The sequence below is a fragment of the Ewingella americana genome (assembly GCF_006438725.1).
GTDB classification, from domain to species: Bacteria; Pseudomonadota; Gammaproteobacteria; order Enterobacterales; family Enterobacteriaceae; genus Ewingella; species Ewingella americana_A.
In genome coordinates this window covers 112470-227812 of the sequence record NZ_RCZD01000008.1, presented here as the reverse complement: position 1 = coordinate 227812, position 115343 = coordinate 112470, and the positions used below count along the sequence as shown (strand labels likewise).

The window sequence follows — 115343 nt, the reverse complement described above, 5'->3', positions numbered from 1 at the left end:
AGTTTGTTTACCAATATCTGGCAGGCGTAAATTTCCGAGTCAAGCTCTCGGTATTAATCTAACTATATAAAGCTAGATAATCTTTAGTGGCCAGCAGTTCACCTGTTGTAATAAAATGCTGACCCCAGTAATTGATATTCTTAGCAGCATTGACATCTCGATCAATTTGGTTGCCATGGCAATCAGTGAGAGTTCTGCATTTTAACGTCATATTAGAACGATATTCACCCGTATCATAGATAATACGGCTACTAGCAAACCATCGACCTGTCCAGATCAGATGTTTACCAAATTCCCTGCATTTCTCTCTTAAGAATGTTACGAATTTTGCCCAACCTGAAGTCATTACTGATTTAGCTAAACGATGATTAGAACTCATACCTTGAATGTTTAAATTCTCAATCGTTATTAAATCAAATCGACTAGCTAGCTGATAAGCTAATTTACGTAAATAATCTTCTCTCTGATTAGCAATTTTTCGATGGAGATTAACTAATTTCTGCTTAGTTTTCAAACTATTGTTTGAGCCTTTGGTTTTCTTGCTCAAAGATCTTTGAAGCTTCGCTAATTTTTTCTCAGAGGTCTGATAATGTTTAGGAGAGTATATCTGTTCACCGTTGGATAAGGTGAGGAATGTTTTCAAACCAAAATCTATTCCGATAGAGTTTTCAATAGCTTTTTCTACTGGAATAGTCTCTGGATATGCTTCTTGTAATTCAGTTCGAAAAGCAATATACCATTCTCCATTAGCTTCTTTGGATATATGCGCACATTTAATCTTTCCAGACTCTGGCATTTCTCGATGAAGGTTTAACTTGAACCATCCGAGAGTCCCAAGTTTAACTTGAACGTCTTTACTATTTTCAGGATTAATCCAGAGACATTGGTGATTTTGCCAAGAATTCTTTAAATCAAGTGCAGATAAATAGAAATTCTGTTTACCTCTTTTAGATTTGAATTTCGGAAAGCCCTTATTATGGATAAAGAAATTTCGATAAGCCGCATCTAAGTTTTGCAAAGATCCAATCAGTGAAGTAGCCGGAGTTTCTTTCAGCCAAGAATAGTTGGAATCTTTCTTCATCTGAGTTAAAAGTGCTGAAATATCATTATGTGATATGCTAATTCCAGTTTCTTGGTAAGTTTTCATTTTCATTTCGAGAAAATGGTTGAATACAAAACGAGCGTTGCCTACTGCCTGATTCAATTTCTGAATCTGCGGTTGATTGGGCAACAATCTGAATTTGTATCCTTTAAACATAGAACTTCCCGTTAAAATATACTTATATAATATATTATTGGTTTTTCCTTTAATAATCAAGGAATTAAGGATTCTATTTATGGCTTATGAAAGTAAAGCTACCCTAACAACTAAAGGCAGAATCTATCGCTGCGAAGAGTTGGTTACAGGGCAAGCTGCTGTCAAAATCGTTGGGTTCTGTGTAGGAACTCAAGGTTATGACCCAAACGATGTCTCGACAGCTTTAACTCCAGACCCTACTGCTGAAAGCCTTGAGAATGAAGTATTCCGCGATAATTATGACTCTGTGGAATTCTTAAACCTCTTTACTCCAGTATTCGTCTGCGTTCTGGAAGAAGCCGAAGCGGTCGGGCCTGTTGGTGAAATTGGCTTACTGGCAGAAGTGGTTCTCGGTCCGGACGTTGGTGAGGTCTATATCCATGCTATCATGCATACCCCTCAATTCAACAAAACCAGTGATCAGACCCAGACTTACCGGTTCACATTGCCAGGCTAAGAGGTAAGAATATGTTCGATGTTATCACGCAAGGGACAGATGTTCCAGCAGTATACGCTATTCACTCGTTTAATAGCGCTGATACTACTAAAATGCTCAATGATTCCTCAAAAGATATCAGCCCTAAAGGTATTTATTCTGGAGGTCGACTGGTTACTGGCGGTCGCTTGGCAGTGGAAATCGAACCTTTCGCAGCTAAGACTATCGAAGGGATGACTCTTCGAAATGATCTAACCAATACCCGAGTTATTATTCCAGCTACTGGTAAGATCTATATGATCTGCCTCTACTCGAAATACTTACCTTCGCAGGCTTCTTATGTTAAGACTGTTGCTATCCCTAGTACTGATTATGAAGACCATCCTGATCGAGCTTATCTCATATGCTTTGGGATGTGTGATCTTACTGGTGGCAACGATATCGTTCTTCCTGGTAATTTGTCTGAAATTGGTCGCGATAATGGCCCGTTCCAAGAGAATGGAACGCTGGCGAATTACTCTCAAGAAGTATCTGCGATCTTAGATACTTTTTCCTCTTCAATCTTTGATGAAATGGCTTTCGATGGTTTTAACACTGACAGCATGATTAATATTGACGACACAACCATGTTGTTCAATAAGACTCTGCATTGCTTCCAAGCTAAGCAACGCGGTGATAAAATCTCATCCATTAACCTGCTCCCAGATGCTTATATTAATAAGATTCTGAAAGTAGCAGTATTTGTAGATCATAATGACCCCGCTCCGATTATCAAAGTCCGAGCCAATAAAGGGGCAGATCCTCAAATAGTAACAACTGGTCAACTCACAACTCTAACAATGTCTGGATCTCAGCTGTACCTTGAATTTATCGCATCGACTCCGGACAGTCGCATTTATAATTACCTCATTCTCTTCAATCCATCAACTGATCTGGAAAAAATAGATCCCGATTCGATCTGAGGTAGTTATGGAGATTAAAGTAGTAACATCTAACTATCTGACCAAGAGTAATAATCCTGTTGCTTATGTTCAGTTGACTCCGACCGATTATAACCGAATGTTGGTTGCGATCCGTCGTCGAGTTAAGAAAGATGGAGATACCTTAACGGGTGCTCTTCTGAATTATGCACAAGATCCAACATCAACTAATCCATTGGAATTGGTTAGTCGTTATTTCGTGGATCACGGAGATGCTCTGGTTCAGAATAACTTGAACACGCATGTTGCAGCAACAGATGTCCACGGTGCAACCAGTAATAGTACTGCCAGCCGTTTAATCATTCGTGATGCGACTGGACGTGCTCAAGTAGCTAATGCTATCAATCCTCTGGAAATTGTGAACCTTCAGACGATGCAAGCGGGCGATAAAGCAGTATCTGATGATCTGATTGAGCACATTGTTGATCCTACAAACCCACACCCTAATGCAACAACGGATATCGCTACTCCAAGTATGCTGATCATTCGCGACATTAATGGGCGTGCAGAAGTTCGTGATGCTGATCTGACTAAAGTTAATCAGATTGTCAATGTGACCACTTTGAACACTGTTGCAGATAATAAAATCGCTGCACACAATAAAGAAACAACCGTTCATGGTGCAACTTCGGATAACGTAGCTAGTCGAATCATTATTCGTGATGCAAATGGTCAAGCTAAAGTTGGTAACCCGACCGAAGACGATCATATTGCGAACTTTAAATCAGTTAAAGATTCTAACACTGCTTTAAAAGCGCATATTGACAATGCAGATAATCCGCATCCGAAAGCAGCAGATACTGCAGCGACTGCCGGTAAGTTAGCTCTTCGTACAGCTAATGGTCAGATTAAAGCTGCAGATCCTAAAGAGGATGATGATGTCGTTACCAAGAAATTCATGCTGGAGAGTAATAGCAGTGCAGTTTCTGATCACGCCAAATTAACAACTGCTCATGGTGCTGTTCCAGATGCTACTGCCAATCGCATTATTATTCGCGATGCGAGCGGTCGAGCTAAAATTGCTGACCCCTCTGCAGTATCTGAAATTGCTAACTTAGGTACAGTCAATGCTGTTCGTCAAATGTTGGAAGATCATATTGATGACGGTACTAACCCACACCCAGAAGCCAGTACGTATGGTGCGGTTGCTAACATGTTGGCTCTGCGTAATGCGAACGGTAATATTCAAGTGGGCTGGCCAGGAACAGATTCAGATGCAGCGAATGTTGGTTGGACAAATGCTAGCATAACTAATCTACGTAACGTGGTAGCAGTTATTAATCCAGGCGCACCTAAGCAAGGTGATGAACTCATCTCAAATAACAAGTTATATTTCTATATTGCAGGCGGCTGGCGTCAAGTATGGCCATCTACTTATAGTTAATGAGGTGACATATGGCCGTAGTGACGAGCAGTACACAACGAAATTCATATGGCATGAACTTATCTGATTTTCAACGTAATCGGATAACTAATGCCATTAACACTTTACGGGGCTACAATTCGACATCGCAAATTGAAGCTTGGGTCTACAACGATATTAAAGCGATCATTTCGGATTTCCGATCGCACACTCACAACTACTATGATTTGATGAACAGTATGACAGGCGCGGCAGTAGACCGAACCACTAGTGTTTATCGTCAGAGATAATTAGGAAGCTAGCAAATGGCTATTTCGAGCGGTAATGAGGTTAAAGCCTCGGAAATAAACAATGAGGTTATCGAGCCTTTAAAGTCGTTATCTCATGACCACACCTTTACAGATTATCAGCAACGCATTAAGCAGAACTCCAAAACGGGTGCGGTAGACGAGACTGAAACTCAGAGCCAAACGGATACCATGCAACCTTATACTCCTCCGCAAATCGGAGGAGTTACTGCTGGTGCGGAAGCTAATGCTCAAGCAGCTCCTAAAGAGATTGCCAATTTATTAGACAGTTTGCTGAACCACACTCACGTTTACCTAGATGATTATGGTACTGCGTGTAACTGTAATTGCAACTGTAATTGCAACTGTACTCGAGGAATCATATGAGTTCAGTTAACAATATTCTACTTATCAGGGAGGGCGATTATAAGCCCAACTTGTATTTAGACTTTCTGGCTCAGATTCGCGATTTTACAGAAGCTGATGATGCTTCATATGATTTCTTTGTCACGACTGCAGATACTTTTAACCTTAAGAAATCCAAGTCTGAAAAGGATTTCGCCATATATCCTCCCGCCGCTAATCCGCAAGACGAGCCATATGAGTTCTCAGCAGAACAAGTAATGAATGCTCATTTACGTAGTGGTTGTGACTTTGTAATGTTAGCCTCTGTAGCTCCAAAGGGCAGTGATATTGTCTCTGCAGTTGATTGCTTAAAGAATATGCAGTATCTGGCAATGGCTAAAGATGGCAATATGATTGAAGCTTTTAGCCGAAAACTATATAAGCGAGATGAAGTAACCATCATTCCTTTTATAGTAACGTTCAAGTATCCTGATCATAACATTGTGACGGCCGCTACTAATTCCAAGTTGATTTCCATTCAGGAAGACTTAAGAATTAAGCAAGATGATTGGCGAGTGGTAGAACTCTTTTCAGAGGAACCGGCTAATGCATCATGCGTGGACTCTCTATTCTTACCTCAGCTAAATATTGGCTCTGGATTCGAGTTTAATAATGCGATATACCAATGCGAAGGTGAAGAACTTTCTCTAGATTTGTTCCATGAACTGTCTATCGCTGGTCAATGTCCTAATGTGATTTCTCCCGAGGACTTCACTATTAGATCGAATATGAATTATCGTTGGGAAGAATCCAAGCTAGTATTTAGTTTGTCTAAAGACAAACATGCTGGATTCTTAAGTATCTTTCTTGATTTCGGGGATATTATGGAGTGTAAACATATTCATAAAAGCGAACTCCCGAAATTCGATTTCAAAGTATTTCATTATTAAGGACACGTGCAATGTCTGAAACAGCGAAGGTTGAACTTCTTAAGAAGTCGGCCAAGAAGCATCTAAAGAAACCAGCGGATACTGAAGTTGATTCAGTGATAATGGCTAAGCCAGACTCTGCTGTCCGTAAATTTGAACCTATGATTGCGGTGACTCAAATTGAAACGAAAGAACTCGACTTCGTTGCTCAGCCTATTATGTCTGGCTGTGGTTCTTGCGGTTCTAGTGCTGACAATGGTGGCGGTTGCGGTACCTCAACTGGCGGCGGCTGTGCATCTTCCTCGCACACGCCTACATTGGATCATCATCATGGTGATGGTTGTGACTGTGGTTCTTCCGAAATTAGTATCGAAGATTCAAAGGCTGCGAAAGCCGGTTTCGACTCTGAGTTAAAAGCTCGAATGATGGTTCATGCACCTACTGCTAAAATGAGTAATGGTGTGCTGGAACTGTCTGAAGAGACTCTGGTTAAGCCTAATGGTCGAACCTCTCAGGTTAAGACTTTCAAGGTAGCCACCTCAGCAGAAGATGATGTTCGTTCCCTTAATGATCAACCAGAACTGCGAAAAGCATTGTTTGGTGATCTGCAACATATGAACGTCATCGTAACAAACGCCTGTAACCTGAGTTGTACTTATTGCTATGAACAGCATAAGAAAGACTACGGTAAATGGGATCTGAACAAGCTGAACAAGGCTTATGCGTTCTTGAAGAACAATAGCCAAGCAGCTCAGAAAATCTTCCAATTCTTCGGTGGTGAACCTCTTATTCACAAGAAGTTGATTATGGATTTCGTTCGCCATAATGCCCCTGAACTTGAGAAAGATGCCCAAGAGATTCAGTTCGGTATGGTCACAAATGGCCTGTTGCTGGACAAAGAGTTTATGGAAGAGTACTTCACCCATAAATTCGCAACCATGACGATCTCTTTGGATACTATTGATGTTACCAAGGATCATCGCCAATTAAAACAGGAAGATATTGATCACATCCTGAGTATGGTTGAGCTGATTCCAGAATATCACCGTAACGAGAAGCAAGTAGTTATCCGCTGTACTATCTCCCAAGAGACTGCTCCAGACTTCCCTCGCTTTGCAGACGTTCTGGCAAGTCATGGTGTGAATAATATCATTGTTCACCCACTGACAATGTCCAATTATCAAGGTCAGATGCAATGGCCAGAAGATATGTGGAACCAGTTACAGCGCGATATGTTCGATGCTGGCGATCGCCACCCTGAAATGGAAATTCGTTTCTCTGAAGGTGTAGGCGTGAAAGGTGCTACCAACTGTCTGGTTGGTTCTGGCATGATTGCAATGGATGCTTCAGGTGACTATGCAGGTTGCTACTTCTTTACCAACATTAAAGAAGCGGCTCATCCATATATTCTGGGTAATATCTTTGACGAGAAAGTATATCTTAATCGTTATCGCACATTCCAGAAGAAATATGCGGATATGCTGGAACGTCCAGAATGTAAAGCGTGTGATCTAAAAGGCTTCTGCTATCAATGTCCAGCTGGTAACTTGGATACYGGCAGTAAAGAAATCTTCCGSCCGGATGGTATGTGTAAGAAGATTGTTAAGATGTATCTGGATGTTCAAGATCGTCTTACCAAGAAACAGTTCATCAAGAAAGCGAAAGCTATTAAAGAGGCAATTCTTGAAGAAAACCGTCTGACGGTCATGAACCGTTCAATGTTCCATCTGGTTTGTAAGACTCTGACGGGCTATTTGCCTAAGCATGAAGTCGTGCAAATGATCGAAGCCAACAATGCAATGCCGCATTATAAAGTGCAGGCTGCTGCGTTTTCTCACTTGAAAGATGATTATGCTTTCTGTGGTTGTGCCGGTACTATCGACACTGATTACAAAGGTGCAGAGATTATCCACAAGATGAAAGGTCTGGCTCCGATTGAAGTCCATCAGGCTTATCGCGATGTTTTAGATGCTCATGGATTGCCATTAGATCAGGCAATGGGCTTTAAAGCAACGGATTCTGAAACAGAAATCTGGTTAGTAGCGATGATGCACTTAGTGGTTCTGAACAAAACTAACCATGTTGAAGTTCGTAACTCACAAGTGAACCATGCCATTCTTTAAGTAGTCTATACAGAACAAAGGCGACCCATTGAGGTCGCCTTTTTATTAGCCTTTGTAATCTTTAACGAACTTCTTACCATCGGGATTTAAATCTAAATCCTCAATAAGTTCATGACGGTGAATTCGATCTTCTGGAATTTCAATCTCACCCTTCTCGATTGCAACGGCTTCTTCGAGAGAACTTTTCAGATCTTCAAAGAATGAATTCTCTTTCTTTTCTTTAGTCATAGTTCAACCCCCTCTCTACCGACATTATCCCGTAACCATTGAAGCTCGTTCGCTCGGTGTTCTTGCCAAGCTAGTAGCGTAGCCTGATCGGATAATCCTCCAAATTCTGGCATATAAGCTCGGATTGCCCTTGCTCGTTCAGATAATGGTTTGGAGTCATCTCGGATAAACTTAGACGCCAGTTCTCCATAAGCGATAATTCCAAAGCCCTGTGCTGGAAAGTGTGATTCTAATTCTTCAATATCAGTAAATTCAGATTTCTGCATTAGCGTCTAACACCTATATAAAAATGCAAGATTACTGTTATATACGATACTATCTCTCAGAGGACAAATAAGGTAAAAATCTTTCCATTATCCGTTGAATCAGATAACAGAAAGTCTCATTAGTACTCTCTACTTTTACCGGTTCTTGTACAATATTGCATATCTCAAAAGTCGCATGTGCCGCTTCGTGAGCTAAACAAGCTGCTGAATTATTGAATACTGCTATTATTATAAAAGTGCGTTTTGAAGTTTGATACATCCACTCAAAGCCATCGTAACCTTCAAAGTCGAAGACTTTTCCGGATAACTTCTTGATGTATTTTCTCGCTATTTCTTTGTCAGTAAAGAAAACTATTCGAGCACAGTTAAATAAAGGTACTCTCATCTCTGGAGGTTTAGAAATCTTAGTCTTTTTCATGTTGATTTAATCTTTGAGGGGGTATAACTAATAATAACGCTTTATTCAAGATTGTTCTGAACATAACCAGTTATTATATAGATGTTAACACTTTAGTCTTATTCATGGGAACTCATTTTGAAAGCATTGCAAGATGTCAGCATCTACCTAGGCAACATCTGTAACTTCAATTGCACCTATTGCGATCGTCGTTACGTCAAGTCTATGGGTAACCAAACCATGGCCGCTTTTCAGATCCCACACCTTATCGACTTTTTCAGAAAGTTAGAAACTCGTCCGGATATGATTTCTTTTCATGGAGGAGAACCTTTCCTTTATGTTGATGTCATGGATGGTATTTTGACACGCTTAGTAGCTGATCTGGATTATAAACCTCGAGTCTTTATTCAGACTAATGGATCTCTGCTGCTTAAACATCAAGACTTTCTCGAAAAGTGGAAGGATTTCCTGTTCGTTAGTATTAGCTTTGACTTTGCATTTCAAGGAGTTAACCGTACAGAGTTCCCTATAATTGAGAGCATTCGAACGCTGAACTCTCTGGGAATTGGTGCGCAACTTCAATATGTAATGCCACTAAATAATAAGCAAGTCTTCTCAGTTAAGTCTGTGGAGTCCATCCTTGAAGTCTGGCGTTCATGTAAAGTAGAGTCACTTAATCTGATCCCATTGCGCCATATTCGCGGTAAAGACCAATTTAAGGTCTTACTGCATGAGCTGAATATCCAAGCTGTTATTCACGAGCTACTTCGCTTTATGCAGATTCTATATGTTTATGGAATCAATATTTATGTCGATGGGCATTCTGGCGCCGAGATTGATAAGAACTACTTTGTAGATCATAAGCAGATGGTTCTTTCTCCCGATGGATATATCTATCCTGAGTATGACTTCTTAGAATATCGAGTAGTAGGTTCTCGTCTGGGAAGCTGGCAGGGATTAATAGACATACAGCGTTCTAATTCTCATCAAGAGGAAATGTTAGTGCCGAAAGTATGCCTAACTTGTCCATCGAAAGACACTTGTGGATTGAAATTCTTGCATTCCTTGTTTGAGTCTGAACCTCAGCAAGACAAATGTTCGACTTTCTATCAAGGCATCACGATAGCTGTTAAGCATCTGGCCAAACTCAAATCCAAACAAACACTATTACAACATTTAGGCGTCTGATATGTCCGATATTATGACCGACATGGATACTCGAAAGATCCCTTTCGCAGAAGATCGATTCTCCACCACAGAGAACCTATTAGGCTTCTTCTTGTTCCGTGATAGTCTGCATCATATGGGTGAAGTCTCATTCAGTGCAATGAAGACTTATTATTGTGGTGCTGGTTGTAAGATGTGCTATCTGAAAGATGATTGGCTACCTCGCGGTGAGATGATTGCCCGCAATGAGGGTCTGAAGATCAGTCCTTTCATCGAGCATAAATTCCGGAAAATCTTTGAGATCTTCGGTACAGTAGAATGTCTGGACGATTTACGCTTTATTAAAAAGACGCATCCAGACTTGTTCGACTTCTATAAGCGTAATGGTAAATTGATTGGTGCGCCATCTTTTACCGATAATGCTTTGATGCAGCAATATCGAATTGTTCTTGATGATCTAGATATGAAACGTGTATTTCAGATCTCTTTGTCAGAAGAATTCATTAATAAGCGTTTCGATAAAATTGTCGAAGTCATGGGACTGCTGGTTCAAAAATATGGAATCATTCCCGTTTTCAAAGTCATTATCACCTCGGAAAATCGTCTAGAGCACAATCCAGAAATTCGCCGATTCATTGACAAGGTTCGTCATCTGGTGGATAAAGTCGAAGTTCAAGAAAACATTGAGCAAGAAACACGTGGCATCAATGGTCTGAGCGGTGACAATGGCGATCTAACGTGGGATGATACCTACTACTTTGAGAATATAGAAGGTGGCAATCGCGGAATGTATCGTGTGTTGCAGAACTTCATTTTCTTGATTCACGATCGCATGTATTTTACATTCGAAGAATCTATTGATGCTGATCCTAAGAAGGCTTGCTATAACCTCTTAATGGATGAGCCATCTGCGGCTTCAATGTGTAGTCAAACTCTGGCAAATAAGTTAGCTACTTATCGTCGCTATGCTTCAGAGATTCAGTTCCGTGATAATCGCTATTTTGAATATTTCAATCTTATTGGGAACTCATTCAAAGTCAATCACGATTTCAACTTCATACCGGCACCTGCACTGGAACCTCGTTTTCATGTTGTTAGTCAACTACAGAAAGAAGGTTTCGTTATGTACAAAGAAGGATACTTCCGCAATGACGGAAGGCCAGCTAAGTCTATCATAGAGGCCATTCAAAAATGATCTTCACTTTCCAAACCGAAGATGGTAGTCAAGAGATTCAATACTCAACCGAATTCCATATTCTCATGAGTAATGGGAAAGAATTCTTCAAAGAAGAAGTCGATGTATCCGAACACCATGCTCATGTGATGCAGCGTGGCAAGTTGCGTAATCCTAAAGTGTTACGTATCCAATTAGGTCAGAAATGCAATATGGCCTGCTCTTATTGCTTACAAGATCCACTGGGCGATAAAGAAGATCTGAATGCTACCAATGAAGTATCTGCATTCATCGCTAAATTGAAAGCCACTATCGACTTCTCAGATTTAGAACGTATTGAACTCTGGGGTGGAGAGCCACTCCTTTATTGGCGTAAGATCCAGATTATTCTTGAAGAGCTGGACAGCAAAGATGTTACCTGGTCAATGGTTACCAATGCTACCAAATTAAAATGTCGTCATGTCGGAGAGATTCGCAATACTAAAGGCGATTGGAATATCGCTATCTCTCATGATGGCTTAGGACATGCTGAATTACGCGGTAAAGAAGATCCATTCAAGATCGAATCTGCTAAACGAGCATTCGATTTGCTGATGTCTCCTAATCCGGAAAAGAATTCAGTATCAGTTTCTATTAACTCTATGATCTCTGAGAACAACTGGGATGTCTATTCCAATCTCAAGTATTTTCATGCTATCAATCCGAACTTGCTGGTCAATTTCGAGCTATTATCAGCTTATGATGATTCTTCTATGTCTCACGTTCTCGATAAGAACATGATCAAGCATATGGATAGTCTGGAACGCGTCATTAAAGAGGCATCATTTGCTCAGATTAGTGGAAAACCAGCACCTTTCGGGAATAACTCTTTGGTACATTTCTCGATGGGCTTCTATCCACTTCTGAAATCATTCCAAGTTAAGAACACTGCCCCAGACCATTACGGTTGCGGTGTGGATAATGATCAGGTATTATCTACTGATCTGAAAGGTGTCTTGCTCCCCTGTCAAAATACCTCTGCTGCTGACTTTGGATTTGGTACTCTGGATACTATTGATGCATCCAAGATGACTGAAAAGGTTCAGCTGACAGATAAATCTAAATGTGAAAGTTGTCCAGTGGTTAGACTCTGCAAACGAGGATGTCCATTAAATTCTACTGACAGTTCTTATTTCAAGAAGAATTGTTCGGCTCGTTATGGCCATTACATGCAGCTACTTCAGACAACAATGACTCTAGGCTTGCAACAGAGTTCTCCTTTCCGATTGAAGCGTGAAGAGTTAAGTGTTCGTAATATTTAGTAGGAAATACTAATAGGCCTCACTTAATGCTGTACATTACTTCACTAAAGGATCGGGATTTACTTTGGTATTCGCTTTGGAGTACTGAATTTAAGAAAAGATACGGTAGTTGCATTGATATTACAAAGCCTATTTGGGGATCGACAAATAAACACTGGACATTGTCTGGTTTAAGAATTAGAGACGTCAATACTTTGGTTGACGTTACTTTATTGTTCACTGATGGGCGATTCGGCTATATATGTAGCGGATTCTCTTTTGACAATGTTGTCTGTGAACGAAAGATTTTACATGGCCGAGATTTAATGGAAGAGATCATTGCTTATGCAAAGTCTCGGACAGGTATCTCAATGATGCTGAGAGCAGATAGTCTTGAGAATGATTTAGAATCGTTCTTGGGAACTATCTTGCAATTAGGGGATCATCTGACAGCATTAAATCCGAGCATGGTTCGTATGGGAACGTGTAATCCAGTAACTATTTCATATGAATCAAAAGCATTAAATACTCGGACAATTGCTGAAGAATTGGCTAAACGCGGTTCTCGGACAATAACTTATCTGATAACCAGTAATAGGTTTGATAGTCTCCTAGGCTTCACAAATTACTTCGAAGCTTACCTAAAGGAGAATTTCTCATCGTTAGTTAGTAAGACGTTGGGAGCTCGTTATAAGTTTAAAGCAGGTGTTAAAAAGCAGGGCGATCATCTTGCATTTAGTTTGACAGTGCTCGCCCACTAAAGATTTACTTCGAAGAGCCTAAACTCCAAATCTAGAATCTTCGACCTCATAATAACCCTTATAAGTAGTTCAAATCCTATTTCAGAAGACTTAAAAATGATCAAATTTGTGAAGGAATGTGTATGTCAATTACAAAACCAATGTACTTTGATAACTGGAACCCACGCAAGTCCCTGATCAATCTATTAGGGGTTTCGGTCTGCAAATTAGTTGCAGTTCCATATGAAATGTCAGAAAAGATCGTGGGGAACTTCTTTAATATTCAACTAAAATCGGACAGCCCCAGTTCGTGGATGTTCAATGTCAGATCTCATAAATTAGGTCTTGATATGGACATAGCAATTAATCGTGGACAGTTAGGTCGAGTGATTCTTATTACTCTGAAGCGGAAATGTTCTGGCGGTCACAAGATGCGTTTACTTAACGTAGAGCTTGAATCTCAAGATGCAGAAGACGCTATCATTCAGTGTTATCAAGAACAATGCCCCTCATTAAAAGAGATAATTCAATCTGGATTAGAATCTAGCCGGCGTCCAAAACCGAACAGTTCTGGTCAGTTGGAATTAAACCTCGCCTAATTGCGTTAAAATGGGATGTTACCTTTACAAGGATTTCATCCCATGACTACTTCCAAGATTATTACAGCTATCCAAGCAGCCATTACTGTGACTACTACGGATCAGCGAGATATTAAATACCTCAAAAACCTCATGATCAATCTTGCGAAAGATGCTCAGGGAGCTCCACAAACTTTCGTAATATCTGATCCTCGCAGTGAATGTATCTGGCAAAAGCGTATTGATGCTAAGACAAATCTGTGGGCTTTCAACGGACCAGAAGTATTCATTTACGGACCACAAGGCCAAGTAAGTACTCGAGTTGATCTCCTATTTGATGACGGCGTGCGCGGTTATATGTTGGTAGGTTATCGAATTACTGCCTATGCTGCTGGTCAGAAAGAGAAGTCAATTACTCGTACCGAAGGCGCTACAACCATGCAGAACAATAAAGTTCTTAGTGGTCTAATTAAAAGCGCAGTCTCTACTCTTCTCGGATTTGATCCTACCAGCGCTGCTATCCGGAATTCTTCTGATATCGTTTCTGTAGTTAAAGAAACTCTGCAAGCATTGTCTCGCGAATCCTCCAGCATTATGGCATCTGCTGTTATCCTGAAATCGTTACAAGTTCAGTTACCTGCATCTGTGAGCTTTACCCTCGGTATGACAACCGTTTCAGATCATAATGTTCTGGACACTGGCGATAAATCTATTGTTACTCGCCTTTATTCAGCATTAATGTCATCTAAAGATACTGAACTGGAAATGACCGCTCAGTTCCGAGATGCTGTTTTCTCTTATGGCGGTATGGTGAGCGCATTTGACGCTGCTCTCGAAGTGTTCATGCTTAAAGCTCGACCAAGCCTTCGAGTGTCGGTTCTTTCTGCAAGCAGTTCTGGCTCAACTGTTTCAGTTACTCTTAAATTGTCTAAGCAAGGAGCGTAATATGTCAGTGCGCACATCTCAAGTAACTAATGCCATTAAAGCTGTATCCGAGATTAAAGATGGTTTGGCAGCATTCACCAGTCTAGAAAATCAGGCTCAATTATGGTCGCAGCAGTTCTATAAGAATCTGACTCGTGGCACTAATGGAATGCTGGATGGTGATATTTCAGACTTTAAAGTTATCGTTTTCAATAACCGCAAAGGTATGACCCTTCGCTTTGATCATCTAACATTCGAACCGATCAAAGGTGATAGTGACGATGTAACATCTGCATATATCACTATTGATTTCGTTGAGGTGAATGCCACTCCAATTCGTCAATTCCTTTGCGAAAGCATGGTCATCGGTTACACTAATGTTGATACCGGTAAAACTGAGATTGCTTTTAGTAAGCACGTAATGTTGAAAAAGCTGTCTGAATTCTATGATGTAATTTCTCAGTCACTGTCTAAAGTCTGATGGATATTTCTGAGTAAGAACTCGTATATAATGGTGATAAGAAGTTGGAGGAAGCAGCACCTCCGGTTTCCTAGTCCGGCTCGGAGGTTGCCGAGTACAGCTTGCAGATGTTAGTTCCAGTAGCGGGTTATGGATTTTTCTCCAGAGTTTGTTCCGTGTGCCTAAGTTATTCCCAATCTTTCACATTGGGATTCGCTAACTGGATTTAAGCGAGCATTAGTGTTTGGAAGTGTTTTTCTTCGGGGATTCCGAACCTCGATAAAAGATTAACGATAATTTCCTTACTCTGAGCTAGACGAACCAAATATTACGACGTTATCAATTCCATTGGCATTACTTCGCCTGAATCACTTTTGTGGTTCGGGCTTTTTTCTGTTATATGCGCCTCAAAAGTCAGTATAATGGGTTTGGGTTATCCGAACCCATTATTCGAGGAGCAGTACCATGGAATTTTACTTAGCATTACATTCTCTCCTCAAAGACCTGCTTACCCTGGCAGGGTTCAATTTGCAGCCTGAACATTTTATTGCGTTCGTTGCGGGCGTTGCACTTCATACGGCTAAATATAGCTATCAAAATAAAGTAAAACCGTGGGATCTGTGGACGCATGACCGTAAATGGACTCTAGCTACTTTAACTGCTGCAGGTACTGCTCTGTTCGCACTGGATCAGTATTATGTTCCAGCTAATCCGGCGTCGAACGCACCACTCTTCATTTACTTTGTGACGGGTGCTTTCTGTAACAGCTTCTTCAACAGTAATCCAGATGTGTTGAAGCAGAAAATCGCTGAACGTGTAGCTAAGAAAATTGGTACATCTCAGGAGAACTGATGGCTATTATACTAAGAGAGGGTTCTGTAATCTCTTTTAGTGCAATGTCTGATGACTTCGATGAAAACAGGGGTGAGTTTACTTTGCTTGCCCCTTCCAAATCGCTGCTGTTATCGGATGCACTAAGAGCACTGAATGGTGCATTGGAAGGTATTCGCCGGACTTGTCCTGATTTCCAATTCCATTTCAAAGACATCTTTATTAAGCCTGAAGATGTTGTCTCTAATTACAAAACACGTCCTCGTGGAAAATACTGTCCTAGTATGGATTTGAGCTATTCTTGGCTTGCTGCTGGATTTACTTTAGCTGCACAAGACTACCTCTTTACTCGCTATGGAACGAATAAACGGAATGTTACTCTGGCTTTAATCTCGGTAGGCTTTGTTCTGGATTATGATCAAAATGAACAAATGCATTTCCGTTTAGGATTGCCGCGGGAAGAGCTGTACCACAAATGCTATTTAGCATAGGAATTCGAGGATGAAATTATCAAGTATTAATGCTTCCATCTTTGCTGTCTGTGATTTGCAAGGTATTGGTTTAGAATTACGCCAATACCTGTTAATAGAATCGGATAAATTCCATATAGATGATACATGTCAGATCGTTGTAGATATTACTGTAGCTTCTGGTACTCTCCAAATAGATATCTTTTTTATGAAAACGCTCCAGTGATGTTGAAAGTTTATTTCACTGTAGAAAATATGCGATTTGAATTTGAAAGATTTGAAACTTTTGGCGGGAGTGAAAAGCTTGGTTCTTTCTACGTTAAATCATTAGACGATCTCAAGATGTGTTTAGCCTTTCAATTAGACGATCTCTTTGGAGCATCTTATGTCTCAGTTAACTAAGAATTTCTCCACCGATGAGGTTGGTCATTCAGATACTGCTATTCGTTTAAGTATTGACAATGTTCCATCTCCTAAAGTGTTAGCTTCTGCTCAAGCACTAGCAGAGAACGTTCTGCAAAAGATCGCAGATCATTTCCAATCTCCAGTTATTATTAATTCTTGGTATCGTGGAGAAGCTTTGGAACGTGAAATCACCAAGAAAGGTTATACCAGCTGGTGCGCTAATCGTGGTGTAGCTCAAAATGAGACTTCTTGGAAAGATTACTTTTCTCGCAAATCTCATCCAAATGGTGAAGCTGCAGACATCACTGTTAAAGGTGTGGCTCTTCGTGATCTATATAATTGGATCAAGAGCAATCTGAAGTTTGACCAGTTAATCATTGAAGGCTTTAAAGGGGCTGGCTCTGGTTGGGTTCATGTATCATGGAAATCCGAAGGTGCTAATCGCAATCAAGCTTTTGAAATCCCTGAGGGTTAATCATGCGAAATCTTCGTAGACCATTTATTTTCAACGAAACAGGCTCCAATACACTCCACCAAGAAGGTCTTCAATCAACTTCTCGAACGGGGTATATCTGGCGCGAACGTATACTTAAAGCAGATTTTGCTAAGTTTAAGTGTTCGAATATGATTTCGAGCCAAGATAACACTTGGGACGTTCGAACCTTATTCTTTACATTACCTGCAGAAGGTAGCTTGAGCGTCAGGCTAACTCTCCGAAAAACTGGTTCAGCACACGCTTATACACAAGTTGAGTATGCCTCTGATAAAGATGCACGTATTCACGAAGTCAACTTTAATAACGTGTGGGATGAGATTATCGTTGAGGGTATTGCTTGTTCCCAAGATGTGATCAATATTTTGGTCAGCTAAAAGTAAACTGTAAATCTAAAGGCGGGGATTACCCGCCTTTTTACTGTTAAAATTGGTAATAATTACTTTGGAAGTAGATTAGGAGCTGACGGGTATGCAAACGTTATCAACTCAATCCGACATCAATTTAGTTGCTGACATATCGGTCGGTCAGCTTTCTAGCCCCTCATCTTCTACTTGGAACAGTATTGTTACTGACATCTTACTGCCTGGTATTTATAAAGGCGGTCAGGTTAAGCCGGATTCAGGACTAAGGGCAGTTATTGCTCCTTTTGTCGCTCGTACTCCGGACAAAACTATTCGGGTAAAAGGTGATGCGTGGATCTCTATTACGTTCCCATCCTATGGTGAGTATTTCGTAGTAGCAGATATTGATCAGGATTCTCGACTGAAAGATATGCTTATCATCAAGGCGATTCCAACATCGGCTTATGATGATACCTCAATGGTTATCTTTGCGAAGGTCATTATCCCACGTCAGGCTACTCAGCTGACAGAAGCGATGATTGACACTGCATCTTTCACAGTACGCCGCTCATTAAATCCTGATCAACTCTTTGGTAAGCTCAAGAGTGGTCGTGGTCAATTCAAAGTAGATCCAGTCATTAATCATGATATGGGTCATCAGAAATACGCAGTATTTATTCAGCCAGAGATCGATGATGGCTCTATAGGTAATATTAACTACACAAGAGAGAATAGTAAATCAGTTATTACTAACACTGGCACATCAACCGGTTATTTCTCTTGGTTATTGATTATTGATACAACAGCAGTTATTGCGGAAGGTTCCGTCTACGGTCAGACATTAGTCACACCGGCAGAAAGCGAACTTCGACATAACTTAAACAATGCCAATTACTTCCCAGTTATTACTCCAATGGAAGAAGTAACTGGTAAATACTGGGTTACCAAAGATAAGAACTTCTTTACAGTTCAAACTGAAGAAGGGAAATCTTTCCGTTCTATGTGGGCTGCAATGCCTATCAATAAGAACTTGATCACCGGTGTAGCATCGTTCACCGATAAAGAGATCATTCACGGTATTGGTAACACTGATTATCGCTTCTTCTGGGTATCTCTCAGCCCGAACACTCCAAGTGATTCTCCGAAATTCACTTACGAAGGTAACCGAATCGTCTTGGATAGTGCCAGTACTGGTATCTTCCAATATGTAATCGTTAAAGATACTCWTGCCCTAAATGGTAAGTTATCTGCCGGAGTATCTTTGGATCATCAGCTTAATCGCGATGATTATATTGTTCTGGCTTCGAATAGAGATTCATTGCCATTTGCAATGTCCCTTACCCATAACAGCATCTTCTTAACCGAGGGTACTAACGTAGATGTCTCTATCATTCCAGCATCTACTAGTTGGGCATTAGGGGATTGGACTCGTCCAGCACCTTCTCCTCGAACTCACCGTATTGAATTTGCGGGCTTTGCTACTTCTTCAAATACAAAAGGCTCAACGGTTCTGTATCAGCTGTGTACTCAGCGAAACATCATCCGAAAATCAGTAGCTCAAGTATTGCCGGCAACTCCATTGGGAGAACCACTGACTCTGCAATTCTATATCAATGACATTCTTAAGTCAACGATGACTATTGCAGGTGATTCAACGGGTGCTTCACAGATCATGGCTCCAATTGAAGTTAATATTGGCGACATTATCAAGGTAGTTCTGGTTAGTAATCCTCCGAAAGCAGCAGTTGCTTATAGCTGGTATGGTTCCGGTGAAGTTCAAGCTGATACCGATTTGGAAATGGAACTGCCAGAGAATGCTCCAGCTTTCTCAATCATTCGCGAACGTGCTGTTACTTATCCAGGAATGACTGGCGATGTAACTGTTCCAGAGTATATTGTCGGTGCAAATACCTTAGGCTTAACGCTTAATGGAAAAGAAATCTATCTCGGGAAAGATTATGACGAGAAAGATAGCAAGACGATTACGCTGAAGAAAGGTGTATTGATTGCTTCGGGCGATTACTTAGAAGCTACAGTCTTTAAAGGTGAGCATCCACAATCAAGTGCGTACCTTAATGGCCGACCTTTGACTGCCGAAGAAGCCGAATTCTTACATTGGGCTAAAGGTCAGATCACGGATATCCGTGATTGGATTGCAGCGGGCTGTCCTGGCATTAAGATTGATAAATCTATCATTACTGCAATGGGTACTCTTGAAAACGATCTGAAAGGTGATGTTGAAGGTAATGTTTCTGGTACTGCTGGAAAACTTCTTAACTTGAAGCTTAGCGGTCAAGAATTGCAGACGATCATTGATCAGTTGACTTCTAAGAAGGATACTGACCTTCATTATCATGATTTAGATCGTAAACGTGAAAATCATACTGGTCAGCAGAAATTATCAACTATTATTGATGCTGGTACTGCTGCTGGTAAAGATTACACGGAAACGCTAGAAGCTGGCAAAGTTGTAATGGTTAACAAAGATGGCAAAGTTGCTGGACTTGTTCACGATAAAGATTTAGGCTCGGCTGCTAAGAAAGATGTCGGTACTGCCGCTGGCAATGTTCCTCTTATTGATGAGAAAGGATTACTTCCAGTTTCTATCATTCCGGTTCGGAGCACTGACAAATATGATGTTGGTTATCTGAAAGGGCAGATTCCTTATCTGGATGATAAGGCGCTTCTTCCCAAGACTATCCTTCCCGTTAAGGATGTTGCTTATCTGGAAACAGGCACTAATGCTGGTAATGTCGCAGTCTACGACGAAAAAGGTAAGCTCGGAAATACTGTTGCTGCCTCTGATTTAGGTTCGGCTGCTAAGAAAGATGCTGGCACTGGTAAAGACATGGTTCTCTTACTGGATGCAGATGGTAAGTTCGTTTCCGACTTAATTAAAGGCTTGGGAACAGCATCTAAAGCCGATACGGGAAATAAGAAAGGTAATGTCCCGATTCTGAATGATGCCGGTAAGATTGATAGTTCTTTACTAGATATTGACTATATTGGCGGTCAAGTCCAAGTTAAAACTGGTACAAAACCTGGAGAAATTCCAGTTTATGATGAAGATGGTCGCCTCTATAATACGTTAATTAAAGGTGATCTGGGAACAGCAGCTGATAAAGATGTCGGCGATAAAGCTGGTAATGTCTTAGTATTAGATGCCAATGGTAAAATTCCATCAACTATGGTTAGTGGTTTAGGTTCTGCTTCTGGCAAAGATGTGGATAAACCTAATGGCGTAGCTGGATTAGATTCAGAAGGCATGTTCCCTTACACTAAACTTTCAGGCGTTCCAAATGCTCTGGATATTACTTTCGGTAGTGATGTCGGTAATGTTCCAAAGTATGATACCAATAAGAAGTTAGTTAATACAATTGCTCCTTCTGATTTGGGAACAGCGGCTAAAGCAGATACTGGTTCAGCCGAAGGTAATGTTCCAGTCTTAGATGTAAACGGTAAGATAGCGAAAGCTGTCCTACCTTTGGATGATAAATCCGCAGCTTATTATCAAGTCGGTAATACTAAAGGAATGATTCCTGCTTTGGATGATACCGGTAAATTGCCAGTGTCGGTATTCCCAGATAACTTGATACCTGATTTCACTATCGGTAATAATGCAGGAAATATTGTTGCAGTTGGTGAGGATGGTAAGATCAATCCAGGCATACTGCCTAACTTTAAAGATGGTGCATTTGCAGACATCGGTAAAGCTCCGAATGGTCTGATGGCATACACTGCAACTGGTGATTATCCAGAAGACCTTATGCTCAAGTCTCAATTGGGCACATCTGCTATGATAGATACTGGAGACGAAGAAGGTCTCATTCCAGTATTGTCGGTAGATGGTTTAATGGATATTGGTTCTTTAATAGCTAGCGATCAAGCAACTGATTTGAATTTATTCAAAGCAGACTACTTAGATACTATCAATGGTTTAGGTGCTATTGCGGGACTTCGGGCAGTTGATGCTCGTCGCTATATCCAGAAAGCCAATATCGTAACGGTTGCGGCTAATGTTGGGGCTATTATTCCGGGTTGTTTGAACTTCATCGATAATGGTGCAGTAGCAGCATCACTAACTCTTAACACAGACTCAGCAAGAACTTATCTAGCGGGTGAAACGATAACTCTAGTCTTCTCTAAAGCGAGTCAATTGCCGACTTATCCGGTTACTCTGGGAACTGGATTTGCTAAGTTCTTAGGCGCTGCGAATACATTACAGTTTGATGATGCCAATCTTAGTGGTGAAATTAAGCTGATATATGTTGGCGATGCTTACGGTTGGCATGTTGTTTATCCTAACTTGGCATAAGGATTAAGTCATGTTAAAGTTCTCTCAACTCAATGGTGGCATGGAGGCCACCAAGAACCTTTCTGAAGTGCCAAACACTACGCAGGCTCTCAAGAATCTCCGAGCGTTTCGTAGTGTTTATGGCCAGAAAGGTGAAGTTCTTTCTTTGTCATCTGATGGGAGTCTAGTTGTGACTCCTTTAGTGTCTCAGGTCAGGATTGCCACAACGGATGCTGAACTTGCTTCTGAGAAAAATAATATTGTCGGATTCAAAGAAATCTTTGATACTTGGCCTCAAATCTCTATTGGTCAGTTGTTCGATAAGACTATTGAAACGGTTCCGGAAGAATTAAACATTTGGGATTATGATGCCACCACTGGTAATGTTTATGTGACCACTGATACTGTATCACAGATTGGTTTTATCACTCCCAAGAGTTATGCCAGCTATATCTTTGAGGTTCGCTTAAAAAGCTTTACGGCGGATACTGCAAAGTCTCAAGGTGATTTCATTGGAGTTATTCTAGCATATCAGAAAGATGAACATGGAATTCAGCATACGTTAACAGCGTTCCGAACTCTTCAAGGCGGTATTTCTCCTAATTATTCAGGAACTCCAGGAAAGAACGACCTCTTTTCTTGGAACGTAGTGTATAATGCTGCTTATGGCGGTTTCTCAATAAACACTCCGGAAGATTGGGCTGCTTATGGTAAAGGTCGCTATATAGTTGCTGAAGGCTCTCAATCAATCAAGTTTGTGGCTGGAGCTGACGGTAGAACCAATCCTTTTTACGGGCCATCTCCTAGACAAGCTGAATGGTCGGATCAGCCATCATGGGCAAACTTCCCAAATGGTTGTAAAGTAAAAGCTATTCGTACTGGGAATATTATTACAGCAGTAACATCAGATTTTGATAATCCTGAAGTCTATGTTGATGCTTCTACTTTGACCATAGATTTGGATTCTGATCCACGTCTGGCTATATTCAAAGGGAGTTCAGCTCTCGGATATACTGCATGGTCTCAGCCTTATTGTAGCTTTGATACTTTAATGTTCAGTGGTGGTAAGAATATTATCGTGGATGCTCGCACCAAAGAAGTCTGGAGTTATAATGGAACTGCTTGGGTACTGGCTCCAGAAATCTCAATCTTGAACCTTATTTCTATAGGTAAATTCGCATATAATCCCAGCACTTCTAAGCTGTATTTCTGCAATTCAGATTTAAAACTTGAAGAAGTGTCTATATAATGGGTCGAGGTATAAAATGCTGAAAATGTCGAGTCTGATGAATTCTCCTTTGAGAAAGAATAACAATTTATCAGACGTTGCTAATACATCTGCTGCTATTTCCAACCTGAAAGCATTGCCGGCTGTTCTAGGTAAGAATGGTCAGGCTATTTTCATATCTGAAACGAATACTTTAGGTAAAATCGTTTCAGATAGCATCTTCCGAAAACTGCGTCTAATCAGTTCTGATGATGAATTGACTTTAGAAAAGCAGACAATCAAATCCTTTAAAGAGGTCTTTGATACGTGGACTCGTTCAGCTACAGTTCCTGCAGAGTTGAGCGCGTGGACGTATAATGCAAATCTAGATATAATCGCTAATACTACCAACTCTTCTGGATTTGTGGGAGTAGCTAGTCCAGACAGTTATTCTAATAACGTCTTTGAAATCACTCTATCATCTACCAATGGTGATGATGATCTCATTGGAATAATTCTGGCATTTGCTCGAGTTGGCACTAAAGATTATACTCTTTCTGCTATCCGCAGTGTTGGTGGTTTCGGTAATGGTAAAACAGCAGGAATCTGGTCGATCGTTTATAACTTAAGTCAGCCTGATCAGAAAATTATCTTTAAGAAGAGCGGTGAGCTGAAATGGGGTAATGGTGGGGTAGGCGAAACTGGTGCTGAATCTGGTTATGTAGAGGGTACTGCTGGTCAGGGTTGGAATGCATTCCCTAATGGTGTATCTATCAAATCCACTCGAGATGGTGATTCATTTAAAGTAATCACTACTCAACTTAATGATCCAGACAATTACGTTGCTTCTTCTGAAATCTCTTTGGATTTGAACTCTGATGCAGTTCTTGCAGTCTTTAAAGGTTCTGCTTCTGTAGGGTTTATGGCTCTCAGCCAAGCAGCATCTTCTTGGAAAATTAAGACCTTCTCTGGCGGGCCGAATACTATTATTGATTCTCGTAATGGTGGCGTTTTATGGTCTTATGATTATGCTAGCTCTTCTTGGAAACAAGATACTTCTTATCCAATTGAGAACGCTATCTCAGCTGGACGTCTCTATAGTAATGAAACTACAAAAGCATTATTCTATTCAGAGCCGGGAGATACCATTAATCTGACTCGATTAAAGTAATTACAATCGATGTCATGGTAAAATTGGAGTGGAGGTATTTAAATGGCCCAGTTAACAAATCAAGTGAAGGCAGCACCTAAGAAAAAACCGAGTCCTTCTCGTAATAAGGATAAAGGGTTAGGTCGCTTAACTCTTCTTGATTTAGTGCAGAATGCTCCCGATAATATCAAGACGAATGCTCTCAACGAACATTGTCGTGTTAATTTTAAGGGGCAGTATACCAAATCAAATGGCTCTACAGTGTATGCTTATTCTTGTGGCTGTTCTGGGCGTAATCATCTGGCTTTAGTAGAGGTTGCTCAGGATTCTGATCCAGGAAAAACATCTGTCCGAGTTCAGTGTACTTGTGAGTATTTCATCTTTACTCTTGAGGTTGTACTGGCTGACAGAGATATGGCTCAGAACAAATATGCGTTGCCACAATGGCCGGTTATTAAAAACCCGTCTGGATCGTTGCATGCCTGTAAACATTTGATTCTGATAACCAATGATGTAGTTTTACGTTCACGCGGTGAGGGTTCTAAGAAACGTCTCAATCCGTTTGAAGTCGTTAAAATGCGCGATAAGTCTTTTGAAAATGCTAGGCGGGCGGCTAAATACTGATGTACAAAATAGTTAACTTGAACGGTTCAGAGGTTATGGTTAATTCCAAGAAACTTTCTTGTGGAGAGCATCTATACACTGAGCAACTTACTCGCAGAAATAAGCTATTATTTACGGCTGGCTTAATCTCTATTCACGAAGTCATTGATTATGTGAAGTCGGATAATGCGGATAGCAAGTTAACTAAATTGGTAAAACGTGGCCATTCGACTCCATTTTTATCTCACTCTCAAGAAGTTCATCGATTAAAGTAGGATTAAGCGACCATGACAAAAATTCACGTACTCACTGGCTTGAATCTCAAAGCCCTGACAGATGCAACCTTTAAGCTGAAAGACCTTGTTGAGTGTCTGGAATTTATCCCAGAAGAAATCTTGACCACTCGCAAGCTGAAAGAGCTGTTCGGTAACGATTTGGAAAAAGCGATTGCCTTTAAAGAAGGTGAAGAGCATTTCATCGTTCCTGAAGTGTCCGAATTTGTAATTACCGATCATCTTTACCGCCGTTTGCAGCATTTCTTTGACCGCAAAAATAGTATCGCTATCAAAGAAATCAGCGTGGATGCTAGCTTCTTTACTTACCCTGTAGCATTTATTCAGGCTAAGATCTCAGCTACAGTTGATCCAGTAGAACCTCCAGTTGATCCAGTAGAACCTCCAGTTGATCCAGTTGATCCAGTTGATCCACCTATTGACCCTATCGACCCTATCGACCCGCCTATCAATGAAGAGCCGGTCATCGATCCAAACCCTGAATCCAGTGAGCCAGAAGCGTCTAACGTTACCTATAACGCCAAAACCTCTTTCGTTAATGGTGGCGGTAACCTGTTAGCTGGTTCTGGTAATCCTGCTGGTGGTTTTGCATTGGCAACCGATAATGTCCTGGAAATTGGTTTGGGTGCTCGCATCTTCAACAATAAAGCATTGCCTGCCGGCGACAATGGTCAATATGCAATTGAGTTGAATGCTACGGATGATTGGGCTATTCCAATCTCTGTTGGCCTGCTGGATACTACTAAAACCACTGAAATCACCAGTGAATATGATGTCCTGCTGACCTTCTTCGGCGATGCTACTGGTGCAGAAACTGGCACTAATCTGGTTCTTGCTCTGGCTAAAACTGATGCAGGCTACGAATGGGCTGATGAAGCGCGTTCTTATGTGATCAGTGATAACGCTGCGAACAAAGCTGGCTCAGCTACTCAGAACATTCAGCGTTATAGCTTCTTCCCACAGATTGTAACACCTGCTCTGGAAGAAGGCGTGACTATCCCTACCGGTACTTTCAAAGTCAAGCTGGCTGCTACCCATAAAGCAACTGGTAAAGTTATGACTACTGAAATCGTAGCGACTGTTACCAAAGCAGCATAATAACTGCAAACTGATATACTAAGCGACCCTCAGTGGTCGCTTTTCTTTTACTAGAGTTCAGACTTCACGTTATAATAAAGGATATCCTTTAACTTGAGGTCTAGCATGTCTAACTCAACTCCCTACCTCAATCGAGTGGTTGGTCAGTTATTACTGAGCAACAAGATCCTGAACAACAAGAAGATTATCTACTCCACCGATTTGACGGAAGAAGAGCTGGATGACTTGGTAAATAAAGGATTCATCTCTAAGCTGAATTCTTCTTCTGACTTTGAAGATGCCTCTTCTATTATTGTTGAAGGTCTACAATCTCTTGATGTATCCCTTCCTATATCTCTTTATCGCATGAAGTCGGTCGTGTATGGCGATAATATTTATATCTTTGCGGGTAATGAATATCCTACCAAAGCCTCTAGTGAAGCATTATTACAGTTTGACGGCTTCACATTAAAATCGGTCGCAGATACCGTTATTTCCCGAGAGGATGGAGTAGCATTTCTCCAGAGTGATTCTACAGTCAACTTATTATCTTATACACCTGCCGACTACTTTGGATCTGCTTCTCAGAAAATTAACCTTCTGGGAGGGGCAATAACTGATAATACTTTGGTTAATCCACTGCTTAAATTTTACAGTTCTTGTGAAGATGATAAATATCTTTATCTTATTGGCGGTATCAATCCCGATAATACTAACAACGTAAAAGTCTATCGGATTGAGAAAGCTAATCCAGTAGCCTTTGAGGTTATTGGTTCTCTTAAAGAGATCCGATCTTTGAGTGCCTGCACAGTTTACAAGAATTCCATCTATATTATTGGTGGAGTTCAAATTCAGAATGGAGTCTATCAAGGTATTAATACTGTTGAGATATTCAATCTTGATTTAAAAGAATCAGAACTTCAGACTTTACGCATTCCAAATGATCTAGGATTCTATGCTTTCTTCCAGACTCAATTAGATTCTGGTCGATTCTTAATAGCAGGCGGTTGTTTTACGGAAAAGCAATATTCTTCGGCCATTTATGAGCTGAGTTTGGAGTATTTAGTCTGGAGAAAAAGCGTAGAAACTTTACCTTCCCCCTTGGCTTATGGCGCTTGCCAGCAATTAGGAGGTTACGCTTATTTCATTGGGGGTCTTTGCACCACTAACGAATCTTATCGAAGCATTCTAAAATATCGTTTTTCTAATCTACCAATCCCTGATCCAAATCTTCAAGCAACTCAATTGATTATCCGTCATGATTCGAACAACTTGAGTCGTCGTTTAATTACTCTAGAAGCTTACCTGTATATGTCTAATGGCGTCATTAGAACAGTCAGCAATAACTATGACATTACTTGGACGATTAAGTCCACTAAAGACTTAAAAATATCTTTCCCTGTCAAAGGTAATAAAAATATCATTGAGGTTAATGGAGAAGGTTCTCTAGAGGCTTATGCTTCTATGAGCGATACCAAGAGCACTTCTTTGACCATCCCGATCTATGATATCAAATCCCTTGAGATCTATGGAGATGATTCTATTATTCTGGGCAGCATCCGCCAATATAAAGCATTAGCTCGATATTCTAATGGTGCTCTAGAAGATCTGAAGGAAGACTATTATTGGCAGATCATTAATCGCAGCTTGGTTCGCTTTGATAATACTAGCTTAATAACTGCGGTAGCAACTGGAGATTTCTCATTAACTGCTAAGTTTGAGAAGTTTCAAGTTACCAAAGATGTCAATATCTATGATCGTTATTCTGAGATCGAAACAATTATTACAGATCCTCGTGAAACTTATCGAGTAGGCCAGACTATTCAGCTAGACGTTCAAGCATTGTCTACCTCTGAAGTTAAGAAAAGTATTATGGCTGACGATGATGTTACGATGACTATCTTATCTAAAGATCAGATCCAGACAACTAATAATATCCTCGGACAATATTCTTTGGTGAAAGCTGGGAATGGTTCGATAATTTCCAGATGGGAAGAGCTGAATTCCTACATTAATATCGTAATAGAAGAAGAGATATTAGAATTAAGGGTGCAAGCCCCTATTCGTATTTCAAAAGGGGATCGATTTGTTGTCTCTGTGTTTGTCACTTTCTTAACGACGGGAACATCACAGATATTAGACATATCGAAAGTTACTTTTGCATCTGATACCCCTGCTGTACTTTCCATAAATGCTCTGGGCCAGATTGTGGGAGAGGGACTTGGAGAGTCAGAGATCAGTGTAATCTTCGAAGATAAACGAGCGTCAACAATAATTATTGTAGAGTAACTCAAATGAATACACCAGTATATGCAGGACTTTCTATCGGTTCAGATAACATTGCAATCGTTGTCGAATCTGAGAAAGAAGGCAAAGTGGTGCTTCACACCATGCCAATGGTCGCACTTCGATTATCGAACAAAGATCATGGCATGTTCATGGCTAGATTTAAGACAACTTATATTACTGTTGGGAATTCTATTTATATTATGGGCAAGGAAGCGTTTAACCTTGCAGGTGTATTCCCGAAAGCAGAACAAGTTCGTCCAATTGTCAATGGATTGATTAACGCAGAAGAGCCAGACAGCTTGGAACTTTTGCGGGCATTTATCCAGAAACTTTTGTATAAATTGCCAGATACTGTGAAAGTCACTAATGTGATCTATACTATTCCACCGGCTTCGATTGATCCTTCGATTGATTCAAGCTATCACCGGAAAGTCGTAGAACATATTCTTGAGTCGTTAAACTTGAAATATGAAGCAGTGTATTCTGTCCATGCTTCCGCTTATACCTTGTTGCAGAATGAGGATATGACGGGTATCGTGGTTGAAAGCGGGTATAATGTAACTAGCATCTGTTTCAGCTATTTGGATATTCCAGCGGTTATATTCTCGATTCCTTTTGGGACTAAGCGTTTGGAAGATGCAGTTGGCCGTAATTTGCAGATCAACGTTCGAGAAGTTCGTAAGTTATTAACTAACTATTCGAGTGTAGCAGATACATTATCTATGTCACAATCTCTTGCTGTTCAAAGCGGCTTGAGTCAATTCTGTGATGAGTTCTTAGAGCATCTGGATTCAGCCTTAGTTGGGCAGCGTGATTCCATTATGGTTTATGATGACTCCGTTAAGCTCGCACTGACTGGTGGTGCGTTTAACAACTTAACGATTCGCGATACATTGTCCGAAGGCATTTCTTCTATTATCCGTAACCGATCTTTGAATAAAATCAAGGATGTTGTGGTATCTCAGACTCCATTATGGAGCGCTGTGTCTGGTGCCTTTATGGTATCTAGCATTGCTCAACCGGAAGCTGAAGAAGTTGTCGTTGAAACTCTGCAATCAGTATCTTTGGTTGAAGACTCTAACGATTCGCCTTTAGTAGATGCAGAGGTTAAACCTTTTGAGCTAAATATAGTTTCTGAGGCTGAAGAAAAGCATATTGAAGCCGAAGCTCATACCTTGCTCCCAGTAGCAGCTGAGCCGGTGTCCATTGAAGTAGCTAATTCTGAAGTTCAAGTACAACCTGAAGTTCAAGAACCAGCAGAAACTGTAACTAAACCAAAGGCTGCTAAAGCATCTTAATATAGTTTTTCGTATTAATAAGGGAGGCCAGTCCTCCCTTTTCTTTTACTTAAGGATGCTGAAATGATTAATAAAATGCCATTGACTGGTTTAGGGATGACTCGACGTTTAGAGACTTTGACTGTAGGTTATACTTCAATGCCTTCTAATCGAAATCATGTAATTGTCGATTCAGACATCATTGTAGAATCTATAATGGATCGATTTATAGCGCTAGGTGCTAAACCTAAAGCCAAGTCCGACCATGACACGGTTTTAGTTTATCACAAAGTCAATAACTCGGTTATAGTTGAGAATTCTGCTTCAGACACTTTGACGATTATTCAAGTAGCTGGAAAACTTTCAGATTATCAATCTAAAGCACGCGGCATTATGGTTGGAATAAATCGACATTTAGAAGATACCAACTACTACACCAACGTTATTCTTTTTGATCGCATTTCTAATGAAGTTTCTAGTATCCTCTGCAATCAGATTGAGCATAAGATTCGTGACAGCAAAATAAGCGGTAAGCTGATGAACCTTAATTTCTATTTCTGATTATCTCGTATTTTAAGTAAATATTCTGCACACTTAGAGTCTATTCTATGTATTATAACGACGTCGACATTCAAACGATCTTGACTACTCTTCGTAGTGGCAAAACCAGTTTGCAATACATTAATGCTGAAAGTAATTTCATGTGGGATCAGCTCACTAAGAAGATGTCTCGTGAGTTTGAAATCAAAACAATCGATGAGGTAGCTTCCCTCTTTGGCGGTAACACTGGCTTGTTTAAGCCAGCAGTATATATCATTCCATGGGTGGCGGGTATTCAAGAAGAGATTAATAAATTCGCTTCTAAATATAATCTCAGTGCCCGCGTTATTATTCGCCTTAAAGATGAACATGACGACAACGATGACGAATTGCGTCTCAGTTGGTTGCGCAATCATGATCGTGAACAAATGATTAACGCCTTCTTAAAATGGTTGCAAGCTCGCGATGCAGTTGCTGAACGTGGCGCGATTAATGTGTTACTGGACAATTATCATGCAGATGAAATCAAAATCCGTCTGGATTATGTTGCTTTGCGTGATGACAATGTGGTAACTGAAGCTGCAATCCTTCTGGAAATGGGTCAAGAAGAAGAGAACATCTTTAAGTTGCAGGAAAGCTTAATCTATGGTCGTAAAGATCAGATGCTTGAGCAATATAATCGCATGTGCGAACGTAATCCTCCATTGAAGATCGTTGCTAGTTTGACTACCCAGACTCGTAGAATCCTTCAAGCAGTTCAAGCTATTCAGGGTAAAGCAAGTGCTGAACAATTAGCAGAAGTTGCGCAAATGAGTCCAGGATATGCTCGTCGTTGCATGGACACTGCACGTAATTCTTTCTTTAAGCCGGTTAATTCTGTTCTGTTGTTCAGCGCTCTTATTGGTATTAAGCATCAGATCATTACTTCTCCGGAAAGTGCTAGTGACGTTCTTCGTATTGGATTGCTGAAATATATCACGTCAACCGGATATGCTGGGACGTAATCATGAAAAAGCCTTTTGATTTTGTACATCCCATACAAATCGATACTGTAAAAGTTAGCCAGAAACTATACGGTAAAATAAGGATAAGGGATATCGTTGGGGGAATTGTTCCAACGATTGAACAGACTGAACCAGAACCTTATCCTAACTATGTCGATATAAATCGCTATTCGTTGGCGAGTATTATGTCTGAACCGGACGGTCGCAAAGCTCATTTATTGCACCTCTGGATGGGAAATGAGGGAGAAATTCCTCTGGTTGAGGCTGTACTCCCACCAGAAACTATCTGGTTTTATAAAACAGAGATGGAAAGGATTAAGAATTCAGTTCTTGGTGGCAATCATATGAAGCGAGATACTATGCTAATTGATGCCATTAGGAAATCCATTCCTCAGCGAATTGATTCACAAAATTCTGACGAAGATGTTGATATTCCTAAAGAATAATCGTATTTTCCTAAGAAATCATTATTAATTAAGGCACTCTTTCATGACAGACATTAAGATCAATAATATTCAGAAAATGCTGGATGTTAATAGCAGCACTATGCAAGACAACATGTCAGTAGCATTTGCGGCCAATCGTACCAGTCGCAACTTCGTCGAAAAGATCGAAGACGGTGTTGCCAAATCTCTCGCTAAATTCTCCAATGTCAAAACTGCCGCGATGTGTAATAGCTTCCAAGTAGATGGTTTCCATCTTTCTTATGATGAAGCTCGCAACGTTACCACTTTCGGTGTCGATCTTACCTTCGATCTGTTTGAAGCAAGCGTTGACGCTCCATTGTTTGATGGTTCAGTTTCAGCCGGCAGCACTCTGCGTAAGAGCACTCCTTTCAATATTAGCATTCAGGGTAACAAAGTAAACCTGTTTGAAACTAATAAAGGTTTCGCTAAGACAGTTGTGTTTGCATTGCTGCACGGTCTGGTTGTTCCCCTGTCGATTTTCTCAGCAAAACATGATTGGGATCAATACACTTTCAGCATTCTGCAGAACATGCGCGACGCCGCTACTAAATATCGCGAAGTTGAAGGCTTCACTCTGGACAATAATGCCTGGATTGATGCAATCGTTTCTCAAGATCATCGTGAGCTGGCGCACCATCTGGCCTATTATGCTTGGTCTGACCGTTTCAATATGTATCGCAATCTATCAACTGGCGGTTCTGAATACCTGCCACACGTTGAAGATCTGAAAGCAGTATTTAACCCTTATTGCTATGTTCGTAAACCGGCTGCTGTTGCTGCATATGCCCGCTCTGCTGATCACACTGTTCCAGATACTCTACCAGAAGGTACCGATGCGCTGGTTTCCCTGTCATGGGGTAAAGAGTCTCTCCTGTCGGTAACTCTGGCTCAGAAAGTTTACGGTGTTGAGAATATTCGTTTCGGTGTTATTAAACATGACCTCGGCGAATATAAGTATCAGGATTCGTACGACAAGTTCATTACTGGCTCCCCTCTGGACGGCGCTCAACACACTGCGGTAGCGATCAACTATCTGAAACTTCTGCAAGATCTGATCCCAACCATCTGTGGTTGTGGCCGTTTCTGCGCTCCGACCAATGCATTGCATCATATCTATGCTCTGGCTCATATGCTTAACAACTGGGAAACTACCTCTGTTGTGTTCATGGGTGATGAAGCAGAACGTACTGTTGACAATCTGGTCATGAAGCATATTGACGATATCGGTCGCCCATATACGCCGGTAGTGTCTAAGACTGAAGTTGAACATAGTCAAGTTGAAAATCTGGGAACGTATCAAGCCATTGGTGTAGAACATACCTTTGATTTCCATCAGTCAGAACATATGGCGCAGGCACTGAACTATTATCTGCGTACCGTGCTGGGTGTTGACAAGCGTCTGTCGTCCATGGTGTATACTGTGAACGAACTTCAGATCCAGTTCTTACTGGCTAAACTGAATCCTGCACTGTTCGACTATCAGGTAAGTTGCTGGTTTGCAGATGATCCGGAAAAACATGGTGGTTCTAAATGGTGCTGCTCATGTAAGAAATGCTGGCGTCTGTTCCACCTGATGCGTTGTCTGGGTCTGGAACCGGAAAAACGCGGCCTGACCACTAACATCTCAATGGCTCAGATCAAAGAGCAGCTTCCTCAGATGTTAGCTGGTGGTAAAATCTTTGCAGTAGACTCCGAGCAGGGTAACATCAGTAAAACTCTGGTTGAAAACAACTATATCGCAATGTTCGATGATTATATTCGCGATGAAGAAGCTATTCTGGAATTGGGAACTGTGCATGTGCCACTGTTAACTCGTCCACACAACCAAGCTATCCTGGATATTATCTCCGAACCGTTGCAAGAAATTTCAAAAGCTCTGGTTGAAAACCGCGTAGCATTTGATACCCTGTAACATCAGTATGCTGTTCCTGTAGTACCTCCCCCACCCAAAGAGAGCTTCGGCTCTCTTTTTTTATTGCTAAAATTCCAAAACTTCCCTATCGATTTCTGTAATTATCCCTCGATTCTCCGTTAGAATTAAGTGTACCCGAAAGGGTTATATTTTTGACTCCATCCTCCACTGATAAGGGACATACTTAATATGGGTACTGTTACTCTTAAAATCCGTGAGGATGCAGGCATTGATATCGGCACCCTGTCCGAATTAATTCTGAACATTGCACCAAACGCTTCCGTAAATGATGGCACCATCGTAGTTGATGAAGCCGAGGAATCTGATGTTCGAGCTATTTTGGCGGAAGTTGGTATTGAAGTCTTGGACACTAACGCGGTAAACGCGAGTGTTCATGGCAAGCCTTGCACCCAACCGGAACTGCTCGAAGCAGCAGCCACTAATCTGGCAACTCTCGGCTTCTCTCTGCACCTGACAGCAACTGCTGATGGCGCTACGTGGAACCTGATTGACGCACACGCTAATCCAGTCGCTGCTATTCACTTAGCCGATCAGGAAGACAAAGACTCTCTGGCCTCAGTATTTGCTACTGAAGTTTACGGGAATCAATTGCAAGCGGCCGTTGAAAAAATGGGTCCGAAAGAAGTACTGGTTCGCACTAAAGCTCGTCTGTATGCATCATCTCAGGTTAAAGCACCTGAGCAAGTGAACATTCAGGCACATGTGCAGAACGAAAGCCTTCGCGCAAGCCACTGTTTGGATCTGGCTCTGAAAGCAGCTCACAAAAACTTGATTCACGATCCGTTGAAGCAGACTGTAATGGCTCACCTGATCGCGCAGAAAGTTGCGAACCCTTCCGAAGTCGTTACTGCAATGTTCGAAGACTTCCCAACTTTTATGCAAACTATCCGCGCTCAGCAGGATAAGTACATGGGTATGGATGCTTCGGCTCTGAGAGCGACTGAAGATATGCTGAATGATATGGAAGCTCGCGACCTGAATCCAAGCGCACTCAGCCCTGCAAACGATGCCCCTCTAACTGCCGCTGCACAGCAACAACGTGCTCGTCTGGCTAGCGGTAACAACATCCAGCAGAAAGTATCGGCATCAGCTATCCTGCCTATTACGCCGGAAGCTCCTGCCCCACAAAACGAACTGCGCGCTAGTGCTGCTGCAGCGTTTTCTCGCTATTAATTGGAGCACCGAATATGTTAAACCATATTAATGCACAAGTTGAGCTGTTCCGTACAGCTAAAGTTTCCGGCCTGCCGTTGGAAGATTCTTACTTCCTGAAGCGTGTTGGTCTGGGTGATGGCACCTCTGGCGTTGCAATCGCTACTGGCGCAGATAACGAAGAAGTTGTCGGTATTGCACATATCCGTGCTATCGCGAAACGTTTCGGTACTGTTGTAGAAGAACAGCACGTTGTTGCATCTGACAAAACCATTACCCTGTCCCGCGTTGGTGCGGTTGCTGACTCTATTAAAGTCTTCAACGTAACCTCCAACAAAAAAGTCGACGCGCCAACTCTGATCGGTAATGTTGTATCTGCCGCAGCTGATCTGGCCGATAAAGATGTTGTTACTGTAACTTACCGTTATGCCATGAGCATGCTGGAAGTTCAAAAATCTGGTCTGCCAATTGACTTTGCTAACCAAGTTACCGGTAACGATGGCTCAGTTGAATTCGCTACCGGTCGCGTTAGTGTTGAAACCGACCTGTTCGATACTGAGGCCGAATATACCGTCAGCGCTCCGATCTATGTAGCGGCCGATGGTACTCCTACCACAATTAAACGTGGTTCCCCTGTAGCACGCGTTGTCTCTGAACCGACCGCACTGAATCCGGTTCTGGGCATCTCTGGCTTCTTCATCTGGTAAGGTAGGAGTTAAATCAGTATGAAACCATCAATTAACGAACGTTTGGTAGCATCGCTCGCTCGCGTTAAAGCAAGCAAGGCTTCTGGTACTGAGCATGGTCTGATTAAATCCCAGATCGCCCAGCGTGTTTGTGCTGCTCTGGTACTGACTGCTGACGACGCAATGGTATTGGCTGCTGTTGAAGCCGTTGACCTGACCGCTCTGGCAGCAGCTTATCCGGAACAGGGTCGTCAGATCCAAGCTGGCGTTGCTGAAGTTATCGCAGCTTTCGAAGAGCTGGATGATGAAGATGAAGACGACGAAGACAGTGCATTGACTGCATTTACTTCCGGTCTGAACTCTGTGCTGGCTTGTCTGCTGGTCGGTGAGCATCATCGCGAAGAGTCAATCGTTGCTGCTGCAATCCATGCCTGTGCATCAACCATTCAGACTGCGTTCTACGCAAGTGACGAATTGGCTGATCAATTGGCCGATGCTGTCCCTGCTGTTCTGAACGCATTGGATCTGCCTCTGGAAGATGATTCCGAAGACGGCGATGATGATCTGAACGCAGCCTGTGCATCAGTTACCGCATATATCAATGCGCACGCTGGCAACCCGAAACGCCTGACCGCGCTGGCTTCTAGCCTGAATGCGCTTGGCAATTTAACTCTGGCTTCCCTGTCTGATCAGGCTAAGTAAGGATCCTATCATGTCAAAGCAATTTGTCGCACAAAATCTGGGTGGCGGTCTGGCCGGTAACCCATTGATTACCGCGTTGTCTCTGGGTTTTGGTACTTCTAATAACCCTCTGGTAAACAACGAAGGTAACATCAACGCCGCGAACATTCAGGAACTCCTGAAAATTCAGGCGGGTCTGATGGCTGCTCATGCAAAAGGCACCATCTCCGAAGATGTAAATACCATCCAAGCGCGTACCAAAGCCAAACAAGAAACCTTCGCTCAGCTGCAAGCAGCTTACGGCGATAGCAATAGCGGCAACTTCGGTATCATCGGTGCCGGTCTGACTGACTCCATCCGTACAACTGCGTATCGTGCCGGCTTCCTGCGCCGCTTCCTGAAAGAGCGTGGCTTACAGCCAGGCGAACCTGTACGTTCTCGTATCCGTGAAAACCAGGTAATCTCTCTGACAGTCGGTCCGGAATCTCGCGTGCAAGAAAGTCGTCATCAGGGTAATTATACCTTCCCCGAAACGAACACCATTGCGGCGAACATTCATATCAGTGAACGTAGCCTGTTCGAAGAAGGCTTTGAAATCCTGGATGAAAAAGCTGAAGATGGTCTGGAATCAATCATGGTTGGCGAAGATCGTCGCCTGATTAATTTGTTCGACGCAGCGGTCGGTGTTACCGGTCAGCACGTGATCTTCCCAACTCTGACTCCGCAAGTCCTGTCCATCGGCCTGCAGAAAGTTCAGAACACCGGTGGCCTGCCAGTGAACGACCTGCTGATGGCTAACAACCTGTGGACTGAGATCATGGGCAACGCTGAGTTCTATCAGTGGATGTCTCCGATCGAGAAGCACGACATGGTTCTGACCGGTAAAGTAGCTAAGATGCTGGATTGCGACATCACTACCGATGCGTATCTGGAATCTAAACTGCGTGTGGTTAAACCAAGCGACTTCTACTTCATCGCTAACCCTGAGTTCTTGGGTGAACTCCTGACCCGTCAGGAATTGACCTCAAGTGAAGTCGACGGCACCGACGATGGTGAAGCATGGCGTGGCTGGTTTATCCGCGAACAGTTGGCCTATGCACTGACCAACGTTGCCGGCGTGAGCCGTGGTACAAAGCGCTAAGTTAATAACTAAGCGTTAGAGAAAGGGCGGACTTTTCCGCCCTTTCTTATTGTTTAAATTTAAAGTTTCTTCGTATATAAATGTACAATTCTAAACAGAGCGAGATATCTCCAATGATTAAACAAGTCTTGAAGGCTGCTATTGCGGTTAGCCTATTAATGTGTAGCGGCTTATCTGTAGCCAAAGAAGAAGTAGTTCGTTTTGCAACTACCGCGACGTACCCTCCCTTTGAGTGGGTGAACGAACATAATGAGATTGTTGGTTATGAAATTGATCTGACCAATGCTCTCTGTGAAGCCGCGAAAGTCAAATGTACTTTCACGAATCAAATCTGGGACAGTGTTATTCCTTCCCTTAAATTCCGTCGCTATGATGCATCGGTCTCTGGTCTGGATATTACGCCAGAACGTTTGAAGCAGGTTGAATTTACCAAACCTTACTTCAAAAATACGGCTATTTTGCTGGTAAGAAGCGATAGTACCGTACAGAATTTTGCTGATTTGAAAGGTAAGAAGGTTGGTATGGAAAATGGTGTAACGCATCAGCGTTATATCAATGATAAATTCCCAGAGGTGACTACCGTGGCTTATGCCAGCTGGAATGATTCATTACTGGATCTGAAGAACGGTCGTCTGGATGCTATCTTTGCTGACACTGCGGTTGTCCAAGAGTGGTTGAAAACTAATCCAACTCTTAAGACTGCCGGTGAGAAAGTAACTGATCCTGATTATTTCGGTATCGGCTATGGCATGATGTTCCGTAAAGGTAATATTGCATTGCTGGAACGTTTCAATAAAGCCATCGACGAAATCACTGCCAATGGTAAGCTGAAAACTATCAATGATAAATGGTTCCCTAATGGTGTCTGACCATTAGTTGATCGAACATTAGGCTACCTTCGGGTAGCCTTTTTATTGTTTATTTCGTATATAAAGATAATAGAACAACTTGAACTGGAAAATAGGTATGTCGTACAGTATTTCTCATAAGAAAATGAAACAAGCTGATAAAGAATCTTTGCATCGTTTTGGAATTCTTATTAGCTCTGTGGTTATTTCCAACAAAAGTACACTACCTAGTGAAGGTTTCTTCAAACGTGCGCTAGAAGCTGGCTTATATTTTGGCGGTAATCGAGCTAAATTCTTTAAGCAGCATTCTGAGAAAGTAACCGAGGTGTTACTTAAACATCCTGAATTGATTTCATTATTGGAGTGCTAATTATGGCTATTATTAAAGCATCAGATATTAAAGATTTAGATAAAGCTTTAGACGAAAGTCTTACCTCTGGCAACCTTACTATTGAAACAGCTGCCGGTAATAAATTCGTAGCGTTTCCTTTAAAGTTGTTCGAAGGCGTTCAGCTTAATGGGACGAGCGGAGTTTCAATGTCGGTTCGCGGTAATGTACCTTTAGAAATGCTTGACATAGATGCCTCTAAGCTGGAAGAACGTGTTCTGGCCAGTGGTGTTACTCTGGATTCTAATAATACTTCGATGCAGTTTGTTCGTGATAGCTTTTTATCGAATGGTGCAACTGTTAGTGGTCGTACGAAGACAAGTGCCGATTACCTTATAGAAATTCCTCAAATACCTAAAGAAGATCCAAATAATATCCGGATAGACATCGTTAAAAAGCGTCTGACTAATTCAGAATCAATGCAACTTCAAAGTGTATATTCTGAATCAACGAAAGAAAATCCAATGCGTTTCGTAGATTATCCATCTACCGAATTCCCAGAGCTTTCTCCCGAAGAAAAAGCTTGTATGGAAACAATGTTCAGTAAAATGCGTGAATTGGTTATGAAGCATGATATCAAAATCGTTTTCTCCAAGGATGTGAAAGATGGCGAATGAGCGTACTTTAGTAAAGCTCAAGAAGATCTATGAGCTGGCATTAAAAGGTGTTGGTGGCGAGAAAGATAACGCTGAGAGCTTACTGCAAAAGCTTCTTGCCAAGCACGAGATGACATTAGAAGATCTGGTTGATTCAGAAGAAAAAGTATATCAATACTGTTTTCCGGTTAAGACAATATTTGAGCGTACTTTGCTAACTCAGATTCTTCTTAAAGTTCTCAATGCTCATACTGTTTACTATACCCGTTATGGTAAAAGTAAGCAGAAATGGTATGAGTTGACACCTACTCAGTTCTTTGAAGTTGATATGCTCTATGGCCTATATAAGCAGGCGTGGAACAAAGAATTGGAAGCGACCATCTCAGCGTTCCTTAGTGTGAACGATATCTTCCCAGCTTCCGAAAATCCTAATCCTAGTAAACGAACTAAACCAATAAGTGATGAAGAAATGGAAGCGATCTGGGCTAAAATGAGCGGTATGAAGCCGGTCAAAGTACATAAGCAGTTAAGCTATTCAGAAGATTAAGGGGCGAGAGCCCCTTTTTATTACTCAGCGTTCAGATAAGCTGGTGGCAGGTCGCTTCCAATATCAAAGGAAACGTGATTGTTCGTTATATAGCTTGGCATTTCTCGCTTAGTCCATCTAAACTTCCACGGCGCGAGATCATATCTGATCTTCAAATCATACATATCAAACCAAACTAATGTCGGAAGAGCTACCCATGGAACCGGATCACTACCAATAATCCGATATTCAGTCTTATGAAGATTTGGAGTCGTCTTACCGAAACGATAGAACAATTCATCTACTAAGCGGTCATGCAGATCTTTAATGAATTCTTGTTTATCAATAAAGAATAAAACCAGCGGATGCGTTTGGAATCGAGGATGCAAGAACATAGACTCTAACATGTGCAATTCTCGATGCTGTCCAAGAACATGGGCATCCGATAACTCTTCAATTGGAACAAACCAAACTCGCATAGAAATATCCTAATCGTGACTTCCAATATTTATATACGAAAACTCTAGGTAGAATAGTGAAAGTAAGTTAATTAATGGATATCTCGAGATTATGTCTAAAAGCGTAAAACAAATCAACTTGATGGCTAATCAGCATGTTCCACTTATCTCGAATATTCTGACAGTTAACCGCGGATTGGCTTACCATGTAGATCCAAATCTGACTGGCACTTATCGCAACTTTGTTCGCATTGAGGCTAAGGCTCGTTTACTGCTTCCAGATCAAAGCTACATTCTAGATCAAGGATCTTCCGCCGGTTTAGCAAGTCTGATCTTTAAGGGTGCCTCTCAACCTGAAGTTGGCGAGACTCTAGCCTTTAAAGGAGATCAATATGAGATCTCTAGCATCCAGCAAGGTATTGTCTATATTACTCCAGCACTCCGCAAAGATGCCCCCGAAAGTTCTCAGTTTCGTAGTATTGCTAAACAAATAGAATCCATGATCATTACTGGTGATCGTGCAATGACTATTAAGACAACTCAGAAATTGTTTGAGCGTGACGTTATCCAATTGAGTAATACCTCTACTTTGACTATTGCTAATATCGTGTCGCATGAAGGGGATATTTATAAAGTTGAGACGGTCAATTCTTTAGACTCTTTGAATTTTAGTCAGACTCAAGTCAGTAATTTAATCTGTGCTCCTCAGTATGTGAGTGACCTAATTAAAGTTGAAGTCGGCTGTCCTTATTATCTGGTCTTTCCTTTCGCATCTTATTTCCAACAGAATTATGACGTTTTTCTAAAAATTGAGAATTGCGATTCGAAAGGAAAGGTTCTGAACTCAGTTATATATGATCGAAATAACCCAACTAATATCCGCGTGCCCATGTTCAACTCAATTATCCGAGCTTCCAATCTGGTAATGATGCGACGTATTATGGGTAAATTGGATTATAATAAAGCTGCTCTCGGATTCTATTCGGGGTCAATGGTTGAGTGGGAAGAAGACTTCCCTGAGACCGGTACAGACTTCTGGATTATGTCTGGATTATCTGAGACTGCTGGCAAACTTATTGTCAGATATGATCCATTAGGCATTGTGGAAACCGTGCCAGTTGTTAGGGGTCGTAATAATTTAAAAGTAAGAGCATTTGGAGCACTTAATGGTAAGTGTTCAAAGATGTCTATAGGGTTCATTTCAGAGGAAGGTTCAAATGCAGATGATTGCTTCTGGCTAAGCGAAATCATTCCTAATCAGGTATACACTTATTTCCGTTACACGCTTCGTATTGAGAGTGAAACTTTATTTAAACGTGAACACTTAGCATGTTACGGGCCGAAGGTTCAACCATCTCTTCCTTCAATAGATGTTTGCTTCGGAATCAGCCGATTAGACTCAGGCTTTCTTTTGCCATAACTAACGTTTAATCGTAATTAAATTTTTAAAGAAAATCAAGAAGTTACTTCATATGGATTCGACCGCTAAATTACCTAGTAAATCCAAGTCAATTTCTGTATTTCAGGCATATGAATCAGTAGTCACTTTGCTGAACATGTATGGTAAGAAACTTTCAGACAATCATTATTTATTAGCTCTTCAAGATAACCGCTTATCCTTACCGGTAGCAGGCTTATCTGAAGAAGGAATCCGCTCTATTTATTCGTTCTTTAACGAAACTCCAGCCCTTTCTATAACCGATACACATTTGATTTTAGATATTGCCGATTGTCGGGATACTGATTTGGTAGCTACTGTCTATAATTCAGATGCAGGTTATCCATCTGCTATTACTCTTAGTGGTCTATCAAACTCTAAAGAAGCTGTTTGGCTAGGTCTTAAAGAAACTCTTGCGGTTAACTACAACTCATTAGATTCTGATAAGCCGACTTTCTTTACAGTGGGTACTCCTAAGAATTTATCCGAGATTAAAGATAAGAATATTATCTGCTTCCCATCTCTGGACTATATTCAAAAGTATAGTGAACTTCTCGAATTCTTCTCTGCTCATAACTTCGAGGCGGCGCACGTAACTGTACTTCTGAATAAAGGCCATTTCAATAGTGCTGGCAGTCTATTCAAAATTCAACATAATCTGACAATCCCTTCTACATCTGATCAGGTATTCGTGAGTAAAGGCGATATCTTATTCGATCAAGGATTTGATAGTCAAGGTAATCTGATAACTGGACTTTACTATGGAGAATGTACCTCTTTAGTAGAACATCGTTTCATTACTAATTGTGATTGCACTCAAGAACAATTATCAGATTACCTATCTACATTGTTCGATATTAAACATCGAGCTAATGAAGCTGGTTGTGCTCTTCAGAAGATTCAATCTCTGAAAGATCTTCGCTTCCCACAAGCTCAAGCTTTCCCTTTCGTTGTTGACTGTTCTCCGACAGGAACTGGTAAGTCTTCTGATTTGATCAACCAAGTGACTAGCTATTTAGACGGTAATGGTTCCGTATTTGCTGAAGATAAACGAATCATTATTGTGGTTCCTAACTTTAACAATATTCCAGCTAAATTGCTTCTCCGTGATGAAGTTGTATTATCTTGGGGGCGTCAATCAGAGAACTTTGCGATTGTTGAATCAGAAGGTCATTATAACTTTAAGCGCCAATCTGCTCTGGAATCTTCTGATAATATTGTCAGAATTATGGAAGCTAACTGTGGTGATCAGATGTTGTCCAGTGCTAAAGGTCAATGTTCTGGTTGCGGTAAGCCGAAAGATGAATGTGAATATAACAATCATTTAGCTGATGCTAAAAAAGGCTTCCCGAATCATAAAGTAATCATTACCACTATGGGTAACTCCGAGAACTTGTTTGGTAAGTTATTACCTATCGGTGAGAAATTCCATATTGTTGAAGATGATCTGAACTTCATTAATGACAGCTATCAGATCAATATCAATTCGAATGATTCTTGGTTGTATCGGATGGCTAATCGCTATCACGAATATGGATCGGATTTAGAAACGGATTTGTTCTATGCTACTCTGGAATCTCTTATCTTTGCATTRAATGAGAATAAATTCCAAGTAACTCAAGAAGCGTTCAATAAGAATCAGAAATTCTCTCTTCCYGAAAAAGAAGATGTTGTTGAATCTATTACTGATTCTGAAAGCAGTTTGACATATGAGCAGGCCGTTAAGATTGTCAATACTATCCCTAAGACTGAAATGGAAGAAACTATCTACCATAATGGCGAGATCAGTGAAATCCGGAAAATAAGAGATCGTACTTTAGATGTCTTGAAAGCTCATTATCCTTTGATCAGTTCTGCCGCTTTCGATCATTTAGATTGGAAAAAGCTACAAGGTCTTGGACGTACTCAGTGGGCGTTCTTCAAGGTTCTTGAAGCTATTTATAAACCAGCATTCGAGAATTTGGCTTCTTCTCAGAAGATGTCTAAAGCGAAAGGCTTCTATCAGTTTAATACTACAGTACGCTTGAAGAGCAGAAGTTCTAAGTTCTTCTTGGGTAGCTCTACTATCGAAGATAATGACCTAATAACTTTCCCAGTGTTTGCAGCTCTTAATGAAACAGTATTAACTGTGAATATGAGCAAGACATTGCCGGAGCGTTATGAGAACTTTGCGGGATCATTACTGCGTATCTCTGCGGATGATTTCTTTGATAGCTACCACACTGTTGGTAAAAAGCCGGACATGGTTATTTATCGTGAGTCGGACTTTAAGCCAACACTGATTCGTACTATCAATAACAAGTATGAGCATAGTATGGCTCAGTTGCCACCAAATGCAGCTGTTCCATATATTCGCCGCATGTTAAGTGAAGAACTTAATCTGAAGACGGGTGCTCTACAAGTTATGCATCCAGAGATCGAAGTGCCTGAGAATATCAAGCACGTTATCTTCGATGTTAAAGAAGTTAAACAGAAAGTTGTCAAACTCTTTGAGAACAAGAACATCACTGATTTAGTGTTCAAGCAATACTTTGGTGATGAAGTTGGTAGCAACGATCTCTATAACAAGGATTTCAACTGTGCTACTCTCCGTACAACTAAAACCCAGAATATATCCTCTTTGCTATTATTCCAAGGACGTGATTGCGGAACATTCATTCGCAAGATCAATATCAACTTTGGATCAGCAGAGAATCCTCGCTTTGAAAGCGTGACTATTATCAATAATGGTATCAACTTAGCTCGTCAGAATATTATGCTGAACCAAGCGTTCGGTCGTCTGCGTGCTAACCGTCAAGACAGTTCTTTAGCATTCATAGCTCAATCAGAGTTTGTGAATCTGAATACCGCTAATGTGATCGACATTGATATGGCAGAAGCAGCTAGCTTCAATATTCAATTGAAACATCGTGAATATGAGTCTAAAGCAGAATTTAACGCTGAACTGACCGCAGAAGGCAATATCTATATCGCTTTYGATGCAATCACTCATACAGACAAAGAAGAATTAACGTGGCTTGAGTGGACTCGAGAGTTCAAGAATTATGGTAAGACATCTGGATATTCTGAGATGACTGCACTGTTCTCTGAGAACTTAGATATGAGGAAACGCATAAAGCTAACCAAGGAACAGGTGTTGCAGGCCACAATGAAGTTGCTAGCCTATTATCTTGTCTGGCAACAACGTGTAGCTGTTAACCTGAGTGTCCTTACTGGTATCAATAAACTTAGCGGTAAAATTAACAATCCATTGTCGGTGATCCAGACTCTCAAATCTCATCAGGGAGTTCTACAAGCTATCATTGATGATCTGGAACCGAAGTTCAAAGAATGGTATCCAGAGAATTATCAAGAGATACAAGAAGAAGAACCTCACGAAGATACCTTTAAGCTTCCAGCATATCTCAAAGCAGAGAAAGAAGTTTATCCAGAAGATGCTATTCAAGCTTATGACTTCTCTTTGGAAAGCGATATCGACAATTTACCACTGGAAGAGGTATCAACATTCAATCTCCAATCTATATGGAGATCAGAAGTTACCGAGGCTAAGTCATCTAAATGGTTCGCTGTTAAAGATTTCTTCTCTCGACTTTCCGAATGTTGTCCAGAAGAAGTTCCATTAGAAACCTTAGTGCCTCTGAATAAATTGCAGTATAAGAAGTTGTATGCAGCCATGTTTGATTATTTCTCAGCAATTAAACGTGGATCATCTGAAGAAGATCTGATTCTGATTCGTAATGCGACAAAAGATAAGTTGCGTAACTTCTAAGATTAATGCTGAGATTTGCCAGTATTATTAGTTGTCTTTTTTGTTGTTGTAAACGCTGTGTGTGTAGTAAACCTTGCCAAACGAACGACCTTCTATAACCCCTCCTTGGTTTTCTCGGAGGGGATTTTTTACCTGAATTACTATATATGTAGCAAGACCTCCTAGAAAACAATCTTGAACATTTTGTCTGGATATGACGATACATTTTCAGGTATAAATCCGCATCAAATCCTCTGTAAAATTTAACATCTCGGTTTGCAAAGCCTAGTCTATATCACCCAGATTCACAAAAGCTCACCACACAAAAATCTATTCAAGGTTATCCAACTCCCTCCGCTTCGCTCCGTGGTTTTTATAGGAAGCCAATATCTCATAAACCCTAAATTAACTAAATCTAATTGTCTGCTAGCCGGTAGGCGGAAGTAGACTATTTAGATTAGGTTAATGGTTCGGCTAACGCCGGAAGGCGGGATGTCGGCTTATAAACTTATAATTAGAATCTAGGATAACTCTATATATAAATAATAAAGTAAATAGTTTTAGTTATTAGAGTCTATCATCTAATGACTTCCTGCGGAAGCCAATAAATTGATAATCTATCAGAATAATCTACAGCCCTTGGCCTTCAGCTTCGCTTCCGGCTTTGGGGCTTCCGAATATCCCGAAAAGTAGATTATCAATTTTATTATGGATTGAGGGTTAGTTGGAAACTMAAATCTTCAAAATCAATCTTCAACCAAATTCTAGATTGTGCTTCCGCTAATATATAGATGTCCTAAGGTATATCGTATTCTAAAGTAAGACCTTACGGAGTTGTTCGTATATGGCCTCTTCAGAAGATATTAATGCTAGACTCCAAAGATTGTTAGAACTCAGCAACTTATTGGATCAGCAAGAACGTTCAGAACCTTATCTACAGCTTCGTAAAAGGACTCAGGTTACTGAGCTCTTAGATATGCGACGCCGGCAGATTGAAAAAGAAGCTAAGCAAAAGTTATCCCTCGCACGAAAACAAATCCACTCTATAACCCTTTTCTCTGCTAATTTCCCCAAACAAGCCCAATCTACTGAAAGTATAAATTCCAAAGAATACTCTGGGAATAATCCAGTTTTGAAAGAATTGTTCGCTAAATTAAATAAGAATCCCTCCGACCAGAAATAACGTGTAGAAATCCCGTTAGAATTAAAGTGATAGTTTACTTTAAATTCATATGAGGATTTTTTGAATGCGCGCTTTCGCTACCATTATGGCTTCCCTGTCTTCACGGGAACATCTGCTGCAAGTATCTAATGGTACTGCATATGACCTGACTCGCTCCGAAATTATCGCCATCTGTACTCGTGCTGGCTTTGATATCGAACCTGCCAAAATCTTGGTTATTGCTAATACCACTCTTCAGGTTACTTCTAAAGAAGATTTTACTCCGCGTCGCAATCTGCAAGCCAGCAATGTGCTGACTACTATGCGTGCTGCCAGTGAACAAACCGCAGTTCCTTTTGCAGAGGCAGGTGACACTGTTGTTTATCTGCACAATGCTATTCAGACTGCCGGCGTCATTAAGCGTATCACTGCTTCTCAAGCTGTTGTTACCAACTCTGTGCTGGGTTGCGATCACCTTGTAAACCCTTCAGTACTGCTCAAAGTATCTCAAGTAAGTGCCGGTTATGCTAAAACTGAGCACATGTCCCCTAAAGACATTGCTGCTGCCAGCCTTGGCCTGATCTAACACTTAAAGCGGGATCAAAAACCTCATGTTACCTAGAACTCCACTGGAACAGCACGTGTTCATGCAGCAGGCTCTGAAAGAAGCTGAAATTGTGGATGCGGATTTCACCGAAGTTGAGATGAAAGATATCACTCCACCAGCCACTAAGCAGACTCGCACAAAAAGCGTTCTGTCTGAGATGGCTCAGCAAGGGGTTACTATTGCAGAATTGTTCGATGCAAAGTCTAACCTTGCTGATCAGATGGGGATTATTTCTCAGCTAGCATCTATGCATATGGATTGTATGGTTTGCGCTAAACCTCGTAAAACTCTCGAGGTTATTGAAGAAATGATATTCTTAGAACAGATTCCTTATATGGAAGTTGCGATGCAATTCGACTTAACTGTTGAAGATATCGAACATCATGTTAAAGAATGTGTGCTGAATCGTCAAGCTGCTGTTCCAGTTGGAGCTCTAGTCAATCGTTACGTTAAAGAGTTGCATGAATTCACTGCAAGGATGGAAAAGTTCCGATTGGAGCTGGATTCAGATATGTCTTCTGAATCAATTCATACTTATCTCTCAGTATTGTCTAAACTGGAGGGTAGCGTGAATAACGTCATCAAGATGTCTAGTCCGGATGATGAAGCATTACAGATTACCAAGAAAGTCCTGAACCCTCTAGCATTGATGTTGTTCCGAGATAATATGCAATCGTTCAACAATATTATTGAGTTTGGCAAAGTGTCCGGTGTAATTGTTCCTGGACGAGAAGCCGACTTTAAAGAGAGAATAGTCTATGAATTAGGGTTATTAACTAAATCAAAGCTAAAATCTCGTTTCCACACGGGTATATTGAAATTATGTGAGCTTAAAGGTGTGGATCCAATTGTCGTGCTCGGAACCTCAGCTGCCAATGCTGCAACTGCTTCGGAGGAATAAGAATGTTATTAGGTTATCTTAAAGCATCTAATACTGGATTCAAGCTTCAGAGCACCTTTGACCTTGAAACTTCTTGCATTGATGTAATTATTGATGGTTGTTTACAAGGCCATATTCGTTTGTCAGAGGATGGAGCTATTTTAAATTCAGATAGCGTTCAACCAGCACAACGATTATTAGTATTGTCTTTGGCTCCTATTCTTCGGAGTAATGCTTCTATATTTAACGATGAAGATCATATCTTCATCTCACTCATAAATGATAATTTAGTCATCTGGCGAACTAAAGCAGATGCACAAGAGATTCGCAATAAGACTACTCTCAATATGACTAGCAATAATATTCAATGCGATGATGCAGATGAATTTGCTAATTTGGCAATCATGATTACTATATCCTAGGGCTTTCTTATGTCGTCTCCAGTAGCCAATTCCTTCGAAGATCTATCTAGCGGATTCTTAAATGAAGATTCTGCTTTTCTTGATATGGATCGACTGTTTGAAGATCTCGCTATAACTGACTTTGATCCAAGCAGATTGGCTATTCAGACAAAAGATCTTAAGAAGTGTCCGAACATCATTCGCTTTGTTCGTGATGATCATTATCTGAAAATCAAACCATATGCTCGTCAAGCGCAGATCTTAATAAACCTTTTCGAGGACTATTGTCCTTATTGCTCAGATATGGCAGTAGTTCGTGATATGTGGGGTATGGATCTCGAAACTATTTTCTCAAAAGTTCAGCTTTTAGAATTTGGCAAATGTCCTGCTTGTAAGCGAACTAAGACCGATTTCCGTAAAGAAGGTTTATTAAGAGATTATCAAGAACTTGTTGGTGTTGCTGGTCAGCGTTGTTTAGATCCAGAACTGCGCGTTTTTAAGATGGATGGTTCTCTGGTTGCATTGAAAAATGTGCGAGCAGGTGATTGGTTATCTCCATCAGATCCAACTGATAGAACTCCGGCTATCGTTAAAGAAGTGGTCGGCTCAGTGCAACCCGGAGTATTTAAGTTATACTTTGATGGTATTACTAAGCCAGTAATTTGTTCAGATAACCATCAATGGGTTATTGTGGGTGACTCTAATGTATTTATGTATGGAGAATCTCGCTTAGAATCAGCAAATAACTTAAAAGTAGGTGATTATGTGCAGAGTTGGGATACCCCATTCCGCAAAATAACCCGCATTGACAAAGTTAAGCTGCGAGCTAACCTCTTTGATCTTGAAATTGTCGGCCATAAAACCTTCCGTTGTGAGAATGGTCTGGTTCTTCATAATTCAGGTAAGACCGCTATCACAGCAATGATAGCCAACTATGTTCTCCAGCAGTATCTGACCATTGAGGGTATGCCTTATGAATACTTTGATCTAGCAGCGACAACTATTCGCGGAACGTTCGTAGCGACTAGTAAGGCTCAAGCAGRTGAAACTCTTTGGCAGAACTTCTTGGACATGTATGATTCTTGTAATTGGATGAAAGAATACGTTCAAGTATTGGAAGAAGCAGAATATGAATCTGGCGATGTTATGTATCGTCGTCTGGGTGAATCTCTCCACTTTCGAAATAAAGCATTGGGTCTAACGTTCGAAGCGGCTAACCCTGCCCGCCTTCGTGGTAAAACGCGATTCATGGGTGGGATGGATGAATTAGGCTGGTTCCACTCAGGAGATGATTATGTCAACTCCGGACAAGAATGTTATCAATCCATTGCCAACTCCCTTCGTACCGTAAGATCATCTTCTAACCGTCGTGTTGAAAGTGGAGATCATGACCCGCTTCGCGGTTGGATGTTCAACATTTCTTCTCCACAGTCAGAAGATGATCCGATTATGCCTTTGTTAGAAAATGCTAAGATTCCAGAAACCAAAACTTTTGGCTTCCATTATGCTACTTGGGAAATCAATCCAACAATCACCAAAGAAGATCTTAAGAGCGAAATGCTTAAAGATCCGACTAAGTTCTGGCGTGACTTCGGTGCTAACCCGCCGACAGCTTCTGGTGCATTCTTGACTCAACCAGAGTCAGTAAATGCTTTATGTAATGATTTCGAGAACGCTATTAATTACACGTTTAAGACTTTCGAGAAACGTGTAGGTACTTCTGTTTATCATTATATAACTCCAGTTATATTGTCTTGTCATCCACACAATGTTGATTATCCTCGCGTAGTATCAATTGACGCCGGCGAAGTAGATAACTCTTATTCTATCAGTTGGGGCTATTATGACTTTGCTCGCGAAAAGTCAGTTCTTGAAGCTCAGATTGAGATCGAGCCTAAAGTAAGCCCTGATGGTCAGCAAATATCGGTTAGTTTTGAGAGTGTATCTGACATTGTCCGAAAGGTTCTGAAAGATCCCTATAATATCGTGTATTTTGTAGCCGACCGTTGGAACTCTACATCTACCTTAGAACAGGCTCGAGATTCCGGCCTAGAAGCTTGGAAATACTCACCAACTTATGCAGACTTTAAATTGCTACRTGCTCGCATATTCAACCAAGAATGTGAGATACCTAAGCTGGATGCGGAACCTACTAATAAACATCCTCCGATTGAATCACCAATTGCCCGTTTAGTATTGCAGGCTAAGACCGTTCGTGATGGTCGCAATAAACTGCATAAGCCAGTACGAGGTTCCGATGATGGATTCCGTGCATGGGCTTTATTAGATATCATTCTCGCCAATGAGAAAGAAAATCTAAAAGAAGTCTGGGAGACTCAGAAGAAACGTGGTGCTAAGAAGGGTAAAGGTTCTATATTCGCTCAGACTGCTAGACGTTTACGTTCGGGTGTGAGTGGAACTCAATCATCTTCAATCAGTTCTTCAGCTGGAACATCCTATGGCGCTTCTCGGAGATTACGAACTCCAACTAATAAACGATAAAGCACCCCAAACAAGCGGTCTCAGTTGCATAATTGCTTCTCAACCTCAGTTGCCTACGTGCACAATCTGATATCTGTTGAGCGTTTACGGCTAGGCCGCTCTTTCCGATTCTGGCTTCGGTAGATTCAAACTTAGTAAAGTTTTAGATTTAATCGCATTTTGATAAGCGTTCGAATCTAATAAATGGTCAGTTAGATACCAATGTTGTCCCAATTGATCTAAGTTAATAGCAGCATTTATATCGCGATCTACTTGGATTCCAGTTTCAGGACATTGCCAATACCTAATAGCCAAGGTTAACTCTGTATTCTTATAACCAGAAGATGCATGAATTTTAGAACTAGCAAAGAATGGAGAAGCATAGCACCACCATTTACCTTGATCAGCTAGCTTATATTCAAGCATATTTTTAAAAGTCGACCATCCAGATGTCATTATTGATTTAGACAATCGACGGTTTCTAGATAACCCTGCAACATTAAGAGTTTCAAGAGTTACTAAGTCATATTTCGTAGCAATGGCGAAACTTAACTTATTAAGAAAGTCTTTTCTTTGTGCAGCTATCTTGAAATGAAGTTTAGCAACTTTTCTTCTGGCTTTATTCCAATTGTTAGAGCCTTTGGCTTTTCGACTCATAGAACGTTGGAGATATTTTAATCTGCTTTGCGCAAGATGATAATGTTTTGGAGAAGAAATCTTCTCACCGCTAGACAAGGTGAGAAAGTCTTTTAATCCTAAGTCTACTCCAACAGATGATTTAGGATTAACGACTTCTGGGATAATTCCAGTATCCGTAACTATTGAGCAATACCAATGACCATCTGATTTCAATCGGAGAGTTATTCGCTTAATATTAGAATTTTCTGGAATAGGTCGGTGGCTTTTATATCGGAACCATCCCAATTTAGCTAACTTAATCTGATGTTTTCCCTTGCAACCTTCGGAAGCAGGGTTCCAGATTTTACAGTTATTATTAAGATTGCTGATAGTGAATGAATCTCTGACTTGCTTTTTCTTGAAGACTGGAAACTTAGATACTTTATTAAAGAATCTAGTTATAGCATTTCCAAGGTTTCCAGCAACATGCTGAAGAGAAGAGCTTTCAGATAATTTAAGAAATTCAAAACCATTTTCTTTTTTAAGCTGAGTTAGCTTCTTAGATAATGCATAACTATTGAGAAATTCTCCAGTATCTCGAAGTTCTGCTAAGAAGTGGTTATAAATGAATCGAGCGTTTCCTGCATTTTGCAGCAGAGTTTCCCTTTGGATATCTGTTGGGAATAGTCGATATTCAAACGCCCTTATCATATGATTTCACTTTAAGAATCAATAATATACCAATTTTATTGGATTCCTACTCAAAAATCAATAGAATCGTAAATTCGTGAATATTCTCGGATTTATACATGTAAAATTAGAAAAGATAGATTATGTTAAGGAACCTCCCATGTTTATGAATGCTTCTAAAGCCTACCGTCAGTATAAGAATGCTGGCGAAACAGTAACCGCTTGTCTTGATCGCCTGAATAATTCAGGTAATAAGATCTATAAGGGTGGCCGTAAACTGTCTTCATTAGAAGTGCCATTGCTTGCCAGTCTTGATGATGTCATGGTAGCGATGGACATTATTCCAGCGAACAAAGTGTCCGCAGCTTTCGGTGCCGGTGCTACACCACGTTATGAATTGTTACCTTTTCAGAACTTAAAGCGTACCAACTGTATCATCTGCAAATCTAATAACTCCTGCATCGCGGTTAAAGTCCGTGAAATTCCTGGAACCATCTGCACCATGTGTCGTGCTGTTGATTTCACGGATTCAGTTAAAGAAGCTTTGAAAGAAGTTAATCTTCTGGAAAACTTTGATAAAGGTTATCAAGTAGCTGAATTATTGTCTTAATCGGGGAACTTCATGCGCGGCTCAATGAATCAACGTTCAAGAATGGCGGGATCAAACAGTATCAGAGGCCATCGTGCTCGTAGTTCTGGTATTGTAGCTAACAGTTCGGGCTATTCAGGATCTGGTGGCGGTGTAGGTAACTACACTACTAACCAACATACTGAGAATGGGATAGATATGACTAATATCTATTCTACTCACCGCTATTTACCAAAAAATCCGCTGCATCAGAATGCTATTTTCCGACAGATTTATCGTTATGACTCTACAGCAGGGGCAGTTATTGAACTGTACTCAAATATGCCGTGGAGTGATTTCCAATTGGGGAACCTCCAAGATACAGCCATCCGCAACCTGTACGAAGATGCGTTCTCCAATCTGGACTTAACGACTAAGCTTCCACATCTTACTCGAGATTATTTGATTTTGGGTAAGATGTGCGGTTTCTTAACCTTTGATGAATCCAAAGGTGTCTGGAGCGATCTGATCCAGCAAAACCCTGATCATATCCGAGCGTTTCCAATTCCGCTCTCGAATCAAGATCCGCTAATATTCTTGCAACCTCCACGTGAGATGTCAGTATTAGCTCAAAAGATTATTAACCTAAATATTCAGATTGATGATCCAGATTCGAAAAGACTTCTTCAGTTGGCTGCTGCTATGCAACCAACTCAGCTTGATAATGCTTCGACCTTCTACCTACCTCGTAAGTCATTCGTTGATGACTATAATGGGACTTCGATCTATACTCGAATCCTGTCTTTGGTATTGCTTGAAGCAGCCTTATTGAATGCTAACTTATTGAATGCCTTCCGCCGTGCAGGTCCGATCCGCTTAATCTCTCCAGACCCTGAACAGGGTGAAATGATGGCTCCAGAACAATTAGACAGTATTGCTCTAATGTTCATGGAAGCGGAWATGGATCCAGTAGGTTCTACCATCGTCTTAGACAAGGCTGTTCAGGTTGATTCTATTGGTAATGCCAATGAAGGCCAATGGCGAGTATTTGACGAATGGGGTACTTTGCAATCAGCTAAGATGAATGCTTTAGGCTTTAGTGAGTCATTTATCTCAGGTGAATCTTCTTATCGTTCCGGTGACAATGAGATCTCAATCTTCCTGGAACGTCTGAGAGCGTTGCGTACTGAAATTGAAAACCAAGTCATGACTAACCATATTTGTCTGAATATGGCCAAGGCAAATGACTTCGTTAAGCGCACGAAAGCGGAGATGGATCACAAAATTAGAGTTAAAGGAAGCAGCCAATATATTATTCCAACATTCCAATGGAATAAGCCTTTGACTCCAGTCGGCAACCAAGATTATATTGCATTATTGAACCAAGCAGAAGCATCTGGTGTGCATATCTCCCTTCGTACATGGGCATCTGCTTGTGGTGTAGACTTTGTCGCAGAGACAGAGAACTTAATGCAAGATGCTAAAGACCGTTCACTGATGCAACGCTATCAGCAATCCAACAATTTAATTACGGATGATAATCGTCCGATCGGCGCTCCTGATCCTAAGACATTTATCAACGTAGTTACAACCGATAACTTCATGTTGTTGGAAAGAGAACAGATTCTGAATTACTTTACCACTTATAAAGGAACAGCAGAAACTATGCGTCTGGATTTGATCCCAGGGCAATTTGTATTGTTCCAGTTGTATCTAGCCTGTGTAAACGTCCCTTATGAAAATCTTACGGAAGACGAGTTTGAAATCTTAGATAAAGAGATGCAAGCTAATAACAACGTTGATTCTAAACTTAGTGATTTCTTCGCCGCTAAAGTCGAAGAAATGAAGAAACACATCCGCTCTAGAGATGAAATTAGTAAAATGCAGTTGTCTATTACTAAGGAATCTGAAATTGAAGAAGATGCTAAGAATGGGGATGGCAGCGCGAAGGAGACTAATCCTTCAGATGAAAAGACAAATCAAGGAAAAGTAAGTAAAGATATCCTTGAGAAGTCTCTGCAATTGGCTCTTGCAGACGTCCTTCGTGATACAAGTCACAAAAAAGTCAGAGATGTTACTATGGTGAATACCAATCTGGTTAAGCTAGATGACACCTCTAAGTCAATAACTGAACGCTTGATCAAATTGCGCGATGATATTGGCAAGTTAACTCCAGAACAAGTCAATGAATTCATGCTGGAAAATACTCAGCAGGACGATCAAAACATCAATGATAACTTGAAAGAAACTGTTAGCTTTATCAAGACCTTGAAATTAGGTGATAACGCTGAAAAGAACTTCCAGATTATCATGACTCAATTGAAACTTAAAAATGCTCAAACGCAGATGCAAGAGGAAACTCACTCATGACAAAGAATTTTATTACTGGCGATGTAACTAAAGCTGTTCCATTAGAAGATATCGCATCTAGTGCAAACACTCAGAACAAACCTCATCAACCTGTGAGAGGTCAGACCAAGGTATTTTACCCTATGGATGAACTCCCATTCTATGACAAGGGAAAGAAAGATGAGTAAGAACTTTATTACTGCCAGTTTTGTCGAAGCCAGTCCTTTGCATCTGATGAGTGGCAATAGTATTCGTGCGGGTCTGGAAACTAAAGTGGCAGATCCTGGTCGTTTGCAGAAAAAGCTTCTGGATCTTTCCTGGTTAGCGGCTGCGGCGTCTAAATACAATATCTCGCCTGACCTAAACGATTATCAGTTCGCTAAGGTACGTTCTTTGACCTTAGAGCTGCCCAATCGTAATGGTCATAACTTCTCGTTCAAATTCTTAACTGAATTCTGTATCGAGTCAGGGTGCCAGTTTTATCGCACTTTTGAAGGTAAACCTATCCTAGTCAACCACGTTTATAAGCTGGAAACAGCTATCGGTGTTAACGTGATGACTTCGATTGTTCAAGATGGTCCGTATTTAGTCATTGAGAACATCATTGCAGTAGATCGTACTAAAAACCCGGTAGCGGCAGATAAGTTGGCGGCTGGTGAAGCTAAGTTCTCTATGGGCGCGAATGCTCCTGCATTTATCTGTAGTGTTTGTAATGAAACTATTACGACTCTGGAAAAATGTTGTGTTCACACCAAGGGTTCCGCTATCCTTCGGCCGTTCTACGATATTAGTTTGAATGAACCTGAACGTTCTGAGAAAGCACAATTAGCTTATTTGGATGTGATTAATCCATATTTCATTGAGCTTAGTTACTTAGATGGTCAGGATCCTGCCGATCCACGCGCGTGGTCAGTTGAAACGAAAATCTAATGGCTGGTAATTTTAAAAAATTACTAAATCTGGGACATTGTAGCAAATATCCTTATCGTATATTATGATGGTTGCAGAATACCCACACTGATAGTAGGGTATTTATGAAACCTCTATGCGGCAAAGGGCTTTTGCCTACTTGGGGATTAGGATCAAAATAATATGAGCATTGAGACTCTAAAAGAAAGCAGTGGTGGTTTATTTGGTTCCGCGTCAATCAGTGACCTACTTGGGCAAGCGAAGAATATCGCGCTAGCACTTGCAGGTAAGTTGTCTTCTGATGCTGCTGATTTGTCAGGGCATATGGGAGAAGTTCATGATGTTTACTGGCAACCGAATGGGGCTTATTTCCCAGCTGAGTTGGTAAAGATCGAGGTTGAACTTGGATTGGTAATGGTACGCTTTACCGAGAGTGCATCGGATCATGATCGCACCTTTGCAGTGTCACCAAATAATGTCAAGATACGTCAAGAATCCGTACGTCGAGTTTATGGTAAATCTTAAACTCCTAACTATGATGTAACTGAAATAACTTAGGGGTCGTTTCAGATATGATGTAGTTATCTAACAGGGGCTTTTATAGCCCCTTATTTCTGCCTAAATAACGACAAAAGTAATCGTATTATATGGATATTAATTAAGTAAATCCTATTTATTGAGGTTAAGGATGTCCGAAACTATTCACAGTTATGACGATAAGAACATTCAAGTTCTTAGTCCGCTAGATGCTATCAGAAAGCGTCCTGGCATGTATATCAGTGACACTGAATTCGTCGCATATAAGTTGGGTTGTGAGGGTTATGAGAACGCCTTCGATGAAGTTAAAGCCGGCTATGCAACGAAAGTTCGAGTCATCCTTAGCGAGAAAAATGGTCGCATTACAATCATAGATAATGGCCGCGGTATTCCTATCGGCATTAACTCTGAAAGCGGCATGTCTACATTAAAAGCAATCTTCACTATTCCCCATTCTGGTGGTAAATTTGAAGATTCTGCTTATGGCGGCACCTCGGGCGGTCTGCATGGTATTGGTATTACTGCAGCCAATGCTCTTTCTCGTGAGCTAGACGTAATTACTTATCGTGATGGTAAGAAACGTCATCTGCATACTGAACATAGCGTTTCATGCTATTGGGATGATGCTAATCAGTCATGGGTTAAAGATCCAGAGTATGATCCACCAGCAGTTGAAACTGGTGATCTGAATGCTCACGGCACTGAGATTTCTTTCATCATTGATCACACCATTCCAAGCCTTGAAGGCTACGGTCGTGTGTTCCCAGTAGAAACTACTCGCCACCGTTTACAGCAGTTAGCATTCCTGAACCTTGGGGCTATTGTTGAGTTTACCTATGAACAAGGCGGCGAAACAGTTACTCAAGAGTTCTGCTACAAAACCTGGAAAGAATATTTCGACGCTCATGTGCGTAAGATTGATTCGGATGAAGAAGTATATACTCCAGAGTATATTTTCATCGACCATATGAACGAAGATAATACAGGTGTTCAAGCTCTGCTGTGCTTCAGTTCTGGATATGCCCGCAACATTCATGCATTCACTAACACTATCCTGAACCAATCTGGTGGTCGTCATGTGATTGGTTTGGAGAGAGCCATTTATTCGGCGTTCTTCAACTATGGATTTACCGATGATGAAGGTAATCCTTATAAGTTTGAAGAAAACGATCTATGTCGTGGTATCAATGGTATCCTTAGCATCTATATTAAAGACGCTAAGTATGGTAGCCAGACCAAAGAGCGTTTAACCACTAAGACCGCTGAATCTTTTGTTCAAGGTATTGTTGAACTGGATCTTCGTAAGTGGATCTTTAAGAACCAAGAAATCGCTAATAAGTTGTGTCATGCAGCAGCGATGCGTTATAACACTCGCCGTAATTCAGAACGTAACGTTAATCTGGCCAAAGCTGTTCAGATCAATGATGCTCCATCTGGTTCCAAGAAACCAATTCAAGCCAGTAACTATGTTGAATGTCACTCCTTAGATGCAACTCGTTGTGAGTTATTCATTGTAGAAGGTGACTCAGCATCTGGTCTGATGAAGAAAGGTCGTGATAAGAACCATCAAGCGATCATGCTTTTGAAAGGTAAAGTTCTGAACTCTGCTCGTGTTAACGAAGAGCGTATGCTTGCCCATAAAGAGCTAAGTTTGCTGGGTACAGTTATTGGTGCCGGCCTGTCCGATCTTTGTGATCCAAGCAAAAGTCGTTTCCAGAAGATCATTATCACAACAGATGCTGACTCAGATGGTGCTCACATTCGTACGCTGCTTCAAGGGTTCTTTGGTATTTATACCTATCCCCTGCTTGAAGCTGGATATATCTATGTGGTAGCTCCTCCACTGTACGGCGCAACTCAATATGCTAAGTACAAAGATTATACAGCTTTCGGTAATTCTAAGCTGGAACTGATCAAAGAGATCGAAGAGCTGCCGGATACTAGCTCCTTATTAGATCTTGGTGAAGCTGAAATCGCTGAGCGTCTGAAAGGTTGGGATATCACTCGCTATAAAGGTCTGGGTGAAATGTCGGCAGAGCAGACGGCGCATACTATATTGAACAAAGATACCCGCTTACTTCGTCAATTGACTGTTAGTGATCTGGACTCTTGTATGCAGTCTGTCAATGAAATGATGGGCAAACCTACCTGGTATCGTAAGCAAGCATTGGGTGGTGTTCCAGTTATGACTTCGTTCGAAGAAGCATTACAGGATCGTCCATTAAGCCCATTGGATATGGCAGTTGAAGAAGTTGATACAACTGCTATGGAAGAAATGGACGAAGAGGAATAATCGATGGACTCTCTCGGTGGTAAAACTGAGAGGGACTTTCAGAGCCTTGTAGTTGCAGGATATAAAACCCTCCCATACGAGGGTTTTTCTCTGAAAGAACCTCTAATTACGGTTACAGAATGTACTTTACCCGCTGGACTATACTTGCTTCGGATTAAGATGTCCAGTGATCCTGCCATTGCTATCCTTAGTTTATATGATAGTACATCTTTCCGCCCTTTGTCCGCAGGTGTAGTGGCAGTAGATAAGCTAATCATTGACCGTTGGAATTCTACAGACTCCTATCGTACAATTAAGACTATCCCTATAAAAGAATTTGCGGTGGGGTATAGCTCTGAAGTAGCTTTCGAGGGTTTCTCGGTAAAATTGCCCGATGATGGTGAGATATCTTGCGATACTCTTCTAGTAGTTTGTAGTGAGTGGGATTTATTACAATGGGAGATGGGCAATGTCTAAGATTGATGAAATTCGTGCATCTAAATGGAACCAAGTGGCCGGATTCCAAAGAAATCATATGGCAAATGGTGTAGTTGTCTCGATTTATCGTCGAGTCTTAGAACCTTTTGCAGCGGCTCATTCTCAGGTATGCTCTCTGCTTCGTCATACTGCTGGCGCTCAGATTCCCCCAATTACTCTTGCAGAAGCAGAATCTTCCGTAATGGATACTAGCGGAAGATTATTTCCAAATCCAGCTTACACGCCTAATCCAATTATGTATCGAGAGTTTGCACCCTTCAAACCTCCAGTTTTACAGAACGTCTGGAAGTTAGATAATGGTCAGAATCCCCCTTCAATTGATACTGATTTAAGCGTATTAAAAGCAGTACCAAATCCCGATGAAACCGCAATTAATTTGCAGAAATCAAAGGATATATTAACTGGATTTAACACCCTAAGTTTATCGTATTTAAGTAGTGAAGGACAAATTAAATCTATTAACCAAACAGACTTAATTTCTCTCGTTGAGCTGCTTGAATTAGAAAAAACCAGCATATTAATTACTGGTGGAACTTCTTCGGGTGGTACTACTCCAGTAGTGACTCCGATTGTGAAGTCGTATAATCCTGAGTTCCTATTAAAGTATTCGCAGTATATAAAAACAAGAACTGAATCGCTTTCAGAGATTATAAGTTTGTACTCACCTGAAACAGAGTCAATCCATTCCTTATATTATCGGTGGCTGGAGTTTTTCATCCACAGAACGGAAGGTGCTCTCAGCAAGTATAAGATGTCTGAGTTATCATTAGGGGTTAGTAAAGACTCGTTGAGAATCGCAGAATCTAAACATAATATCTTGCAAAGTTAGCTTTTTCAGACCTACCAGGCAATAAAGAAGATTACAGGTCAAAAAATGAATATGAATACTTATATTTCCTTAAAATCGATGAGTGAAGGCGACCGAGTATGGGTGTCTCCTCGTAGTATTGAGATTATGAACCAAGGAAATCCGAAAAAAGGACTTTTTCTAGACGCGAATTGCGTTGGAGTTACGGAATTCTCCAGCTATTACTCCGTTTTAGTAGTTAAACGTCGTGGAACCTTCTTAGCGTTCCTGACCCAGACCTCTATCAATGTGTATAGAACTTTCCAGTTCCGTCACTTTGTTGATCGCATCGAATGTAAGCTGTTCTTGCATCCGAAAGTTACCTTCAATGCACATACCTTGTGTGAGCATTACGATATCTCTACTGAAGCATCTCTATCTGTAATTGAGATTCTGGAAGAGACCTTATTCGGTTCCCCACGTGCAGATGCTTCCGAAGTTGCGGAACGCGTTAGTGATCGCTTGAACCATTTATTTGCAGGTAATAAGACCTTTACGTCTAACCTACCCTTCACCTCCAAACCATTCTACTCCATCAGCATTATGCCGACGGATTTTCAGATCAATGATAAATTCCTGGCACTTGATACTGATGGGTTCTGCCACTTCAAATCCCTCGCGGAATTGAAGGAGCTGAAAGAACAGAATAGTTTGCGAGTAGCGGCAAATGGTTAAATTCTATGTCAAAGATCTGACACTAACATTAGAGGTAAACGCTAAGGATATCTCTACTGACTATATTGCTCTCGAATATAGTGGTGATAATGCTACYCTCAAGATGTTGAAAAACTGGACAGTAGCATTTAACCTACCGCTGAATGCCTCTACGGTATCTGCTATAGAACTCATTCGATCTTTTGTAGGTGATGTAATCGTCACTTGTACAGAAGAAACTATGATTGATCATAAATATGCTGCTTATTTAGCATCTAAGAATGTATCAATCATTACTCCTTATGGTACGGATTTCCATAAGAACGTTGAGTATCTTAAAGAAGTAGTTGGATTTAACGCTGACATAGTAGTTGACCATCAGTTTAAATTTACTGGATTCGCTCTCGCACTTGCTCCAACTATGTATCAAGATTCTACTTATACGGTTATTGAAACAGAAATGGCATCCCGTTTATCATTCGTCAATAACTTTGTGAAAGCCCCTTCCCTGCATCTGAATACTCTAGCCGATATTAATGGCGACGCTAAAGAATGGCGTAGTGCTTTGTTAGAGTGTTTATGTTACTATGTTTACTGGCATAAACAGAAGTGGGAAAACAAGGCTTATCGGTGGGATAGCTCCCAAGATACCTGGATTTGAATTCCTATCAAAATATCCCTTGAAAACCTACCCTGTTTTCCTATATTATTAATTATGGATTGGATATTTGGAGTATTCGGTCCCGATATCAAAAGAATTCAATTTCTATTGATGCTCTTAGATATCTCGCACATTCTTTCAAGATCTGATCGTCTTGGAGGACTTAAACTGATCATTTATCTGAATTTTTTCTTCCCGCTTTCGGAAACGTTAGCGGGATTTTTTTGCTCTGAATTCAACAAAAACAAAAAATCCCGGATATCGTATATAGATACTATTACAGATTTTCTTATTTCCAGATTTCTCTTTAATTTTCAATTAATTCGAAAATCCCAAGTTTAATCATGGGATTAGTCTATGTTTTCTCGTATTATAACTAGTAACGATTCGTAAGTATCTGCCCTCTATGGGACTAGTCCTAAAATAGAGGTTTATTCGTTTAAGGTTAAGCAGGCTTTTACGAGATATCGTATTAAATTGAAATTATAAAAAGTGACTTGCTTATTCAGGTCGCTTAGTTGATCTGGTTTTAGTCTACAAGAGCATAAATAGACATGAAAAAAACGAACGTATTGAATACGCCTCCGTATTCGTTTCCAGCAAATAGCCCCTACGAGAATATTGTAGAAGGTCAAGGGTTCCGATGGATGCCAGCTGCTGCATTGCCATCATCTTTATTCCAGTTTGTCATTCTGGTCAATCATAAGAAGTTTGACTTCAATCCAATGCGCAAGAAAGAGATTAAATCTTTCGGGCCAGATACAAAATGGGATACCCGCTTATCTTTGCCGAATAAAGATATTCGTATCGTTCCAATGTCTATGAAGTTTGACCCTTCCTGTTATGATGAAGTTATCTATTGTGATCCATTCGATCCACGGTCAACAATCGGTGATTATCTTGACTGGGCATTGGGTTCAGCTCACTATGCTGTTAAACAAGGTTATTATTTTAACTGGTGTCAGCCTTCGAATACCAAATTGGTATTAGATTCTGGTGGCGCTCAGTTGAAAGTTGGTACTGCGGATTACGTTAATCCGTATGAAATTATTGATGTAATGAACCATGCAGCTAATGCTGGTTTTGCTTTGGATGTACCTCCAAAGTTAGACATTGATATTAAAAATGGTATGTCGAACGATATATTAGCTCATCTGCAAAAACGTAACAATAATGTGTTCTTGCAACATCGCCGTCCGGATTTGGCATTGCTCAATATCTTGCACGGTACAACTGTTCCTGAGTTTAAACGTTGGTTAGATATTGTCCAAGATGATGGCTTCCAAGGTTGGGCTTTGGGCATTGATGATTCCAATGATTTCTTAGCGGGCGTCCGCGGAGCATTGGTTCTTCATGAACACTTTAAAGGTTCGGATAAGCCATGGTGGCTTCATATCTTTGGTGCATCCGGTCCGAAAATCATCCCAGCAATGGCATGGTTCGGACGAGTGCATCCGCATATTACGTCGGACAGTTCGTCTTGGTTTGAAGGTGCTCGTCGAGGGACTTATTATATCCTGAATGAGTTTGGACTYATGTTCAATACCCGTCTTTCTCACCACTTGAAAGATCGTAGTATCCTGAAATCAATTACTGGCCAAAATAAACAGAATACGGATTTCTGCTGGTCTCCGGCAGGGATGWTACCGTGTCAGTGTGATATTTGTAACACAATGCAGTACACGGATTCAATTATTGATCATCCATATGAGGCAGCTATGATGTCTCTACATGATCTTATGACCATGAAACGTTTCGGTCATATCTGGAACACAATGGCTCAGACCATGACGTACCAGGAATATTATGCGACTACCCGTCTTTTGATGGGTTCTAAAGCCGCAGACATGGTTCAGTACATTGAAGTTGGTCTTCAGAGTGGTTTGCAAGAAGCAGAAGCCTTATTTACTGGTGGTCCGAGTAATAATGGGCGCAAGCAAGCTGGTCTGGTGACTAATAGCAGTGGCGGTCGCAAAATGGGCATTTTCGGCAATCGCGATATGTCTAAATTTAGTAAGAAAACAGATGCTCCTGCTGATAAGATCGAGGAACTGCCTGTTGATGTTATCTTGTCAGAAGACGAAGATGGCATCTTACTGAAAGAAGAACTCCGCCAACTGGCCATGGAAGATAATGAGAAATTCTTAGCGGATGAAGAAGATGTTGCTGCTCCGGCAGAACCATTGGAAGCTGCTGCTGAGGATGATGATCAAATCATTGAATCTACAGATGAAGTGCCTTTGGATGTTCCGACAGAGTTTGCTGTATTTAACCGCAAGCATAAGGTTCGCGGACTTCCAGGTTTAGTATGGGAAGATCCATCGTCTCCTGTTTATGGTTATTGTTCTGCCATTCAAGTAGGTGAACAAGAAGGACAACCTGAACCAAAATTGGGATGGCCTACCAGTAAATATGTGGCTAGGATGGGTTCTGCATGGATTTGTGTAACAAGTACACGTTACCAACTTAAATGGAAAGACGATAAATGCACTCGTGTTATATTGCCCCCTAAGCTAATTAATGAAGAGGCTATCACAGCATCCTTACCATCTTCTTGCCCATTACGCTTCGCACAGGGTTCCAACGTCGAATGCTTAATGAACTATATTGACCCAAATAGTCCAGAAGATATGGATCTGATGTCTACAATACATCCAGATTTACCGATGTTCATTTACTATAAGTTAATCAATACTCCAGAGTATTGGCGAATGATGGATTTTGGTCATGACCGCTCGTATACTCCGACTCAGTTAACTGAAGAGGATTTACAACATAGTAAGCGATGGAAACTGCATAAAGCATATTCAGAATTACGCGAAGAGCTACAGAAAGGGAATTATGATTTTGTTCCTTCGTTCGTAGACAATCCTGAATTCTTCCGCAAAACAGAACCCGCAAGACCATAGGGCAGACCAGAAAGGGGCTACTAGAAGGTAGTCCCTTGTTTTACGTTATTTGTACATACTTAAAAAGGAGATACAAAATGATCATCAGTAACTTATGATTCATTAATATGGAAAACATTAAGATGAAGTTGCCTAAAATCAATCCAATGGCCGAAATCTATGCGCAACTGATTAAGGTAATACTTTTTTTAGTATTTAGTTGTTACATCTTTTGGAATTACGTTGTCACACGCAATGCGTTTGATGGTAGTGACTTCGCTACCATAGTAGATGGTGGAATCTTAGCCATCTATGTAGGCTCAATGATTATTCATTTTACTTTAATGCTGATGACTTATCTGAAAGCAATTTCTAGGATGAGTCGCAGACTCTAAAATAATAAGAAATGGACAGGGTAATTTACAACAGAGTATATTGCAACATTCGGTGTATTAAGTAGTTGAGGAAGTCGTATTATATTGAAAGACATAATACGTTCTGAGGATAATATGACTTCCCCTTCACAAGACAGATCTTTCCTAGACAGCATTCTTGCTGATCTAATGGCCAGAGGCGTTAACGTTAAAGTAACTCTCGAGCCTTCCATTCAAGAAATCTTAACAGAAACTCCGGAAATGACTCGCGTTTTAATGGGTTATTTCACAACCGCAGTTCCTGTTTTGGATGAAGATCCCGCATCCTTTGTAAAAGCTGGTGAATGTCTTGGCATGATCCAGCAACGTTTAGATTACGCTTCATATCAATATGAGCGAATCCATCCTTTGTACAACGCCATTAAAGAACAGCAGCAGAACATTCGCCATTTTGCCATTCTAAATCTGGATGAATTGCGTTCTCTAAAAACTGTTGACCTTCGCGATGCAGCAATCTCCTACCTGACTAAAGATCATCTTCGCTTCTTAACCAAGCTGGATGAAGTCTATTCTCTTATTGCCTCAGTCAAAGAGAATCTGAAGAATGCTCACTTCTCCCTGAAACTCCAAATGGATTTGATCAACTGTAAAAACACCCGTTATCACGGTGCAGGCCAACTTGCTAGTGCTCCAGGATCTGCCGGCGTTGGGCGCACTGGCAGTCAATAAGCCAAGTTATTATCGTATAATAATGAAAATAAGTAAGTTATTTTTCAAGGGAGTTCCATTTTGGGCAATCTATTTGCAAGTCGAGAACGTGATAACTACACTGAAAAAGATTTCGGTGAAGAAATCCGAGAATCGATGTCTGAATATGCTATGTACGTGGCATATGACCGTTCTGTTCCATGTATCATTGACGGTTTAAAGCCGGTTCAGCGTCGTTCAGTATATGCGAGCTGGAACATGGGTCAGCGTCCGAACGGTAAAACTTCGAAATGTGCTAAACTGGTCGGTGAAGTCATGGGTAACTTCCACCCTCACGGTGATGGCAGTATTTATGAATCTATCGTTAAATTGACTTCTCCAACTACCGCCCGTTATAATCTCTTCTTTGAACGTCAAGGTAACTTCGGTGATGCCCCTATGGGTGACAGCGCAGCAGCCCCGCGTTATACTGAAACAAAGATTAACGAAGTTGGTGCATTATTCTTGGCTCAGCATGAATCTCTGCCATATGCCCCTAACTATGATGGGTCACAGCAAGAGCCAGTTTACCTCTGTCCAGCTTTTCCAGCTTTCTTGTTAAATGAAAGCGTTGGTATCGGTACTGGTATCTCTGGTTCGAATCCTGGACATACTTTGGTTGATATCTGTAACACTACAGAACATCTTCTGAACAATCCACAAGCTTCTGATGAAGAGTTGTTCCAAATCATTAAAGGGCCAGAGTATCCGATTGGCGGCAACTTAATGGACTTCGATACAAACCGAGCTGCTCTCCGCAATATTTATACTCGCGGTCGTGGTACTTTGTACTTTGAAGCAACATGGCGTTTGGAACCTTCGGATGATCCAGCTTGGAAAGTTCGTCTGGTAGTTGATTCTTTCTGTCCAGGTATGACCATCTATAGCTTTACTGAAGGTTATTTGAACACTTTGGTTAAGCAAGGTTTGATTGGATTTAAAGATGACTCAGCTGGTAGTGATAATGTCTGCATTAGCTTATATGCAAATAGCAATAACACGCTGATCAATAACGTTATCCCACAACTTCGCAGTTTCCATCGCAGCTATAATATGACTGCGGTTGATTTGATCAAGGTTATTGATCAAGAAACTGGCGAAGAACGTTTCGAAGAACGTCTGATCACTGCTACTTTAAAGTATGCAATCGGGCGTTGGTATAAATTCCGCAGTAATCTTTTAACTGATCATTTTACGTCAATGATCTGGTCACTCAATCAGGACTTGTGGAAAGCAGAAGTTCGTTATCGCTTAACCACTGAAGCTGGTCTGATTGATATGATTCGCGCATCCAGCACTCCAGAAGAGTTGGATCATGTTCTTCGTGAAATTATGGGCTTGAACGAAGAGCAGGCTGCTTATGTATTGCGCATTCGTTTAGGTACACTGATCAAAATGAACAGTGGTACTATCCAAGAAGAAATCGACGCAATCAATCATAAGATAAATCTTTCAGAGTATAATCGCTCCAATCTGAAAGAATACATTATCGAAGAACTGCGTGAAGTTCGCACCAAATATGGTGATAGTCGCCGGACAACGTTGTTTCAACAACAACCAATGCCAGAACGTGAAGAAGTTAATTATCTATTAACCGTTAAAGAGATGGATAACTCTTTGGTGATTAATGATTCTTGGCCTGCTAACGGTGTTGGCTTGACCAAAACGCGAAATGCTGTTGTTGCTCATGATCGTGTAGTCCTTGCAACCTATGATGGTAATATGATCGAGTCCACTGCTGAGAGTTTAGTTAGCTTCGGACCTTGGTACGCTGCCGGTGTTGCAACTGAGAAAGACGATATTATGGTCATTGTTGATGATAATAATAAAGTCGATTATCGTTGGATTCCAGAGGACTTCTCTCGCAAGTTGCGATTAACCCCGCGTGATGGAACTTTAATTCATGCAACGGGTATCACATCTACTGATCAGGGTGTAATCATTAACCTGAACGGTAATGCTTGGTCATTCCTGTCCCGCACCAATCTCGAAAAGTATGCGGTGAACAAAGTTGGCAAGTTCTGGTCTTATCAACAAGACAAGAAAACATATGCTACTCAAGTGATTCGCGTATCGGCTATGGATGATATTGTAGATGCTCTGGGTCAGCCAATTAGCTTTGATCATGGTGATGATGATCTGATCTCCAATGGTAAAGTGTTTGTAGTAAGTGACACTAACATGGTTGTCTTGAAATCAGGTCGCATCTCATATATGGATCGGACAGCAGTGTTTAGCCGTTGGGAGAATATTGTTGAGATCTTCCCATTGGGTAACAAGCAGTTGAAAAAGTAATCTAAATAAGTAACCTTTCTAAAGGGGCGGAGAAATCCAGCCCCTTTTTTCGGTTAAAATGGAGATATTCGAATAGAGGATATTTCCATGTTGAAGCCAACTCAAAAACCACGTCCAGTACCAATCGAAGGTGTGGAGCAACCGCAAACAGCTGGTACCGCAGTCTTCGAAAGTGACATGGGTCGCGAGCGGAACCAGATAGCAACCGTTATTATGGATTTGCTGAACGCTTTCTCCAAAGAGGGTAAGCATTCTAATCTGATGGCTCAATCCTCTAATGGTAAACAATTCCAAGAACGATTCCCCCTTGTTCGCCGCTATAGTCGCCAGCATACTCGCAAATTATCCTGCATTGAAATTAAAGTGGGGATGCTTCCCACTATTTCCCCTGATCTCGGGCCAGGATTTGAATTCAAGCCTACGAAAGTCCGTTCTATTATCCAAAGAGTTGTCGGTAACGTTCCCGTTGAGATTCTAGTGTCTGGACGTTCTTCCGAAGAGTCTGCTTTATACACTTGGGCAGTCAAACAGATATTCAACTCTTACGTTTTCAGACTCTATCGAGGCTTAATATTTAATAAAGCAGAGAACTGGCAGATCGGTTTCCCTCGCACAGTTGAATTTAGTGGTATGCAAGATGCAGAAGACATTTCCGGAGAAGATAATCTGGGCGGTGTTTTCTATATGGCCACAGCTTCTTTTGACATCATGTATGAAAGCGTCTTTGTCGAGAAAGCTGAGAAAGAACAAGCCAAAGTTCTGGTTAAAACAGAACCTTCTCTGATTCTTGTTCCCCAGAATTTCAATCCAGTAGGTGTAAATAAAGGCGATCGCCTACTCATTTTATTGGACACGAACGAACATTTAAGTAAAGCAGAAATTGTACCGGAACGAGCCGCTATTTTGTTGCCAAATCTGGATAAAAAAGCAGTCGAAATCTTTATAAATGGTTCGACAACATTTAAACTGGTCATAACATCTTCGACCCTCACAAGAGAACTCGAAATACATGTCAATTAAAGATGAAGTTAAACAAGCTATTCTTGATGCACTGAATATCCCCGAGTCTTTATCTGATGCTGTAATAGCTATCCCGAGCACTGAGCCTGTAAAGGTTTGGTACGAACCTAGCAAGTGTCGAGAGATTATTGAGTTCTTGAAAGAGAAACTGAAGATGCAGGTGCCAGTGTACATTGAGTTTAAGACTCGTGACCCATTAAGTGCTAAAGTCTTCGATGTTCGCGGTTATGTATCGGTTCAGAATATCGTGCACTTGCCGAAAGCGATTATCAATGCTCGAAGTGATGTACGCTTATATATGTACCATAATGAGTTAATCCTTCCTCCTGAGGTTATCCAATGACAATTAATACTTCTTTAAATCTAACCTCAGCCGGAACTCGAGTGGGGATGGACGAATTAGATCATCTGCAAACCCAGCTTTGGGATTCTACTTTAAATTTCCGCAAAGCTGCTATGTCTCCAGGAATAATCTCTAGCATTAATCCAATGGATGATCTGGCTACTTCTTTTAAGGTATCTGTATCCGGTTCTCAGCTCCTAGTTAATGTCGGTTCGGTTATGTTCGAAGATGGACACATAGCCAAGCTTGAGAATCCGCAGTATTTAGATATTCCGGCCGTCTCCTCTATGCTGGTAGCTACTTACATTGAACAAGCATCGGGGTATCAAAGAACTCTCTTTGCAGAAGAAGTTGAACCTCTCATTAGCCGAATGCTCAAAGTAGAATTGGTATCTGAAAGCCAATATGCTGTTTACTCCTTGAACCAGACACACGAAGTATTAGCCTATGTATCCAGTGCCGGTATTGCATATAGCCTTAGTGGAAAATCTCTCCGTCGTTGGGCTAATATCTATGATTGGAATCATCGGGCTAAAGTTGGTTCGGGTAAAGTTACTGATGCTAACATTCATGGCCTGACTTTATTCGATATGGCATTCAACTCTGGTCTGGGAGTCTGGTCTGCTCTGGGCAATGACGGTATCCTCGTTACTACAAAAGAGACTGAGGGTAATGTTGCCTATTCCGGTAGCTTGATGAAAGTAACCATCTTTAAAGAAGAATGGACAAAAGTGTCAGATACTTTATACACTTATGTTCCACCTTTCCAGCCCTTGACCTGTTTATATCTGAAAGATTCTACCGGAACACAAGTAGCATTCAAATATGGATTGTCTTCGAACGTCCCAACTGTGAAGTTAACATCCGTTCCACCGGCTCAAGCCGAATTGCTGATGTCTGTTTGCGCTACATTGAATTTCCGTGTGGATAAAGAGAATCCATTCTCTCTTTCAGCCCTGAGTAGTCAATCAACTGAACAGATCATCTATAAAGGTGCTCCATTACAGGCTTCTGCCCAACCGGTTATCAATCTAGCAACATGGGCTGATTACCCAATGAAAAATCTGAAATTGTATTTGACTTCGGATAATCAATTGACAACTCTACCACAAGAAGCTAAATCAGCCGCTAAATTGTCTGGCTTATCTGGTGCTGGTCAGACGGTCAATATTATTTTCTCATCTGCATCTAAAGTTCGAATGGTTCTGGCTAACAACACGGCTAAAGTTACTCTGAATATTGTTGTTAAAGTAACCGGTAAAGATGCTAATGGTAAAATTATCACAGATACTATTACTTTTGATAAGAATTGGGCGGCTAATGCAGATAAGAACTCTGCCTATAGCACTTTAGAATTCTTGTCAATCTCCTTCTTGCAATTGACCACTGGTACTGATGCAGATATCTCTACCACTTATCGACTCTTTGCCAATATTCCGGTTAATGGATTCTTGGTAAGTAGCTTTAACATTTCAACCCTCGGGATTGAATCTTATCAAGACTTAAGAAATGTACAGATTGCTCCTTTAGGCTTAGCTTCGGATAATCGTGAGCATACTTTCAGCGATCCCTATTTAGCAGATCCTTATCTGTCAACTGGTATTGCCGGAGGATATCTGAATTCTGGTGGTGTATTCGTAAGTCGCTTATTGACTTTTCCAGTGAATACTCGAATTCGTTTGTTGGCAGATTATCACCAAGCAACAGATGATGCGCTGATTATTACTTGGACGAATGCAGCTACTCCAACCAAGATAACTTCGGGAACTACTTTCGTAGATATTAAGGATGTAGCAGCAGGTTACTTGACAATTAAGAGTCCCTCAAAACTTAAAGGGTTTATTATTGAACCTTTAGCTTAATAGACCTCAATTAAATCCTTAAGTGTACGTAGGTTAAAATAAATAAAAGTTTGAGGGATATAATATGCAAAAGCGCTATTTCCGATATTTAGAAGATTTCAGTAACTTATCTCTGAAGTCTTTCTTAAAAGATATCCTGCATAAGGGCGTCTACTTGGGCTGCGACCTTGCTGTTAACGCCAAGAACGAAGTTACTTTCAGTGCAGGAAAGTATATCATGTCAGATGGTCTTATCGTTGAAGAGACCTCTGAGGTGAAAGTCGATACTCTTACTGAGGTCGAGGGTACGTCATGGCCTATCAAGACCGTTGTAGGTTACGGACCAGAAGAGTTAACGTTGCAACGTGATTCGATTAGCTACTCAGTAGTTAATGGTTTAGAATCAGATGAAACGTTTAATGCTCAAGGAACACCTTACATTATTCTAGGATGGTTACGCCGAAATGCAGATAATAGCTGGTCAGTAAAACAGCCATCTAAAATGAAGCCTCTTTCCGTTAGTCCTTTGAAAGTTGATATGGCAGTACCATTCCCGTCCGATACTGTGATGCCTTATGTCACTGTGTTGGGGTATGGGGTTCGTCAGAAGTTTGAGACATTTGCTAACTCTGCCGGTTTCCAAATTCATTTGGGAAATATCGAACCTCTAGCTCGGGTAAAATGTAAATTATTGGGAGTTCCTAGTACTGTACATCTTCGAGTTAATCTTAGTGGATCGGATAGTGAAACCGGTACTACTGAGTTTGAGATGTATACCTCTGAGGATAACTCAACGATTGACATCGACTTTAAGGTTAATCGTGCCGACTGTCGAAATTCTGCTTTGGGGTTTGAATTTACCATGGCAGACCGAAAAACAACTGTATCAGCCTCAGCCATTTTAGAAAGTATTTCTTTTGAAGTGGATCCTAGTAAATTAATGTAAGCAATGTAGAGATATGATCATGGCAGACCGAAAATTGTGTGCGAAGCTTTTGACCGACCTTTACTGCGTCGTGCTCATTGAGCGTAATAAAAAACCGGATCCGAATTCCAAAACGGCCAATCTGTGGTTCACCCGATCTCTGGGTAAGCGTGGGGTTATCCATGCAAACTATAAAGTGTCTCACGACATTCGCGAGATTTTGGATGATCCAGATTCTGACAGCTTCTATGCTGTTGTACGTCTGGTTCAAGAGCTTAATTATGGCGATCGCAGCAGCGTTATTCTGATGCACCCATTGAAAGCTCTGGCTAACACTGATGTCTTGCAGGTTAAAGACTCCGCCGTTATTGCCAAGCTGGAAACTGGCCACGTTTCGCTGGAACTGAAGTCTAAGAACCTGCTGCAATGGTGGACTCTGACTCAAGTATCTCGCCGTTCCCTGTTGTCTCAAGTAGACCGCTTCTCAGCGTACCCTATTTGCAATAATGTGGTATCATCTGAGATCGGCAAAGATTCAGAACTGGCCATGTCCGTGCATCAATCTGATGAGTTGATCAATATTCTTGACTTAGCAGACACCTGCGAAGCTTAATCATTGACGCTCTCTTGTAGAAGCCCTTCCCGTTTATTCGGTGGGGCTTTTCTCGTATTAGTTCGTATTAAATTAAGAAAGTTATAATTCAAAAGAAGGTTATCATGGATTTACTAGCCATTCAAGTTAAAGACGTTTCTATTAACGATGACGATGTACCACAATCTGCACCCGAAATTTCGTCAGAAGCAGCTGTCGAGTTTGCCAACGGTATTATTGACCGTGCACTCCTGCAAGGCTATCAGTTCCCTGAAGGTCTGACCCGCGAAGATTTTCTGAGCAGTGAGCTCCCACTTAATGAAGACTTCTTCTCTTTTCAAGGTGAAGGCGCTTCAAGCGGTATTCCGTCCTACTTTATCCGCACGAATAAATGTAACTTGCGCTGTACTTGGTGTGACTCCAAACGCACTTGGACTGCTAAAGCTCGTGTGGAAATGGCTGACCTGTTGTATAAAGTCCATTCTTCCAAAGCCCGCCGTATTATTCTGACCGGTGGTGAACCATTACTGCATCAGAAGAATAAGCAATTGAAAGCATTCTTGTTGATCTGTAAAGCTCTGGGTATGGCTCTTGAGATCGAAACATCCGGTTCAATGGACGCCAATGTTGATTTCCTCAAGCATTTTGATCAGATTAACATCAGCCCTAAACTCAGTAACTCTGAGTGCGGTATGAACATCAATGAAGAAGAAGGTCTGAAACGTTACGTTAAAGCGTTGCGTACTTTCACTTGCAATGATGCTCTGGTGACTCCATGGTTGAAATTCGTTATCGTCGAAGATAAAGATCTAGATGAAGTAAAATTACTTCTGAAAGAAACCGATATGGGGCCGGAGAATGTTTATCTGATGCCAGAAGGTGTAACTCTGGATAAACAGTTATTAGCAATGAAACGCATTGCGCTACTGTGCTTGGAAGAAGRCTATAACTTCTGCCCACGCGCACACGTTCTGGTCTGGAATGATAAACACGGTGTCTAATGACTCAGCAAWTCAAAGAGCTTTTACAAAAAGCCATAATTGATATTCTGATTGTCTCATATAAGTTAAAAGATGAGCTTCCAGAGTCTGTAGCGAAAATTCAAGCCACTCGCCTTGTTAATAAGCATTTTCCTCTGGATAAGATCATATCCGGTGTTTCAGATAAATTAGATTTTTCAGATGAGTCCTTCGAAAAGATCGACAATTTCTTTGAACGTCATGGTATCTCCCATGATTCGTCGAGAATCTCAGTCTTCTTTAGAAGCGTATATTCCATTAAAGGGGTAACGCAATATACTGCATTGCCAACTCTTGTAATTGAATACTTCAAAGAGTTATATCATAAATGAGCGAAATTCTATTAGACGATCGCATGGCGGGGTTCAATCCATATAACTTGAACCTTCGCGATTTTGATCGGGTTCCGCAGTTCTTACCGCGGATGAAAATGCCCAAAGCAGAGAACAGTGCGAGTCGTTGTCAGCAGGGCGTTTGCCCGATGTATTCTGGGATTAATCCCTACGAAGAGACTACCATCTTCAAAGATCCCAATGAAACTAAGCGCATGTTCATTGTTCTGGATTCTCCACCTCTGAAACCGACCGGAGACTATTGGGAATCCGAACAAGGTCGCTTCTTGCGTTCTATTATGCATCAGCAACGTTTGGAAGGTTTCTCAATTGCAGTCGGCTATCTGACCAAATGTAACTCAGCCAATAGCATCATTCATGGTAAGAAAGATGCTTTGAGTCCAGATAAGATCGCACATTGTGCCGGTAACCTCTATGAAGAAATGGCATCTTTTCAGCCCGATGTAGTGGTGGTTATGGGGGCAACTCCGGCTAACACATTCATCAATGGCGACAAAAGCCTGTACGAACTTCGTGGCAAATTGAATCGCATCTCTTGGGTTCATGGTATGGCTCCTGTTCCGACTATTGCCACTCTAAGTCCAGAACAAGTAGCAATGACCCCTTATCAGGGTGGTGTTGTTCGTATTGATCTGGCAAAAGCATTCTACTGGGGTATGTATGGCCTCGAGTTATATGACAAATGGTCAGTACGTGCTGAAACAGTAACCTTCCCGAATTTTACAGATGAAGATATTGATCGTTTTGAGCAGATCTGCCATGACGTTCTAAACTCTTCTCCTGATACTAAGATTTACACTGCATGGGATACGGAAGCGGAAAGCTTATCTAAATCTAAGAACCGCTTATATTCCTTTGGCTTCTCCCATCATCCAGAATGGGCATGTGCAATCAGTGTAGATCATCCAAGAGCTCCTTGGATGCCGGCTCAGAAAGAACGTCTGAAAAGTATTATCAATAGCTTTATTCTTGATCCTCGAATCATCCGTATTGCACATAATGCGACGTATGACTATGGTTTGATGGCAATCACAACTGGTGCTAAGATCCGTCCGGATTATGGTACTGATTATGATACTCAAGGTATGGCTCATGCATTAGAAGAAGAGTTCGCTTCTAAGGAATATCAAGATTATGCCAGCCCTCGCTATATTAATGCGTGGCAGTCTTTGGAGCATCAGATTGAGTTCTGGTTAGACTTTGAAGATCCTGGTTGGCAGAATATGAAAGGCTTTCGTGCTAAATTAGCATTACTCGATCCATGGAAAGTGGATGAGTATTGTGCGATGGACTGTGCGAACACTCTTCGTGTATTCTATATCTTATCAGCATCTCTGGCCGCTAAGTCTTATACTGCTTATCAATCAATCTGTGATATTTTGATGCCAATCGAATATGTAATGGCTCATATGGAACGGGTTGGTTTGCCGACAGACATTGAAGCTATTCATAGCCAATTGGATATTAACAATCCCGAATCAATGGCGTCAGAACAGGCACGCATGGAACGTGAGTTCTATGAAATGCCCATAGTTAAGAAAGCAAACCAGATTTATATTAGTAAGATGCCAAGAAAGCCATTGTTCAAGAATCGAAACTTCTTGAACATTAACTCATCCGATGATTTGGTTATTATCTTCTATGATTGCTTGCAGTATACTCCGCAAACGGTCTGGGATAAGAAAGCTGGTGAAAGGCGTGAGAAGAAATCAACTGATGCGGCTTTCTTGCAAGAGATTATTGATCATAAGAACACCGGGTATGAAGTAGCTGAGAAGCTTCTGGAATATCGTCAGTTCACGAAGTTGATCGGTACCTTCTTGACAGGTTTCCAAGAAAATATGGCCCGCCATTGGGATCAGCGAATTCGTGCAAGTTATCGTGCAACCAAAGCTGTAAGCGGACGAAGTACTTGTCAAGATCCAAATTTACAACAGATTCCGCGATCTGGTGATTCAAAGAACTCGACTAAGGGTTATGTAAAACAAGTTATCAAAGCCCCTAAAGGTTATACCCTGATCTCGGCTGACTTGAAAACAGCAGAAGTGTGTCAAGCTGCTCTATCTGCTGGAGATGCGAAGCTAGCAACTTCCTTTAACTTGTCTCGAGAGTTAGGGGATGCTTTTAAGTTAAATCCAGTAATGCAGATCTTTAAAGATCTGAAATTCAAGGGCGATGCACACAGGAGCAATGCTTCAGCTGCATATGATGTACCTCTAGAAGAAGTAACTGGGGAACAACGTCAAGCGGCTAAGAATATTTCATTCTTATGTATCTATTCCTACGATCCAGCGCCTATATTAGCCGGACGAATTGGGAAAACAACAGAAGAAGCCGTTGCAATTGTTAATACCTTCTTAGGTACTCTTGACATGCTTGGAACATACCTTCGAGGTCGTGATCCAATCTCAGAATATTACGGTTTACAACATTCGGCTTTAGGCAGAACGCGCTCCATGTATGCTGCAATGTTTAAATCTACTAACTCTGGATGGTATGATCACGCAATCAACCAAGGACGAAATAACGGTATCCAATCAGCTTCTTCCGATATCAACTTCTTGTCTGCCTTTAACACTCTGAAATATATCGAAGATAACGACAAAGACTGGAAAATCGTTAACTGTGTCCATGATATGATTCAGTTACAAGTTCCAATTGAAGATACTCCCGAAGCTTGTAGAGTTATGCAAAATTCAATTAGAACAGTAGACTTGAAACATTATGGATTACCTGATGACTTCGTAGTCTTTTTGTCAGACGCAGAGGTTGGGATCTCTTATTACAATCAAGTTGCATGGGACGGTACTCCTCAACATATGGAGCGTATCATGGAATGGATTCGTAAGGGTGATGCTGGAGAAGTTGATGTTAATAATAAGAAACTTACTCCAGAATCACTCTTTGAAGAATTACTCGAGCTTGAAGGTAAGGTTTCTAAATTCAGAGATGATCCTGAGAAGCACGACAAAGCCTTTAGTAGTGCAGTTAAGGTAGCCAAAGAGATTAAACTTCAATATGGTGATCCAGCTCTTGAAGGCATTAATGAGGATATCTTGAAAGAACTTGAAAAGCTAGCTGCTTGAGTCGTATAAAATAATGTTCCTTCGGGGTAAGCTTTAATCTCTTCCGGTTCGGCCTCTCTTACCGAGTAAAGATTATCGCCTCTCTTCCCCGAAGGAACATCTTCTATTTTTGAATGTCTAAGTAACCTCTATTAATATAGTAAAGTGTTCCTTATTAATAGAGATAGACATCATGTCAGAAATCATTTCCACTGCAATCCGTTCCGTTTTGTTAGCCGAACCGAACATCCCGACTTCAATTACTCCACTGCCCGCTGTCCGCTCTCCTGAAATTGTATCAGCCGCTGACTTTCGTAATCTTGAACCTTACCGCTTCGTAGCTACACAAGCCCGTGTTCAAGATCATCAAGATAATAGTCTCCTTGCAGGTGAATCCTATGTAATAGGATCTCCAACATCTCTGGATTATTATCAAAAGCTGCAAGCAGGTCTGGATCGTTATTTCCCTGAAGGCATGACTCTGCAAGATCTGAGTAATATTCAATTTCGTTTAGCATCACTAACCCCTGACGATATTAGTGCTATTTTGGACAAAGCTGAAGATAATGTGTATCATTATATTCCATTGAGCGGCGTCTCGTTTGAATCGTTCTCTCCTCGTTATAGTGATAATGGTGGCTATCTAGTCATTGAATGTAATATCACTGTTAAGACTGAAGGTGGTCAAGACGAGAGAGGGTTGCAAATTCAATACCATAAAGCAACTCAGCGTTTTGCGTGGGCTAATTATCTGGATAACTTCAACAATAATTAATCCAGCATTATCTGCAATTGAAACCCACTTCGGTGGGTTTTTCTCGTATTAAAATCCTAATAATTTATAAGAGATAGATAATGATTAAGCTCGTTAAAGCAAATCTTGATATTATTTTGGCATTTCTTTTCGCATTGGGATACACAATTGATCAATTCGCTAGCGAACATTGGCACTCGACCACTACGCTCAAGTTAAAGATTACTGGGGCTTTCATGGTCTTCTGTTATTCTTTCATCACTATGTACATGATCATGTACGTTGCACTCTTGATTGGATTCTGGATATTCAGAAAAAGGTAATATGATTCAGATCCGTGATTATATTTTATCGCTATCGGATTCTGAAAGATATTTAACTGATAATGAGAAGCGGATTCTCAAAGATATTACTAAACGAGTCCACCAAAGAAGATTCGTAGAACAATTACGGAAATGTTATTCTCAGTTAGAAGATATCCGATTAGACTTAGAATCCTTTAAGAAGGACTACTAAATGTTGCAGAATGTTCTTGATTTTCTTATATGGCCAGCTTATATAGGTGCTGCTTATTGTCTCTTTCGCATGTGGATATTGGGAGCTGAAATTAGAAAATTGCTTCGAGAGATGTTTGACAGAGGTTTACTCTGATATAATTAATAGAACTCTTTCCCATGTGCAAATGTAGGATGTTATTATGAGCAATAAGATTAAAGCAGCGATTGAAGCAGCAGCCCTGACAGCAAACTCCGAAGATGTTACTCAGAGCGTAGCAGATGCTATTAACTCCGCGGTTGCAGGCTTAACTCCGGGCGTTATCAACTCTGCACTGGAGGCCGATTCTATCTCTTTGTCAATCACTAGCTTTCAAAGTGTTGACATTGAAGACAGCTTTGTTACTGCTGGTACTACTTTCGTAGAAATGACTCTGAATGGCGGTGAAGGTACTTTTGATGGTCAGCCTATTGGTGGTGCTATTCCGGTAGCAGCTACTTGGGTAAATGGTCAACTGGTTGATTTTGAATATCAGCCTGATTAACAAAGCCGCTCTAAATAAAAGCTCACTTAGGTGGGCTTTTCTCGTTTAAAGTAATCGTATATAAAAACATGAACAAAGCCTATAGATATCGATTATTCCCGCAAGAAGATCAGCTTGAGAAATTAGCTCAGACCGCAGGATGCTGCCGATTTGTTTATAATGAAGCCCTTGCTTATCGCAAAGAGCAGTATGATTTAGGAACCAAAGTATCTGGCTTTGACTTAATCAAACGTCTTCCAGAATTAAAGTTACAGTTTCCTTGGCTAAAAGAAGTTCCAGCTACTAGTTTGCAAAAAGCAATTGCTGATTTAGAAAGTGCATATCAAAACTTTTTTCGACGAGTAAAGCAAGGTAAGACTCCTGGATTTCCTAAATTCAAAGTTAAACATAAATCAAAGCAAGCGTTTAATTTAAAGTGGGATAATTTCAGTAGCAAACGGGCTAATTATTTTAAGTGTATCTGGTATAATGATCAAAGCAACTGGATTCGTCTTGCTAAAATGGGTTGGTTTCGCTTAGAGATGCACCGAGATCTGCCTGAAAATGGGATTATTAAATCTGCAACAATAAGTAAAGATACTGATGGATGGTATGTTTCTTTCCTAATAGAATTGCCAGATACTGCCTCTACAGTTTCACCAGAAGATGCTATTAAGAGCTCTGTCGGTATTGACTTTGGTCTTAAGAGTTTCCTCACGTTATCTAATGGAAAGGAAATCAAATCTCCTCGCTTTTATCATAAAGCTGAGAAGAAGCTGAAACGTTATCAACGTGCATTGAGTCGGAAAACCAAAGACTCTCAAAATCGTTTGAAAGCGAGACAGCAAATAGCTAATTTACATTTGAAAATTCGTAATCAACGAAAAGACTATTTGCGTAAATTAGCTTATAACCTTTCAATGTCTTATGCTTTGATTACAATCGAAGATTTGAATATTCAAGGTATGGTTCGCAATCATAGATTGGCCAAATCAGTAATTACTTCCGGTTGGTCAATGTTTACTAAATTCTTGGATGAGAAATGTTTAGAAACAGGCTCACATCTAATTAAGGCTAATCGTTGGTTTGCTAGTAGTCGCATCATTTATGAAACAGGTGAGTATAGACCTCAACTTCAATTAGGTTGTCGATGGTTGACTGATTACAATGGTACTAAAATTCATCGTGACATTAATGCGGCAAAGAATATTGACTACTGGGGTCAGCATTTGTTGACCACGGGAGAAGAGCTAGACACTAAAGGGTATCTGGCTTTATATAGTTAGATTTACCTACCCGTAGCTTGAGCGGGAAAGGGCAATCCTGATTGCAACGCCTACTAGGTATCAGTATATAAACCCGAGGATTTATCCAAGGGGCTGAGAGTAGGAAACTAGTTTAAAATATTGGTAAGCTGATAATCTAGTTCTTGATTTAAAATCATTGTTCGAACAATTAAAACTTGATTGATTGGATATAATTGAAGGAATTTATTATGTTCAATCAGGAATCTTATAATGTCTCCGACTTGGAAACTAAACGAATTACCTACAATAATACCGAAGAAGTTAGTCTTCAAGCACAAAGACACTGGCTTCAGTGCTAGCATCCGACGGGATGTCTTTGAACGAATTCAACAAGTAGCTGCATTAGGCCGTGAGCTCTACGGTAATAATCCCATGTGGCGTATTGACTGTGTAATTGATGTAGAAGGTATTCCACGCGGAGTAGAAGTTAATCTCGGCGAAGTCGGTGGTGGTGCTTATGTAGACTGCATGGCAGAAAGCATTATCGGTCGCCCCGTGGTAAAATCCCACGAAGAGCTGCTGAAGTCAATGGCTGCTGAAGGTTATAAATACGTGTTCAATCCTAAGTGGATTAAGAAATTCACTTTGTCTGAGCACTTCTGGATGAAATCTATGCCTTCTATCTCCCTCGATGATGCTCTTTGGTATCATGAACGTGGCGAGAAAATGAAGCTGATTACTTATTCAGTAGATGAAGAAATGTTTCCACTGAGTGAACATTTTCCCATCGACTATAAAAATATCCACAACTTGAACTTTAAATCCCATCTTGTAGATTTATGCGTTCAACATCCTGATGTATTTGTAGAAACAAAGCACCTTTCTGACATCGAAACAAGTGAAAATAGGAAGTGGGTCTTTAAAACTAATTACTCTTGTCAGGGTATGGACGTCAAGATTCAGGATAGTAATTTCGATTCCAAAGCATATCCAGATTTAGATCGCGAAGGTGCCCATGATAAAATAGCTCAGCGTTTTGTTGAATCCGAACAGAATCGCGGTTATTCTATAGTTGTAGGTGTTTTTGCTAATGGTAGTGTTTATTGCCTCATTAACCCGACACTAATAGTAGGTGCGGGATTCAAGAACACTATGTGGGTTCCTTTACTTGACCTACACGATTAACCCTCAAATCAATTAAAAGTGAGATTTAAATGCCTTTACTCGATAGCTTCAAAGTAGACCACACCATCATGAACGCTCCGGCAGTACGCGTTGGTAAAACAATGACAGGCCCGAAAGGTGACGCAATCACTGTTTTCGATCTGCGTTTCTATAAGCCGAATCACGAAATGATGACTGGCCGCGGTATCCATACTCTGGAGCATCTGTTCGCCGGCTTTATGCGTGACAACCTGAACAGTGATGAAGTTGAAATTATCGATATCTCTCCAATGGGATGTCGCACTGGTTTCTATATGTGCCTGCTGGGTACTCCTTCTGAACAGCAAGTTGTTGATGCATGGGAAAAGTCAATGCATAACATTATTGACCGTGTTCAGACCGAATCGGATATTCCGGAACTGAATCAATATCAATGTGGTAGTTATGAATACCATTCATTAGATCATGCTCGCGCAATCGCTCAGCACGTTCTGGATAACGGTATTGGTATTAACTACAATGCAGACTTGAAACTGCCGGAGCATTTGGGTCTCTAAGGAGACTGGATGAAGCCATCTGAATTAAATCGCATTAAAGCTCAGACCTTCTTTAATCGTCAAGTTTATGATTTAGCTGAAATTAGAGAAATCATTGAACGGGGATCTCCAATGGAGTTACCCTCTCGATATAAATTAGGTCAAGCAGTCGCATCTACTTTAGCGGTGGATGGAGTGGACACAATGGTTGCTGGAATCTTGATTGGTATTATTTTCTATAACAGCAAGATTTATTACAAAGCGGCTTTACCAGTTACAGGAACGAGCTTGTTCTGTGTGATTGAAATCCCTTCCGAATTCCTCACTTCAGTAGAAGAACTTGGTGCGATACCACAACCCGCTTAATTGCGGGTTTTTTCGTATTAAGGGAAAATTATAGTCAGAGATATTTTCATGGAAGCTCAACTTAAACGATCCATTCGAGTAATGATGTGGGCCGTTATTGTAATGGCACTTGCAGCTATACCGCTTTTATATGGTATGTTCACTATGCCTAGTGTAGGAGCAAAAGCTACTGCAGCGTTTAATCTAGCAGGTATTGGGTATGTTTGGAGTACTCGGTTGGGGTTTATTAAACAGCTTCGGGGTATTCAGAATGGAGGATGATCTGGACGTTTTAAAAACTCGTTTAGACCATCTCAAGAAAACTCTCCAGTGGCTGAGCTTAATATTCATCCTATTGTTAATCGCTATCGTTGCTAATATTGTTCGAATGGTTTTAGGTTCAGATTATGCTTACTGGATAATGATCATTATTTTTACAGTTGAAGGGATTGTGTTAGGAAGAATTTCTCGCCTAACCAAGAACTTTTCTGAACTCAGACTTCAGTTTGAAAAAGTAGCTCGGCAAAAGTTCAAAGATCCGGTTAAGAAATAAGCCCACTTAGGTGGGTTTTTTATTACCTAAATCCCACACAATACGAGTAATATCTTGACATTTAAGCCGTAAATCCATATAATAAGGTATAAAGTAAATAAATAGATAAACCCATGCGAGGTATTGAAAATGACTACTAAAACAACTTTACAAGTATTAGAAGACATGACTGCATTGATTCGTAAAACGTATATCAATGAGAAAGGTCGTTTTAATCCTAACAATATTGCAATTGAAGAAGCAACAGAAATGTTACGTATTGCTGCCTTAGCTGGTCGAATTGGCGGTATGACACTTAAACATCAAATTAAAGTGGGTGATATTGTATTCATCAAATGGAGCGATGAATGGGAATATCCTTTAGTAGTTAAAGGCGTWGGGCATCGCAATATCAAAGCAACTTATGTCTACGAAAATGGCAAATTAGAAACGTGGACAATCCCTATCAATAACTTGACCTACATTGTACCAACCTCCGTTGTAGATATTATCAGTGAATTGAAGAATTACGTTAATGAAAATGATGGTTATGCGGCAATGCCTGAAAATAATGAGCAGTTCTTGCTGGAAGTTAAACTGAACCGTAAATAAGGGAGTTTGATACAATGACAAAAGCTAAAATGTTATCTAAACCAGAACGTGTTGCTAAACTGCAAGCCGAGTATGATCGCTTAAAGTCTGAATACACTGGTACGAAAAGTCTCGAACTTCAATCTCAGCATATTTCGCTGGAAGAAGCTAATCTGATGGAACTTACAGCTGCTCTTTTAGCCAAAATGATTAAGTCTTCACGTACTAACCGTTTTGCAATTGGCGATGTGGCCTTTGTTAAATGGGATGATCAGCTTATTTATCCAGTAATTGTTCAAGATGTTGGTGCTAAGAAACTGAACTGCCTTTATGTTAACTCTGACGGTAGCACTATCCAGTACAACATTGAATATCCGGCTATTCATCATATAATCAACATCGTTGAATTGGATCCAGATCATGTGGCTGGCGATCTGATGGTCAAAGTTGTCGATTATCAAATGACCAACCCTGACGTTATTCAATCGCCTGCCAATGAAAAATTCTTCGCTGAGAAAGTTGGCGAGATCCTCGATTTAAATAAATAAGTTATTTCTTATTTAGCCGTCAAATCCATTGATTTATCGTATTAAAAGGGGAGAAAGTCCCCTTTTTTATTGTTTTGAGGATTTGGAAAATGGCAACTGTAGTTCCCTTCTTTCATCGCACTCATCCATTATCTAACTGGTATCCTCGACGTATGTTTGACCCAGAGTCTGGCATCACGTTTGCTACCATAGAACACTGGATGATGTGGCATAAAGCCAAACTCTTCAATGATGAATCAGTGATGGCTTTGCTCGCTTCCAGTACTGACCCATATCAAGCTAAAAAACTCGGTCGAGCTGTTAAAGGTTTCGTTGAGTCGGTCTGGGTAGCTAACCGTGAAGATATCGTTAAGAAAGGTCTTTATTTAAAGGTCGATTATTGCGATGAAGCACTTTACTTCCTGCTGGATTTAGACCCGAAAACTACTCGGCTGTGCGAAGCATCCCCTTGGGATAGACTCTGGGGTGTTGGACTTGACGCTGAGGATCCACGTGTTTATGATCCAGATAACTGGAAAGGTCTTAATCTATTAGGTAATTTGTGGCAAGAACTCCTTGTCGATGTGCATGGAGCAACTGAGTTGAGTATTCATTTCAACCCAGTCACTCTCGAAAAGATCCTATCGCACAAAGCGAAGTACCCAAAATGAATAAATCTGATAAGATTACTCAAGAACTCAAAGAAGAGCAAAAACAACATTTCAAATTAGCTTTGGCTATTAAGCCTTTGAATACTTACCCCGTACAGGGAATGACTCAGGAACAGACTCAGCTTTTTCTTCAGTTCTCAGCAATGCCGGAAGAAGTTCCAGAAGAGCTTCTTACTATACTGAAATCTGTACGTTTATTTCAGTTAGCCCATACCCGTTGCGCTGTTGCGAGTATGGTTGTCCACCCTTTAGTATTAGCGTTTATCGTTGATTGTTTAAGTGATGGCAATCCTGGCATTGTTACATTGTACATTCACGCTATTCAGATGTACATGAGTAAGAACAATCTTTCGGAATTCACTTGGGAATGTATGTATAAGTTATTCCCAATGGGCTTTCCTTCCCGTGAAACTTGTGAACTTGCATGGCGTGACCAGAAAATCGATGGTCACAATGGAGTTGATATAGTGCTTGGGTATAAACCAACTTCTGGTAATTGATTCATTATTGATGTGGAGGTTTTTATGTAATCGGCAACTTTTATCTTTCATAATCGCAATCGGGGTTGAGCTGCCCTCTATTGTATATGAAAAACCTAGGGCAGCTTATACTTCGAGCCGTAAAAGGAACAACTCGAAATGCCATTAACTTTTGATGAACGTTTGCAGCAAGTTAAGAAAGTCACTCCTCTATATGACTATCCAGTTGATTTGCTTGAGGGAGATATGGCCGAATTGTTCTTTCGGCTTGTTGAACAAGAGATGATGAATCAATTCTCGGATGTGTTTAAAGATGAGATTAAATTATATCCAATATATAGAACAGCATTACGTCTCTCTATGAGAATGCACTGCAACGTTAGTTTTGGCGTTTTTGCTTTCTTAATCCTGAGTGGTCGTTGTGAAACATTTGGTGATGTATCTTTATACTTGTATGCGTTTAAAGTGTATCTTAAACGTAGCCAAAAGTTCAAATTTAATCTGGAAGATTATGCTACCTTGTTTAAAGGTGGTGTCCCTTCGCGGGAATCTCTCCAGTCAGCATGGGAAGGTCAGCGACTTTCCGATGGTACAAACGCGTTAGATTATGTTGTAGCTTACGGTCTCTGATTTAAGTTTACTCGTATTTCAATCTAACGTGGAGAAGTGAATTCACTTATCAGAAGGCGGAATAAGCAAATGGAACATTTAGCAAACTATCATTGGTATGACTTCGTTGGTAACATTGGTGCATTCGGCATTGTGTTAGCTTTCTATTTAATTCAGGCCGGAAAGATCAAAGCAGATGATATTCGTTATTCTCTGCTCAATGGTATCAGTGCAGGTCTTATTGTGGTGTCGCTATTGTTTAACTTCAACCTTAGCTCATTCCTGATTGAACTGTTCTGGATCTCTATCAGCATCATGGGAATTTTGAAGTGGCTGAAAGCTAGACGGATGGCTCGTGTAGTTACCCAGCAATAATTAGATCGACGCAATATTAGGGAACCTTCGGGTTCCCTTTTTTCTGCTTAAATTATCTATCGTATGGAATAGTAATATCTGAGGGTCTACTTAATAAGAATTATGTCTGAATCTCCTAGCTTAAATGAAATCGCTAAATTTAAACGGATAGTTCTAGAGAGAGATAACTATACTTGTCAGTGTTGTGGAGTTGGATTGCCGAAAGGAAGTATCTTTAATTCCAGTGAATTGCAAGTACACCATCTCAACTCTCAAGAAAATTATCCTGAACAACGTATCGACCCTAAAAATGGTATTACTCTGTGTATAAACTGCCACAGTGATTTCCATGTATGGGCCGAGCATATTGACTACGTAACTAAAGAGTATTTCTGGGAGTGGTTAGACTTAACTTATGATCGCCGCACTTATTGGTATCTCAGAATTAAATTACGTGAAAAGCACCGACACACTTGTCAGTGTTGCAAAGGTACTTGGAGTCAGAATAAAAAGTTGAGAATATATCACCTAACTGAGTGGCAGTATGTGAATGACTCGGCTGATTATCGTATTAAGTGGTGGGATAGACATAAAGCCTATCACAATTCATTAGTATTTTGTACAGTTTGTGATAACGACTTTCCTAATTGGTATGTCAGTTATCCGCCAACACCAGTGGAATTAAGCAAGTTTTTAGATAGTGGTCAACCTTCTAGGAAGACGACTCGTGTTCTGATTAAGATTTTGATTACTCTGGCTACTATAGCCGGAAGCGGATTCTTCTTAATGTATGTTAAATATGGCGCAAATTTCTTAAAATACTTGTTCTGAGTAAATTTCGGAAGTATATCCAGATTACACGAAAATCTTGTGATTTAGAGGGAAAGTAGATTTCCCAATAAAAAATCATTAAAAAATCATGTGATTTAGGCTACTTTGAAAGAGTTTAATCGTATATTAAAGTGTAGAAATTAATAAGGGAACAAGTAAAAACTTACTCGTCCTCATAAATCCTAAAAATGTTCAAAGGAACAAATCATGTCAAAAGTTAAAACAGTTAAAGTTTCCGTACAATCTTTCGTTACTGTTCAGGCCACCAAAATCATCGCGATCACCGCCGATAGCGTGACCTTCGAACGTAAAAAACCGCACACTTCTAAAGTGCAGGAAGAAACCATCGTTGTTGGTGGCAAGCGCTCACTGGTTGCTGTATATGGTGTTGTAGGTGACGCTGGTACTGTTGTACATACTCAAGAGCTGCAAGCTTACCACGACACTGGCGCAATCGAAGTTGCTGCAACTCACGTTGACGTGAAAAACGACTACCCAACTCGCTTCTTCGTACAGCCGGGCGTTTCCCTGGAAATCGTTTCCGAAGCTTTCGATGTTGAAGCACCAGCTGCAGAATAATATCCTGCCGGCGCGTTGAGCGCGATAGTTTGGAAGGGGGAGACTTGATCTCCCCTTTTCCATGTTTAGTTATCTATAAAAGTGGGTTATCGTATTATATAGAGTAAGAAAGGTATTTGATTAAGTTTGATCAGAGACTTAAAATACCTAAAGTTAATCGTATATAATTGTGAAAGGTTAGTTATTTAACCGATTCAAAGTTAAAAACATTTGCAAATTAAACAATTGTCAGTTATCAATCAGGAATACTCCAAATGAAAACATTCGGTAACACTAAAGCAGGTCAAGCTTCCAATAACTTCGTTAATATTAAAGATGAGTATTGGAGAGAAGCGAACGTTGTCCATCGTGCTTCTGCAGAAAAACACGCAATCCGTATGAGCATTATCAGCTTCTTACGTCCAATGCGTACTCACTCTGCAGAACTGCTCAGTGGTAAAACTTTCCCGACTGCGTGTTTATCGTTTAACCCTGAAACAGAAGAATTCGACAAAGGTCGTTGTCCTTTCTGTGAATGGGAATATGGCGCTGCTGTTAACTATTTGGTATTGGTATTCGTCCATAACTGGTTCGAAAATCCAGCATCAAATCCAGCTCCAGAAAAAGGTCCGGTTGCTATTCTGGAATTGACCAAAGACATGATCGGGGATATTACCACGATTAATGAAACTTGGGGTCTTGACCCAGAAAATGGTGGTATTTGTGATCCTACCTGTAACGTAATGCTCTCTTTGACAGCGGCACGTAAAGGTGGTAAAGCAAATGCTCCGATTCAGTATACAGTTCAGGGCGTTCCTGCACCAATCGCAATCACTCATGATTGGTTGAATGAGAACTATGAATCGGGTGCGTTCACTAAATGGGATTTGGAACGTTACGCTCAGTCTAAAATGATGCGTGCGTCTGATCTGTTACCTTTCTTGGCCTACAACGGCTATTCAAAAGAAATTGAATGGTTCGATGGTCTGGCTGCTGATCTGTTGACTCGCAATGATCACTTCAACAATTTAGCGGCATCAGAAGAAGAAGCGGAAGCTTGGAACTCTCAGTTAGGTGATACTGATGAAGATAAGCGTGAAACCCGTTTTGTATATCTGGGCGAAAAAGGTATCCGCAACCGTACTGAGAAAGGTCTCCAGAAATTCTTAGCAGACAATGCGGCACAAAATCCAGACGGCGGCTATACTCCTCAAAGTAATTTTGAAGGGTCAAGTGCTGGCGGTATGGGCTTTGGTAATGGTCAGCAAGCGGGGAGCACTCCGGCACCTTCGGCACCTCCAGCAGCAAGTCGTCCATCAGCTCCAGCAGCAGCAGCTCCAGCAGCTAATAAGCCTGCCCCTGCACCAGCTGCCAATAAACCTGCTCCTGCTCCGGCAGCAGCGGCTGCGGCACCAAAACCAGCAGCACCTCCAGCAGCAAGTTTGAAACCTGCGGCAGCTCCAAAACCAGGCGGTGCACAACCTCTGGCAGCTCCAAAACCTAACCTGTAATTGGTTAGCTAAAGTGAAAAAAAGTCAAGCGGCTCAAGGGCCGCTTTTTTTCTAGATTTACGGTATAGAATAGGGTTTATATATGACACAATTAATCGTAGCTGCTCTGGCAGTTCAAGGTGAAGTTTCGGATAAATTCCTATGTAATGTGGATGAAAAGACTATTCGTTTACACATTACCGCTATTAAGGATATCCAGATTAATCGTTTACTTCCAGAAGCAGCGATAGCACATGCTCAGAAAACTGGAAATGCTCGGTTCCCACAATTTACGTTGACTAATAAGAAAGGTCAACAATTCAAGGCCGACGGATTCCAGAATACTGAGCACTTGTATTCTTGGATCCGAAGGCATTTATGACCAACACGTCTAATTATCAAAATACATTAAACACTGAAGGCCACAAAGTAGCTCAGGGACGTCTGATAGATTTCTTGGTATTTGTTCAAGGAATAGACGTCACTAACCTTGTACAAAGTTTAGATATAGGTTTCGGACCCGATAGAAGTTTAGAAGTAACCCTCGATAACTCCAATAATGCTTTCGTACTCACAAAGAGTAATCTACAAGGCATTTGGCGAACTACCTCCTCCTCAGTTTATTATGAATTAGACCATTCAGAAAATGCCAAGAAAGCCCTCTATGATTATAAGATAGCTCATAATACTACTGGTAATAATGGTGCTGTTAATGAAGATAACCTTCGACGCTGGAACCTAGGAGCATCCGAACCTATTCTGCATAAAATGGATGCTATCTGTGTTTTCATTAAAAAACCAGATACTGACGCAGACTATTGGTATCCCGCGTTCCGAGGCTACATTGCCAGCACTAATTTGAATACTGATCTTATCAGTGGTTCAACCTCTATTAGTATTTCCTGCCGTGATCTGAAAATGGTTCTTGCCAAAGCGCGTATTGCTCAGAATCCTATCGCTCAGGGATATGGATTCATGGGTCAGACCATCGCTAACAACAACAAAATAATCGGTTTATTTCAAGATTCTGTAGTCAACCCAGAACAAATTACCCGAATCATATATAACACAACTCCAGTTGAAGTTATTGGTTTCTGTATATTTGGTACTTATAAAGAAGGTGAGACCGTAACAGACGGTTCTACAGTGTTAGCTCTCGGCAATTTTCGAAATTCAGCTGATCATAAACGTCTGCTGATCATGGGTCGAGATGCTCCTCCAGATATGGAGGCTTGGCACACTGCATGTTTACTAGGTTCAGGTGAAGATGGAAACCCTCGGATCACTCCTTATAGTAAACAAGAATGTATTGCTATTGGCTTAGAGTCGGACTTTGATGGCACAGAAAGTCCTCATGGTGGAAATCGCTGTGTTCGATTCTTGCATCCAACAGATGGCTTTGGTTTCAGAACTTTGTCTAGTGTTGAAATGGCAGATGTCAAATCCATGGAGGCAGATTGGATTTCTCGTTTAGATATCATGGATACCATCTTGAATCCTCTGTGCTATCACTTCTGGGTTGCAGGCAATGGCGATTTGATCTTTGAATATCCACTAAACGACTTTAAGCCAGACACTTTCGGTAAATATTCTTCAGAATTCAATCTCTCTGACTTTGAAAGCTATACCTATGCAGAAAATGATACGGACATTCCGACATTGCTTACAGTTAAAGGTGGGGATGTTTCCGGTACAGCTAAAAATAATCAGAATGAAGCAACCGATAGTGCTTTTAGAGTTGACATGCTATTCCCCTCTTTGGCTTCTCGTTTTGGTATTATAGCAGAAACTGTTACTCTACCCTATACCCATGATCAAGATCGTCTCTGTTTCTATGGTCTAGTGGTCATGCAACAGAAATTGGCTGAGCTTGAAAGCTATAGCATTCCGTCAATTCCTGGCAACTTAGATTATACTCCAAACAGACCTATTTACTTTCCAGATTTTGATGCGATAATTACTATTCAATCTGGAGGCATTAATATTACTACAGACCAAGGTTCCGCCTCGATTACTACTAGTTTATCTTTAGCTAGTGCTCGAAAACGTAATAAAGATGGATCGTTCCGTACTCTCTTTGGTTCTGAGAATCAACCTCTCAACTATAACTACTTGTATAAAACTGAGAACAGTTATAGTACCTTCTTAGGAAAATACGCGGATACTAATCCAGAAATTCTCCAGATTATTAACATGAACAGTGCTGGGCCAATAAATCCTAATGCAACTTCTAGTCAATCCGCAAGTTCACCAAATTCTCGAGCATCTGAAAATGAGGTAACTCTCAAGCAAGATGGAAAAGAAGTCGGCAGCTCTATGTCGATTGATAAGAAGCAAGCTCGCGGGGAAAGGAACAACAATCCAGGAAACATTGAAAGTAATAATATTGACTGGCAAGGTAAAAATGGTTCAGATGGTCGATTTGCTACTTTTGAAACCCCAGAACATGGTATTCGAGCAGTTGCCAAAGATTTAAACACTAAATACAATAAAGGTGGTTTGAATACCGTGGAAGATATTGTTACTAAATATGCTCCACCTTACGTTAATGGTAAGAAAGAAAATGATACTCAAGCATATATTACAGCAGTGGCTAACCAATTAGGTGTATCTCCGGATCAGCCATTGAATCTAAATGATCAAGATACTTTGAATAAATTCTCACAGGCTATCATAACTCATGAATTAGGTTATCAGCCTTATAGTCAAGAACAACTAACAGCGGGAGTAAGCTCTGCTCTTAAAGGGACTCCGCTGCAATATGAAACAAGTGCTCCAACATCTATTGCATCTATATAAGGGAACCTCATGCCATTCTTAGATTATCTGGATACCCGTTTTATTAGACGGTCAGTATCTGGTGATTTCGCAAAGCATTATAATGAAGTCCGAAAATCAGCGGGAATCTTTGCTATAACAAATGACATGGTGGATACTTTTGGTACTAGCAAGACATATATTGAAGATCTGGTCAATACTGTCAAAGACCCTTATACTGATTTCCGATTTAATAATAAGCTGGCTTATCAGTTTTTAGTAGACAATTGTCCCGATTTAACTTTTATCGACTCCAGGATTAAAGATTTAGCCACTGCATATGCCATGTATTTTGGTGTAAAACCCGTACAAACTGCGATAAATAAACTGGCAGATAAGTTTTTGGATGACGATCTAACCATTTTATTAGCTCGCTTCGGTAGTTACGTTTCTTCAGAGACAGATGACCAATACGCGCTGATACAAATCACGAACCTCAGACACACTTATTTAACTGACCTAGCTCGGAAAAATTGAGATGAAAAAGTTTAATAATCGCAAGTTTGATACAGAGCAGACTACTATTAGTCAAAGCAAAGAAGATAACGTACATCGCCGAATCATTATCGAAGACGTTATGAAGAAGCGAGCGTTACAACAGCAAGTAGCGATTAACACACACTTTGAGAAGTTCGTTCTATATCGTAGAGCTCCAGAGGTCTTTGTTAAGTGTCCTTGCTTCCAAGATGAAGATCCAGTATCTTCTTGCCCTCTTTGCTATGGTGAGGGTGAACTTCCAGCTTATCAGATTGCAGGAACCCGACATCATATCTTATTCCATGCTAATAGTGCTCTCGCTACGGCAAACATGGCGTTGGATTATAAAGATCCATCAGGCATTCCATCATTCAAAGTAATACCTTCTGCCTATAATGGCCGTATGGATACTGACTGGATTGAGATTCAACCTTTCATGCAAGGTACTGAGGTTGAGTTCTGGTCTAGTATTAATCCAGATCTTATGCCACTGGTTAGTATTTTCTATAAAGTAGATGCTAGCTGGTTGCCTCTTGATACTTTGGAAGAAGCCTTAGCGGTCAGCTCTCGAGTTAAATTCAGACTGCAGATCTCTAAGCCAGAAGATATTACCGATGAAACTCCGGCTATTTGCGGCGTCAATCTTCGCTATAAAACTCAAGGCTTTACTGAGATTGAAGGAACGTCACCGCAATGGAGTCAGACCATTGACCGAACTACTTTAGGATTGCTGAAATTAATTGAGCAAGGCACTCTGAGTATTCAATGTGATATTCCAAATATTACTAACGGAGATTTCTTCCATCATATCGAGACAGGACAGCGTTTCAGGGTCACTGCTATAGATAGTATGGAAGCTCGAGGGATTACTTTTGACTGGCAATTAAGGGTCAGACGTATCCAAGATGATGAACTTTTAAACGAAATCAAATAGTTTACTCGTATATTATGTAAATTCAGAGGACTTTATATGACTAATAATCCAATTACGGAGTTGCAGAAATCTCAAGCTGCGGATTATACCGATAGTTTAAAGAGAGCAATTTCTGTAGTCGCCTCTCGAGGTTCAGCTTTAGTCTGGCCTTTGGAAGAGGTTTTGCAATTCAATTCAGAATATTATAATAGCATTTGCGCTAGCTTGGCTAATATTGCGTTCTCTCGTAATCCAGCTGCTCTCAAGCGGGATGAATCTATTATTGTTCTGGTAGAGATTGATCTGGCTACTTTCGAATCAGACACTACTGCATCGCCAGAAGGTCGTAAGCAAGCTATTTTAGATATGCTAAAGCGTAATGCGAGTGTTCTATTTAAGAGCTTATCCGATTCTCGTAATTGTTCTGGTGGCGTTATCATCCTCGGTAGTTCCGCTAAGATGCCGAAATTGACCGCTAGCCAATTAGCTGCTTGTTTTGAAACTTCTAAAACTGATATCTATTCAATTGAAAGTCAATTGGACTATGATTTGGCCCTGAAATCTGGCTGGAAACCTCAGCACATTTTGTCTGTTGGCTTAAACGCTATGACGGATATCGAAATGATGCAGTATCGTGCTCTGCAATTTAATTCGAATAAGCCGATCAATCTTCCAATGACTCATGAGCATGAAGCGGAAGAATCTCTGTTACCTGAAGATATTAAGAAATCATTGGAGCCTCAGCCAATAAAACCATTGTTTGAGGATCTACCGAATAATCCAGCTGATTTCAATGATGATCTCTTTGCTCCTAATCCACTGTTTGCATCTGTTGAAGCAGCTAATACTAATCTGTCAGAAGATACTCGTAATAGAGTAGCGGCTCAAGCTAAGCAAACTCTTCTGGCTGAACAGAAACCTGAATTATCCTTGATCTCTTTATCTATCCCTGTTAAGTTGAAAGATCAAGGCGACTATACTCTGCTTTTACGTGCAAATTATCCCGCTAGTCTGGAAGAAGGTATGTCTCCAACCACTAGTGCTGTCTGGAGTGATGAATCATTCTTGGCATTCAGTTGTCAACCTCTAGCATTATCTCAGTCGGATACAATGCTATCTGGTGCGTATTCTAAAGTAGTGACCCATGTTTCACGCTTAGATATTGCATCTGCTGCTGGTTCTGCCTATGAAAGTATCGTAGGTATCGAACTGTCCTTCAAAGACTACCTCAAATCATTCATAATTCCAGAATATTCAAATCAGATCATTGAGATTTTGGAACAAGTATATACAGTGAGAGATTAAATGGCTGCTTTTATCTTGCCTCCAAGTATTTATAATGAATCATTGGAATGTCGAACTCTTGCTAAGCCAATTATTGGTCTCGGATTAGATCCGGGATCGAATAACTTCGGTTGGAATATCGTAGTCGCTCGAGATTTAGCTGATTATGTGAGTATGGATTCTGGGAACCTTCTTAGCGTCCGTAGCCAGTACACCGAAGTTACTCCAGCATTTTTATCGGTTGTTGCAGAAGAAGTAATGTCTTTACTCTTATTATCTGAAGCAACCGAAATTGTTATTGAACGTTACCATCCTCGTGGCAGTCAAGTTCTGGCTAATGTTGAGTATATCAACAATATCATTGGAGCAATCGTAGTATCGTTGTCTTCATTGAAACATGTTACAGTTCGGCCATGTACTGCATCTTCATGGAAGCCTCGAGTCTACAATATTGACGAAGGCTATGAATGGAGTGACTGGTTTCCTGGAGCTTATAACATACATGCAGGTGATGCGGGTACTATGTTATTATCTCACTTATATCAGGCTAACGTTTTGCCATGGTATGGCAAATTCTGGAATGGAAAGGAGCTTGTATCAGTATGAGCCTAATTATATCAGTTATTGAATCAGAAGCAGCTGCATGGCAAGATCAGACCTATGTTCTTGAGAAATTCTCATGGGATCAGGTAGCAACTCTGATTTTTGCTGGTAAGTATCTAATGAATCGGAAAGAAGGTGCGTTCCGATTCCAGTTTGAGTCTCAAGACGATCGCGTAGTTCTTGCTATCAGTGAAGAAGGTAAACCTAACACTATCGAAATGGTAATGTATGAAGGCGAGCCGACCACCAGTAATTATGAAAAAGGTATCCGACCTCTTCTCGAAAAACTGGGTGCATACGCAGTAATTGAGAGTGGAACTGGCAATTTAGCAGTACCTGTTGCGAATGTTACCGTCAGCGAACAAAAAATAGGTGAGAAATCCACCCTTTTAGCTGACAAAGATATAAATGAATTCGTATTATTAAGTGAAATCATTAAACAGGTTAGATCTAATTTAGGTAGTCCTGAATACCGGTCACAAGCTATCGGCAGAAATGGGGACAAAACCTTCTTCTTTGAGATTACACGCTTTGATAGCGGTCGGGCGTCGCATAATCTGGATGGGTTATTATTTACTGAACCTGAATCCAAGACTTGTCCGTCAATCTCTAACGGTCACATCACTCAAGTTTTATGGAGAGATAAACCGTCCAACGTGAATGAAGAAACAGAGCAAGGACTTTCTGTTCTAGCAGGGATAAAATCCATTTATGAGCCAGAAACAACTAAGTATAACGATAGCCGTCCCGCATGATGTTGAACTGGACTATTTTAAAGCGGCAGCGTTAGGCTTTCTTCAATATCAGATTTTTCATGTATCTGATTTCTGGGAAGGCTTAGCTGAGCTTCTTTACGCGGCACATAAAGCTGGCGATCGAGAACTTCTCGATAAAATAGGTAGTAAAGCATTGGATTACAAAGACATTCCTGGATTATCCAAGGATGTCGAAGTAGATTATACGCCATCTGAGCATAAGTCTACTATTGTGAAGGATGATGACAACCCGTTAACTTCGTACGCCCGAATTCCAGTGGAAATTCATACAGAGATCTGTGAGTATCAACAAGACATCTGGATGAATATTCCATGTAATATGAAGAACTGCAAGCATTATTGTAATAGTCCAGAGTTCTTTAACTGTGGTTATTCAGCAGCTGATATTGAAAATCCTGGTAAAGAATCAATTGCATATCAGCTGGGAGTTCCGGTTGGGGAAATTGATGAAGTGCTGGAAGGTGCCTTATCTAAGCTCCGTAAGTCTATTCTGAAAGAGGAATATCTCGAACCCACTTACGACGTATTAAATATTGAAGGTTTTTGTGAATCTTGCAATACTAAGCAAGATAACCTCTTGACCTTTGATAAAGGATGTTATTGTGAAGAGTGTGTTGAGAATTACAGTGAGTTGGGATGTAATCTGATTAAGACTTATCAATTACCTCTTAAGAAATTGCTGCAATCTACTTTCCGCTATCACAAGAATCTGAACTATCAGGCTCTGTCGCTGAATGTGCAACCGAAAGAACTGACCGACCTTTATTACCGTGTTGGGATTATCAAACATGCTAATAATGCTAAGCCGTCGATGTACTTAATGAATAAGCGTCCAGGACGTGCAATCAAGATTGAAAATGCGGAATACTTCAATCTAAACGCCATTTCTGCACTCTCTTATCAGAAGCCATCTGCTGACGTTCTCCAGCGTCTAATGGACTTAGCAAAACGTGTAAATTCCTTCGTGGAAATGGAGTCTATAGCCGAATATTGCGAGTAAACAGCCAGATACAAGGGTAATTCCGGTTGTGTTCTTCCTTATCGTATATAAAACTATGAATATTGTGAAGGTGCTTTGTTTTGAACAAAACATATCGATATAAGTTATTCCCACGTAAAGATCAGCTTGAGAAATTATCTCAAGCTGCGGGATGCTGCCGATTTGTTTATAATGAAGCCCTTGCTTATCGCAAAGAGCAATATGATTTAGGAACCAACATATCTGGTTTTGATTTAATCAAGCGATTACCTCAATTGAAAGTAGTACATCCTTGGTTATCCGAAGCCCCTGCCACTAGCTTACAGAAATCGGTCGCTGATTTGGATATAGCTTATCGTCATTTCTTCCGCCGAGTTAAGCAACGCCAAACTCCAGGTTTTCCCAAATTCAAATCTAAACATGATCAAAAACAGAGYTTTAATCTGAAATGGGATAACATTAGTAGCAGCTCAGCCACTTATTTTGGCTGTATTTGGCGTAATAAACAATCTAATTGGATTCGTCTTGCTAAGATGGGCTGGTTCCGTTTAGAAATGCATCGCGATCTTCCTGAAAATGCAATCATTAAATCTGCAACCGTAAAAAGAGATATAGACGGCTGGTATATTTCCTTCTTACTAGAATTGCCAGAATTAGAAAGTCAGCCTTGCTTTGAGGATGCTGTTAAGAACTCAATCGGTATTGATTTTGGTCTTAAGAGTTTCCTTACTTTATCTAATGGTGACGAAATTAAATCACCTAGACATTATCATAAAGCGGAGAAGAAGCTGAAACGTTATCAACGTTCAATGAGTCGGAAAACCAAAGGCTCTAAGAATAGATTGAAAGCGAAACAGCGAGTAGCTAAGTTACATTTGAAAATTCGTAATCAACGAAAAGACTATTTGCGAAAATTAGCGTTTAATTTAGCAAATTCTTATAGTTTAATCACGATAGAAGATCTAACTATTCAGAACATGTCTAAAAATCATTGCCTAGCTAAATCTATAATGACTTCGGGTTGGGCAATGTTCGCTGAATTTTTAGCTGAGAAATGTTTAGAAGCTGATTCTCATTTGATTAAAGCTGATCGTTGGTTTGCTAGCAGTAAGATAATTTTTGACACTGGTGAATATTTGCCATTACTTCAGTTGAAACATCGTTGGTTGATTGATTGCAACGGTGCTAAAATTCACCGTGACATTAATGCGGCTAGGAATTTGAACTACTGGGGTCAGCATTTAATTTCCACCGGTGAAAAATTATCTACGCAAGCATATTTGAAATTATATCATTAATAGATTTACCTACCCGTAGCTAAGCGGGAAAGGGGCAATCTCCAAATTGCCAACGCTTGCCAGATATCAATAAAAACCACTTCTAATAACTGATTTTAGAGGTATTGAGGGCAAGAAGCCGGTATAAAACACTTGAAATGTCCGGCATTTGATAATATAATTAGTATATTGGGAAGGGGAAAAATTATAATAATCCCCTCCCGAAAAAGAATAAGCCTAGAGAATATTTAGGCAAGAAAACTTATATTAAAATAAAAGTGGTTGTTATCGGAACAACCTACTCATTATCCCTTATTTGGAATTTAGATAAATGTCATCATTCATTAAAACTCAAGAGTTACTGCGTCATAATGCGCTAATTGAAGAAGTTCTTGGCGAATCTGATGCTAAAAAGTTTCAAGACCTCCTCTATCGAATCATCCTCGGTTTAGAAGACCAGCCTCATGAGTTTTATAGTGAGCAGCGTGCTTTAAAACCTGGATCGAAACAATACGAAGCGCTCCAAACGTATCGTAGAATCACTTATCAAGATCCCCAAATTTCCCGCATGTGGCGTGCAGCCCATACTTTTATCCAAGAACGTAAATTTGAAACCGTTCAAGCTGCCGCAGCATTCTTCATGGTATGTCCAGATGATCTCCAGTCCGTAGTTAATTATTGGGAATCCATTGGCTCTCCTAGCCTCATGGACACTTTCTTAATTACGCATCGTCGTATCTTAGACGAACAAGTTACTCCAGAGCGTGTTAATCCTACTCAGTCCATGTGGCGTGCATTATCCTCCGCGGTTCGTGTAGCAATTAATAATGACAATCTTCGTTATCTTACCCAACAGGGTTTCATTGATGAAGAAAGTTTAGCTCATAATTGCTTGTGTGCTGGTATTCAACATGCCATGACATTAGATTTCCTTCCAGAGCAAGAACGTATTGCTTTGTCCCGTACTCGTGTCAACCAGTATTTGATCGACCAAGCTAAATATCTGACTGCTCGTGGACGTTCTAGAAACGAAGTTTACCATACAGCTTCCGGCCAGAAACAGTTCCAACGTCGTGAGTTTAGCTTTGAAGAAATGGCTTTTGATGGATCCATTGATAAAATCGAAGCATCTCGTGATCAACAAGCGGCATTCGTTCTGGACGATCCAGAATATACCTTGCTGCTCCAGAAGTTGCAGACCATCTTAACTCCAATGGAATATCGTCTGGTATATAACCTGATGGTTGATGTTGACGATGAAATCGAAACCCTGTTAGARGGTGAGAGTCTGGAAAATTGGTTCGAATGGACTTGTAATAAGATGGGTGTGAGCTTTATAAAATTAGCTTCTAAAATGGCTGATGCTCTGGGCAAAGAAAAGATCGCATGTCTGTTCAGTTAAGCTAACAACTGAGCAGTTTGAAAAGGGTCACTTCGGTGGCCTTTTTTATTGCTTAAAATTCGAGGTTATACTGGATATATCTCACTATTTAAGGTATATCTAATGACTCTAGTTTATAATGATTTTCAAAATGCGCTTAACTCCTTGATTGCTGCTAATAAATCTCTTCGTGCCGGGCTAATCACGTTAGCTGTCGTTCGTGGTAGCGAAAAGAGCCGAGCAGCTTTCCTTCGAGATTATGGCACTGTTCGAGCTAATGCCGGTCAACGTGCAGGTAAAACTATCTGGACATTATCTGAAGCTAAAGCCGATTGGATTATTATTCGTCCCGATGTAATAGATGATGTTTATGAATGTGAAGCGACATTTATGACTGCTACCAATAAAGCTGAGTATCAAAAGGTATTAGATACTATCGCTAATGGTAAATTCTCTACAGTGGTTATCGATGAACCTTGGGTGATTGAGCATAATCGTTTAGATAAGTTCTTCAACAATCTATACAAAGCGATGTCCAAATCTAAGTTACCCGAAAGCCGGATGCAATTAATCATTCTGGGATAATTGGCGTAATATATTATAGATATCGATTATTACTCTTAGGAACTCCCATGAATCAGATTCTTYCAGCTATTCAAAACTCAGTGACAGCTGCACTGACAGTAACACCCACCGATAAACGCGATCAGCGTTATTTCAAAGTTCTGAATGCGGTTGCTTCTGCTGAGTTTGTTAAAGCAGGCTTCCATCCTCAGAGCTGGAGCGATACTGGTTGGAAACCAGAAGATACTCATAACAAGTATTGGGTATCTACTCTCGTATCTCTGACCGGTATTCAGCATTACGGCACTATCAGCATGCTGTTTTCTGATGGTGACACTGGTTATATTCTGGCTGGCTATCTCATTGAGATCCGACATTTCGATGATGTTCATAAGCCAACGACCATCTTCTCTCAGGAATATATCAAAGATCTGGCTAACAGCAAAGCGCTGATCGGTTCAGCTGTCTCTGACTTCCGTCTGGCGCTGAAGAAGGCTAAACTGGAAGCTCTCTTTGAGCTGGAATCTGTTGAACTGTATACTGATTTCCGTACAATTCTGGCACGTCTGGCAGCAGGTCGAGTTAGTCAAGACTGGATTCCAGGTATTAAAGCTTCTTTTGGTATCTTACAAGGTTCTACCAATTGCGAATGGCGCTGCAATATTGATGCCACTGATTCCCGCACATGGGTTGCCCAGCAATTTCAGATCATGGCCAGTAAAAGTAGCGTTGATATTGATCTTAGCTACACTACTACAGATAAAATCATCAACCCGAAATCCCTTGCAGCTACTGCATTGGAAATCTTTGATGGTCTGAAGCAGGGCGAGGGTAACTCGCTGAAGCTGAAGCTGACAGCCGCTAAATTTGCCGGATCTAAGTTGGATGTGACCTTCCGTATTTCTAAGTAATAAGCTCGATATAAGCCGCTTAATTGCGGCTTTTTTCTTGAGGATAAGCCTATATGTCCGAAATAATTAAAGCTGCAATTAAAGCCGCATTGGTCATAACTCAGACCAGTGGTCGTGATACGCAATATGTGTACGGTCTAAATCTAAAGATTCTGAGAGCTGTCAAGACTACTAATCTCCAATTGAACACTCGCATCTTTGTCGGGGATGATATCTGGACTAAGTTCAACTTCGACCGTAAGTATTGGGTTTCTCGCGCAGTACTTTGCTATAGTACTGGTAGCGGATATGCCACACTGATATCGCTTTTATTTGAAGATGGTGTGCGTGGATATGTCTGCAAAGGCTATCGAATTGAGATCATCGAATCTAGCAATTTGGGTAAGTTCACTAAAGGTACTGGCCGGACTGCCCAATATAAAGTGAAAGATCGTCTGGAAGTTCTGCAGGAGTTTATCAACTCGGATGATCTGGTAAAATCTATTCTCAGTAAGCATCGCAACTTTATCCTATCCTCTAAGTATTCGATATTCTTCTATATTAGTGGATTCAAGATGCTGGCTTTCAATGACATGCTGTTCTTTGCTACTAGTGGAACAACTAACGTATTTATGTCATTGTTGAAGTATGACTATCTGGATGAGAATTATCGTTCCAGAACTAAGAGTCCGTGGGCAGAACCTGATCCGGCTTACGCTAAACGTAATTTTCCTGGATATGGTTCTTACAATGATGTTCTGGAAGAACTGACTATGGGCTTAGGAGTTGTAGAAGCTCCAGTTGCTATGAGATTCAAAGAACCTCTACCTCCTGAAGTGTTTGCTCAGTTTAAGAAGCGAGATTTGACAGCCGAATGCGCCGAACTATTGAAGAATAAAGAGGAGCTTCCCGACTATCTATCTCCAAAGGATTGGCCATTCAAAGTAGTTCTGAAAGATGTCAAGATGGCATCAGCTTCATTGCTGAAATATACTGCGGTGATTTCGAAGTAATTTAAGCAGAAAAAACCCACCGATTAAGGTGGGTTCGTTTATTACTTAGCTACGAAGTCAAGATATAAAGCGATACCGAGAGGATTCACTTCAACATCGACATTAGCCAACGTAACCGTTCCTACCGTGATCCCATCCAACGCTTCTTTAATGCTTGCCGGTACTGACTTAGGATTCAAGATCTTAGCAGCGCCACCATTAGATAAGCTGCCATACGTTTTCATTCGAGTTTTCTTGTTCTTCTCGATTTCCGACATACTAACACCAAGCGCACTATCTGGTCCGGGCGTAACTCTCATTGCATATCCACTCATTTTCTCAATGAGTTTGAACTCTGCACAGTTGAAATAGTTCATTGCTGGGCCGGTAATTGCACCCCAGTTACTTCCCAGACGGGTCTTAACTTCTTTCAGTACACCCAGCAAATGTTCTGCAGAACGATCTCCCGTTTTAGACATTTTCCATTTGTCCTGAACCTTTTTCCAGTTCTTCTGAACAGACGCTATCAGCGTTTTATTGTTCTCAACACCTTCATAGAAAGTTTCATACTGCATTCCATCTACACGGCCAGATTGAATCTGGAAAGTATAGCCGGCCATAACGTAGCCAGTAGTACCTTCATTGAATAAGAAGATCAACTGAACAGTGAAACGATCCAGCATGCTACCGAAAGTTGATGACGGGCCTAAGTAAGCCCAATAGTTCTTGCCATCGCGATGTTGCTGGTAATTAGACCAGTCAAACGAGGCCGGAGCTAAAGAATTTACTTCATCACCAAAGAGTGATTTACCGAGATCAATACACAGCTTACGCATATATTGATTGGTTCGGCTTTCATTCTTAAATGTCGACTTTGGATCTCTGTTTTTAGTAGCAGTCGGAGTAACCACGATTGCTGCTCTGATCGCATTCTTAATCATCTCGGACATAACTCCACCAATTGTTCGTAAATATTATATACAATAATACGACACTTTTACTCGTATTATATGGAAATAGAGGAGTTTACTCATGTCTACATCCATTAAAACAGTAACAACCGAATATGAGCCGGCAATGATCTTTAAGCCGACGTTCACAGTTGACCCTATGCACGAGTTACGCTGTAAACAGTATCACCGTGAAAAAGATCGTTCCGTAAACGGTATTCATCACGGTATGTTCTGCTTTAAATGTGAAAAGCCTTTCGAGAAAGGTCAGAAAGTAAAGCTGATCCAGTTCAAAGATCGTCGCTTGGATAATGAGCTGGTTTGTTTGACTTGCTGTGAAGAGATTGCTAAAGATGTCAGATGACGAGATTCCCCGTATACCTCCCCACTTATATCGTCAATGTGTGGGTGAGCTTACTGACATTGCAAGACTTTATGCGAACACTGATCAGTTGCGAGAGCGCATAACCTATACTTTGAGTAAATTTGTGGAACCAGATCACCCACACACTCGAAAAGACTAGTATATAAGTTTATAATTTCAGAATCTAGAAGGATCGTTATATATGTCTTGGGCAACAAAACACCGTCCATCCTCTTTTGGTACTTCTCAGTTGGTAGGCCAAGAAAGCGCACGCAAAATTCTATTCAACTTGATGAAGCGCTATGCTAAATCTGGTCGTGACTGGGATAAAATGCCATCCTGTCTGATTCTGGTTGGTTCGCACGGTTCAGGTAAGACCACCATTTCTCGAATCTCTGCGCGTCATTTGAACTGTGAACACGGACCTCTTACTGTTTGTGGTGAGTGTAAAAGCTGCAAGGCGATTGATGCCGGTTCGTTCCGTGATTTGATTGAGATTGATGCCGCATCAAACCGTGGTGTTGATCAGAGTTCTCAGTTAAAGCAACGTCTGGATTATGCGATCATGGGTCACGTTCGCGTAGTCATCCTCGATGAAGCGCATATGCTTACCAAGGAAGCTTGGGCATCTTGGCTGAAAACTATGGAAGAAGGTAAGAAAAATACCCTCTTTATTTTGGCAACTACTGACGAGAATAAGATTCCAGATACTATTTATTCTCGTGCAATGACATTCTTTATCAAGACAGTTAATCCAGAAGAAGCGGCACCTCGTTTAATCGAAGTTGCAGCTAATGAAGGTTACACTATTGATCAAGAAACTGCTCAGACAGCATCGTTCTTAATGCATGGCCACATGCGTGATTCGATTCAGCTGCTGGAAACGGCTTCTTTATTGTTATCCGATGAAGATGAAGCGAACGTAATCACAACCAGCAATTTATATGAAGCTGCTGGTCTGGCTTCTCTGGAAATGGCCCAGACGTTTACTCAGTTCTTCTTTGATCGCGACTTTGACGGTCTGGTAGCATTCTTAACCTCTTGCAATGAATCTCCAACTGGGTTATTGAAAGCCGCTCTTCAATATATCAACTCTGGCGTTAGTGATGTTGGTTCAGCGATGAATGCGGTTCCTCTCTATGAGAAGATCGCATTGCTAGAAGAGTTAGGTGTAGCTGTAATGGAAATCAATGAGCATGGATTATCTATTCTGTTCCTGACTCATTATTATCAACGCTTCCTCCGTAAAATCGGTGTAACAGGACAAGCAGATGCCTAATGTCAATAATGAAGAAGAGTATGAATTCACTGCTCAAGTAACAGTTAAAGTTAAGCTGAGTGTCCGCACTGATGCAGATACTCCTGTGGATCGCAAACGTTTAGCTTCTCAGATAGCCAATAATTATCTGCAAGGTAAGATCGATGGGAATAATACGGGTGCTTCTATGACTCCGGCGTTCCATGCTTATGGTGTCTCATTATCTAAAGCAGATAAACCGGTTTTCACTAAACGTGAATCTTTAGATGGTAAATAAAGCAGAAGTTCAACTCAGTACAGTTCAGATAGCATTAAATCTGGATGTAATGATTATTAACAGAAATGGTGATCCGGTTGATTATGATGGCATTCGAGCTGCTATAGTCCAGAATGTTATCGAAAAGTTCGCTTTACCGGAAGATGGTCACGTTTTCAGAATTGAAGGTAGCACTAATACTAGTGTCCATAATGTCAATTTTGGGAAAGTTACTGTGCTGGAAGAGATATTCAAATAATCTTTCCCGTAAAATGGTGATTGAACAAATTTGTTTTGTCTTTCTCTGTTTTAAAGGAACCGAATCATGCTCAAGCTCTCAGCTATTAATAGTGTTATTGCGTCTGAAGTTGAAATTCAGGCTAAGAAAGTCAAAGTTGTGCGCGATGGTCAAGTCGTCACCAAAGAAGTTCATCTTCACAAGAAAAAACGTAAGATGACTCCTAAGATGCGTCAGGCTCTGCAGAAAGCCCAGAAAAAAGCCCATGCCGGCGGCGCTGACAAAAAACGTGCCAAGTCCATGAAAATTCATGAGCGCACTGTGCACAACACTTAAGCCCGAATCCCGACCTGTTCTAAGAAAACCCGCTTAATTGCGGGTTTTTGTTTGTATATCGTATAATAAAGAAATAATTAGCAGAGGAATTGATATATGTCTGCCCACTTAATATCTCTTATAAATGTTCAGAATAGTTCCAAAGGTCGTGTGATTTATAACGTGACTATTGACCCTTCTGCTCAAGCCGATGAAATCTTAGCTTTTGCCCTGATTGATATGGCTAAAAAGCACGATGTTGAAGTGCACGGCGTTTGCAAAGGCTATCAGATTGAAGCCACCTCACAATGCACTCCAGCAGAAGTTCTTGAAAATTACAACATTCGTATTGAAATGCGCGAAATGTCTGCCAAAGCATCCTATGACCATGTTCAAAGTGAAATCTCTGAGCTGGAAACAATTCGCGATTGTCAAGAAGAACTACTAACCCAGTTTGATATGATTGAGAATCTAGTTACAACTCGCAATTGGCTGGAATGGTTTTACAACGTATATAAGATTATGGATAAAAGTCCAAAGCCTCTTGTGTTCAGCACCACTCTTCTTAATAAGAAAATGCGCTTGTTGCATGATAAAGAAGATGCCACTGCTAACACTTTGATTGTGCGTTTGAAAGATCAAGTTAAGTCTGGTAATTTAGCCCTCATGACTATTAACTGGGGTGCGGATATTGGTACCTATTTAAAGGAGCATCATGAATAAGTTTAAACATTTCCAGGTTTCTAATGGAATGTCTTTTGGAGATCTGGATCTCAATCTAGACTCTCCAGGAATGAACCTGATCATGGGTGAGAACCTTGATGATACATCGGGCAACTCTAGCCGAAATGGTTGCGGCAAAAGTAACATCTTTACTTTGCTGAACTACCATTTGTATGAGAAAGGTTTGGATCTGGTTAACTTCAGAAGTAAATCTGGTATCATTAAGACTGAAGCTGGCAAAGACTATATGTCCAAGCTGGTCTGGAATCCAGATCAATTGCCTGCACCTGACTATCTGACCAGTTATCAGTATCAGAAATATCAAGATTGGGGTTCTGGTGCATATCTGATTAAGAACGGTAGCTGGGAAGAATTCGCTGCTGGTAAAGATGGTGCCGAAGATCTATCTAATTGGAAGACAACCGATACTCAGCATTCTTTTGCTGACAATCTTAATCTAACATGGAATGAGTGGAACCTTCTGGTCAATTTGACCAATGTCGATGATGACAAAGATGATCCATTCTTTACTAACCAGAATAAGGTTCAACGTCTGGAAATCTTCCAAAGCTTGTTTAAGATGGATTATAGTGCGGCCCATCAAGAAATTAAGCTTCGATTAACCAATTTGCGTCGTCAGATTGATAAAGATAACACCGCAATTGAATCTGCTCTAAACGTTCTGAAGTCTCAATTGGAAGAACTGCAAACCAACGAAGAGCTGGAAGGTTCTGTTAAGATCTTAACTGCATCTGTGGAGAAATATTCACAAGCTGTACAGCGCCTGACCTCTCAGATTGAATCTCGTGAAGCTAAATTGCAATTGTTGGCAGAATATGATCAGCTTAAAGAAGTCTTGATTCAATCTGGCATTGAAGTTGAGAAGTTCAAATCTGATGAAGTTCGTGTAGCCTATGATGATTATCGCATTGGTGTCGAAACAGCTCAACAAAACATCTCCGATTTACGTGTCCAAATTACTCAATTGCAGCAGTATGAAAGCCTGAAAGTCACTCTGGACAATGCCGAACAATCTGCAGCTTTCTATATTGGCGAAGGTTATACTGTTGAAGGTATTCGTCAGAAGACCTCTGATAATCAAGACCTGATCTCTAAGCAATATCGCTATCAGCAATTAACGAGTAAGTATTCTTGGTTGTCAGATTCTGAATATGGGGCAACAATTCAAGACGTAGCGATCTATATTTCTCAAAATCGTAGTCAGATGGCACAAGATTTAAGCGTTAATCTGACGTCTTCGAATAACATTAAAACCGAATTAAATAATCAAAGAAGCGCTCATACATTTATGTTGAGTAAGCTCTTCCCGAAAGTAAAACAGCTTCTGGGAGAATTAGATCAGGCTAAAGCTGGCGTGGAACAATTCAAAGAGTATGCAGAGTTTGAATCGGCTCAAAGTGAACTAGAACCTGCTCAGAAAGCTCAGTATGATATTAAGCTGAAGTTGCAAGAAGCTAAAGCTGCTGTAACTAAAACGTTACATGATATCGAACATATGTCTTCTGGCGTTTGTCCAACATGTAATCAGCAACTCCCTGATTTTGAAGATACTGAAAAAGCCCGTAAAGATCTCGATGATCGATTAGCGGTTAATCAGCAAGCAGTAGTAGATCTGGAACAGCAAATAGTTCAATCAGATGAAGAGCTGGTAGCGCTGAAAGATAAAGCGGCTAAGTTCAATCAGTATCGTTCTGCAGAAGTATCTTTGAAATCAGTTCAGACTCAGCTCAACGAACAAATGAGCGAAGAAGAAATTGCCAAGCTATCTTATGAATATCTGGAAGAAGAAACGTGTAAGAGTCAATTTCGTTTAGCTGACATTGATATTGAAATGGCTGAACTGGAAAAAGAACATCGTTTAATTACAAGTCAAATTCAGCAACTTAATTCAGCAATTGATGATGAATTAGTATTTATTGCAGAACATTCTCCAATTACTGTTTMAGAGTTGGAAGCTGAAAATACCCGTTTGGGTAATGTATCCCAGATTCTTACTAGTCTTGAGCATCAGCGTACTAATATGGCGCCAGTTCAGGCTAGCGTTCAGAACTTATTGGATGCGGAATATACTGTGGCCAGCTTGAACCTTTTGCTTAGCGATAATACTTCGTATTTGCAAGGTGCTCGTGAATATATCCAATGGGCAGAAGCGGTTCTTCCAATGCTGGCATCTGTAAATGATTCCAAGTTTAATGATATCGAAAGTGTTCGTTGGATGATGGAAGGTGATACTTCTGTAGATGATCGTTCTTCTTTGACTAATATCCAAGAAATGTTGCGCAATGATCAGAACACTTTGGCAAATGCTAACTACGCTATAAAACAGCGTGCTGATCTAGAAGCTCGAATTCATCAACAAGAACTTCTAAATGAAGATCTGATGGCTTCTCGTAAAAGATATAAAGCCCTGCAAGCCCTTGAAATTATGTGCGGACCGAACGGTTTAGTTTATTCCCGTTTGGAGATTATCTTCGCTCAACTGAATGCCATTATGAATAACTATATGAGCATTTTGATCCCCGAAGGTAATAGCATTAATCGTCAAGTGACGACTTATTTCGAGATGACTTCAGATGGTCCGATCCAAACTGTGTATCGCGGTGATGCTCCAATTGCTAGACTGTCTAAGTCTGAGAAAGCTCGCGTTAAATTGGCCAGAACACTAGGTCTTCGTGAGTTCAGCTTACCGTCCAAGCAGTGTAATATCTTGTTATTAGATGAGATGGATGGCAGTGCTTGCGATACCAATAAAGAACGTATTTGGGAATGTGTTCATTCACATGTTGAACGTTTTCCTCAGACAAGCGTTTTCGCAGTATCTCACTCCCAGCAAATGCAAGAATCTGATATGTGGGATAAAGTTTACAAAGTAGTTAAGAAAGATAGCTACTCAACGCTGGTGGAAGTTAGCTAATGGAAAATTTCTATTCACGTAGTGCTCAGTATCTTCTCGGGCCAGATTATTCACAAGTTCGCTTTGATATTGACACTGAAGTAATTTATTCAGAAAAAGAGCTGCCCAAGCGGTGGCTCAAACTTCTGAAATTGGAAGAAATTCAGACTCCAACTGAGTTTCTCTACAAAGGCCCGAATTACTTTGCGTGGATTCTTGCACGCATGGCAATTAAAGCTGCTCTGGAAACGAATGATCTAGCATTCTTAGAATTTTCTACTAAGTCTTTGATCATCAACTATGAGAAACAGTTTTTCGAATATTTGAAAGAACGTTTTCCAGAGGATATTGTCTCTTATACAACGGCTTCTTTCACTGCGAATGGACTCTGTTATGCACGCATTAGTTTGTTTGCAGGTAAGGAAGAAGACCATCGTGACACCCTCAGTGCAGGTATCGTAATTGGTATTGAAGGGTCAAGACAATATGTGGAGGTCAGTTATACAAGTGCTGATCTCTGGGATTATTATTTCGGGATGGAGACGTTCTCTATACAAGAAGTCCTGACTGATAGCAGTTATAATTCAATTAGGAACTTATTGTTAATCTCGTTAAAGGCGTAAAGATGTTCATACATGATAATAAGAAGTTAGTCGAGGGAGCTAGTTTCCCCTTTTCAGAAAATTTCATAAGTGTATTGAACTCCCAGCTAGCATCAGCAGCTTTTCGCTATGCGTTTGACTTTGATGGCGTTCTGACGATTATCTCTGAAGAACGTCGCCAATTGCAGAAGATGGGAGATGGAGAGACATATTCTTCTCCGGAACAGTTTATTAAAGACGGGATATCGCCGGTCGGTATTATGGCAATCAACTTGAGCTGGTCAGAGCCAATCGCCATTATTACTAATCGTGAAGCATCGAAAGATAAAATCTTGGCATCCTTTGACTGGTTAATCCGTCATGGTGCATGTATGGCTAATATTTTCATGGTCATGCGTCAAGAAGGCGTCTCTCACACTAAGGCTGAGCGCAAATACGAGGTTCTTTCTCAATTAAAGATTAAGAACTTCTATCTGGACGATAAAGAGAGCACTGTAATTCAGATTCAAACCAAGTGCCCTGACGTTAATGCTTATTTCTATTCCAGCCAAGAAAGTCCGGATGTGTTGTTGGAGAAATCATTACATGCAATGGCTAAAGCTTCAGGGAAAGCTGCTACCTTATAAAGTAGCGTGGTTGTTGGTTGTTGGATTCTCTATTGTATACACTTTACGGGGTATGCAAGCTATATTTCCTGGAGATACGCTGTTTTATTTCAAGGGGAATCCAGTAACTGAAACTCATTTGCTAGGTATTGCACTTTGTTTAGGTCAATACACAATGCTGTCGATATCGTTTAACTTATTCGGATCAGAGTCTAAGTTACACATTAAAGATAAAACGATGGCTATTAGCGGATTAGTGATCGGAATAATCTTGACCATTAGCAATACAACTTTCGCATTCAAAGCAATAAATATGTCGAAAGATGATGTTACGGTTAAGGTAGAGATGTTGATATCAGAATCGGCCTCACTGCAGAATCAGATCCTTATGAAGACGCAGCAGTTGAACACTTATAATGCACAACTGGCATTAGTGCCTAAAGAACATTCGACCAACATCCGTAGAATGTTCCAAGACATTCAACCCTACGTTGAGAAGACCCAAGCAGAGTTGACTGATCTCCAGAATCGGAAGTTTAATAAAGATGCGGATTTAGCTAGACTGAAAGGTCAATCTGAAACGAATCGGAACTTCTCTTTATCTGGTATGGATGGTTCGAAGCTAATCTCTATGATTATGTCTTTGGCACTCGATCCAATTGCGATAATGATTATGCTATCAATGCAGAGTCTTCGTAGCCAGTATTGGAAAGAGTTAAAATCATCTTCCTCAGGAGCACCGATAAGTCTGAAAGAAGTTACTAAAAGGATTCGACGTTCGGGTCATAATCCAATCGGTAGTTCTTTTAGGAAATCCGATAACGTGGAACCTATTCGACCGATGCAAGAAGTCCAATTGGTTGATTATGACCCGCCAACTGTTCAAGAAAGTGAGATAGATGTTTTGGAACTTTCGATTCCAGCTAAAAAGCATAATTGAATAATAGAAGCCTCAAGATTGGGATAAAATAGTTATATTATCTTAGTCTGAGGCTTCTCTTGTGAATGTCAAAAACCCTTTCGGTTTTAACTTAAAGTTAAGACCTCTCTGGTACCAAATCCAGTTAATAAAGACCTCTCTTCTCAATCCCACTATCCAGCTAGCTTATGGATCTTCTTTTTCAAGAGCAGATAACCTATTCAAAGAGTTCTTCAAGAACTTCTGCATCTCCTATGGGGTAAAAGATAATTTCTATCCTAGCCCTCAGGATATTGCAGGTCTATCTGACTTAGAAACCTTTAAGATCCGAGTATCTCAACTCAGATACACGCTAGGCTCTCGAGATATATCGCTTAATCTGATTGACCTTCTTAGATCCTTCATGAAGTCTAAGAACTATGATTTAGCGATGGATAATCTATTCCGGTTTAGTGATCTTACTCAAAAGCTGAAAGATGTTTCGGTTCAGCAATTTTGGGCAGATATGTATCACGCTAACACCATGACTCTTTGCAACTTCTTACAGAAAGATCTGTACAATAATACTACGGACAGTGTTATGTCGGAGTTGAATAAGTGTGCTAATAAATACACTGATCCTGTCATTGACACCCTTATTGCATATCTGAACACTAAAAGCCAATATTCGTTCAAAGACCTGTATTTATCCAGCTCTACTTGGCAAGAATTCTGGGATTATGCACCATTAAAAGTGCGACTTAAAGTATTCAATAAGCTTCCCAAGTCCCATTTGATAGAGACAGCAGCAATTCTGGGAGTCACTCCACTAGACTTAAAGCGAGTAGGTGTCGCTCTCAGTATAGAAGCTATCCGAGTTGCGGCTCAATCTAGTGATCAGAACCAACGTTTATTCTGGTTGCAGAACGTATCTGGGGTTCCCGTCATTCCTATCTTGCAATATCGCTTGCAGAAAAATCAGAATCTAACCGCTATGTCCAAATTAGAACAACAAATCATTCTTGCATTTATTCAGTCTATTCGCAAATGGACTCAACAAATGAAATCATTAGCTCAAGCTGATCTGGTTCCAACTAATCATCCAGTTATTAAAGAATTCCGACGTCAAGTATCTAGTAAATCGCCTGCCCAAGTATCTGAAATTGATTTGTTCGCTTTCCAACGAGAAGGTAAGCTGTATTACGTTTACCAAATTGTTGATGCAAGGTTGACTTCAACTCGCAATAAAACGGATATAATTGGTTATATGGTGTATGATTTAATAGCGGATAGACCTATTTGGTGGAAAATCGCACTATTGAATGATGCCGGCCTCAGCTATATTTCAAGCCCTGCTCAAACGTTAGGCATTATTACTGGTGCTATCCAAACAGGACTCCAACGTTATGTTAGAACTTAAAAAGCTGTATGAATCTTTGACAGCATCCCAGAAAGCTTCTTTTGTTGAAGCTGGTGTCGTCTTAATCGATGACTATTCAAATCCTCATGATTTCAAAGATAAAGCTACCATCTGGTGCAAAGCCATTATGCGCAAATATGGCTTCTTGAAATATGATTGGCACTGGATGGACAGTATGCGGGAATATGATCCAGTTACGGACAAAGGATCATCCACTAACTGGATTATTCAGTTTGAAGATGCAGCCATCTTTAGTAAGAATATTCTCGGACCCTTAATATTGTTTGTTGAGAACGGTGTTCGTGGCTATATCATCAATGCAATGTCCTGCGCTTCTTTGTTGAATACTGGTCGCACGGTTATCTCTCCGCAGATGCGATCTTCTAAAGATATGTTTAAGACCATCAAGGAAATTTGTATTCCTTCTTGGATTAACGCTTCACTAACTCGGGATATTACAAAGCGTATGGGGTTCACAGTCCTCTGCAATGCTTATTCCGATTCAACCAAGATTTTCCGATTAGTACTCGAATTTAATGAGAAAACCTCGGATATCTATTCAGACGATATTGAAAACGCCATCAATTTCATGTCTAAGTATATGTCCACCAATTTCAAGATGAATCTGATTAAGACCGCAGATACTAGCTATGGAAAGTGGACTGCATATAATTTAGATTTCCAGCCGAGCTACAGCATTCTGTGAGGCCAGCATGGCAACAACGTTAATAGTTTCAATCCGTAACGTTGCCAAAAWTGTTACGAAGGTTAATGCGTACAAGGTTCAAGTGTACTTCAAAGATACTTCGAAAACGAATTTGGTAGCGCTGGGCGATGCTCTGATTGATCAGAACAATTCGCTCTTTAAGGTGATAGAAGTTCCTGAGAAAATAGTCAATGGTTCAACTATTACTGTCGAAGGTGTCAATTATCCGCTTATCTCTACCCTGTATGCTTCTAAAATACAGCTTGGAGGTGTCGCTGCACCCATTCAACGCACTATTTCTGGTAAAATCTTAGCTACTAAGCTGATTGATCCGGCTACAATGGTCGTTGAAGTAACCGTTAATTTTCCAATTGCTGCGAAAGAAGATATTGGGCTGATTCAAGTTGGGTCGATTTTCGTCCAATCACCTACTTCATCCTACCAAGTGACTCAAGTAATGGAACAGGAAGGCCATTACCAGATTAAGACGACTCCGGGCAGTTCGAATGTAGGCACTCCTCCGCCGACTTTCACAGTAGATATTTCAGAACCATTCTCTTTGGATGCTCCGACTACTGGAAATAATGTTCCTGAGATCTTCATTACTAATGTCTCTGCATCTGACAAAGGTAAGAAAGTTCTGTTGGAGCTGGAAGATTCCTATGTTCAGGCTATTGTCCGTCGTTTCCAATCAGGCACTGGTAAGATTCTGGTTGAGGTTACTTGGATTGACCGCTTAGGCTTGCAATATACCGAAGCAGACGTCCGCGTAAATGATCAGAAAATCTCTCTGATTAAACCTCAGGCTGATTCACACACCTATAAAGGTTACATTTCTCTTGATAATTTCAAGACAGGTGAACTGAAAGCTACTTTAGGTACAGGTGAGTCTCATGCTATTCAAGGTGAAGTCATTACTCAGGTTCCAGCCATTGACAATGCTAAGCTTCTTGGCTTAGGTTATGGCCAGACTGCCCTGAAAGTGAACGATATTTTGCAGATTCAAGTTACTACTGACAGTGAACATCCAGTTCGTCTGGAGATTCAATCTAATGATTTTTCTTTGATTGATGAAACGCTCACTCCAGTTAATGGTGTTGTGGTCTGTAAACTTCGTAGCCTCTATTCTGGAACTCAATCCAAAGATGTCGATGTTAAATTGCGTCTGCTGTCTGTTTTCGGCTATAACAGTGAATGGGCTAACACTACTTCCAAAGTAACTCTGCGTAATGTTCCACCAGCAGTTTCCCTGAAAGAAGTAATCTATCCTAAAGGTCAGCGAGCCATCAAAGGCACTTATGATCTCTCCGAATATGCATTTATCTCTTTAAATATTGAAAGTGCGACTCATTTGCGCTTCCGTCATGTCAATCCAGAGAGTACTAAATGTGAATTCGATGAAGAGGGTTTCGTTAGTGTTGTCGAATGTACTAAGCCAGATGGTGCAGTCGGTGCTCGCATTTTCGTAGACCCATCATGGGAAGAAAACTGTCTGTATCAGAATAACATTGAAGTTATCGCTTATAATAAGGATATTAACAAGGAAACTCGTTGCTTAATTCAGGTTAATGTGGCGAATTTACCCTTGCAAGCTGTGTTGTCTGGTACTGGAAAGTCTTTGATTAGTGGTGGCAACAATGGGACTCCCATTCAAGTTCACAAGCTAGGTTTGGTAGTCAATCAAGAACTCCTGCAAACTCCAACGCTGGATGTTCCCTTGGCATTGATCCCCACGTTTGATAAAGTGTCTGATACTGAATGGACATTAAATCTGACTGTTCACGATGATGATGCTCGCGGTATTGTGCGCCTCTCTAAATTTGAGATGGTTAACTTGGCGGGTATCACTATCAAGAACCCCAGCAACACTGATACTCTGGCCATTGGTGGATTTGTTCGCCGTGAATTTAAAATCCGACCTTACCCTTACCGAGAAAGTTACGATCGTCTGGGCGTTGATATTGTTGAGCCTAGCAATCTGGTTGCTTCTCACTTTGGTTTAGGTGCGGGCTTGACGATTCCAATGTCTATGAATAAAGTACATGATGAAGAATCGTGCACTTTGATAGATGCAACGACAGGTAAGCCGAATTTCAAACGTGGTTCCCGAGTGTATAACAATCATCTGGATACTTCAGTTGGTAATACAACCGGCAACTTAGTCATCTCAATTGAGGAACTGCCGTACGACTACAGCTACCTCACTTATAATCCGACTATCGTTTAATTAGTGCTTTGTGGAGATAAATATGTCTGAAGCCACCCCGTTTGAGAAGTTTGTTAACACCGAACTTCCTCGCCGTGTAAGTATTGAGATTCCTGAATCTGGCAACTTAGCGCCAGGACAGGTTTTGATGTCTACCGGTGTCGGCCTCGGTGTTAAAGTAGCTGACATTGATTCTGCAAGTTCCGGTATCATTCAGGCTGCTTTAGTGGTTAACTCCACTGATAAAGTAATTCCGAAAAGTACACCATTGGCAGTTGCCGTGGCTAAAAGCACTACTGATCTGACTAAGGGTAAGCTTT

General features: G+C 40.7%; 115 protein-coding genes (1 of these 115 only partly in view). 108 read left to right on the top strand and 7 right to left on the bottom strand.

Annotated features, from left to right (window positions below; genetic code table 11):
- Positions 1-58: 58 nt before the first annotated feature.
- Complete coding sequence (locus EAH77_RS16210) at positions 59-1258, bottom strand: RNA-guided endonuclease InsQ/TnpB family protein (protein WP_140473856.1); 1200 nt, start codon at positions 1256-1258, stop codon at positions 59-61.
- A gap of 79 nt (positions 1259-1337) precedes the next feature.
- On the opposite strand from EAH77_RS16210, the gene EAH77_RS16205 reads away from it, so the two are divergent.
- The 6 genes from EAH77_RS16205 to EAH77_RS16180 all read left to right on the top strand — a co-directional run bounded on the left by EAH77_RS16205 (position 1338) and on the right by EAH77_RS16180 (position 7760).
- A complete protein-coding gene (locus EAH77_RS16205; protein ID WP_140473855.1) occupies positions 1338-1754 on the top strand; it encodes a hypothetical protein in 417 nt (138 codons plus the stop codon).
- Between the two features lie 11 nt (positions 1755-1765).
- A complete protein-coding gene (locus EAH77_RS16200) occupies positions 1766-2695 on the top strand; it encodes a hypothetical protein (protein ID WP_140473854.1) in 930 nt (309 codons plus the stop codon).
- 7 nt (positions 2696-2702) lie between these two features.
- Positions 2703-4097, top strand: coding sequence for a hypothetical protein (locus EAH77_RS16195; RefSeq protein ID WP_140473853.1), 1395 nt, complete (start codon positions 2703-2705; stop codon positions 4095-4097).
- Between the two features lie 284 nt (positions 4098-4381).
- On the top strand, positions 4382-4750 hold the full coding sequence (locus EAH77_RS16190) for a hypothetical protein (RefSeq protein ID WP_140473852.1): 369 nt from the start codon (positions 4382-4384) through the stop codon (positions 4748-4750).
- Complete coding sequence (locus EAH77_RS16185; protein WP_140473851.1) at positions 4747-5658, top strand: hypothetical protein; 912 nt, start codon at positions 4747-4749, stop codon at positions 5656-5658. Before EAH77_RS16190 ends, EAH77_RS16185 begins: the two co-directional genes overlap by 4 nt.
- Before the next feature lie 11 nt (positions 5659-5669).
- Entirely contained in the window at positions 5670-7760 is a 2091-nt protein-coding gene (locus tag EAH77_RS16180) for a radical SAM/SPASM domain-containing protein (protein WP_140473850.1), read from the top strand.
- A 45-nt stretch (positions 7761-7805) separates the two neighbouring features.
- Here the strand turns inward: EAH77_RS16180 and EAH77_RS16175 are convergent, their stop codons facing one another.
- The 3 genes from EAH77_RS16175 to EAH77_RS16165 are packed head-to-tail and all read right to left on the bottom strand — an operon-like array spanning position 7806 to position 8672.
- A complete protein-coding gene (locus EAH77_RS16175) occupies positions 7806-7988 on the bottom strand; it encodes a hypothetical protein (RefSeq protein ID WP_140473849.1) in 183 nt (60 codons plus the stop codon).
- Positions 7985-8254: a hypothetical protein gene (locus EAH77_RS16170; RefSeq protein ID WP_140473848.1), complete on the bottom strand. Its 270-nt coding sequence runs from the start codon at positions 8252-8254 to the stop codon at positions 7985-7987. The genes EAH77_RS16175 and EAH77_RS16170 overlap by 4 nt, the downstream gene beginning before the upstream one ends.
- 49 nt (positions 8255-8303) lie before the next feature.
- Positions 8304-8672 carry a hypothetical protein gene (locus EAH77_RS16165; protein WP_140473847.1) on the bottom strand — a complete coding sequence of 123 codons (369 nt, stop codon included), beginning with the start codon at positions 8670-8672 and terminating at the stop codon, positions 8304-8306.
- A 117-nt stretch (positions 8673-8789) separates the two neighbouring features.
- On the opposite strand from EAH77_RS16165, the gene EAH77_RS16160 reads away from it, so the two are divergent.
- The 31 genes from EAH77_RS16160 to EAH77_RS16010 all read left to right on the top strand — a co-directional run bounded on the left by EAH77_RS16160 (position 8790) and on the right by EAH77_RS16010 (position 39690).
- A complete protein-coding gene (locus tag EAH77_RS16160) occupies positions 8790-9839 on the top strand; it encodes a radical SAM protein (protein ID WP_161985813.1) in 1050 nt (349 codons plus the stop codon).
- A gap of 1 nt (position 9840) precedes the next feature.
- Positions 9841-11013, top strand: a complete 1173-nt coding sequence (locus tag EAH77_RS16155) for a hypothetical protein (protein ID WP_140473845.1) — start codon at positions 9841-9843, stop codon at positions 11011-11013.
- A complete protein-coding gene (locus EAH77_RS16150) occupies positions 11010-12293 on the top strand; it encodes an SPASM domain-containing protein (RefSeq protein WP_140473844.1) in 1284 nt (427 codons plus the stop codon). The genes EAH77_RS16155 and EAH77_RS16150 overlap by 4 nt, the downstream gene beginning before the upstream one ends.
- Positions 12294-12319: 26 nt before the next feature.
- Positions 12320-13033 carry a hypothetical protein gene (locus EAH77_RS16145; RefSeq protein WP_140473843.1) on the top strand — a complete coding sequence of 238 codons (714 nt, stop codon included), beginning with the start codon at positions 12320-12322 and terminating at the stop codon, positions 13031-13033.
- A gap of 122 nt (positions 13034-13155) precedes the next feature.
- A complete protein-coding gene (locus EAH77_RS16140) occupies positions 13156-13611 on the top strand; it encodes a hypothetical protein (RefSeq protein ID WP_140473842.1) in 456 nt (151 codons plus the stop codon).
- 42 nt (positions 13612-13653) lie between these two features.
- Complete coding sequence (locus EAH77_RS16135) at positions 13654-14535, top strand: hypothetical protein (protein ID WP_140473841.1); 882 nt, start codon at positions 13654-13656, stop codon at positions 14533-14535.
- 1 nt (position 14536) lies between these two features.
- Complete coding sequence (locus EAH77_RS16130) at positions 14537-14995, top strand: hypothetical protein (RefSeq protein WP_140473840.1); 459 nt, start codon at positions 14537-14539, stop codon at positions 14993-14995.
- A 444-nt stretch (positions 14996-15439) separates the two neighbouring features.
- Positions 15440-15826 carry a hypothetical protein gene (locus tag EAH77_RS16125; RefSeq protein WP_140473839.1) on the top strand — a complete coding sequence of 129 codons (387 nt, stop codon included), beginning with the start codon at positions 15440-15442 and terminating at the stop codon, positions 15824-15826.
- Entirely contained in the window at positions 15826-16296 is a 471-nt protein-coding gene (locus tag EAH77_RS16120) for a hypothetical protein (protein ID WP_140473838.1), read from the top strand. Before EAH77_RS16125 ends, EAH77_RS16120 begins: the two co-directional genes overlap by 1 nt.
- Before the next feature lie 10 nt (positions 16297-16306).
- Positions 16307-16501, top strand: a complete 195-nt coding sequence (locus EAH77_RS16115) for a hypothetical protein (RefSeq protein WP_140473837.1) — start codon at positions 16307-16309, stop codon at positions 16499-16501.
- Positions 16502-16660: 159 nt separating this feature from the next.
- On the top strand, positions 16661-17155 hold the full coding sequence (locus tag EAH77_RS16110; protein WP_140473836.1) for a D-Ala-D-Ala carboxypeptidase family metallohydrolase: 495 nt from the start codon (positions 16661-16663) through the stop codon (positions 17153-17155).
- A 2-nt stretch (positions 17156-17157) separates the two neighbouring features.
- On the top strand, positions 17158-17550 hold the full coding sequence (locus tag EAH77_RS16105; RefSeq protein WP_140473835.1) for a hypothetical protein: 393 nt from the start codon (positions 17158-17160) through the stop codon (positions 17548-17550).
- Between the two features lie 94 nt (positions 17551-17644).
- Positions 17645-21832, top strand: a complete 4188-nt coding sequence (locus EAH77_RS16100) for a hypothetical protein (RefSeq protein ID WP_140473834.1) — start codon at positions 17645-17647, stop codon at positions 21830-21832.
- Positions 21833-21842: 10 nt separating this feature from the next.
- On the top strand, positions 21843-23060 hold the full coding sequence (locus EAH77_RS16095) for a hypothetical protein (protein WP_140473833.1): 1218 nt from the start codon (positions 21843-21845) through the stop codon (positions 23058-23060).
- A 16-nt stretch (positions 23061-23076) separates the two neighbouring features.
- Positions 23077-24189, top strand: coding sequence for a hypothetical protein (locus EAH77_RS16090; protein ID WP_140473832.1), 1113 nt, complete (start codon positions 23077-23079; stop codon positions 24187-24189).
- Positions 24190-24231: 42 nt separating this feature from the next.
- Positions 24232-24792, top strand: coding sequence for a hypothetical protein (locus EAH77_RS16085; protein ID WP_140473831.1), 561 nt, complete (start codon positions 24232-24234; stop codon positions 24790-24792).
- 266 nt (positions 24793-25058) lie between these two features.
- Entirely contained in the window at positions 25059-26162 is a 1104-nt protein-coding gene (locus tag EAH77_RS25245; RefSeq protein WP_140473830.1) for a hypothetical protein, read from the top strand.
- A gap of 105 nt (positions 26163-26267) precedes the next feature.
- Positions 26268-28430 carry a hypothetical protein gene (locus EAH77_RS16075; RefSeq protein WP_140473829.1) on the top strand — a complete coding sequence of 721 codons (2163 nt, stop codon included), beginning with the start codon at positions 26268-26270 and terminating at the stop codon, positions 28428-28430.
- Positions 28431-28435: 5 nt separating this feature from the next.
- Positions 28436-29728 carry a hypothetical protein gene (locus EAH77_RS16070; RefSeq protein ID WP_140473828.1) on the top strand — a complete coding sequence of 431 codons (1293 nt, stop codon included), beginning with the start codon at positions 28436-28438 and terminating at the stop codon, positions 29726-29728.
- 63 nt (positions 29729-29791) lie between these two features.
- Positions 29792-30268, top strand: coding sequence for a hypothetical protein (locus EAH77_RS16065; protein WP_140473827.1), 477 nt, complete (start codon positions 29792-29794; stop codon positions 30266-30268).
- Between the two features lie 47 nt (positions 30269-30315).
- The gene (locus EAH77_RS16060) at positions 30316-31251 is read left to right on the top strand and encodes a hypothetical protein (protein WP_140473826.1); all 936 of its coding nucleotides are present in this window, start codon (positions 30316-30318) and stop codon (positions 31249-31251) included.
- Between the two features lie 2 nt (positions 31252-31253).
- Positions 31254-31697: a hypothetical protein gene (locus tag EAH77_RS16055; RefSeq protein ID WP_140473825.1), complete on the top strand. Its 444-nt coding sequence runs from the start codon at positions 31254-31256 to the stop codon at positions 31695-31697.
- A gap of 43 nt (positions 31698-31740) precedes the next feature.
- Complete coding sequence (locus EAH77_RS16050) at positions 31741-33630, top strand: hypothetical protein (protein ID WP_140473824.1); 1890 nt, start codon at positions 31741-31743, stop codon at positions 33628-33630.
- Between the two features lie 189 nt (positions 33631-33819).
- On the top strand, positions 33820-34824 hold the full coding sequence (locus EAH77_RS16045) for a hypothetical protein (RefSeq protein WP_140473823.1): 1005 nt from the start codon (positions 33820-33822) through the stop codon (positions 34822-34824).
- A gap of 14 nt (positions 34825-34838) precedes the next feature.
- Positions 34839-35510, top strand: coding sequence for a hypothetical protein (locus EAH77_RS16040; protein WP_140473822.1), 672 nt, complete (start codon positions 34839-34841; stop codon positions 35508-35510).
- An 18-nt stretch (positions 35511-35528) separates the two neighbouring features.
- On the top strand, positions 35529-36191 hold the full coding sequence (locus tag EAH77_RS16035; protein WP_140473821.1) for a hypothetical protein: 663 nt from the start codon (positions 35529-35531) through the stop codon (positions 36189-36191).
- Between the two features lie 10 nt (positions 36192-36201).
- The gene (locus EAH77_RS16030) at positions 36202-37311 is read left to right on the top strand and encodes an HK97-fold major capsid protein (protein WP_140473820.1); all 1110 of its coding nucleotides are present in this window, start codon (positions 36202-36204) and stop codon (positions 37309-37311) included.
- Between the two features lie 128 nt (positions 37312-37439).
- Entirely contained in the window at positions 37440-38180 is a 741-nt protein-coding gene (locus tag EAH77_RS16025; RefSeq protein ID WP_431306774.1) for a transporter substrate-binding domain-containing protein, read from the top strand.
- A 97-nt stretch (positions 38181-38277) separates the two neighbouring features.
- Positions 38278-38529 carry a hypothetical protein gene (locus EAH77_RS16020; protein WP_140473818.1) on the top strand — a complete coding sequence of 84 codons (252 nt, stop codon included), beginning with the start codon at positions 38278-38280 and terminating at the stop codon, positions 38527-38529.
- Positions 38530-38531: 2 nt separating this feature from the next.
- Positions 38532-39164, top strand: coding sequence for a hypothetical protein (locus tag EAH77_RS16015; protein WP_140473817.1), 633 nt, complete (start codon positions 38532-38534; stop codon positions 39162-39164).
- Positions 39154-39690, top strand: coding sequence for a hypothetical protein (locus EAH77_RS16010; protein ID WP_140473816.1), 537 nt, complete (start codon positions 39154-39156; stop codon positions 39688-39690). The genes EAH77_RS16015 and EAH77_RS16010 overlap by 11 nt, the downstream gene beginning before the upstream one ends.
- Positions 39691-39710: 20 nt before the next feature.
- On the opposite strand, the gene EAH77_RS16005 is transcribed toward EAH77_RS16010, so the two are convergent.
- The gene (locus EAH77_RS16005) at positions 39711-40148 is read right to left on the bottom strand and encodes a pyrimidine dimer DNA glycosylase/endonuclease V (RefSeq protein WP_140473815.1); all 438 of its coding nucleotides are present in this window, start codon (positions 40146-40148) and stop codon (positions 39711-39713) included.
- Between the two features lie 91 nt (positions 40149-40239).
- Here EAH77_RS16005 and EAH77_RS16000 point away from each other — a divergent pair, with 91 nt between their 5' ends.
- The 7 genes from EAH77_RS16000 (at position 40240) to EAH77_RS15970 (ending at position 50865) form a co-directional block, all read left to right on the top strand.
- Positions 40240-41547, top strand: coding sequence for a hypothetical protein (locus EAH77_RS16000; protein WP_140473814.1), 1308 nt, complete (start codon positions 40240-40242; stop codon positions 41545-41547).
- A gap of 52 nt (positions 41548-41599) precedes the next feature.
- Positions 41600-45334 carry a hypothetical protein gene (locus EAH77_RS15995; protein WP_140473813.1) on the top strand — a complete coding sequence of 1245 codons (3735 nt, stop codon included), beginning with the start codon at positions 41600-41602 and terminating at the stop codon, positions 45332-45334.
- An 823-nt stretch (positions 45335-46157) separates the two neighbouring features.
- Positions 46158-46496 (top strand): hypothetical protein, encoded by a 339-nt coding sequence (locus EAH77_RS15990; protein WP_140473812.1) that lies wholly within the window; start codon positions 46158-46160, stop codon positions 46494-46496.
- Between the two features lie 64 nt (positions 46497-46560).
- Complete coding sequence (locus tag EAH77_RS15985; protein ID WP_140473811.1) at positions 46561-47061, top strand: hypothetical protein; 501 nt, start codon at positions 46561-46563, stop codon at positions 47059-47061.
- 55 nt (positions 47062-47116) lie between these two features.
- Positions 47117-47983 (top strand): hypothetical protein, encoded by an 867-nt coding sequence (locus tag EAH77_RS15980; RefSeq protein ID WP_140473810.1) that lies wholly within the window; start codon positions 47117-47119, stop codon positions 47981-47983.
- A 2-nt stretch (positions 47984-47985) separates the two neighbouring features.
- Positions 47986-48384 carry a hypothetical protein gene (locus tag EAH77_RS15975; RefSeq protein ID WP_140473809.1) on the top strand — a complete coding sequence of 133 codons (399 nt, stop codon included), beginning with the start codon at positions 47986-47988 and terminating at the stop codon, positions 48382-48384.
- 9 nt (positions 48385-48393) lie between these two features.
- The gene (locus tag EAH77_RS15970; protein ID WP_140473808.1) at positions 48394-50865 is read left to right on the top strand and encodes a hypothetical protein; all 2472 of its coding nucleotides are present in this window, start codon (positions 48394-48396) and stop codon (positions 50863-50865) included.
- 90 nt (positions 50866-50955) lie between these two features.
- On the opposite strand, the gene EAH77_RS15965 is transcribed toward EAH77_RS15970, so the two are convergent.
- On the bottom strand, positions 50956-52173 hold the full coding sequence (locus EAH77_RS15965) for an RNA-guided endonuclease InsQ/TnpB family protein (RefSeq protein WP_140473807.1): 1218 nt from the start codon (positions 52171-52173) through the stop codon (positions 50956-50958).
- A 139-nt stretch (positions 52174-52312) separates the two neighbouring features.
- Here EAH77_RS15965 and EAH77_RS15960 point away from each other — a divergent pair, with 139 nt between their 5' ends.
- The 50 genes from EAH77_RS15960 to EAH77_RS15720 all read left to right on the top strand — a co-directional run bounded on the left by EAH77_RS15960 (position 52313) and on the right by EAH77_RS15720 (position 101589).
- Positions 52313-52762, top strand: a complete 450-nt coding sequence (locus EAH77_RS15960; RefSeq protein WP_140473806.1) for a hypothetical protein — start codon at positions 52313-52315, stop codon at positions 52760-52762.
- 24 nt (positions 52763-52786) lie between these two features.
- A complete protein-coding gene (locus EAH77_RS15955; RefSeq protein WP_140473805.1) occupies positions 52787-55090 on the top strand; it encodes a hypothetical protein in 2304 nt (767 codons plus the stop codon).
- A complete protein-coding gene (locus EAH77_RS25160; RefSeq protein ID WP_161985812.1) occupies positions 55087-55257 on the top strand; it encodes a hypothetical protein in 171 nt (56 codons plus the stop codon). Before EAH77_RS15955 ends, EAH77_RS25160 begins: the two co-directional genes overlap by 4 nt.
- Positions 55250-55999 carry a hypothetical protein gene (locus tag EAH77_RS15950; RefSeq protein ID WP_140473804.1) on the top strand — a complete coding sequence of 250 codons (750 nt, stop codon included), beginning with the start codon at positions 55250-55252 and terminating at the stop codon, positions 55997-55999. The genes EAH77_RS25160 and EAH77_RS15950 overlap by 8 nt, the downstream gene beginning before the upstream one ends.
- A 162-nt stretch (positions 56000-56161) precedes the next feature.
- Positions 56162-56503: a hypothetical protein gene (locus EAH77_RS15945; RefSeq protein ID WP_140473803.1), complete on the top strand. Its 342-nt coding sequence runs from the start codon at positions 56162-56164 to the stop codon at positions 56501-56503.
- Between the two features lie 163 nt (positions 56504-56666).
- On the top strand, positions 56667-58808 hold the full coding sequence (locus EAH77_RS15940; protein ID WP_140473802.1) for a toprim domain-containing protein: 2142 nt from the start codon (positions 56667-56669) through the stop codon (positions 58806-58808).
- A 3-nt stretch (positions 58809-58811) separates the two neighbouring features.
- Positions 58812-59264 (top strand): hypothetical protein, encoded by a 453-nt coding sequence (locus tag EAH77_RS15935; RefSeq protein WP_140473801.1) that lies wholly within the window; start codon positions 58812-58814, stop codon positions 59262-59264.
- Complete coding sequence (locus tag EAH77_RS15930) at positions 59257-60114, top strand: hypothetical protein (protein ID WP_140473800.1); 858 nt, start codon at positions 59257-59259, stop codon at positions 60112-60114. The genes EAH77_RS15935 and EAH77_RS15930 overlap by 8 nt, the downstream gene beginning before the upstream one ends.
- Positions 60115-60159: 45 nt before the next feature.
- Positions 60160-60807 carry a hypothetical protein gene (locus EAH77_RS15925; RefSeq protein WP_140473799.1) on the top strand — a complete coding sequence of 216 codons (648 nt, stop codon included), beginning with the start codon at positions 60160-60162 and terminating at the stop codon, positions 60805-60807.
- Positions 60800-61447, top strand: a complete 648-nt coding sequence (locus tag EAH77_RS15920) for a hypothetical protein (RefSeq protein ID WP_140473798.1) — start codon at positions 60800-60802, stop codon at positions 61445-61447. Before EAH77_RS15925 ends, EAH77_RS15920 begins: the two co-directional genes overlap by 8 nt.
- 554 nt (positions 61448-62001) lie before the next feature.
- Entirely contained in the window at positions 62002-64356 is a 2355-nt protein-coding gene (locus EAH77_RS15915) for a hypothetical protein (RefSeq protein ID WP_140473797.1), read from the top strand.
- A 488-nt stretch (positions 64357-64844) separates the two neighbouring features.
- Positions 64845-65438 carry a hypothetical protein gene (locus EAH77_RS15910; RefSeq protein ID WP_140473796.1) on the top strand — a complete coding sequence of 198 codons (594 nt, stop codon included), beginning with the start codon at positions 64845-64847 and terminating at the stop codon, positions 65436-65438.
- Positions 65439-65498: 60 nt separating this feature from the next.
- Positions 65499-67751, top strand: a complete 2253-nt coding sequence (locus tag EAH77_RS15905) for a DNA gyrase subunit A (RefSeq protein WP_140473795.1) — start codon at positions 65499-65501, stop codon at positions 67749-67751.
- 87 nt (positions 67752-67838) lie between these two features.
- On the top strand, positions 67839-68771 hold the full coding sequence (locus tag EAH77_RS15900; RefSeq protein WP_140473794.1) for a hypothetical protein: 933 nt from the start codon (positions 67839-67841) through the stop codon (positions 68769-68771).
- Complete coding sequence (locus EAH77_RS15895) at positions 68761-69114, top strand: hypothetical protein (protein ID WP_140473793.1); 354 nt, start codon at positions 68761-68763, stop codon at positions 69112-69114. The genes EAH77_RS15900 and EAH77_RS15895 overlap by 11 nt, the downstream gene beginning before the upstream one ends.
- Complete coding sequence (locus tag EAH77_RS15890; RefSeq protein ID WP_140473792.1) at positions 69111-70976, top strand: hypothetical protein; 1866 nt, start codon at positions 69111-69113, stop codon at positions 70974-70976. Before EAH77_RS15895 ends, EAH77_RS15890 begins: the two co-directional genes overlap by 4 nt.
- Before the next feature lie 64 nt (positions 70977-71040).
- Positions 71041-71901 (top strand): hypothetical protein, encoded by an 861-nt coding sequence (locus EAH77_RS15885; RefSeq protein WP_140473791.1) that lies wholly within the window; start codon positions 71041-71043, stop codon positions 71899-71901.
- A gap of 19 nt (positions 71902-71920) precedes the next feature.
- Positions 71921-72493 carry a hypothetical protein gene (locus EAH77_RS15880; protein ID WP_140473790.1) on the top strand — a complete coding sequence of 191 codons (573 nt, stop codon included), beginning with the start codon at positions 71921-71923 and terminating at the stop codon, positions 72491-72493.
- 104 nt (positions 72494-72597) lie between these two features.
- The gene (locus EAH77_RS15875) at positions 72598-73473 is read left to right on the top strand and encodes a 7-carboxy-7-deazaguanine synthase QueE (RefSeq protein WP_140473789.1); all 876 of its coding nucleotides are present in this window, start codon (positions 72598-72600) and stop codon (positions 73471-73473) included.
- Positions 73473-73823 (top strand): hypothetical protein, encoded by a 351-nt coding sequence (locus EAH77_RS15870; RefSeq protein ID WP_140473788.1) that lies wholly within the window; start codon positions 73473-73475, stop codon positions 73821-73823. Before EAH77_RS15875 ends, EAH77_RS15870 begins: the two co-directional genes overlap by 1 nt.
- The gene (locus tag EAH77_RS15865) at positions 73820-76930 is read left to right on the top strand and encodes a DNA polymerase (RefSeq protein ID WP_140473787.1); all 3111 of its coding nucleotides are present in this window, start codon (positions 73820-73822) and stop codon (positions 76928-76930) included. Before EAH77_RS15870 ends, EAH77_RS15865 begins: the two co-directional genes overlap by 4 nt.
- A gap of 172 nt (positions 76931-77102) precedes the next feature.
- Entirely contained in the window at positions 77103-77684 is a 582-nt protein-coding gene (locus tag EAH77_RS15860) for a hypothetical protein (RefSeq protein WP_140473786.1), read from the top strand.
- Between the two features lie 676 nt (positions 77685-78360).
- Positions 78361-78702 carry a hypothetical protein gene (locus EAH77_RS15855; protein WP_140473785.1) on the top strand — a complete coding sequence of 114 codons (342 nt, stop codon included), beginning with the start codon at positions 78361-78363 and terminating at the stop codon, positions 78700-78702.
- 68 nt (positions 78703-78770) lie between these two features.
- Entirely contained in the window at positions 78771-79967 is a 1197-nt protein-coding gene (locus EAH77_RS15850; protein WP_140473784.1) for an RNA-guided endonuclease InsQ/TnpB family protein, read from the top strand.
- Between the two features lie 231 nt (positions 79968-80198).
- Positions 80199-81113, top strand: a complete 915-nt coding sequence (locus tag EAH77_RS15845) for a hypothetical protein (RefSeq protein ID WP_140473783.1) — start codon at positions 80199-80201, stop codon at positions 81111-81113.
- Between the two features lie 29 nt (positions 81114-81142).
- The gene (gene luxS / locus EAH77_RS15840; protein WP_140473782.1) at positions 81143-81649 is read left to right on the top strand and encodes an S-ribosylhomocysteine lyase; all 507 of its coding nucleotides are present in this window, start codon (positions 81143-81145) and stop codon (positions 81647-81649) included.
- A 9-nt stretch (positions 81650-81658) separates the two neighbouring features.
- Positions 81659-81994 (top strand): hypothetical protein, encoded by a 336-nt coding sequence (locus EAH77_RS15835; protein ID WP_140473781.1) that lies wholly within the window; start codon positions 81659-81661, stop codon positions 81992-81994.
- Positions 81995-82193: 199 nt separating this feature from the next.
- Positions 82194-82526 (top strand): hypothetical protein, encoded by a 333-nt coding sequence (locus tag EAH77_RS15830; RefSeq protein WP_140473780.1) that lies wholly within the window; start codon positions 82194-82196, stop codon positions 82524-82526.
- A gap of 129 nt (positions 82527-82655) precedes the next feature.
- Positions 82656-83117 carry a hypothetical protein gene (locus EAH77_RS15825; RefSeq protein WP_140473779.1) on the top strand — a complete coding sequence of 154 codons (462 nt, stop codon included), beginning with the start codon at positions 82656-82658 and terminating at the stop codon, positions 83115-83117.
- A 14-nt stretch (positions 83118-83131) separates the two neighbouring features.
- A complete protein-coding gene (locus EAH77_RS15820) occupies positions 83132-83644 on the top strand; it encodes a hypothetical protein (protein ID WP_140473778.1) in 513 nt (170 codons plus the stop codon).
- Between the two features lie 89 nt (positions 83645-83733).
- Entirely contained in the window at positions 83734-84294 is a 561-nt protein-coding gene (locus tag EAH77_RS15815; RefSeq protein WP_140473777.1) for an NADAR family protein, read from the top strand.
- Entirely contained in the window at positions 84291-84794 is a 504-nt protein-coding gene (locus tag EAH77_RS15810; protein WP_140473776.1) for a hypothetical protein, read from the top strand. The genes EAH77_RS15815 and EAH77_RS15810 overlap by 4 nt, the downstream gene beginning before the upstream one ends.
- 138 nt (positions 84795-84932) lie before the next feature.
- Positions 84933-85403: a hypothetical protein gene (locus EAH77_RS15805; RefSeq protein WP_140473775.1), complete on the top strand. Its 471-nt coding sequence runs from the start codon at positions 84933-84935 to the stop codon at positions 85401-85403.
- Between the two features lie 69 nt (positions 85404-85472).
- A complete protein-coding gene (locus tag EAH77_RS15800) occupies positions 85473-85757 on the top strand; it encodes a CBU_0592 family membrane protein (RefSeq protein WP_140473774.1) in 285 nt (94 codons plus the stop codon).
- Between the two features lie 102 nt (positions 85758-85859).
- Positions 85860-86567 carry an HNH endonuclease gene (locus EAH77_RS15795; RefSeq protein WP_140473773.1) on the top strand — a complete coding sequence of 236 codons (708 nt, stop codon included), beginning with the start codon at positions 85860-85862 and terminating at the stop codon, positions 86565-86567.
- Positions 86568-86774: 207 nt separating this feature from the next.
- Positions 86775-87146, top strand: a complete 372-nt coding sequence (locus tag EAH77_RS15790; protein WP_140473772.1) for a hypothetical protein — start codon at positions 86775-86777, stop codon at positions 87144-87146.
- A gap of 254 nt (positions 87147-87400) precedes the next feature.
- Complete coding sequence (locus EAH77_RS25350; RefSeq protein ID WP_194150518.1) at positions 87401-88636, top strand: hypothetical protein; 1236 nt, start codon at positions 87401-87403, stop codon at positions 88634-88636.
- Between the two features lie 82 nt (positions 88637-88718).
- Positions 88719-88997 carry a hypothetical protein gene (locus tag EAH77_RS15780; protein ID WP_140473771.1) on the top strand — a complete coding sequence of 93 codons (279 nt, stop codon included), beginning with the start codon at positions 88719-88721 and terminating at the stop codon, positions 88995-88997.
- Complete coding sequence (locus EAH77_RS15775; RefSeq protein ID WP_140473770.1) at positions 88994-91414, top strand: hypothetical protein; 2421 nt, start codon at positions 88994-88996, stop codon at positions 91412-91414. Before EAH77_RS15780 ends, EAH77_RS15775 begins: the two co-directional genes overlap by 4 nt.
- Before the next feature lie 9 nt (positions 91415-91423).
- Positions 91424-91909: a hypothetical protein gene (locus EAH77_RS15770; RefSeq protein ID WP_140473769.1), complete on the top strand. Its 486-nt coding sequence runs from the start codon at positions 91424-91426 to the stop codon at positions 91907-91909.
- Position 91910: 1 nt separating this feature from the next.
- Positions 91911-92843: a hypothetical protein gene (locus EAH77_RS15765; protein WP_140473768.1), complete on the top strand. Its 933-nt coding sequence runs from the start codon at positions 91911-91913 to the stop codon at positions 92841-92843.
- A 36-nt stretch (positions 92844-92879) separates the two neighbouring features.
- Complete coding sequence (locus tag EAH77_RS15760; protein WP_140473767.1) at positions 92880-94127, top strand: hypothetical protein; 1248 nt, start codon at positions 92880-92882, stop codon at positions 94125-94127.
- Complete coding sequence (locus EAH77_RS15755) at positions 94128-94712, top strand: hypothetical protein (protein ID WP_140473766.1); 585 nt, start codon at positions 94128-94130, stop codon at positions 94710-94712. It abuts the gene before it with no gap.
- Complete coding sequence (locus EAH77_RS15750) at positions 94709-95464, top strand: hypothetical protein (protein WP_140473765.1); 756 nt, start codon at positions 94709-94711, stop codon at positions 95462-95464. The genes EAH77_RS15755 and EAH77_RS15750 overlap by 4 nt, the downstream gene beginning before the upstream one ends.
- Positions 95421-96485, top strand: coding sequence for a hypothetical protein (locus EAH77_RS15745; RefSeq protein WP_140473764.1), 1065 nt, complete (start codon positions 95421-95423; stop codon positions 96483-96485). The genes EAH77_RS15750 and EAH77_RS15745 overlap by 44 nt, the downstream gene beginning before the upstream one ends.
- Positions 96486-96565: 80 nt before the next feature.
- The gene (locus tag EAH77_RS15740) at positions 96566-97762 is read left to right on the top strand and encodes an RNA-guided endonuclease InsQ/TnpB family protein (RefSeq protein WP_140473763.1); all 1197 of its coding nucleotides are present in this window, start codon (positions 96566-96568) and stop codon (positions 97760-97762) included.
- A gap of 310 nt (positions 97763-98072) precedes the next feature.
- A complete protein-coding gene (locus tag EAH77_RS15735) occupies positions 98073-99143 on the top strand; it encodes a hypothetical protein (RefSeq protein WP_140473762.1) in 1071 nt (356 codons plus the stop codon).
- A 102-nt stretch (positions 99144-99245) separates the two neighbouring features.
- A complete protein-coding gene (locus tag EAH77_RS15730) occupies positions 99246-99707 on the top strand; it encodes a hypothetical protein (protein ID WP_140473761.1) in 462 nt (153 codons plus the stop codon).
- A 47-nt stretch (positions 99708-99754) separates the two neighbouring features.
- Positions 99755-100597 carry a hypothetical protein gene (locus EAH77_RS15725; RefSeq protein ID WP_140473760.1) on the top strand — a complete coding sequence of 281 codons (843 nt, stop codon included), beginning with the start codon at positions 99755-99757 and terminating at the stop codon, positions 100595-100597.
- Positions 100598-100650: 53 nt separating this feature from the next.
- The gene (locus EAH77_RS15720; protein WP_140473759.1) at positions 100651-101589 is read left to right on the top strand and encodes a hypothetical protein; all 939 of its coding nucleotides are present in this window, start codon (positions 100651-100653) and stop codon (positions 101587-101589) included.
- 41 nt (positions 101590-101630) lie between these two features.
- On the opposite strand, the gene EAH77_RS15715 is transcribed toward EAH77_RS15720, so the two are convergent.
- A complete protein-coding gene (locus EAH77_RS15715) occupies positions 101631-102518 on the bottom strand; it encodes a hypothetical protein (protein WP_140473758.1) in 888 nt (295 codons plus the stop codon).
- An 82-nt stretch (positions 102519-102600) separates the two neighbouring features.
- On the opposite strand from EAH77_RS15715, the gene EAH77_RS15710 reads away from it, so the two are divergent.
- The 14 genes from EAH77_RS15710 to EAH77_RS15645 all read left to right on the top strand — a co-directional run.
- Entirely contained in the window at positions 102601-102882 is a 282-nt protein-coding gene (locus tag EAH77_RS15710) for a hypothetical protein (RefSeq protein ID WP_140473757.1), read from the top strand.
- Between the two features lie 202 nt (positions 102883-103084).
- Entirely contained in the window at positions 103085-104161 is a 1077-nt protein-coding gene (locus tag EAH77_RS15705) for an ATP-binding protein (protein ID WP_140473756.1), read from the top strand.
- A complete protein-coding gene (locus tag EAH77_RS15700) occupies positions 104154-104417 on the top strand; it encodes a hypothetical protein (protein ID WP_140473755.1) in 264 nt (87 codons plus the stop codon). Before EAH77_RS15705 ends, EAH77_RS15700 begins: the two co-directional genes overlap by 8 nt.
- Positions 104407-104655 carry a hypothetical protein gene (locus EAH77_RS15695; RefSeq protein ID WP_140473754.1) on the top strand — a complete coding sequence of 83 codons (249 nt, stop codon included), beginning with the start codon at positions 104407-104409 and terminating at the stop codon, positions 104653-104655. Before EAH77_RS15700 ends, EAH77_RS15695 begins: the two co-directional genes overlap by 11 nt.
- A 66-nt stretch (positions 104656-104721) precedes the next feature.
- The gene (locus tag EAH77_RS15690; RefSeq protein WP_140473753.1) at positions 104722-104970 is read left to right on the top strand and encodes a hypothetical protein; all 249 of its coding nucleotides are present in this window, start codon (positions 104722-104724) and stop codon (positions 104968-104970) included.
- Positions 104971-105066: 96 nt separating this feature from the next.
- Positions 105067-105672: a hypothetical protein gene (locus EAH77_RS15685; RefSeq protein ID WP_140473752.1), complete on the top strand. Its 606-nt coding sequence runs from the start codon at positions 105067-105069 to the stop codon at positions 105670-105672.
- Positions 105665-108607, top strand: a complete 2943-nt coding sequence (locus tag EAH77_RS15680; RefSeq protein ID WP_140473751.1) for an AAA family ATPase — start codon at positions 105665-105667, stop codon at positions 108605-108607. The genes EAH77_RS15685 and EAH77_RS15680 overlap by 8 nt, the downstream gene beginning before the upstream one ends.
- Positions 108607-109209, top strand: a complete 603-nt coding sequence (locus EAH77_RS15675) for a hypothetical protein (RefSeq protein ID WP_140473750.1) — start codon at positions 108607-108609, stop codon at positions 109207-109209. The genes EAH77_RS15680 and EAH77_RS15675 overlap by 1 nt, the downstream gene beginning before the upstream one ends.
- Positions 109210-109211: 2 nt before the next feature.
- Positions 109212-109814, top strand: coding sequence for a hypothetical protein (locus tag EAH77_RS15670; RefSeq protein ID WP_140473749.1), 603 nt, complete (start codon positions 109212-109214; stop codon positions 109812-109814).
- Complete coding sequence (locus EAH77_RS15665) at positions 109774-110733, top strand: hypothetical protein (protein WP_140473748.1); 960 nt, start codon at positions 109774-109776, stop codon at positions 110731-110733. Before EAH77_RS15670 ends, EAH77_RS15665 begins: the two co-directional genes overlap by 41 nt.
- A 61-nt stretch (positions 110734-110794) precedes the next feature.
- A complete protein-coding gene (locus EAH77_RS15660) occupies positions 110795-112111 on the top strand; it encodes a hypothetical protein (protein WP_140473747.1) in 1317 nt (438 codons plus the stop codon).
- Positions 112098-112817: a hypothetical protein gene (locus EAH77_RS15655; RefSeq protein WP_140473746.1), complete on the top strand. Its 720-nt coding sequence runs from the start codon at positions 112098-112100 to the stop codon at positions 112815-112817. The genes EAH77_RS15660 and EAH77_RS15655 overlap by 14 nt, the downstream gene beginning before the upstream one ends.
- A gap of 7 nt (positions 112818-112824) precedes the next feature.
- Positions 112825-115044, top strand: a complete 2220-nt coding sequence (locus EAH77_RS15650) for a hypothetical protein (RefSeq protein WP_140473745.1) — start codon at positions 112825-112827, stop codon at positions 115042-115044.
- Positions 115045-115066: 22 nt separating this feature from the next.
- A protein-coding gene (locus tag EAH77_RS15645) for a hypothetical protein (RefSeq protein WP_140473744.1) crosses the window boundary here: on the top strand, positions 115067-115343 show its 5' end (the start). The gene runs 2219 nt beyond the window's last position; 277 of the gene's 2496 nt are visible here — the first part of the coding sequence; its start codon is at positions 115067-115069; its stop codon lies off the right edge, out of view.

Bases quoted from the DNA above. Each gene is read 5' to 3' on its own strand.
- EAH77_RS16210 (WP_140473856.1), bottom strand. From the start codon at position 1,258: ATGTTTAAAGGATACAAATTCAGATTGTTGCCCAATCAACCGCAGATT.
- EAH77_RS16205 (WP_140473855.1), top strand. From the start codon at position 1,338: ATGGCTTATGAAAGTAAAGCTACCCTAACAACTAAAGGCAGAATCTAT.
- EAH77_RS16200 (WP_140473854.1), top strand. From the start codon at position 1,766: ATGTTCGATGTTATCACGCAAGGGACAGATGTTCCAGCAGTATACGCT.
- EAH77_RS16195 (WP_140473853.1), top strand. From the start codon at position 2,703: ATGGAGATTAAAGTAGTAACATCTAACTATCTGACCAAGAGTAATAAT.
- EAH77_RS16190 (WP_140473852.1), top strand. From the start codon at position 4,382: ATGGCTATTTCGAGCGGTAATGAGGTTAAAGCCTCGGAAATAAACAAT.
- EAH77_RS16185 (WP_140473851.1), top strand. From the start codon at position 4,747: ATGAGTTCAGTTAACAATATTCTACTTATCAGGGAGGGCGATTATAAG.
- EAH77_RS16175 (WP_140473849.1), bottom strand. From the start codon at position 7,988: ATGACTAAAGAAAAGAAAGAGAATTCATTCTTTGAAGATCTGAAAAGT.
- EAH77_RS16170 (WP_140473848.1), bottom strand. From the start codon at position 8,254: ATGCAGAAATCTGAATTTACTGATATTGAAGAATTAGAATCACACTTT.
- EAH77_RS16165 (WP_140473847.1), bottom strand. From the start codon at position 8,672: ATGAAAAAGACTAAGATTTCTAAACCTCCAGAGATGAGAGTACCTTTA.
- EAH77_RS16155 (WP_140473845.1), top strand. From the start codon at position 9,841: ATGTCCGATATTATGACCGACATGGATACTCGAAAGATCCCTTTCGCA.
- EAH77_RS16150 (WP_140473844.1), top strand. From the start codon at position 11,010: ATGATCTTCACTTTCCAAACCGAAGATGGTAGTCAAGAGATTCAATAC.
- EAH77_RS16145 (WP_140473843.1), top strand. From the start codon at position 12,320: ATGCTGTACATTACTTCACTAAAGGATCGGGATTTACTTTGGTATTCG.
- EAH77_RS16140 (WP_140473842.1), top strand. From the start codon at position 13,156: ATGTCAATTACAAAACCAATGTACTTTGATAACTGGAACCCACGCAAG.
- EAH77_RS16135 (WP_140473841.1), top strand. From the start codon at position 13,654: ATGACTACTTCCAAGATTATTACAGCTATCCAAGCAGCCATTACTGTG.
- EAH77_RS16130 (WP_140473840.1), top strand. From the start codon at position 14,537: ATGTCAGTGCGCACATCTCAAGTAACTAATGCCATTAAAGCTGTATCC.
- EAH77_RS16125 (WP_140473839.1), top strand. From the start codon at position 15,440: ATGGAATTTTACTTAGCATTACATTCTCTCCTCAAAGACCTGCTTACC.
- EAH77_RS16120 (WP_140473838.1), top strand. From the start codon at position 15,826: ATGGCTATTATACTAAGAGAGGGTTCTGTAATCTCTTTTAGTGCAATG.
- EAH77_RS16115 (WP_140473837.1), top strand. From the start codon at position 16,307: ATGAAATTATCAAGTATTAATGCTTCCATCTTTGCTGTCTGTGATTTG.
- EAH77_RS16110 (WP_140473836.1), top strand. From the start codon at position 16,661: ATGTCTCAGTTAACTAAGAATTTCTCCACCGATGAGGTTGGTCATTCA.
- EAH77_RS16105 (WP_140473835.1), top strand. From the start codon at position 17,158: ATGCGAAATCTTCGTAGACCATTTATTTTCAACGAAACAGGCTCCAAT.
- EAH77_RS16095 (WP_140473833.1), top strand. From the start codon at position 21,843: ATGTTAAAGTTCTCTCAACTCAATGGTGGCATGGAGGCCACCAAGAAC.
- EAH77_RS16090 (WP_140473832.1), top strand. From the start codon at position 23,077: ATGCTGAAAATGTCGAGTCTGATGAATTCTCCTTTGAGAAAGAATAAC.
- EAH77_RS16085 (WP_140473831.1), top strand. From the start codon at position 24,232: ATGGCCCAGTTAACAAATCAAGTGAAGGCAGCACCTAAGAAAAAACCG.
- EAH77_RS25245 (WP_140473830.1), top strand. From the start codon at position 25,059: ATGACAAAAATTCACGTACTCACTGGCTTGAATCTCAAAGCCCTGACA.
- EAH77_RS16075 (WP_140473829.1), top strand. From the start codon at position 26,268: ATGTCTAACTCAACTCCCTACCTCAATCGAGTGGTTGGTCAGTTATTA.
- EAH77_RS16070 (WP_140473828.1), top strand. From the start codon at position 28,436: ATGAATACACCAGTATATGCAGGACTTTCTATCGGTTCAGATAACATT.
- EAH77_RS16065 (WP_140473827.1), top strand. From the start codon at position 29,792: ATGATTAATAAAATGCCATTGACTGGTTTAGGGATGACTCGACGTTTA.
- EAH77_RS16060 (WP_140473826.1), top strand. From the start codon at position 30,316: ATGTATTATAACGACGTCGACATTCAAACGATCTTGACTACTCTTCGT.
- EAH77_RS16055 (WP_140473825.1), top strand. From the start codon at position 31,254: ATGAAAAAGCCTTTTGATTTTGTACATCCCATACAAATCGATACTGTA.
- EAH77_RS16050 (WP_140473824.1), top strand. From the start codon at position 31,741: ATGACAGACATTAAGATCAATAATATTCAGAAAATGCTGGATGTTAAT.
- EAH77_RS16045 (WP_140473823.1), top strand. From the start codon at position 33,820: ATGGGTACTGTTACTCTTAAAATCCGTGAGGATGCAGGCATTGATATC.
- EAH77_RS16040 (WP_140473822.1), top strand. From the start codon at position 34,839: ATGTTAAACCATATTAATGCACAAGTTGAGCTGTTCCGTACAGCTAAA.
- EAH77_RS16035 (WP_140473821.1), top strand. From the start codon at position 35,529: ATGAAACCATCAATTAACGAACGTTTGGTAGCATCGCTCGCTCGCGTT.
- EAH77_RS16030 (WP_140473820.1), top strand. From the start codon at position 36,202: ATGTCAAAGCAATTTGTCGCACAAAATCTGGGTGGCGGTCTGGCCGGT.
- EAH77_RS16020 (WP_140473818.1), top strand. From the start codon at position 38,278: ATGTCGTACAGTATTTCTCATAAGAAAATGAAACAAGCTGATAAAGAA.
- EAH77_RS16015 (WP_140473817.1), top strand. From the start codon at position 38,532: ATGGCTATTATTAAAGCATCAGATATTAAAGATTTAGATAAAGCTTTA.
- EAH77_RS16010 (WP_140473816.1), top strand. From the start codon at position 39,154: ATGGCGAATGAGCGTACTTTAGTAAAGCTCAAGAAGATCTATGAGCTG.
- EAH77_RS16005 (WP_140473815.1), bottom strand. From the start codon at position 40,148: ATGCGAGTTTGGTTTGTTCCAATTGAAGAGTTATCGGATGCCCATGTT.
- EAH77_RS16000 (WP_140473814.1), top strand. From the start codon at position 40,240: ATGTCTAAAAGCGTAAAACAAATCAACTTGATGGCTAATCAGCATGTT.
- EAH77_RS15990 (WP_140473812.1), top strand. From the start codon at position 46,158: ATGGCCTCTTCAGAAGATATTAATGCTAGACTCCAAAGATTGTTAGAA.
- EAH77_RS15985 (WP_140473811.1), top strand. From the start codon at position 46,561: ATGCGCGCTTTCGCTACCATTATGGCTTCCCTGTCTTCACGGGAACAT.
- EAH77_RS15975 (WP_140473809.1), top strand. From the start codon at position 47,986: ATGTTATTAGGTTATCTTAAAGCATCTAATACTGGATTCAAGCTTCAG.
- EAH77_RS15965 (WP_140473807.1), bottom strand. From the start codon at position 52,173: ATGATAAGGGCGTTTGAATATCGACTATTCCCAACAGATATCCAAAGG.
- EAH77_RS15960 (WP_140473806.1), top strand. From the start codon at position 52,313: ATGTTTATGAATGCTTCTAAAGCCTACCGTCAGTATAAGAATGCTGGC.
- EAH77_RS25160 (WP_161985812.1), top strand. From the start codon at position 55,087: ATGACAAAGAATTTTATTACTGGCGATGTAACTAAAGCTGTTCCATTA.
- EAH77_RS15950 (WP_140473804.1), top strand. From the start codon at position 55,250: ATGAGTAAGAACTTTATTACTGCCAGTTTTGTCGAAGCCAGTCCTTTG.
- EAH77_RS15945 (WP_140473803.1), top strand. From the start codon at position 56,162: ATGAGCATTGAGACTCTAAAAGAAAGCAGTGGTGGTTTATTTGGTTCC.
- EAH77_RS15940 (WP_140473802.1), top strand. From the start codon at position 56,667: ATGTCCGAAACTATTCACAGTTATGACGATAAGAACATTCAAGTTCTT.
- EAH77_RS15935 (WP_140473801.1), top strand. From the start codon at position 58,812: ATGGACTCTCTCGGTGGTAAAACTGAGAGGGACTTTCAGAGCCTTGTA.
- EAH77_RS15930 (WP_140473800.1), top strand. From the start codon at position 59,257: ATGTCTAAGATTGATGAAATTCGTGCATCTAAATGGAACCAAGTGGCC.
- EAH77_RS15925 (WP_140473799.1), top strand. From the start codon at position 60,160: ATGAATATGAATACTTATATTTCCTTAAAATCGATGAGTGAAGGCGAC.
- EAH77_RS15910 (WP_140473796.1), top strand. From the start codon at position 64,845: ATGACTTCCCCTTCACAAGACAGATCTTTCCTAGACAGCATTCTTGCT.
- EAH77_RS15900 (WP_140473794.1), top strand. From the start codon at position 67,839: ATGTTGAAGCCAACTCAAAAACCACGTCCAGTACCAATCGAAGGTGTG.
- EAH77_RS15895 (WP_140473793.1), top strand. From the start codon at position 68,761: ATGTCAATTAAAGATGAAGTTAAACAAGCTATTCTTGATGCACTGAAT.
- EAH77_RS15890 (WP_140473792.1), top strand. From the start codon at position 69,111: ATGACAATTAATACTTCTTTAAATCTAACCTCAGCCGGAACTCGAGTG.
- EAH77_RS15885 (WP_140473791.1), top strand. From the start codon at position 71,041: ATGCAAAAGCGCTATTTCCGATATTTAGAAGATTTCAGTAACTTATCT.
- EAH77_RS15880 (WP_140473790.1), top strand. From the start codon at position 71,921: ATGGCAGACCGAAAATTGTGTGCGAAGCTTTTGACCGACCTTTACTGC.
- EAH77_RS15865 (WP_140473787.1), top strand. From the start codon at position 73,820: ATGAGCGAAATTCTATTAGACGATCGCATGGCGGGGTTCAATCCATAT.
- EAH77_RS15860 (WP_140473786.1), top strand. From the start codon at position 77,103: ATGTCAGAAATCATTTCCACTGCAATCCGTTCCGTTTTGTTAGCCGAA.
- EAH77_RS15855 (WP_140473785.1), top strand. From the start codon at position 78,361: ATGAGCAATAAGATTAAAGCAGCGATTGAAGCAGCAGCCCTGACAGCA.
- EAH77_RS15850 (WP_140473784.1), top strand. From the start codon at position 78,771: ATGAACAAAGCCTATAGATATCGATTATTCCCGCAAGAAGATCAGCTT.
- EAH77_RS15845 (WP_140473783.1), top strand. From the start codon at position 80,199: ATGTCTCCGACTTGGAAACTAAACGAATTACCTACAATAATACCGAAG.
- luxS (WP_140473782.1), top strand. From the start codon at position 81,143: ATGCCTTTACTCGATAGCTTCAAAGTAGACCACACCATCATGAACGCT.
- EAH77_RS15835 (WP_140473781.1), top strand. From the start codon at position 81,659: ATGAAGCCATCTGAATTAAATCGCATTAAAGCTCAGACCTTCTTTAAT.
- EAH77_RS15830 (WP_140473780.1), top strand. From the start codon at position 82,194: ATGTTTGGAGTACTCGGTTGGGGTTTATTAAACAGCTTCGGGGTATTC.
- EAH77_RS15820 (WP_140473778.1), top strand. From the start codon at position 83,132: ATGACAAAAGCTAAAATGTTATCTAAACCAGAACGTGTTGCTAAACTG.
- EAH77_RS15815 (WP_140473777.1), top strand. From the start codon at position 83,734: ATGGCAACTGTAGTTCCCTTCTTTCATCGCACTCATCCATTATCTAAC.
- EAH77_RS15810 (WP_140473776.1), top strand. From the start codon at position 84,291: ATGAATAAATCTGATAAGATTACTCAAGAACTCAAAGAAGAGCAAAAA.
- EAH77_RS15805 (WP_140473775.1), top strand. From the start codon at position 84,933: ATGCCATTAACTTTTGATGAACGTTTGCAGCAAGTTAAGAAAGTCACT.
- EAH77_RS15800 (WP_140473774.1), top strand. From the start codon at position 85,473: ATGGAACATTTAGCAAACTATCATTGGTATGACTTCGTTGGTAACATT.
- EAH77_RS15795 (WP_140473773.1), top strand. From the start codon at position 85,860: ATGTCTGAATCTCCTAGCTTAAATGAAATCGCTAAATTTAAACGGATA.
- EAH77_RS15790 (WP_140473772.1), top strand. From the start codon at position 86,775: ATGTCAAAAGTTAAAACAGTTAAAGTTTCCGTACAATCTTTCGTTACT.
- EAH77_RS25350 (WP_194150518.1), top strand. From the start codon at position 87,401: ATGAAAACATTCGGTAACACTAAAGCAGGTCAAGCTTCCAATAACTTC.
- EAH77_RS15780 (WP_140473771.1), top strand. From the start codon at position 88,719: ATGACACAATTAATCGTAGCTGCTCTGGCAGTTCAAGGTGAAGTTTCG.
- EAH77_RS15775 (WP_140473770.1), top strand. From the start codon at position 88,994: ATGACCAACACGTCTAATTATCAAAATACATTAAACACTGAAGGCCAC.
- EAH77_RS15770 (WP_140473769.1), top strand. From the start codon at position 91,424: ATGCCATTCTTAGATTATCTGGATACCCGTTTTATTAGACGGTCAGTA.
- EAH77_RS15765 (WP_140473768.1), top strand. From the start codon at position 91,911: ATGAAAAAGTTTAATAATCGCAAGTTTGATACAGAGCAGACTACTATT.
- EAH77_RS15760 (WP_140473767.1), top strand. From the start codon at position 92,880: ATGACTAATAATCCAATTACGGAGTTGCAGAAATCTCAAGCTGCGGAT.
- EAH77_RS15755 (WP_140473766.1), top strand. From the start codon at position 94,128: ATGGCTGCTTTTATCTTGCCTCCAAGTATTTATAATGAATCATTGGAA.
- EAH77_RS15750 (WP_140473765.1), top strand. From the start codon at position 94,709: ATGAGCCTAATTATATCAGTTATTGAATCAGAAGCAGCTGCATGGCAA.
- EAH77_RS15745 (WP_140473764.1), top strand. From the start codon at position 95,421: ATGAGCCAGAAACAACTAAGTATAACGATAGCCGTCCCGCATGATGTT.
- EAH77_RS15730 (WP_140473761.1), top strand. From the start codon at position 99,246: ATGACTCTAGTTTATAATGATTTTCAAAATGCGCTTAACTCCTTGATT.
- EAH77_RS15720 (WP_140473759.1), top strand. From the start codon at position 100,651: ATGTCCGAAATAATTAAAGCTGCAATTAAAGCCGCATTGGTCATAACT.
- EAH77_RS15715 (WP_140473758.1), bottom strand. From the start codon at position 102,518: ATGTCCGAGATGATTAAGAATGCGATCAGAGCAGCAATCGTGGTTACT.
- EAH77_RS15710 (WP_140473757.1), top strand. From the start codon at position 102,601: ATGTCTACATCCATTAAAACAGTAACAACCGAATATGAGCCGGCAATG.
- EAH77_RS15705 (WP_140473756.1), top strand. From the start codon at position 103,085: ATGTCTTGGGCAACAAAACACCGTCCATCCTCTTTTGGTACTTCTCAG.
- EAH77_RS15700 (WP_140473755.1), top strand. From the start codon at position 104,154: ATGCCTAATGTCAATAATGAAGAAGAGTATGAATTCACTGCTCAAGTA.
- EAH77_RS15695 (WP_140473754.1), top strand. From the start codon at position 104,407: ATGGTAAATAAAGCAGAAGTTCAACTCAGTACAGTTCAGATAGCATTA.
- EAH77_RS15690 (WP_140473753.1), top strand. From the start codon at position 104,722: ATGCTCAAGCTCTCAGCTATTAATAGTGTTATTGCGTCTGAAGTTGAA.
- EAH77_RS15685 (WP_140473752.1), top strand. From the start codon at position 105,067: ATGTCTGCCCACTTAATATCTCTTATAAATGTTCAGAATAGTTCCAAA.
- EAH77_RS15675 (WP_140473750.1), top strand. From the start codon at position 108,607: ATGGAAAATTTCTATTCACGTAGTGCTCAGTATCTTCTCGGGCCAGAT.
- EAH77_RS15670 (WP_140473749.1), top strand. From the start codon at position 109,212: ATGTTCATACATGATAATAAGAAGTTAGTCGAGGGAGCTAGTTTCCCC.
- EAH77_RS15665 (WP_140473748.1), top strand. From the start codon at position 109,774: ATGCAATGGCTAAAGCTTCAGGGAAAGCTGCTACCTTATAAAGTAGCG.
- EAH77_RS15655 (WP_140473746.1), top strand. From the start codon at position 112,098: ATGTTAGAACTTAAAAAGCTGTATGAATCTTTGACAGCATCCCAGAAA.